The following is an 86,457-nucleotide window of genomic DNA, read 5'->3' as shown; positions in this document are numbered from 1 at the left end:
CGACCGCGCGCGTGAGCAGCACGCCGATCTCCGCATCGCCGAGGTGGTCGCCCGCGGACTCCCGCGCGACGTCGTCCCCGGCGTCGGCTCCCGCCCCGGCGTCCCCGCCGCTCCCCTCGATCCCGGCCTCGCGGGCGGCGAGCGTCCAGGCCAGCGCGGCGACGGCCGCATCCCCGGCCCCGGTCGGATTGCCGTGCAGGGTGCGGGCGAGCCGTGCCCGGCGGCGCGGACCGGTCGCATCGACGAGGTCCATACCGTCGGCTCCGCGGGAGACGAGGACGTGACGGGCGCCGGCGGCGATGAGGCGACCGGCGCCGCGGAGCACGGGATCGCCGCCCGCGGCGACGGCGATCGACGTGTCGCTGAGGCGGGCACCGGCACGCGCCGTGCCGGGTGAGAACGCCCGCTCGAACGCCGCCGCGCACTTCGCGCGCTCGGTGTCGGCGTCGTCGGCGAAGAGCTCGCGCAGCTCCTCGTCGTTGGGTTTGACCCAGTCGGCGCCCGCCTCGGCGGCGGCGAGGAGGCCGGTCGCCGAGGTGTCGACGATGACCGTGATCCCGGCCGCGTGCGCGGCGGTGATGAGCCCGGGCACGAGATCGGCGGGACAGTCGTCCGGGGTCGACCCGGAGATGACGAGGACCCGCAGGCCCGGCTCGCGCAGTCGGGCTTCGACTCCGGAGCGCAGCGTTGCCCACACGTGCGCCGGATGCGGGTGGGCGGTCTCGTTGATGAGCGTCGCACGCCCCGAGTCCTCGATGACGGCGATGCTGCGGCGCAGCGGTGCCGGAGTGTCGGTGAGCGCCCACCGCACCGTCTCCGCGTCGCCCGCGGTCGGCCAGTGCTCGCGGGCGACGGGACCGAAGGCGACCGACGGCACTCCGAGGGCGGCGAGCACGCGGGCGACGTTGACGCCCTTGCCGCCGAGCACCTCGGCGGCCGGTCCCGCACGATGCGTGCGCCCCCGGTCGAGCCGGGGGACGGTGAGCGTGCAGTCGAGCGCCGGACTGAGCGTGAGCACGACGACCGTCGGCGCTGCATCCTGCGACGGGCTGCCCGCGGTCATGCGTGCCCTCGGGTGAGCAGGCCCGCCCCGATGAGGCCGGCGACCGGACCGAGACCGGCCCGCCGGATGTGCGGGGGACGGTGGAAGTCGAGTCGTGAGCGCAGCGCGGCGTCGACGCCGTCGAGGAGCTCGTCGGCGCTCGAGAGACCGCCGCCGAAGACGATGACCTCGGGCGCGACGACCGCGACGAGCTGTGCGCACATCGCTCCGAGGGCGTCGACCGCCTCGGCGAACACCGCAGCGGCGATCGGATCGCCAGCGTGCATCGCCTCGAGCACCCCGAGCGAGCCCGAGACCTCGCGGCGGCTGCGCGCCGTATAGCGCCTGGCGATCGAGGCGGCCGAGGAGATGTGCTCGATGGGACCGCGGAACACGCCGTCGGCGATGTCGACGGTGACCTCGGTGAACCCGACCTCGCCGGCGAAGCCGCCCGCGGACACGAGCGTGCCCTCGACCATGATCGCCGCGGCGATCCCCGTGCCGATCGTCACCATCGCCGCGTTGGCCGGCATCGCCTCGGCGAAGGCGAACTCCGCGCGCCCGGCCGAGCGCACATCGTGGGAGACGGTCACCGGCACGCCGAGGCGCTCGGTGAGGATCGCCGCGAACGGGACGTCTCGCCATCCGAGGTTCGCCGAGAACACTCCGGTCCCCGTCGCCTCGTCGACGATCCCGGGAAGGACGACGGCCGCCTCGGCGATCGGATGGTCCGGATGATCGGCGGCGAACCGGTCACGGAAGTCCGCGACGACGTCGACGACCTCACCGGCGGCGGTGTCCGTGCACTCCGGGGTCGGGGCGGTGATCGCGTCGACGAACCGGCCGGCGGAGTCGAAGAGCACCGCCTTCATCCCCGTGCCTCCGACGTCGACGGCGAGCGCGACGGGACCCGGGCCGAGGCTCTGGCCGGCAGCGACCCGGTGGATCTCCTCCCGCGTCGTCATCGGTCGAGGACGACGGAGCGGGTCAGCGAGCGCGGATGGTCGGGGTCGACGCCGAGGCGGCGGGCCTTGATGAGCGCGAGCGCGTGGAGGCGGACGAGGTCGGCCAGAGGATCCCGGTCGGCCTCGACGAAGCGGGCGCCCGTGGCCTCGACCTGCGCGGCGAGCCCCTCGGGGGCCTCACCGAACTGCCAGGTCACCCGACCCGGGGCGGCGATCGCGATGGGCCCGTGCCGGTACTCCATCGAGGAGTACGACTCCGTCCACGCCTGTGCGGACTCGCGCAGCTTGAGCGCCGCCTCATTGGCCACGCCCCAGGTCCAGCCCATGCCGAGGAAGCTGAACTGCTCGGCATCGATGAGGGCGTCGTCGAGGATCGCCGGGTCGACCTCGGTGAAGTCGGCGGAGATGCCCTCGAGGACGGTCCGCGCCTGGCCGATCGCCTGGTCGACCGCCGCGGCGTCCCCCGCCCACGCCCGCAGCAGGGCCATCGTCGAGGTGCCGAAGCGCGTCTGGACGACGGAGCGCTCGTCGGCGAAGTCGAGCGCGATGACGTCGGTGGCCGCCTCGGCGATCGGAGTGTCGGCACCGCCGACGATCGCGGTCACCGGCACGGACCCGTCGAGGCGGGCGAGGGTGTCGATGACCTCGGTCGTCGTTCCCGAGCGGGAGATCGCGACGACGCGGTCATACGCGCGGTCGAAGGGGTACTCGCTCGCCGTGAAGGCATCGGTCTCCCCCTGCCCCGCTGCTTCGCGGAGGTTCGCATAGACTTGCGAGCCGAACCATGACGATCCGCACCCGATGACGGCGATCCGCTCGCCGTCGGCCGGGACAGCCGCCTCGGCGACGGGGTGGGACAGGGTGGTCTCCCACATGTCCGGCTGACTGCGGAGCTCCTCCGCCATGAACGCGCCACCACTGGCCATTGCTCATTCTCCTGATCGTTTTTTGATTCAATCAATCATTATCATGGCATATTTCCCACCATGGGGATAGTATTCATGTACGGTTTGCTTAGATTCATTTCTCGCAAAGGAGCAGTCACGTGGCATTCCTCTCCGACCTAGGGCGGGCACCGCGGCTCGTCACGATCGTCGCGTTCGCAGCCGTCGCGCTCGGCATCACGTACGGGTACGACATCTCCAACATCGCCGGCGCCCTCCTCTTCCTCGAAGGCGACCTGGGGCTGAGCAGCGCCGAGCTCGGCGGGCTCGCGACCGCGGTCGTCATCGGTCAGATCGTCGGCGCGATCATCGGCGGCCCGCTGTCGAACGCGATCGGCCGCAAGAAGTCGATGTTCCTCATCGCCGCCGGCTACATCGTCTTCTCCGTCATCTCCGGCTTCGCCCCCGGCTACGTGTCCCTGCTCCTCGCCCGCCTCCTCCTCGGCGTCGCGATCGGCATCGCCCTGGCCGTCGTCCCCGTCTTCATCGCCGAGTCCTCCCCGACGAACGTCCGCGGCGGCCTCCTCGTCGCCTACCAGGTGACGACCGTCATCGGCATCATCGCCGGCTACCTCGTGTGCTGGGGACTCGCGCTCATCGAATCGTGGCGTCTCATGCTCGGGCTCGCCGCCGTGCCCGCGGCGATCGTCTTCCTCCTGCTGCTCAAGGTCCGGGAGACCCCGCACTGGCTCATGCTCAAGGGACGCGACGCCGAGGCGGCCGATGCCCTCCGTGCGCTCGATCCGGACCGCGACGTCGACCGGGATCTCGGGCAGATCCGCACCGAGCTCAACCAGGAGAGCGGCCGCCTCGTCGAGATGTTCCGCGGCCACCTGCTCAAGGCCACGCTCTTCGTCATCGGTCTCGGCTTCTTCATTCAGATCACCGGCATCAACGCGACGATCTACTACGCGCCCTCGATCTTCGAGTCGATGGGCTTCAGCGGCTACGGCGCACTGCTCGGTCTGCCGGCGATCGTCCAGACCTTCGCGCTGGCCGCCGTCATCGTCTCGATGTTCATCGTCGACCGCTTCGGGCGGCGGCCGGTGCTGCTCACCGGCATCGGGGTGATGATCGTCTCGACCGTCGTCCTCGTCCTCACCTTCAGCCTCGGCGGCGAAGCGGGCAGCACGACCGGGGGCACGGTCTTCGGCGTCATCGGCATCATCGCGTTCACGATGGGCTACACGTTCGGCTTCGGCTCGCTCGTCTGGGTCTACGCGGGTGAGACCTTCCCCGCGAAGTACCGGGCGCTCGGCGCCTCGCTCATGCTCACCGCGGACCTCGTCGCCAATGCGATCGTCGCCCAGTTCTTCCCCGGGCTGCTCGAGCTCATCGGCGGTGCGGGCGTCTTCCTCGTCTTCGGTGCGCTCTCCGTACTCGCGTTCCTCTTCGTCTTCCGCTTCGCCCCGGAGACGAAGGGCCGCGACCTCTCGGAGATCTCCGCTTACTGGGCCAACGGCGCGAAGTGGCCGACAGGCCTCGAGAGCTCGCGCCGGTAGGACGGCAGGTGCCCTGCGACCGCACCGGGCACTGGCGGTCGCCCGGTGCGGTCGCGCGGTGCGGTCGCAGCCGCCCGGTAGGCCGGGCGTCGGCAGTCGCCCGGTGCAGTCGCCGCTGCCGTCAGCTCATTTAAAGGTCGGTGAGGGCACCGATTCGCCGTCGACGGTGAGCGTCGGCAGCATCTTCTTGAAGTCCTCGGCGGCGGCCTCATCGGTCTGCAGCGCGCGCATCTCGACGCTGATGTTCACGAGGCGCCCGTTCGTCTGATACCCCAGGGTCGCGCCGTACATGACGGTCGGCTCCTGGTTGATCGCGAAGATCTCGTTCTCCCCGAGCACCGCCTGGTACGTCCAGAAGTAGCCCGAGCCGATCGAGCCGGTGCGCTCGGCGTTGACCGTCGACCCCTGTTCGGAGAACTGGTACTGCTTCTTCCCGTCGACGACCGCCTTGGGTGAGTCGTCGAAGGCCTCATTGCACGAGATGATGATGGCGTCGCTGTCGTTCAGCGACGTCCCCCGGCTGTAGACGATGAACGCCGGGCTGCTGCTGCCGTCGAACCAGTCGGGTCCGATCGCGAAGCTGACATTGACCGGGCATTCCGCGCCGAGGTTGTGCGACTTCATCTCCATGCCCTCGGGGACCGTGGGTCCGGTCGGCTCCTCCGTCGGCTCGCCCGGCTCCTCCTGGACGCCGACGGCGAGCGGCCCCGAGTCGCGTTCAGCGGTGCGGACCTGCAGGACGGCGCACCCGCTGAGCAGGAGGGAGGCGGCGGCGCCGACCGCTGTGACTGTGCGGACCACCGGTCTCGTCATCGCGAGTCGTTCCTCTTGCGCAGATCGCGCCGACTCGGGAACGGCTGGTCAGCCGAGCCGGGCGGAGCAGTGCCGGGCTGGCCGGGGGCGGGCTGACTGCCCTGGGGCTGCGCGGTGCCCGGCCGGCCGCCCTGAGGGTGGACGGTCTCTGACGGCGTTGGGGCGGGCCGGCCACCGTGCGGGCGCCCGTTCTGCGGCTGTCGATCGCCGTATCCCGGCTGCCCGTTCGGCTGCGGCTGGCCACTGACCGCCTGACGGCCGTCGTTCGGCTGCGGCTGTCCGCTCTGTGGCGGTTGACCACCGGGTTGCGGTGTCGGACGGCGCGTGGGATCGGCGAAGCGCCGGTGCTCCGGGACACCGAACGGCTGACCGCCCTGCTGCCCCTGGACTCCGGAAGGAAGACCCTGGCCGGGCCGCTGGGGTGCTCCGCCCGGAGCACCGGGGACGCCCTGGTGGGGACGCTGCCCGAAACCAGGACCCGAGTGCTGTCCGGCAGCGTGCGCCGGATAGCCGCCGGGCTGACTGCCCACCGACTGCTGACCGCCGTGCGGTTGCGGGCCGGGGTGGCCGCCGGGCGGCTGCGCGCCCGGCCCCTGCTGCATCGCCACGGGCCGACCCTGCGGAGATTGCGCTCCCTGCTGCTGCGGGATCCCCTGCTGCGGACCGCTGTCGGACTGTCCGCCGCCATGAGGCATCCGCTGGGGTCCACTGTCAGGTTGCGGCGCACCCGCCGGCACACCGCGGCCCTGCGGCTGACTGCCCACCGGCACGCCACCACTCTGCGGCTGACCCTCGACTGGCACACCACCGCTGTGAGGCTGGCCACTTTGGGGCTGACCGCTCTGCGGCGGGCGCGTCCCTGGCTTGAATTGCGAATGCTGACCGGAGTCGACGGGGAACCCGCTGCCGCTGCCGACGGACTCCCCCGTCGACCGATCGATGAGCGTGCCGTCGACGCGTTCGAGGCGGCGCTTCGACGTCCGCCTCGGCGTGCCGAGGATCCGCCCGTTGAGTTCGGCCTCGCTCGGCTGACGCGGCGGGAGGAACCCGGGGGCGTGGCGCATATCGGGATTCTGCACCGGCTGCACGGGGTGCGAGCCGGCGGCAGCGTGGGCGCCGCCCTCGGCCATCGGCGGTGCCCCGACCGGGTCGGCGTCGGCGAGGACGGGAAGGACCATGCGCACCGAGGTGCCGACGCCCTCCTGGCTGAAGAGCTGCACCGACCCGCCGTGGCGGGCGACGATCGAGCGGACGAGGGAGAGGCCCATGCCCGACCCGGCGACGGCGCGCACCCGCGAGCCGCGGGAGAGCTCGTCCCACACCTGGTCCTGCTCCCCCAACGGGATGCCGCTGCCGGTGTCGGCGACCTCGACGACGACCCAGCGATGGTTGTCGATGATCTGCTCGTTCGCGCGGAGCTCGACGACCTCGGCCTGCGAAGAGTACTTGAGCGCATTGCCGAGCAGGTTGAGGATCGCCGTGAGGAGGAGATCCTCCTCCCCAGCGACGTCGGGCAGGCGCCAGGGAGCACGCGCGACCGTCGCCACGATCATCCGATCCTCGGCACCCGGCGCAGTCGAGGCATCCTCGACGGCCTGGTGGATGAGACGGTCGAGGTCGACGCGGGAGTACTCGATGATCCGCGTCTCGACGTCGGCGAGTTTGCGCAGGTCGGCGAGGAGACGCGCGACCCGGCGGGAGGAGATGTCGACCTGCTTGGCCGAGGGCTCCACCTCGGCGAGGGTGCCGCCCTGTCGGGACACCTCACGGATCGTCGCCGCCGACGTCCGCAGGGCGGTGAGAGGATTCTTCAGCTCGTGGTCGAGGCGGATGAGCATCCGATTGCGCTTGGCGAGCGAATCCTCGGCAGCCGCGGTCTCGATGGACTCGCGCAGTGCTGCCTCGCGGCGCTTGAGCCGTCGCCAGCCGAAGAACGCGGCCGCCGCGAGCCCCGCGAGGACGAGGAGGAGGATGAGGAGGAACAGCCAGATCTGGACCTCGATGACCAGGAAGTTCGTCATATCCGTCGGAGTCCTTCCTCACCGTGGACGTCGCCGACGAAACGGTAGCCGCGGCCCTGGACGGTGGCGATCCACCGCGGTTCGGCGGCATCCTCGCCGAGCACCCGGCGCAGCTCCGCGACCCGGGAGTCGACGGCGCGGGTCCCCACGGCTTCCTCGAACCCCCAGAGGACTTCGAGGAGCCGGGCGCGGTCGATGAGTTCGTCCTGATGGACCATGAGGTATTCGAGCAGGGTGAAGCCCTTGGGTGTGATGACGAGTTCGCGCTGCCCGAGCCACGCGCGCCGGCCGACCCGGTCGACCCGCAGCCCGAAGCTCGAGACGAGCACCGGGGCGGTCGCGAGCGGCGGGCCCTCAGTCCGGGTCCGGCGCAGCACCGCGCGGATCCGGGCAACGAGTTCATGGGGGTCGAAGGGCTTGTTGAGGTAGTCGTCGGCGCCCTCTTCGAGCGCCATCGCCCTCTCCACGGCCTCCCCGACCTGGGTGAGGAGGAGGACCGGCACCCAGTTCTCCTCCTGCCGCAGGGTGCGCAGCACCTGCCGGCCGTCGGCCCCGGGCATGAGCACGTCGAGGACGCAGACGTCGGGCTGGTGGCGGCGGATCTCATCGAGGGCGAGCAGGCCGTCACCGGCGGCGAGCACCCTGAACCCAGAGCGCTGAAGGAAGGGCACCACCGCGCCGAGCACATCCGGCTCGTCGTCGGCTACGAGCACCAGCGGCTGCTGGTCTCGCTGGTTGTCAACCGTCATGTTCGTCCGTTCCGAACTCTCGTCGGCGCTCACGGGCCGTCTCCCTGGCCTCTGCGCGATCGACGGCTTCGGCCAGCTCATCTCGATACAGCATAGATCGACGCAGGTGCTTGGTGCGATAGCCGGCGCGACCGACCATGTGAGTGGCGACGGGAATCGTCACGAGCTGGAACGAGACGATGATCGCCAGTGTCGTCACCGTTGCCCACGTCGGGAACTGGATGGCGATGGCGATCGCGATGAGGACGAGGCCGAGCACCTGGGGCTTCGCACTCGCGTGCATCCGCGAGAGCAGATCGCCGAACCGGAGCAGACCGACCGCGGCAGCGAGCGAGAGGACCGCGCCGAGGAGGATGAGGATCGCGCTGATGAGATCAAGGACCATCGTGTCCCCCCTTCCCGTCGTCGTGCCGGTGCCGCCCGACCTCATCGGTGGGCCCGGCGAGGCCGTCGTCGGGACCCGCGTCGGGGCCGCTGCCGGCTCCTTCCCCGCGCTCGTCGTCGGGTGTCGCCGAGGCGGTCGTCGCCTCGGCGGGGCCCGGGTCGGGGACGACGACCTCGTCGCGGACGGTGATCTCGACGGGTCCGTCGGGGACGTTCGAGATGCCGCGGGCGACGTCCTCGGCCCACGCCGCCTCCCGAGCGGACTGCGCGTCGTCGGTCGCGGCGGTCTCGCTCTTCGGCATGTGCCAGTCGGAGGCGGAGAAGTCGCTGAGCGCCCCCGCCTCGGCGCCCGGGGTCATCGAATCGGACTTCGAGACGTAGCGGGACACGCTCACGGACCCGACGAAGCCGAGCATCGCGAGCACGATGAGCACGGGCAACAGGTCGGTGCGGCCGGTCACGGCCATGAACGCGCCGAGACCGCACATGATCGAGGCGAGGATGACGTCGGTGCCGATCATGCGGTCGAGGATCGAGGGACCGCGGATGACGCGGTAGAGGGCGACGAACACCGAGGCGGCGAAGAGGATCGTCGCGACGGCGATGATGACGGTGATGACGAGGCCGTTCATCGGGTCCCTCCTCTCTCCGCGGAGGCGGCGAGCGGGTCGGGGTCGACCTTGAGCGCGGCGAGGTCACGGGTCGACCCGAGCGCCTTGATGAGCAGGCCCTCGATGTCGTAGACCTGCTTCTTCGCGGCGAGGATCTTCTCGTCGGTGTCGGCGTCGAGGACGTGGAGGTAGAGGCGGCCGCGGGCCCGGTCGCTGTCGACGATGATCGAGCCGGGGATGAGGCTCGCGGTGTCGGCGACGAGCGTCATCATGAGGTCGGAGCGGGTCCGCAGATCCGCGGCGATGACCGATCCGGCGCCCACGGCCTTCGGGCGGAACGAGAACCACGCGACCTCGACCGACGCGATGACCATCGAGTAGAGGAACCAGCCGGCGAAGACCGCGGCGTGGAGGATGTTGAACCGGCCGGAGAGGACGACCGGCGGCAGGTAGAACACCCGGGTGACGAGGAACGCGAGGATGATGCCGGTGACGACGCTGAGCACCGTGAGCGAATCCCACAGCATCACCCAGAGGACGACGAGGAAGAAGACGAGGACGAGCTGCTGGACGATCCGGCGGCCCTTGTTCACCGGTGTGCGCGGCGTCATCAGCCACCACCTCCGAGCACCTGGTTGACGTAGTTGAGCGGGTCGGCGAGGTTCTCCGCGGCGCGCATCGACAGATCCCACAGGGGCCCGGCGAAGATCGTCAGCAGGATCGAGACGAGGACGATCGCCGAGGTGGCCGCGAACATCGGTCCCGGCACGCCGATCCGCGAACGCCAGGTTCCCCCGGCGAGGATCGTGCGCTTGCGCTCGGCGAACTCCTCGACGAGCTCCTCGTTCGGCTCCTCGGCGTCGGCCGGGTCGCGCCAGAACGCGAGGTTGAACGTGCGGCCGATGACGTAGAGGGTGAGCAGACTCGTCACGGTGCCGGCGACGATGAGCGCGGTGGCCAGCCAATTCTGGTCCTCGAAGCCGGCGGCGAAGAGCGCGACCTTGCCGATGAACCCGGAGAACGGCGGGATCCCGGAGAGGTTGAGGGCGGGGAGGAAGAAGATGATCGTCAGCGCCGGGGAGAGGACCATGAGCCCGCCGAGGGAGCGCGTCGACGTCGACCCGCCGCGCATTTCGACGAGTCCGATCGCGAGGAACAGCGCGGTCTGGACGATGATGTGGTGGACCGTGTAGTAGATCGCCGCGGCGAGCCCGAACGTCGTGCCGAGCGCGACGCCGAAGAGCATGTACCCGATGTGGGAGATGAGCGTGAAGGACACGATGCGCTTGATCTCCGACTGCGCGATCGCCCCGAGGATGCCGACGAGCATCGTCAGCCCCGCGGCGATGAGCAGCGGGACCCGCAGCGAGGAATCGGAGAAGAGCAGGGTCTCGGTGCGGATGATCGCGTAGATGCCGACCTTCGTCAGCAGGCCCGCGAACACCGCGGTGACCGGAGCCGGCGCCGTCGGATACGAGTCGGGCAGCCAGAACGAGAGCGGGAAGATCGCCGCTTTGATGCCGAAGCCGATGAGGAGGAGGACGTGGAGGACCATCTGCACGTCCGGGGGCAGCTGGTCGAGGCGCTCGGCGAGCTGGGCCATGTTGACCGTGCCCGTCGCCGCGTAGATGACGCCGATCGCCGTGAGAAAGATGATCGAGGAGACGAGGGAGACGACGACGTAGGTCACGCCCGCCCGGATCCGCTCGGCCGTCGCACCGAGGGTGAGGAGGACGTAGGACGCGAGCAGGAGCATCTCGAATCCGACGTAGAGGTTGAAGAGGTCGCCGGCGAGGAACGCGTTCGCCACGCCCGCGCAGAGCACGAGGTAGCTGGGGTTGAACACGGAGATCGGCGTCTCGTTCGAATCGTCGTTCGCGTCCTGGCTGAGCGCGTAGATGAGCACGCAGAGGGTGACGAGGGAGGACACGACGAGCATGAGCGCCGAGAGCCGGTCGGCGACGAGCGTGATGCCCTCCGGCGGCTCCCAGCCGCCGATCGCGACGACCTGCGGCCCGTACTGGTCGACCCCGAGCAGCACGACGAACGCGATGACCATGACCGCGGTGAGCGTGAGGACGGAGACGATGTTCTGCGAGCGCGTGTGCTTCGAGAGCACGAGGGCGAGGCCCGCGCCCATGAGCGGAAGCAGGACGGGCAGGGGGACGAGGATGGGCAGGAGCTCGGTCATCGGTCCTCCCCCTTCTCCCGTGTGCTGTCGGTCGTGTCAGAGCTGTCGGTCGTGTCGGTGTTGCCGCTCGTGTCGGTGCTGCCCGTCGAGTCAGGGCTGTCGGGGTCGGCTGTTCGGTCAGCGTCGGCTGCGCGATCAGTGCCTCCGGTGGTCCTTCCCGACGCCGAGGCGGGGCTCTCGTCCGCCTCGGATCCTTCGGTGGTCTCGGCGGCCTTCCGCTGGGCCGGGGTGCCGTCGTCGTCGAGGTCGACGGCCCCGCGGATCGGGCTTTCGGCCTCGTCGCCGAACTCGGTGTCGTCGTAGTCGGTGCCGGCCTCGGCCTCCGAGTTGATCATCTTCGTGATCGCGACCTGAAGGTCGGCGGCGTCGTCCTGGAGGGAGTCGGCGCGCACGAGTCGCCAGGAGCGGTAGATCATCGCGAGGAGGAACGCGGTGACCGCGAAGGTGATGACGATGGCGGTGAGGACGAGGGCCTGGGGCAGCGGGTCGGACATGCCGACCGTCGAGAGGTTCTTCCCGTCGGTCAGCGGCGGCCTGCCGCGCCCGGCGGTGAGGATGATGAGGAGGTTGACGGCGTTGCCGAGGAGGATGAAGCCGAGCAGCACCCGGGTCAGGGAGCGTTCGAGCATGAGGTAGACGCCGCACGCGAAGAGGACTCCCATCGCGAGGACCATGACGAAGGGCAGACTCACAGCCGTCCTCCTTCAGCGCCGTTGTCGACTTCGAGGTGGTTGACGCGGTTGAGGATCTCGGAGACCGCGTGGTGCTCGGCTTCGTCGCCGATCCGCTCGGTGAGGCCGAGCGAGGTGTTGAGCCGGTCGGTGAGCAGGAGCTCGTCGCGCTCCTGGTGGAGGTCGACCTCGGCGCCGAGGGAGCGGAGGATGTCGAGCATGAGGCCGACGACGATGAGGTAGACGCCGATGTCGAAGAACGTCGGGGTGCCGAACTTGAGCTCCCCGAGGAGCGGGAGCGTGCCCTCGACGTAGATCGACTTGAAGACCGCATCGCCCCAGAACCAGCCGCCGACCGCGGTGAGCACGGAGAGGATGAGCCCGGTGCCGAGCAGGCCCGAGGGAGTGAAGCGGGCCGCCTCGGCGAGTTCGAACTTGCCTCCCGCGAGGTAGCGGACGACAAGGGCGAGACCGGCGACGAGACCGCCGGCGAAACCGCCGCCGGGGGTGTTGTGCCCGGTGAAGAGCAGGTAGACGGAGAAGACGAGGACGGCGTGGAAGATCAGGCGCGCGGTGACCTCGAGGATGATCGAGCGGTTGCGCGGGGCGAGCGTGCGACCGGCGATGAGCCACGAGGCCCGGCGCTCCTCGACGCCCTCGTGGTCGCTGTCGGCCTCCCGACGCGGGCCGATCTCGTCGGGCACGGGCTGGAAGCGCAGCTGACCGGCCCGGCCGAAGCCGGTGCGGTCCGGGGAGAAGCGGCCGAGGTGGCCTTCGCGGCCGCGGACGAAGATGAGTCCGGCAACACCGGTGCCGGCGGCGACGAGGACGGAGATCTCACCGAACGTGTCCCACACGCGGATGTCGACGAGGGTGACGTTGACGATGTTCTGGCCGTTGCCGATGACGTAGGCGAGTTCGCCGAAGTCCGCGGAGACGGGGTCGAACATCCGCACGCCGGCGGCGAGGAGGACGACGACCATCATCGTCACGCCGACGCCGGCGCCGATGATCGCCCGCCACGCCGGGGTGAAGCGTCCCGTGCTCTGTCCGATCCGGGCGGGCAGGCGGCGGAGGACGAGGACGAAGACGACGATCGTGATCGTCTCGACGAGGACCTGCGTGAGCGCGAGGTCAGGGGCGCCGATGAACGCGAAGAACGCGACCATGGCATAGCCGGAGATGCCGGTGACGACGACCGCGGTGAAGCGCTTCTTCGCGCGGGTCGCGGCGATCGCGACGACGATGAGGACGGCGGCGACGATGAAGTCGAGCGGACTCGCGGCGAGCTGGAAGCGGATGGGCCACGTGTTATTCGTGATGAGCGCGAGCCCGACGCCGCCGATGAGGACGAGGTAGATGACGCTCTGGTAGAACGGCAGCGAACCGCGCTGCGTGCGTGCGGTGACCCAGAGCGCGAGCGCTTCCATCCCGCTGATGAGGCGACGGTAGACGTTGTGGAAGTCGATGCCCGCCGGCAGAGTCGACTGGACCTTCGCGACGGTCCGGCGGAACCAGAACAGGAGGAGGCCGGCGGCCACGGTGACCGCGGAGAGGCCGAGTGCGGGTTCGAAGCCGTGCCAGAGCGCGAGGTAGTACTCGCCGTCGGCCGGGTTCGTCGTCGGCAGCACCGAGGTCCAGGCCTGGAGATAGGGGTCGAGGACGCCGGCCGCGGGCCCGAGGATGAGGGTGAGGGCGGCGAGGATGATCGGGGAGATGACGAGGGTGACGTTCTCGTCGCGGCGGGCGATATCGTCGACGCCGGGCTTCGAGGAGAACGCTCCCCACACGAAGCGCGCGGAGTAGGCGACGGTGAGGATCGAGCCGATCATGATGCCGATGAGCGCGATGACCCCGGCCTTCGTCCCGGACTCGAGCAGCGTCGAGTAGACGGCCTCCTTCGCGACGAACCCGAGCGTCGGCGGGATGCCGGCCATCGAGGCGGCGGCGATCGTCGCGCACACGGCGACGACGGGGAACGCCTTCCAGCCGCCGGAGAGCTTCGTGAGATCGCGCGTGCCGGCACGGTGGTCGATGATGCCGACGCAGAGGAAGAGGCAGGCCTTGAAGAGGGCGTGGCCGACGAGGAGCGCGAGCGCCGCCAGCGTGAGGTCCGGGGACCCGAAGGCGGCCATGACCGTGAGGAACCCGAGCTGGGAGACGGTGCCGAAGGCGAGCAGCAGTTTGAGGTCGGTCTGCCGCAGCGCCTGCCACCCGCCGATGAACATCGTCAGCAGACCGAGGGTGAGGAGGATCTCCGTCCAGCCCGGCAGATTGTGGTAGCCGGGAGCCAGCCGCAGGATGAGATAGATGCCGGCCTTGACCATGGCCGCGGCGTGGAGATAGGCGCTGACCGGGGTGGGCGCGGCCATCGCGCCGGGCAGCCAGAAGTGGAAGGGCAGGAGCGCGGACTTCGAGACCGCGCCGACGAGGATGAGGATGACGGCGGTGGTGATGACCGGGCCGGTGTCCATGCCGAGCTGCGCGCGCTCGACGAGGGCCGACATCGATCCGGTGCCGGTGGCGGTGATGAGCAGGACCATCCCGACGAACATCGCCAGGCCGCCGGCCGTGGTGACGATGAGCGCCTGGAGTGCGGCCTGCCGGGACCGCCGCCGCGACTGGCTGTGGCCGATGAGGAGGTAGGAGAAGACCGTCGTGCCCTCCCAGAACACGAAGAGGACGAGGAGTTCGTCGGCGAGGACGAGTCCGTACATCATGCCCGCGAAGGCCATGAACACCGCGGCGAAACGGGCGAGGCCCGGTTCGTCGGCGGGGAAGTAGCGGGCGCAGTAGATGAGGACGAGCGTGCCCACCCCGGTGACGATGAGGCTCATCACCCACGAGAGGATGTCGAGGCGGAAGATGCCGGAGAGGCCGAGCGCGGGAAGCCAGTCGAGGTTCTCCACGACCGGGGCGCCGTCGGGGCCGAAGAGCGCCGAGGTGGCGCTGAGGGTGAGGATGAATCCCGCCAGGGGGACGAGGGCGAGGAGGAAGAAGGCGTTGCGCCCGAGGATCCTCACCAGCGGATAGGCAATGACAGCAGCCCCGAAGAAGGCTCCCGTCATGGCAATCACCGGCGGACACCTCCGTCTTCACAAGGGGATTATGGGGTCATTTCTGCTCAACAGTATTTTCTCATGGAACACCCCTGATCTCCCAATCAATGGGCTGCTCGCTCAGTTCGGAGGATTCAGCCCCGCAGCTGCCCCGAAGTGACAAGGAACCCGTTCTCATCGAGCCCCGTGCCGTCGCTGCGCGAGAGCAGCTCCGCGCCGATCCGATCGACGAGGTCGGCCACCTCGGCGCGCATCCGACGGAACCGGCGGGGACGGCCGGGGCGGTACCGCAGCTGTTCGGTGTCCATCCAGTGCACGTGGTACTCGATCTGCGGCTCCGCGGTGCTCGCGGCGATGATCGGCGGCACCCATTCGGCCTCGATGACGCGGATCTCGATCTCCCCGGCTCCCTCGTCGATCTCCCCGAGCGGGATGAGAAGGGAGTATCCGTCGAGGACGACCGGCGCCGTGGCGTCGAAGAGCGGATCGTCGAGCGTTGCCTGCGCGAGCACCGCGGCATCGGGGGTCGGCAGCGCCTGCTGGAAGGCGTGCGGAGCGTGCCGGCGGACGACGGAGAGCGCGACCTCGGGTTCGAGCCAGTACTGCGAGTAGATGTAGAGGTCGACCTTCGCATCGGGGTCGGGGACGAGGACGCGGGTGGGCAGTCCGTCTTCGTCGGCGAGGCGGACGGCCAGGTGCAGGCGAGAGGCGATCGACAGGAGGAGGCTGAGCTGACGCTCCTCCTCACGGTCGGGCAGTCCCTTGGGGAACGCCTCGTGGAGGCCGTCGGCATCGGCGAACCAGTCCGGCGGCGGGGCCGGTTCCCGGTCGCGCGGGCAGTCGAGGACGACGGCGTGGGTCGCCCATTCGGGAACCTCGAGGGCGGCCGCGGTCGCCGGGTCGAGGTCGACTCCGGCGCTGAGGCGCGAGTGCCGGGACAGGCGCACCTGGCCGTTGTCCCCGAACCGCGCCGGGATGTCGGGCAGTCGGTTGTGGACGAGCGCGAGGACGTCGGAGACCTCGACCTCGGCGTCGAGGAGCAGGAGGTGGAACCCTCGCAGATCGGCAGCGGCCGCCGTCGGAGCGGCCTGCTCCGCCTGTTCCCGCTGCCGCAGCTCGCGCCGGGAGATCACATGGCCCTCCGGAAGAAGTTCGCGTGCGACCGGGAGGCCGTCGGGCCCCGCTGGCCCTGGTACCGGCTGCCGGTGATCTGCGAGCCGTAGGGGTTCTCCGCCGAGGAGCTGAGCCGGAAGAAGCAGAGCTGGCCGATCTTCATGCCCGGCCACAGCGTGATCGGCAGCGTCGCGACGTTCGAGAGCTCGAGGGTGACGTGCCCGGTGAAGCCGGGGTCGATGAAGCCCGCCGTCGAATGCGTGAGAAGGCCGAGGCGGCCGAGCGAGGACTTGCCCTCGAGCCGGGCGGCGATGTCGTCGGGGAGCGTGACGAGCTCGTGCGTCGAGGCGAGGACGAACTCGCCGGGATGGAGGACGAAGGGCTCCTCGGGGGCGACCTCGACGAACCGGGTGAGCTCGGGCTGTTCGAGGCTCGGGTCGATGACCGGGTACTTGTGGTTGTCGAAGAGACGGAAGTACCGGTCGAGGCAGACGTCGACGCTGGCGGGCTGGACGAGGGAGAGATCGCACGGGTCGAGGGCGATGCGGCCGGATTCGAGTTCGGCGCGGATGTCGCGATCGGAAAGGAGAGTCACATCCCCGATGGTAGTCGGACGGCCCGTCTCGCGCAGTTCTCGAGGCGCGCGGGATCTGCCGACCGCCTCGACGGGGTTGTGTCGGGGACTGAGGAATCACCTCGCCGAGGTGGCGGTGGGGACTGAGGAATCACCTCGGGGAGGGTGCATTGGAGACTCAGCAGCCGCCTCGGCGAGGAGCGACACGCCGTTACTTGGTCACGAAATGATAACGATCGCGGGATTTTTCCTTGAATTCCCTCCGTGTGTCTCCCCACCCGCCTGAGTGAATGCCTTAGAGTTGTGTGCTGTACGAACCCGCGCACGATGGTGCCTTCCTCTTTTCAGCCAAGGAATGCCGGGAGTTCCATCGCCTTTCGCGGGTTGAGATCAACCGAAAGGCATTACTGTGAAGACCTCGCGTCTTGTGCTTGCCCCCGCAGTAGCCGTCGCATTGACAGGTCTCGCAGGCGCTCCGGCGTTTGCGACGACGGAGTCTCCTACGGTGCCCCAGGGCCCGCTCTGCGCCTACGACGGCGCGCAGAACTCGACCGACCCCGAAAACAGCTCGGCGGTTCCCGACAGCTCCACTCCGCAGGCCACCGTGTCCGCAGCCCAGATCACCCGCACCGACGTTGCGGACAAGAAGAAGGGCATCGGATTCTCCGGCACCGGATTCACCGCCGATGAGAAGGCGACCGTCACGGTCGTCGGCACCGACGGCACGGAGTACACCCCGCAGACGCAGCTCACCGTCGACGAGAACGGGAAGGTCAACGGCACCTATTACTTCTCGACGACCGAGGGCGCTCAGGTGCCGGTCGGCAAGTACACGCTCTTCCTCACAGACCTCAAGACCGAGAAGGACTCCTCGAAGGTGACCTTCGAGGTCGTCGCCTCGGATGCCGACATCGACGATTCGGGAGCCGGCGGCACCTGCGAGCGTCCGACCGCTCCGGCACCGTCGACGACGTCCCCGGCTCCGACCGAGACGCCGTCGGAGACCCAGTCGCCGACCGAGACCGCATCGCCGACTCCGACCGAGACTCCCACGCAGACTCCGTCCGAGACCGCGTCGCCGTCCGAGACTCCCACGCAGTCACCGACCGAGACGAAGTCGCCGACACCGACGGAGACCCAGTCGCCGACCGAGACGCCGTCGCAGACGCCCTCGCCCACCGAGACGCAGACTCCTTCGGAGACGCCCTCGGAGACCGAGGAGCCGACGCCGTCCGAGACCGCTCCGACCGAGACCCCCCAGCCCACCGAGACCGGCACACCGTCGGAGACCGGCGATCCGTCGCCGTCGACGAGCGAGGGAGCGAACGACGAGGAGCAGCCGGCGGCAGCACCGCAGGCGCTCATCATCGATCCCACGGAGATCAGCTCCGAGGACTTCCTCAACAAGGGTGTGACCCTCGGCGTCACCGGTGCGCAGCCCGGTGAGAAGATCACGATCGTCGTCGAACACGCCCAGGGCAAGGTCGACCGCTACACGATGTCGAAGGACGCCGACGACGAAGGCAAGGCGACCTTCGGCGTCCAGGCCAAGGTCAAGGCCGTGCTCGGCACGTACAACGTCCGCGTCCAGGCCGAGAGCTTCGACAAGCCCCAGGGCGGCAGCTTCACTGTCGTCACCAACGGCACCGACGTGTCCGAGGACGGCAACGGCTCGGGCTCCGGCAGTGGATCCGGCAGCGGTGACTCCGGCAACGGCAGCAGCGCCTCGAACGACCTGCCCCGCACCGGTGCCGAACTGACCGGACTCGCGCTCGGCGCGGGACTCCTCGTCGTCGGCGCGGCCGCCGTCGTCATCACCCGTCGTCGCGCCGATGCGGCCGCCGACGATCCTGCGGAGTTCTAAGATCCGTTGAGCACAGAACTGTCCCTGGAGGGGCTGCACCTCGGCAGACGCCCGATCGACCTCGGTCGTCTTCGAGCAGGGACGGTTCTCGGGCTCATGGGCAGCCCGGACAGCATCACCGAGGTGGTGCTGTCCGCGGCGGCCCTGGCCGGTGTCGCGCCTCCCCCACAGATCCCGACCGGGTTCCGGTCGGGACGTCTGCGTGTGCGCAGATGGGTGAGAACCTACTTCCGTGCCGCCGGTGCCGATCCCGGGGAGGCGGCACTGGCGGCGGCGTGCACCGAGTTCGGCCTGCCGCCCGAGGCGCTGCGCGGACGTCTCAGCGACCTCGACGCGGGAGCGCGCGCGAAACTCGTCTTCGCCCTCGCCTGGGCCACGGGCGCGAAGTGGCTGACCTTCATCGATCCCTTCGCGGGCGTGCCCGGCCACATCCGGACCGGCCTGCGGGCCCGGCTCGCTGACCTCGCGGCCGCCGAGGGCCGGGGCATCGTCTTCTCCTCCGACACCCTCACGGACTTCATCATCGCCGAGGCGGGGGTCGCCGACATCGAGAAGGGCGAACTCGTCGCGTTCGGTTCGCTCGCCTCCGTCGTCAGCGAACCGCGCGGCTCCCTGCCCGCCGAACTCACCGGGGTCAACATCTGGTCCGGCCTGGCCCGCAAGGGCTGGCTGTCGATCGGCCACTCCGCGGTCCGCGCCCGGACCGAGCTCGACGGGAAGGTCTTCGTCACCCTGCCCTGGCGCAGCGCCCTCGTCTCGCTCGACGAGCACGACCCGGCGTTCACCTCGGCGGCGGTCTTCGAGGCCATCGTCGTCGGACTCCGGGACCGCGGCACCGCGATCCAGGCGAAGCTCTCACCCGTCGACACGGAGATGGGGCTCGCCCTCGACGTCGACCTCGCCGATCTCGCCCGCCTCGGCGGTACCTCTGCTGGTGCTGGTGAGGACAGTGCCGGTGATTCCGGTGACGGCAGCGGAGCTGACTCCGGTGCCGGCTTCGGGATCCTCCATCCGGGCCTCGGGGCGACGCTCGCGCAGCTGCGCGCCGCGGTCAGGGTCGGCACGCACGTCTTCGTCGAGGTCGACACCTCGGCGCTGCGGGCCTATTCCGTGGAGTGACCCGCGCGTCCGGACTCGGCTGCGGCGAACCCGCGCACCGAGGCCGCTCCTGCCACGATCATGGGCGGCGCTGAGCCGCTGTCGAACGCCCCGCGCATCAGGGCCGCCCCTGCCGTGATCGCAAGCCGCGCTGAGCCGCTGAACCCGGCCGCCGCCTCGGCGATCCGAGTGGGACGGGCCGGGGACGGGGACAGGCCGACTGTCCACTAAACTGGATTCGACGCCGTTGCGGATCCGCATCACGGTCCGCCCCATCCCCCAAGCCGACGAGGAGAGGCCATGCGCACACCGCGGACACTCCTCATCTCGGCACTCGTCGTCATCGTCCTCACCGTCGCCTCGGTGCCGCTGCTCAATCTCGCGTTCTACACGCCGGCGCGCACGGTCGAGGCGTACATGCGCGCGATCGAGCAGGGCAATGCCGAACGCGCCTTCTCCTACCTCTCCTCCCCCACTCCGGAGTCGACGCTCGCGCTCAACGGCGACGTCCTCTCCGCGGCCCCCGACCTGCCCCGCGAGGCGAGTGCGGAGACGATCTCGACCGACGGCGACCGGGCGACGGTCAAGCTCAGCTACGTGCTATCCTCGCAGACGCGGTCGGTCGACCTCACCCTCGTCAAGCTTCCGGCCGCCGCGGGCCTCTTCGATCGGTGGGCGATCGAGCAGGAGGCGTGGCCGACGCTCGACCTCGATGTCTCGGGCTCGTCGACGGCGACGGTCAACGGCTTCAGCGTCTCCGCCGGCACCGTGCCCGTGCTCTTCCCGGCCACCTATCTCGTCGGCTTCGACGCGACGTACCTGACGTCGAAGTCCGAGCGCGCCGAGGTGACCGCCCCCGGCGACACCGCCCAGGTCTCCCTCTCCCCGCAGCCGACCGCGAAGCTCGAGGAGTCCGTGGCCCAGCAGGTCAGCGACTATCTCGCCGGCTGCGTGAAGGCGACGACGCTCATGCCCACCGGCTGCGTCTTCGGCTATGAGACGGACAACGAGATCCTCGGCGACGTCACATGGTCGATCGTGCGCGAGCCGAAGGTCAGTCTCACGGCTTCCGGCGGCGACCTCGAGCTCACCCCGGCGACGGCCGAGGTGCGGATCCAGGGCCGTTACCGCGACATCGTCACCGCATCCGAGTACGACCTCGACGAGACCCTGTCCTTCGTCTTCGGCGGCTCCGTCGTCGTCCGGTCCTCGCAGGTCCGGGTCGAACCGCGCCGCCTCGGCGAAGTCTCGATCATGTGAGGATCGCGCGGCCCGAGATCCCGCGGTTCTGTGACCGTGTCAGGTCTGTGACCGTGTCAGGCTCCGCGGAGGTCGAGGTCGAGGACGGCCGGGGCCGCCTCGCTCAGCTCGATGGGGATGCCCCAGTCCTGCTGGTAGAGGTGGCAGGCGGCGTGGAGCGGGATCTCCCCGCCGGGTTCGCCGTCGCACGCGGCCGCTCGCGCGGTGACGTGGAGGACGCCCGAGGTGAACTCGGGGTCGATGACGATGTCGCGGCTCAGCCCCTCCGCTCCCCCACCGCCGGAGACGATGAGCTCGGGCGGCGTCGACGACACCTGGAGGTACGTCGGGTCGCCCCAGCGGTCGTCGAGCTTCTGACCTGCGGGGACAGTGAAGCTCACGCTGATCGCCACGGGACCGGAGGCGAGTTCGGTCGAGGGCCGCTTGCTCGTCTGCGCCCCCTCGTCGACGCGCTGTGCGTCTTTCGGCAGGGCGACGCGGGTGAGCGTGTGGTTCGCCGATTCGACGACGAGGAGTTCGGCGTCGCCGGCAGCGGCGTCGCCCGAGGTGCCCGATTCGTCAGCGGCATTTCCACCGGTCGCCGGCACGACGAGGATGTCCGAGGGCTCCCGCAGCCCGCGGGCGAGCGTCGTCACCTCGTTCGTCGCGAAGTCGAAGCGGCGGATCGCGCCGTTGTACGTATCGGCGATCGCAAGCGAACCGTCGGGCAGGGTGCGCACCCCGAGCGGATGCTGCAGCCGCGCCTCAGGGGCGGGTCCGTCGCGGAAGCCGAAGTCGAAGAGACCGACGCCGACGATCGTGCTCGCCTCACCGGTGGCCGGGTCGAGGCGGCGGATCGCCGAGGTCTCCGAGTCGGCGACGATGACGTCGCCGTCAGGGTGGAGGTCGAGGCCCGAGGACTGCGCGAACCAGGCGGTCTCGCCGTCGCCGTCAACGAGTCCCTCGTTCATCGTGCCTGAGAGCAGGCGGATGCGGCCGCTGACCGGGTCGAACGACCAGATCGTGTGGTTGCCGGCCATCGCCACGACCACCTCGGCGGTCGCGGGGACGAAGAGGACGTCCCACGGCGAGGATAGCTTGACGTCGAGCGCGGGCCCGTCGTAGCGCCCGAGCGCCCCGTGCGTGCCGCGGACGTTGTCGATCGCGCCGACCATGTGCTGCTCACCGGTGCCGGCGATCGTCGTCACGGTGCCGCCCTCGAGGTCGATGCCGCGCAGGACGTGGTTGACGGTGTCGGCGACGACGAGCTGGTAGCCGACCTGGGCGGCGATGTCGTCGGGCAGGACGGTGATGCCGCCGGGTTCGCTGAATTCGGCGCTCGCGAGGTCGCCGTCGGTGAGTCCGCGGTCGCCTGTGCCGATGCGGCGGAGAATGGTGTGGCCGTCGGGGGCGTATTCGACGAGGCTGTGGTGGCCGGAGTCGGCGACGAGGAGGTTGCCCGACGGCAGGACCGTGACCTTGCCCGGGTAGAAGAGTTCGGTCTCCGGTGCCGGCGGGGGCACGTATGGGCCGTCCCCGGAGTGGAGGGTGCCCTTCGCGGAGTGTTCGGCGATGAGGCCTTCGATGATCTCGCCGAGACCGGCGGCGTGCCCTTCCCCGGAGAGAGTGGCGACGAGGTAGCCCTCGGGGTCGATGACGGCGAGCGTCGGCCACGCGCGGGCCGTGTAGGCCTGCCAGGTGATGAGGTCGGGGTCGTCGAGGACGAGGTGTTCGACCTGGTAGCGCTCGACGGCCTGGTCGACGGCCTCAACGGTGCGCTCGAACTCGAACTTCGGCGAGTGGACGCCGATGATGACGAGCTCGCCTTTGTACTTCTCCTCGAGCGGGCGCAGTTCGTCGAGGACGTGGAGGCAGTTGATGCAGCAGAACGTCCAGAAGTCGAGGAGGACGACCTTGCCGCGCAGGTCGGCGAGGCTGAGCTCCTTGTCACCGGAGTTCATCCAGCGGCGGCCGAGGAGTTCGGGAGCGCGCACCTTGGGTTCGCGCGGGCGGGACGGGGCGGTGGCCTCGGCGGTGGCGTCGTCCGCGGCGGTGGCCGCGGAGCTCTGCGGGCTGGAGTTCATGCGTCCATGGTCTCAGATCCCTCGCCGAGGCGGCAGGGCGGCTGTCATCGTGGGACACAGTGACCGCCGGTGCGGGCCGGGGCGCGGTCGACTGGCGGTGCCGTCGGGCAGTTGAGGCGGTGGGGCCAGCCTACGCAGCCGGTCGGGCACCGAAGACGCTCGAGCCGATGCGGACCATCGTCGCGCCCTCGGCGATCGCGAGGTCGAAGTCATTGCTCATGCCCATCGACAGCTCGGTCGCGGTCTCCGGCAGGGCGCCGGAGTCGATGAGGCGAGCGCTGAGTTCGCGGAGGTCTGAGTAGCTGGGGCGGATCTCCTCCGGCGTCTGACCCGGCAGTCCGATCGTCATGAGACCTCGCAGGCGCAGGCGCTGCAGCTCGCGCACGGCAGTGACGAGCGCCTCGGCGTCCTCCGGTGCGACACCCGACTTCGAGTCCTCACGGGAGGTGTTGACCTGGACGAAGACATCGACGGTGCTGTCGATGACGCCGAGGCGGTTGTCGATCTTCGTCGCGAGGTCGAGGGAGTCGATCGATTGGATGCACTGCGCATGCCGGAGGGTGTGGTTGACCTTGTTCTTCTGCAACGGACCGATGAGGTGGGACTCATGGGGCAGGTCGGCGAGGTCGTCGGCCTTCGCGACGAGCTCCTGAACCTTGTTCTCCCCGATGAGACCGAAGCCGTGTTCGAGCGCGACCCGGATCTTCTCCGCCGGTTGCGTCTTCGTCGCGAGGAGGATCCGTACGGCGTCGGCGTCGCGCCCGGAGGCCTGCGCGGCGGCTGCGGTGCGCTCGGCCACCTCGTCGAGGCGGGCGCGGATGTCAGCGGATTCGTCTGCGGTCAGGGTGTCGGTCGAACTCATGCTCCCAGTCTCGCATGAGCGCGGCCTGGCCGCGGTCGGCACGTCTGCGGCACCATCGCACAGGCGTTCGAGAGTGGGTGTGGGCCCGAGCCGACCGGACACTCATCGCACGACCCGGATTGTGCGGAACATCCAGTGCGATTGTGCGCCAGGTTCATGGCGATCTCAGTGCGAAAATCGCCATGAACCCGGCGCACAACCAGGGTGGCCGCCATGGAGGCGGCGCACAGTTCCTCAACGCGGGCGTGTGCGGAACAGCGAGCTGTTGGCTTACGGTTTCGTCGGCAGGCCCGGAGCCGCGGGGTCGATGTTCTTGATGATCGCCGTCGTGTCGAGTCCCTCGAGGCCCTCGTCGACGAGCTTCTGCAGCTGGGCGTAGACGAGGGAGGCCGCCGGCAGATCGACGCCCTGGGACTCGGCGCCGGCGAGTGCGAGACCGACGTCCTTGTGCATGAGCGCGGTCGCGAAACCGGGCTTGAAGTCGTTGTTCGACGCCGCGGTCTCCGTCACGCCGGGCACCGGATACCACGTGCGCAGCGGCCAGGAATCGCCCGAGGAGACCTTCGCGATGTCGTAGAACGCCTTCGGGTCGAGACCGAAGCGCTGCGCGAGGACGGCGCCTTCGACAACGCCTTCGAGGCTGATGGCGAGCATCATGTTGTTGACGATCTTCGCGGCCTGACCTGCGGCTTCACCACCGGCGTGGAAGATGTTGCCGGCCATCGGCTCGATGAAGGGCCGCGCCGTCTCGACATCGGCGTCGTCGCCGCCGAGCATGAACGTCAGAGTTCCGGCCTGGGCGCCGGTGACCCCGCCGGAGACGGGGCCGTCGATGAAGCGGAAGCCCGCCTCGGCGGCGTCCTTGTGCAGCTCACGCGCGGAATCGAAGTCGATCGTCGAGGAGTCGACGAGGAGGGTGCTCGTGTCCGCGTTGGCGAGCACTCCGTCGTCGCCGAGGTAGACGGCCCGCGCATGCTCGCCCTTCGGCAGCATCGTGAAGACGATGTCGGCACCGGCGACCGCCTCGGCGATCGAACCCACCGGGGTGACCCCATCGGCCGCTGCCGCGGTCACGGCGTCCGGCACCACATCGAAGCCCTTGACCGTGTGACCGGCCTTGACCAGGTTCGCCGTCATCGGTCGACCCATGTTCCCCAGGCCGATCCATCCAATCGTCGACATCGCATGCCTCCTCGCATCAACTGTTCATGTGTTCCCCTTCACAGTACGCCAGCAGGCGGTGCGGGGATCAGCCCGGGAAGGCACCTCTTCCGCACCCGCAATGTGCGCGCACGCAGATAGAATGAGGAGACTATGGCCGCTCACGCACCCACCGGTTCCGGCAGGCAGATCTCACCGGAGGATCTGCTCACCCTCCTCGCCGTCGCGCGGCTGGGGAAGTTCACGGCGGCCGCGCACAGTCTCGGACTCAACCACACGACCGTGTCCCGGCGGATCGCCGCCCTCGAGAAGGCGTACGGCCAGCGCGTCCTCGTCGCCTCGCCCGACGGCTGGGAGCTGAGCACCGCGGGGCGACAGCTGCTGCCGGTCGCCGAGGACATCGAGGCCGCGCTCGGCCGCATCGACGCCCATGAGAGCGCTGCACTGTCGGGGACCATCCGCCTCGCCTGCCCGCAGGCGTTCGCCCTCGAATTCGCGGTCCCCGCGCTGACATCCCTGCAGCTGCGCCATCCCGGTCTGCAGATCGAGCTCATCACCGCCACGCAGCGTGCCCGGCAGTATCGGTCGGGCGTCGACATCGAAGTCGTCGTCGGTCGACCGGACGCCCCGCGCAGCGCCGCCAAGCGGATCCGCGACTACCGCCTCCAGCTCTACGCCTCGCAGGAGTATCTGCGCACGCATCCGCAGCCGCGCACGCTCGACGACCTCGCCGATCATCGCATCGTCTACTACATCGAGAACTCCCTGCAGGTCGACGACCTCGACGAGGCGGCCGCGGAGCTGCCCGCGGGCAAGGGGTTCTTCCGCTCCACCTCGGTGCAGGCGCATGTGCTCGCCACCGCCGGAGGGGTCGGCATCGGGATCCTCCCGGATTTCACGGCGCGCGGGAACAGTCGACTCGTCCAGGTGCTGCCCGAACTCTTCTCCAAACGCGTGTCGTATTGGGCGTCGGTACGTCATGAGGCGCTGCGCAGCGCCGGCGTACGCGCGGTCCTCGAGGTGCTCTGAGCCGCACGGCTGCTTGCCCTCAGCTACCTTTCGGACGCAGGGCAACCCGGTGTGGAGTGGTCGAGCACCCGGATGGTGGTTCGAATCGAGGCCGCGATGCCGCAGGACGGCCGCGACGTCGGAGGATCGCTCAGGCGGCGGTCCACCCGCCGTCGACGCTGTGGGCGGCTCCCGTGACGACGCCGGCCGCATCGCTGGCGAGGAAGAGGGCGAGCGCGGCGATGTCCTCGGGCTCGGCGAGCTTCGGGACCGCCGCGTGCCCGAGGAACACCTTCTCGAGCACCTCGTCCTCGCTGATCCCGTTCGTCCGCGCCTGCTCGGCGATCTGCCCCTTGACCAGGGGCGTGAGGACGTAGCCGGGGTTGATCGCATTGCACGTCACGCCGTGCGGGCCCGCCTCGAGCGCGGTCGTCTTCGTCAGCCCCATGAGCCCGTGCTTGGCGGCGACGTATGCGGACTTGTTGGCCGAGGCGCGCAGCCCGTGGACGGACGAGAGGTTGATGACCCGTCCCCATCCGCGTGCGTACATCGCCGGCAGCGCGGCCTTCGTCAGCACGAACGGCGCCTCGAGCATGAGGGTCATGATGAGCCGCCATTCCTCGAGCGGGAACTCCGTGATCGGGTGGATCCGCTGGATGCCGGCGTTGTTGACGAGGATGTCGACGTCGACGTCGATCCCCTCGAGCGCCGAGGTGTCGGCGAGGTTGACCACCCACGCCTGCCCGCCGATGGACTCAGCGACCGCTCCGGCCGCCTCCGCGTCGACGTCGGCGACGGTGACCGCCGCTCCGGCGGCGGCGAACGTCTCGCACATCGCCTTGCCGAGACCGGAGGCGCCGCCGGTGACGAGCGCCCGCTTGCCGGTGAGATCAACAGTCATTCCACATCCTCTTTCCTCGTTCTTCTGTCGGACAGCGCAGTCGGTGGCCCGACCGGTCAGAGCAGTTGGTGGCCCGACCGGTCCGCGCCGGGTGCCATCGTCTCACCTCACCGCGACGGCCGGTGGATCTTCGCCGAGGCGGGGCCATGCCACCGCGCCGATCGGCCGACGCGTACCCGCTCCCCCAGCCCCGCACGGAGTGCACCCGGCCGTGGTCGTCGCCCCGCCTCGGCGAGGGGAGGACGACCGCAGCCGCCGGCGACGTCCCGCCCGCTCAGCCGACGGCACTGACCGCTCAGCCGGCGACGACTCCGCGGCGGACCTTGTCGGCATGGTCGAGCGAGTGGAGGTCGATGCCCTTCGTCTCGCGCGTGAAGATCAGCGCGACGAGCGAGATGAGCGCCGCCACCGCGAGGTAGATCGCGATCGGGATCGAGGAGTGGAACTCGTCGAGGAGCGCGGTCGCGATGATCGGTGCGAAGGAGCCCGCGACGATCGCCGTGACCTGGTACCCGGTCGAGACGCCGGAGTTGCGCATCCGGGTCGGGAACATCTCGGCCATGATCGCCGGCTGGCCGGCGTACATGAACCCGTGGAAGATGAGGCCGAGCAGGAGGGCGAGGAAGATGAGCCCGGGATTGCCGGTGTCGTACATCGGGAAGGCGAAGAAGCCCCACGACGCAGTGAGGATGATGCCGATCGCGTACGGCGGTTTGCGGCCGATCCGGTCGCCGAGGGCACCGATCATCGGCACGAGCAGCGCATGGATCGCGTGCGCGCCGAGGAGGAGGCCGAGGATCTCGCTCGCCTCGATCTTCGCGACGACCGCGAGGTAGGTGATCGAGAAGGTGACGACGAGGTAGTAGTGGATGTTCTCCACCAGCCGCAGCCCCATCGCGGTGAAGACCTCACGCGGGTAGCGCTTGAAGACGGCCTTGACGCCGTAGTCGACGCCCTCCTCGATCTCCTCGGCCTGGATCTTCTCGAAGATCGGGGCGTCGGAGACCCGGGTGCGGATGTAGTAGCCGATGAGGACGATGACCGCCGAGAGCCAGAACGCGATGCGCCAGCCCCACGAGAGGAAGGCCTCTTCGCTCAGGGTCGCGGTGAGGACGAAGAGGACGCCGGTGGCGAGCAGATTGCCCAACGGCACACCCGACTGCGGCCACGACGCCCAGAAGCCGCGCTCCTTGTCCGGGGAGTGCTCGGCGACGAGGAGCACCGCCCCGCCCCATTCGCCGCCGACCGCGAAGCCCTGGACGATGCGCAGGAGGACGAGGAGGATCGGCGCGAGGTAGCCGATCTGCCCGAACGTCGGCAGACAGCCCATGAGGAACGTCGCGGCGCCGACGAGGATGATCGAGAGCTGCAGGAGCTTCTTGCGCCCGAACTTGTCACCGTAGTGGCCGAAGACGATGCCGCCGATGGGACGGGCGATGAAGCCGACGGCGTAGGTCGCGAAGCCGAGCAGGATCGGCGTGAGCGGATTGTCCGACGGCGGGAACAGGATGTGGTTGAACACCAGCGTCGCCGCTGACCCGTAGAGGAAGAACTCGTACCATTCAACGACCGTGCCGGCCATCGACGCGGCGACGACCTTGCGCAGCTGCGCGCGCACCGACTTCCTCTCCGTGGGGCTCTGTGCACTCATGACTCTCCTCGATTTCTCCGATCCGCGCCGCGACTCTGCGGGCTGATCGTGCTGACCTGTCACCGCGTCAGGTGCGGCGGCCGTGGCAGGACTCTCGGCGATGAGAGCTCTCACGGGCCTGCGCACACCGATCCTCACCGTGATCCGGTGATGGCGGTTCCCTCTCAGTGTGCGCCACTTCACAGACGATTGGGATGCGCAGAGGCGCGAAAACGAGAATTTCCTGTGCATATTCGTGCACAGCGGGTGTGCGTCATGCGCAGACGTGCGCGACCTCGCCGAGGTGACCGGACGTCCCGTGCATCGGCGGTATCAGGGTGGCGCGGGGTCAGCCGCGGCGTCGAGGCGGCCGGGCGTCCCGTACGACAGGGCGGGCCGGGTGGCGCCGGGGCGGCCCTGCCACCGGAGTGCCGGTGCACTCGGGCCTCCCAGGCGCCAGCGGGGCCTTACCGCCGGCGAGGCGACCCGGTCACGGGGACCCGCACCTCGGCCGCGTCAGCTGCGGCGCTGTTCGGCGCGGGAGTCGCTTTCGGCCATCGTGGCGAGCATGTCGTTGTACGCGCGCAGCTCGGCGTCGTTCGTCCGGGCTTCGCGTCGGTCGACCCGCTTGGCTTCGCGATCGGAGGACTTCGACCACTGGAAGGCGACCATGATCGCGAGGAACAGGGTCGGCAGCTCGCCGATGCCCCACGCGATCGCGCCGCCCTTCTGCTGGTCCTCGATCGCGGTGTATCCCCAGTCGGTGCCCATGTTGCCGAACCAGTTGCCCTCGATGAGGACTTCGGAGCTGAGCAGGGAGATGCCGAAGAATGCGTGGAAGGCCATCGTGATGAGCAGCGTGAGCAGCCGCAGCGGGTACGGGAACCGCTTGACCCCGGGGTCGACACCGATGAGCGACTGGGCGAAGAGGTAACCGGCGCCGAGGAAGTGGAAGATCATCAGCTCGTGCCCGAGGTGGTACTCGAGCGCGTACCGCATGAGACCCGCGTAGTAGAAGACGACGAGGGAGCCGGCGAAGTTGACGCTCGCGACGACGGGGTTCGCGAGGAACCGCAGGTACGGCGTGTGGACGAGCCAGAGCACCCATTCGCGGATGCCGCGGGAACCGTCGGTGCGCGGGGTCGTCGCCCGCATGAGCATGGTGATCGGCGCGCCGAGGACCATGGGGATCGGCACGACCATGACGAGCAGCATGTGCTGGATCATGTGCGCGGAGAACTGCACCTCGCCGTAGACGACGGGACCGCCCGAGGTGACATAGATGAGGAGCACCATGCCGACGAGCCAGCAGACGAGGCGCGCGACCGGCCAGGAATCACCTCGGCGCTTGAGATGGATGAACCCGACGACGTACGCGAGGCCCAGGCCCACAGCGATGACGAGCCACAGCGGGTCGACCGACCATTCGGTGAAGTAGCGGGAGAACGTCGGCTGCGGGGGCAGCGGCTCCCCGGAGAGGATCTCCGAGGGCGTGGGATTGCCGACCGGTTCCTGGGGCACGGGCGGCTGCGACCGGGCCAGTGCGGCGGCCAGGCCCATGGTCGCGCCGAAGATGACGAACTCGGTGATGATGAGGCGCCAGAACTCCGCGGTCACCGAGGCGACGGTGCCGAGGCGCGCGATGACGTAGCGGCGGTGCCAGAAGCCGATGAGGCCGAGGAGGATCGTGCCGATGACCTTGCCGATGATGACCTGCCCGTACGGGGTCATGAGGTCGGCGAAGGACTGGACGCGCAGAAGCGAGTTGACGACGCCGGAGAACGCGACGAGGACGAACGCGAAGAGCGCGTACGACGAGTACCGGCTGATGATCGTGCTCAGGTGAGGTGACTTCGCGAGGCGGCCGCCGAGGAGGGCGACGACGAGGAGACCGCCGAGCCAGATCGTCACGCCGAGGAGGTGGAGGCCGATGCTGTTGACGGCCTGCGTGTGACCCGAGGCCTGCGCGGAGTGGCCCATGAGCGCCATGGGGATCATCACGCTGATGGAGATGAGCCCGGCGAACGCGATTCCGAGGTAGGACCGGGAGCCGAAGCACAGCGTCGAGGCGACGGCGATGAGGACGACGATGAGCGTCCACAGCTGCCCGAAGGCGATCTGCGTGACGAAGACGCCGAGCTGGTTGGAGAAGTCGATGTAGGCCTGGGCGCCGACGGTGTCCATGAAGGTGAAGATGAGGACGGCGACCGCGGAGACGGTCCACGCCACCGAGGCGACCTCGGCGATCTTCAGTGACTTCTCCCAGAGCGCGTCGAGCGGCGGCTGGTCGGCTTCACCCGCCTTCTTACCGCCCTTGTGCCGCGTGCGGCCCTGCGTGCGCGGGAGGATGAGGAGGGCGAAGAGCAGAGACCCGATGGTCACCGACATCGCGACGTTGAAGAGGGACTTGGCCGCGGGGAGCCCGAAGCGGACGACACGGCCGGGGTCGTTGAGCAGAGTCGCCTCGGCGGCGCCGGTGTAGAGCATCGCGAGGAATCCCACGATGAGGCCGACGACTACGACGATGGGCACGGCGGCCCGCGTGGTGAAACCGACGAGCGGTGCAATGATCTTGGAGGTCACTGGTGCCTGCCCGCCGCTGAATCCATAGCCCCAAGGATATCGTCCCGGGCTTCCCCCCTGCCAATTCGCACCCGCCGAGGTGGCGCAGATCTCTCTGGGAATCCGCGCCCGACGTTCACGGACTCGGCGCCCCGCCTCGGCGACGGATGCCTCAGCCCGGACAGCAGAAGACCCGGACCGATGATCGATCCGGGTCTTCGTGCGCGTGAAGCGCGAAGGTCACTTCGGGGCGCCGGCGGCAGCCTTGAGCTTCGAACCAGCGGACAGCTTGACGGAGTAGCCGGCCTTGATCTGGATCTCTTCACCGGTCTGCGGGTTGCGGCCCTTGCGAGCGGCACGCTCGGTGCGCTCGACGGAGAGCCAGCCCGGGATGGTGAGCTTCTCGCCCTTGTCGACGACGTCGGAGAAGACATCGAAGACTCCGTCGAGAACATCCGAGACCTGCTTCTGGGTCAGGCCGGACTTCTCGGCAACTTCTGCAACGAGCTCACTGCGGTTCTTAGCCATAAAAGTGTCCTCCTTAGGACAAGTCGGTCGGTTACCGGTCCGTTTTTCCGATAACGAACTTCCTCGAGATTACCAGCTGGACTTCGTGATGCCCGGCAACTCGCCGTCGTGTGCCATTTCGCGGAAGCGGACACGGGAGAGTCCGAACTTGCGCAGGTAGCCGCGGGGGCGGCCGTCAACCTGGTCACGATTGCGCACGCGCACTGGCGAGGCATCGCGAGGAAGCTTCTGCAGGCCGAGGCGTGCTTCTTCACGCTGCTCGTCGGTGCTGTCGGGGTGGGTGAGCTGACGCTTGAGGGCCGCACGGCGCTCTGCGTAGCGTTCAACGATGACGCGACGCTGCTTGTCGCGGGCGATCTTGGACTTCTTGGCCATGTGCGCTCAGCGCTCCTCTCGGAAATCGACGTGCTTGCGGACGACGGGATCGTACTTCTTGAGCACGATGCGGTCCGGGTTGTTGCGGCGGTTCTTGCGGGTCACGTAGGTGTACCCGGTGCCGGCGGTCGACTTGAGCTTGATGATCGGACGAACGTCTTGTGCCTTCGCCATCAGAGCTTCACTCCCTTGGCAATGAGTTCGGCGACCACGGAGTCGATGCCGCGCACGTCGATGACCTTGATGCCCTTGGCGGACACGTTGAGGGTGACGTTGCGACGCAGCGACGGAACGTAGTAGCGCTTCGTCTGAATGTTCGGGTTGAAGCGGCGCTTGGTGCGGCGCTTCGAGTGGGACACATTGTGTCCGAAACCGGGAACGGCCCCGGTGACTTGGCAGGTTGCTGCCATGACTCTCCTCCAGTTCACAAGTTACCGACTCTCGAAACAAGCCCGAGCTGGACCGGTCGACGGTCCTGACTCGCTTGCGCCGATGTCGGAAGACATCAACAAATTCTCGCGATGCTGCTGTGCTCACGCGGGCCCTGAGCAGGCACGTCGAAGGACGGTCCGGAGGGTCCGAGTCGCAAGCACGCGGCGTTCGCAATGGAAATTGTGTACGCCGAAACAGGCTTGCCCGTTCGGGCGAGATGTCTCACCAGCGCTGAAGCCGTAGCCTGTGAGAGATGGCCGAAGCTGGAGTGCAGCGGTGGGTGAGCACCATGTCGGTCATAGCAGATCCGTCGAGGACGGGCCCGTTACGACACAACAGACATCCAGTTTAGAGACGTTCCGGCCTTCAGAGCAAATTCACACCGTCCCCGGATTCGCGGGGCTCGCGCCGAGACGGCGGGCGGATCGGAGCAGAGGCCGCTGCCGCGCAGCAGTGACCGGGGCACTGCCGTGTCGCCCGAGTTCACGCGGATCCCGCGTGCTGTGGTGTGGCCGCACGGGTGTTCGGCGTTGTCAGGGGGCCGCCTACGGACGTCTCGGCGCCGTTCTCAGGGTCCGACCGCCTCGGCGAGGGAGGCCCGTCAGGCCGTCCTGACCGTGTTGAAGACCCACCGAACTCGTGCCAAGGTAAGAGGATGATTGCCACCACATCTGGCACTCTGGAGGACAGATGAGCGACGTTCCACCGAGGCCGCGCATCCGTCCCGCGACCAGTGATGACTGGGATTCGTCCGATCGATCCGGCCGGAGCCCGCAGCCCGGGTCGCAGGGAACGGACGCCCACTCAGCCGATGCCGAGTTCGATGGCTCGACCTACTACGAATACATCGAACGTCACACCGGTGACCTTCCCCTTTCGCGAACTCGCCGGGCCAATGTCTTCGCCCCCGCGGGCAGCTCGCCGTTCCAGGATCACGTCAATGCCGCCGGCAGCAGCGGTGCGGCCGGCCACGCTGCCGGCTCTGCCCGGCACTCGGGTGCGCCCGCCCAAAGGACCGGCCTCGGCACTGACCCCGGCGGGGCAGGAGCCTTCGAGACCGGCGGCGCCGGGGCTCCCGGCCCGGGTGGTTCGGGTGCGCACGGTCAGGGCGGCTACGGGCCCGGGGGCTACGGTCCTGGGGGTTATGGTCCTGGTGGCTATGGTCCTGGGAGCTACGGTCCTGGGGGGCCGAATTCCGGCATCGGTCCGGCCGTCGCCGACTCCGGCCCGCGCAAGGGGTCGGTCACGAAGGTCGTCATCGTCATCGCCGCGATCCTCGCGGTGCTCGCACTCCTCGGCTATTTCGGTGTGCGCTGGCTCGCCCCCGAGTCCGGCACGGTGCCCGTCGACGTCGGCGGAGAGGCGTCGAGCTCGGCAGCGCCGACTCCCTCGGACGAACTCGTCCGGCCCACCGGGACCCCGGAAGAAGAGCTCGACGGGTTCGTGACGTCGGGCACCGAGGCGGCCGCAGACCTCGAAGGCCAGTGGGTGACCCAGGTGAGCGCGAAGAAGGTCGGACTGCAAGCCGACGGCAAGACGTGGTCGGCGCAGGACATCCTCGACGAGTTCAAAGCGAACCAGGTGAAGTATCCCGGGTCGATCCTCATCTACAGCGGCGACTGGAGTGCCTACAAGTCCGGCGACTACTGGGTGACGGTCGTCGACACCGGCTACAGCGATGCGAAGCCGGCGCTCGACAAGTGCCGCTCGTGGGGTCTCGACCGCGACCACTGCCTCGCCAAGCGACTCGTCAAGGACGGCGAGTACTCCGAGGACAACAGCGCCTACCTCGACAGCTGACACCGCGGCACCCCTCCGCTGAGCGGCGGCTCGGACTGCCGACAGCGAGACGCCCTACCCGCAGCGGCTCGGACTGCCGGCAGCGAAGTGCCTCCGCTGAGCGGCGAACACCACCCCTGGCTTCGCACGCCCAACCGTGAACTCCGCATCCGTCGCCAGCACGAGGTGTCTGTGGAGCCGAGTGGTGCGGTCGGCAGGGTCCGCCTCCCTCAGACGACCGAAGCCGCATACCACCTCGTTCGCGGGGTGATATGCGGCTCCAGTGTCGGTCTCAGGCCAGGAGGACGCTCGGATCCTCGAGGCCGCGGCCGACATCGGCGAGGAACTTCGAGATGATCTCGCCGTCGACGACGCGGTGGTCGGCGCTCACGGACAGGGTCGTGATCTCACGCGGCACGATCTCGTCGTCGACGACCCACGGCTTCTTCCGCACCTGCCCGAAGGCGAGGATCGCGGCTTCACCGGGATTGATGATCGGCGTACCGGCATCGACGCCGAAGACGCCGACATTCGTGATCGTGATCGTGCCCCCGGCCTGGTCAGCGGGCGGAGTCTTACCCGAACGAGCGAGGGCCGTGAGGTCCTGCATCTCTTGCGCCAGCTGCGTCAGGCCCATCGTGTGCGCGTTCTTGATGTTCGGCACGATGAGTCCGCGCGGCGTGGCCGCAGCGATCCCGAGGTTGACGTACTTCCTGACGACGATGTCATCGCCGTCGAGTGTCGAGTTGATCCGCGGGTTCCGCGCCACCGCCCATGCCACGGCCTTCGCGACGATGAGCAGCGGAGACACGCGCACATCCTCGCCGAGGACCTTCGACGCCTTGAGACGGCGGACGAACGCCATCGTCTCGGTGACGTCGACATCGAGGAACTCGGTGACGTGCGGCATCGTGAACGCCGAGTCGACCATCGCCTTGGCCATCATCTTCACGACGCCCTTGAACGGGATCCGCTCCTCGAGAGCGTCGACGTCAGCACTCGCCGAGGCGGTCGCCCCAGCCGCGGTGGCTCCAGTCGCAGCAGGTGCCGCGGTGCCGTCGGCGGCGGCCTGGACATCGGCGCGCGTGACCTCACCGCGGGATCCGGTGGGCGTCACCGATGCGAGGTCGATGCCGAGGTCCTTCGCGAGCTTGCGCACCGGAGGCTTGGCCAGCGGCTTGCCCGCCGAGGCGGTCTCGGCAGACGCGGCTGCGCCGTCGGCCGCGGCCGAACCGGTTTCAGGCTGCGCGGGCGCTGTCGCAGGCGCGGCGGGGGCGGAAGACTCCGCCGTGCCCGACGTCTCCGCGGCACCGGACTGCGACGCGACACCGGACTGCGACGCGGCGGCCGACCCGCCCTTGCGGGGGCGGCGCTTCGATGAGGCGGCCTTGGCACCGTACCCGACGAGGGTGGCACCGCCCTCGTCGTCGCTGGTCACAGCACTGTCAGAGGCCGGGGCGGTCGCCTCGGCGTGCGGCGCGCTCATCGTCTCCGCGCCGGCGCCGGCATCATCGGCACCACCGAAGCGGATGATCGGGGTCCCGACCTCGACAGTCTGCCCCTCCTCGACGAGGAGGGCGCCGACGGTCCCGGCCTGCGGGCTCGGGAGTTCGACGAGGGACTTCGCGGTCTCGATCTCGACGAGGATCTGGTTGACCGTCACCTCGTCGCCGGGGGCCACCTTCCAGGAGACGATGTCCGCCTCGGTGAGGCCTTCGCCGACATCGGGAAGAGGGAATTCGAACGCCATTCTTGCTTCCTTTCGTCAGTAGGCCAGGGCCCGGTCGACACCGTCGAAGATGCGATCGAGATCGGGCAGGTAGTGCTCTTCCATCCGCGAGCCGGGGTACGGCGTGTGGTAGCCGCCGACACGGATGACCGGGGCTTCGAGGTTGAAGAAGCAGCGCTCGGAGATGCGGGCGGCGATCTCCGATCCGAGGCCGAGGAACGTCGGCGCCTCGTGGGCGACGACGAGGCGACCTGTCTTCTGGACGGACTTCTCGATCGTCGTGAAGTCGATCGGGTTGAGGCTGCGGAGGTCGATGAGCTCGACGCTCTTGCCCTCCTCGGCGGCGGCCGCGACGACATCGGCCGCGGTGGGCACGAGCGGTCCGTACGCCACGAGCGTGACGTCGGTGCCCTCGGAGACGACGCGGGCGTCGTGCATGCCGAGGTCCTTCGCCGAGGTGTCGACGTCCCCGCGCTGCCAGTACCGGCGCTTGGGCTCGAAGAACATCACCGGGTCGTCGCTGCGGATCGCCTCCTGGATCATCCAGTACGCGTCGTTGGCGTTCGACGGGCTGATGAGCTTGAGTCCCGCATGGTGGGCGAAGACGGTCTCGGGGCTCTCCGAGTGGTGCTCGGGCGAGCCGATGCCGCCGCCGTAGGGCACGCGGATGACCATCGGGATGCGCTCGCTGCCCAGGGTGCGGTTGTAGAGCTTGGCAACCTGGGTGACGATCTGGTCGTAAGCGGGGAAGATGAACGCGTCGAACTGGATCTCGACGACCGGCCGGTAGCCGCGGATCGCCATGCCGACCGAGGTGCCGACGATGCCGGATTCGGCGAGCGGCGCATCGATGACGCGCTGCGGGCCGAAGTCCTTCTGCAGGCCCTCGGTGACGCGGAAGACTCCGCCGAGCTTGCCGATGTCCTCACCAATGAGGACGACCTTCGGGTCGTCCTCCATGGCCTTGCGCAGACCGGCTGTGATCGCCTTGGAAAGCGGAAGTTTCTCCATCAGGCCTCACCTGCATCGGCGAATGAGGACTGGTACGCGAGGTACTCCGCACGTTCCTCATCGACGAGGGGGTGAGGTTCGGAGGTGACGTGAGCGAACATCTCGACACCGTCGGGGTCTTCCATGGTCATGCAGTTGTGGCGGATGCGCGCGGCGAGCGTGTCCGCCTCGGCGTCGACCTCGGCGAAGAACGACTCATCGGTGTCCGAGTGCTTCTCGAGGTAGGCGCGCAGACGGGTGATCGGGTCGCGGTCGGCCCAGATCTCCTCTTCGGCGCGGTCGCGGTACTTCGTCGGGTCGTCGGCGGTGGTGTGCGCACCGCGACGGTACGTGTAGGCCTCGATGAGCATCGGGCCGTTGCCGGAGCGCACCGAGTCGAGGCTCGCACGGGCCACGGCGTACATCGCGATGATGTCGTTGCCGTCGACGCGGATGCCGGGCACGCCGAATCCCTCGCCGCGCTTGTAGAGCGGGGCCGGGGTCTGGACGTTCGTCGGCTCGGAGATCGCCCACTGGTTGTTCTGGCAGAAGAAGAGCACCGGGGCGTGGAAGGCGCCGGCGAAGGTCAGCGCCTCCGAGACGTCGCCCTGCGAGGTCGCACCGTCGCCGAAGCAGGCGATGGCGACCGTGTCGCGTTCGAGGTCACCGGTGCCGACGTCGCCGTCCATCGACACACCCATGGCGTAGCCGGCGGCGTGGAGGGTCTGCGAGCCGATGACGATCGTGTACGTGTGGAAGCGGTGCTCCTGCGGGTCCCAGCCACCGTGGTTCTGGCCGCGGAAGATGCCGAGCAGCGTTTCGGGTTCGACGCCGCGGGTGTACGCGAGACCGTGCTCACGGTAGGTGGGGAAGACGAAGTCCTGGGGGCGGGCGGCGCGGCCCATGCCGATCTGGGCGGCCTCCTGGCCGAACATCGGGGCCCACAGTCCCAGCTGACCCTGGCGCTGCAGGGCTGCACCCTCCGCATCGACGCGGCGGACGAGGACCATGTCCCGGTAGAACCCGCGCAGATCCTCATCGGTGAGCTCTGCGGCGAAGGCGTCGTACTCGCCCGAGGCAACGCGGTTGCCGTCCTCGGTGAGCATCTGAATCATGCGAGGCTCCGCTGACTGACTGTGGGCAGTCCCGGATCCCACTGAAATGTTCGAGGTCATTTCAGCTCTCCTTATTCTCAAGGTCCTTACAGCACCGGAGGTGACCGGTGGCGGACAATGTGCTGCGGGCAACGCCTCTGGTGGAAGGAATCGCCCTCGCGTGATCTGATTCACAGGTACCCCTACGATACAGAATCCGGGGTGCCCGTGCCACCCCCAGGGTGCTGTCGGCACCGCTGCGAACCGGTGGTCCGCATCGACGTCGAAATGCATCGGTCGTGGTCAGCCTACGGATGGCACCGATGTCCTGGCGGGCGTCGCCAAAGCCCGGAGGCGGAATTGTCGATCCTCGCCGAGGTGGTTGGGAGTCCGACCACCGCACGTGAAAGAGTCGCATGTCGAAGGGTTGGTCCCGCCGCTCCCGCCCCCGCTCAGTTCCGCTTCCGCTTGCCCTGGTAGTCCCTCGTCTCCGTGATGTCTCCGGTGAAGAACCCGGCATTGCGGGTGGTGAAGCGCCGCAGTGCCGGATGGCCGGCACCGACCATGAGAGCCAGTGATGCCGAGTACGCCGCGGAGGAATGCGCGGCGCCGGCCGAGGAGAACATCTCATCGAGTTCGGCGTCGGATTTGTCGGCGAGGTTCGGGGCCGTCCGCAGCTCGTCGGGGTCGTAGTCGACGGTGATCGTCGTCCAGCGGTCCCGAGCGGGGTCCTCGTTCCCGTCGAGGTCGGGCACCAGGTCCTGTTCGTGTTCGATGGCGAGCACGTCGACGCTCTCGTCGATGGCGAAGTCGGAGATCGGGGCGCCGACGGTGACGAGTGCCGTGACGTTGACGTCGGCGAGGAACGCCGGATCGGCGGCGAGGGAGCCGGCGGTGATGCCGCCCTGGGAGTAGCCGACGAGCATGACCTCGGCGTTGCTGCCGATCCCGGCGTCGGCGATGGCCTGCCTGACCATTTCGCGCATCACGGTGTCGTTGCCGGCCATGCCCTCGACGTTCGTCGTCAGATCGGTCGTGTTCTCCCCCGGCTCCGGCGACCAGTCGGTGGTGGCCGGCACGTAGACGATGTAGCGGGTCGTGCCGTCCGGTGACCTCACCTCCTCGATGCGCACCTGCCCCGAGTCGACGCCGCGGTGCTGCGCGGCCTCCCTGCTGTAGAGCTCGGCGACATCGGCCGGCGGCTTCGCATGGGCGGGGGTGAGACCCGCCGCCTTCCAGACCTCGACCTCGGAGGGGGTGAGGAGTCCGACGAGGTTCGCCGCGGCGAGCACCCAGGCGGTCATCGACCCGGAGTCGTGGGGCCACAGGGTGGTGTCGCTGTCGACGGCGAGCAGCTGCGGCGGCAGACCGAGGAAACCGACGACCATGCCGGGCAGGACGTGTTCGATGACGGCTCCCGTGGCGTCCGAGTTCTCGAACACGAGGCGGGTGAGATCCTCCTTGAGCCGATCCGCCGTCTGTGCGAGATCGATCCCGAACCGCTGCTCGACGAGGTCGTCGGCACCGACCGCATCGAGGACCGTGGCCGCGGCGCAGACGGGGACCCCGACGACGACGGCTGCGGGGATGACGACGGGCAGGCTCATGGCGATGACGCGGCCGGTGACGTAGCCGAGTCCGTCGAGGAGGCCGCCGAAGACCTCGCTCACCCCCTTCTCCGCCTCCCGGTAGGCGAGCGCCGCCGTCCGGATCGCGAGCGTGGTGGCTTCGAGTTCGAAGAGGACGAGGGTGAGCTGCTGGTGGTAGACGATCCGTGCGCGGTCGAGGTTGAGCGCGGTCAGGGGCGAGGGCACCTGGGTGAGCAGGGTGGCGAGATCGAAGTCGGCGACGGCGCCTGCGGCATTGAGATCGCCGATGCGCCGGACGATCCGTTCGAGGTCGGTGCCGCTGAGCTCGGCCCGGTCGTCGATCGTCATCCGACCGCCTCCGCGGGTGCGCGTCGCGATCATCGGGCCGCCTCCTCGGTGCGGGTGAGCTCGGTGAGGGTGGCCGCGATGAGCATCCGCACCGCCTCGGCGCCGACGTCCTCCATCTCCGCCACGGTCACCCCGGCCGTGCCGCGCTCGAGGAGCGGACGGAGCCAGGTGTCGCCCTGCCGGTGGAGGAACTCCATCCCGGACCGGGTCCGCACCCCGGCATACGTGAGGGTGAGGACGCAGTCGCCGGTGATGAGGTCGGCGAGCTCCTCACCGACGACGGCGAGATCGGTGATGTCGAGGCGGCGGAGGAACTCGAACCCGGCGAAGTCGGAGAAGTCCGCCCCGCGCAGGGCGAGCATCGCGAGGGCAGTCTCGGCGCAGACGGCGATCTCGAGGGTGAGGGCGGCGTCTGCGCCGCCGACGACGATGCCGAGCCGGAACCGCGTGAGATTGAGTTCGCTCGCGAAGCCGGCGAGCCAGGCGGAGAGGACGTCGAGGTCGCGGGGCCGGACGACGTCAGCGTGATGCTCGGGCAGGCCGGCCGCGGTCGGGGTGACGACCATTCCCGCCGAGGCGGTCGCCCGGGATGAGGCAGCACCCGCGCGGTCACCGGTGGGCAGCAGCTGCTTCGGCCACAGACAGCGCAGACGGTGGGGCAGCCGCCGGATCCGCTCGAGATCGACGGTGATCCACCGGGTGCCGAGCACACTGTCCTTGGCCGCCGCCCGGTCGTGGTTGAGCACGTGCCGGGACGCGAGCAGACGCTCGGCGGCGCGGTGTTCGCCGGCGTCCCCGTCTGCGGCGTGCCCGTGGCCGGCCTCCGTCACGATCATCCCCTCCTTCTCACAGTTGGATCCGTCCGCCGACGGAGACGACCTGCAGGTGGAGGTCGTAGGCTTCGGCGAGGTCGTCGGCCCGGTCGGCGAGGCCCGCGATCGCCTCGGCGCACGAACCGAGCCGGTCGACGAGCATCCTGCCGGCGGGCGAGTCCCACCCGTCGATCTGCCGGGCGGCGGTCGCGAGCGAGCGCAGCTCATTGGCCCGCTGCCGCCACCCGTCGCGGCTGGCCGCGAGTTCGTCGGTGATCATCGCTCCATCCCCTTCCCCTGCACGAGCTGTGTCGCTGCCAGTTGCACGAGCGGTGCTCCTGTCAGCTGCACGAGCCCGGTGCTCGTCGGCTGCACGAGCCCTGCACGACCCGTGACCCCGTCTGCTGCTCGGGCCGTTTCCCGTCCCCTGCACGAGGGAACCTGCACGGGCCCAGTGCTCGATCCTGTCCCGGCACCTTAGGAGACCGGCGCGCTTCGGCTGAAGACCCGGCGTCGCCCCTGTGGACAGCGACTGAGCGTCCACAGGCCCCACACACGCGAGTCCCTCCACCGTCCACAGGCACCGACCCGTGAGTGAGCGGTTCCGTGCCCGTGAGTGGACGGTTCTGGGCCCGTGAGAAAATGAGGTCATGCCGACCGTTTCACTCGCTGAAGTCTCGCCCGCCATCGCCCTCGGACCGCTCGACGGCCGTTACCGCAAAGACACCGCTGACCTCGTCGATCACCTCTCCGAGGCCGCCCTCAACCGCAACCGCATCCGGGTCGAGGTCGAATGGTTCATCCACCTCGCGCAGAACTCCGTGATTCCCGGCGTGCGCACCCTCACCGAGGCGGAGGTCACGGCCCTGCGAAAGTGGGCTGACGGGTTCGACGCGGACACGATCGCCACGCTTGCCGCCCATGAGGCGGTCACCGTGCACGACGTCAAGGCCGTCGAATACACAATCAAGGACGCGCTAGTGGCGATCGGCGCCGAGGATCTCAGCGAACTCGTCCACTTCTGCTGCACCTCGGAGGACATCAACAACCTCTCGTGGGCGCTCGGCATCAAGGGCGCCACCGAGGAGGTCTGGCTCCCCCGCGCCCGCGCCCTCATCGACACCCTCGCCGAGACCGCCGAGAGCCTCGCCGAGGTCCCGATGCTCGCCCACACGCACGGCCAGCCGGCCACCCCGACGACGATGGGCAAGGAGCTCGCCGTCTTCGTCCACCGGCTGCGCCGCCAGTACGAGCGGATCGCCGCGACGGACTTCCTCGGCAAGATCAACGGCGCCACCGGCACGTACTCCGCCCACCTGGCAGCGGTCCCCGGTGCGGACTGGCCGCAGATCGCGCGCACCTTCGTCGAGGGTAGCCTCGACCTCACGTTCAACCCGCTGACCACGCAGATCGAGTCGCACGACTGGGACGCCGAGCTCTTCGCCGACGTCTCCCGGTTCAACCGGATCGCGCACAACCTCGCGACCGACATGTGGACGTACATCTCGATGAACTACTTCAAGCAGATCCCCGTCGCCGGTGCCACCGGCTCGTCGACGATGCCGCACAAGGTCAACCCGATCCGCTTCGAGAACGCCGAGGCGAATCTCGAGCTCTCCTCGGCACTGCTCGATTCGCTCGCCGCGACCCTCGTCACCTCGCGGATGCAGCGTGACCTCACGGATTCGACCTCGCAGCGCAACATCGGCGTCGCGTACGGCCATTCGGTGCTCGCGCTGGGCAACCTCGTCAAGGGCCTCGGCCAGCTCGCGATCAACGAGGACGCGCTGGCCGCAGACCTCGATGCGAACTGGGAGGTGCTCGGCGAGGCGATCCAGTCGGTGATGCGCGCCGCCGGCCTCCAGGGCGTGCCCGGCATGGAGAACCCGTACGAGAAGCTCAAGGAGCTCACCCGCGGCAAGCGCATCCACCAGGCCGATCTTCAGGAGTTCGTCTCCGGACTCGGACTGCCCGCGGAGGAGACGGCCCGTCTCACCGCGCTCACCCCGGCGACCTATGTCGGGCAGGCCGCTCAGCTCGCCCGCGATGAGGTCGCGGCCTGGCAGGCGACCGACCGCAGCTGAACCCGCACGTCCCGCACCGGGGAGTCTCCTCCGCGGACGACGAGAGGCTCACCTGCGGTGATCGCTGCAGGTGAACCTCTCGCCGGCGGTTCCGTCCCCTCACCGGGGACGGCTAGATCCACCTCGGCGCCGGTGGGATCTCTCCCGTCGACGACGCCACCCCGGTGTCACCGCGACCCGATGCCCAGCGGACGAGATCCGGCAGCTCCCCGCTGACGACGGTCGGGGAGTCGGACTCGACATCGCCGAGGCGGTCTGGCCATCCGCCGACCGCGACGACGAGTCCCGTGTCGGTGCCCCGGGCTCGCCAGGCTCCCGTGATGTCGCGCAGGAGGCGGGAGAGGACGGGGCCGGGGACGTCGGAGAAGCGCGCCCCGTTGTCGAGGTCGATCGCGTGGAGCCAGACCTCGCGGGTGCGCATCCACACGGTCTCCCGGGCCGGAACGTCCCGTCCCTGCGCGGTGCGCACTCTCGCCTCCCATGCCGCATCCGGGCTGTCGCGCCATTCGACGTCGAGGCTGATCGCGGCATGCTCGATGAGATGGCGCAGGGCGCGCACGGGCAGGGTCGCACCGAAGTCGATCTCGGCGTCGCGAGCCTCGGACGAGTCGTACATCGGCGTCTCGACACCGGTGTTGGCCCACTGGACGAGGCGGGTCAGGGCGCGGGCGTTGTAGCCGACGTGGGCGATGAGGTGGCGCCGCGACCAACCGGGCAGGAGGCTCGGCTCATCGAAGTCGGCGTCGGAGAGTTCGGTGACCTTCCGGGCGAAGAACGCCGTGCCGCGGCGGACGGTGAGCAGTTCGTCCCGGAGTTCGGGATCAGTCGTGAGATCGTGTCGGGCGACCATGGGCCTCAGCCTACGTTGACGGCGCTGCCCGCGTCGACGGCACTGCCCGCCGCCGCGAGGCGGTCGGCAGCGGGTTCGCCGGGATCGGATGCGTCGACGATCCGGTTGGCGATCTGCCCGATCCCGTCGATCGACACGGTCACCTCGTCGCCGACTGACAGGTAGACCTGCGGGTCACGGGCCCGCCCGACCCCACCGGGAGTCCCGGTGAGGATGATGTCGCCGGGTTCGAGCGTGATCATCGTCGAGATGTAGGAGACGAGGTGAGCGGGGGAGAACACGAGGTCGCCGATCGCGTGCTCCTGCATGACCTCGCCGTTGACAGTGGTCGTGAGCACCGCCTCGGCGGGGTCGAAGTCGTCAGCGGTGGTCAGGACCGGACCGAGCGGGGTCGAGTCCTCCCACATCTTGCCCTGCAGCCATTCCTTCGTCCGGAACTGCCAGCCGCGCATCGAGATGTCGTTGGCGATCGTGTAGCCGGCGATCGCCGCAGCCGCCTCGGTCTCATCGACGCGGCGGACCGACCTGCCGATGACGACGACGAGCTCTCCCTCCCAGTCGAGCTCGGGATCCTCCGGGGCGAACGGGACGTCGGCGTAGGGCCCGGTCAGCGTCTCGGCGAACTTCGCGAACAGCGTCGGATAGGCGGGCAGGTCGCGTCCCATCTCGAGGATGTGACTGCGGTAGTTGAGCCCCACGCAGATGATCTTGCCCGGGCGCGTGATGAGCTGGAGCACCTCGGCGTCGGCAGCGGGCACAGTCGCTGCGGGGTTCGCGACCGCCTCGGCGACGGTGGCCTCCCAGTTCTCAGTGGCGAGCAGCTCGCCGACGTCGGTGAAGCCGTCGATGACGAGGTAGTCGTCACCGCTGAGCACGGCGGCGGCCGAGGCGGGGCCGGTTCCGGCGGCGGGGGTTCCGGTGGCGATGGTGGCAAGTCTCACTGGTGTTCTCCTTCGACGTGGGTGCGAGCGAAATTCAGGGTCTCGATGATGGGGCGGTCGTTGAACGCGAAGAGGTCGAGGCCGGTGTCGGCCTCCACACTCACCGCCGACCACGAGGGGAAGACGACGAGGTCGCCCTTCTCCACCGCGAACGTCCGGTCGTCGACGAGGATGCGTCCCCGTCCGTCGAAGACCTGGACGACTTCGGAGCCGACGCGCCTGGTCACCGGGGTTTTCGTGCCTTCGCGCAGGCGATGGAATTCGGCGCGGATCGTCGGCATGACGTCCCCACCGGTCGTCGGGTTGACGTAGCGGATCGCCGCATGGCCCTGGCCGACGGTCGCCGGGAAGCCCTCGTCCTCGAGTCGCAGCTGTTCGGTGAGCGCGCGGTCGGTGTGCTCCCAGCGGTAGGCGCCGATCGGCGAGCTCACGGTGTTCGCCAGTCCCGAGAGCGGCCGCAGACCCGGATGGCCCCACAGTCGCTCGGATCGGGAGATGTCCGGGGTCGATTCGTCGGTGACCCGGTCGATGCCGAACTCGAAGAACGACGTGTCGGCGTAGTGGACGAAGGGAATGTCGAGGCCGTCGATCCACGCCATCGGCTGATCGGTCTCGTTGTGGTGTCCGTGAAAGTTCCAGCCCGGGGTGAGCAGGAAGTCCCCGCGCGACATCCGCACGGGATCGCCGTTGACGACCGTCCACACGCCCTCCCCTTCGACGACGAAGCGGAACGCGTTCTGCGAGTGCCGGTGCTCAGGGGCGACCTCATGCCCGCCGAGGTACTGGATAGCCGCCCACAGCGTCGGCGTCGCGAACGGTGCCCCGCCGAGGCCGGGGTTGGCCAGCGCGATCGCGCGGCGCTCCCCTCCGCGGCCGACGGGGACGAGGTCGCCGGCGCGTTCGGCCAGCGGCAGCAGCGTCTTCCACTGCCAGAGGTGCGGCACCGCCGCCGAGGCGGGCGTCGGCGGCATGAGCTCGTCGAGCTGCGTCCACAGCGGGATCATGTTCTCCGCGGCCATCGTCTGGTACATCGCGTCGAGTTCCGCGGCTTCCTCCGCGGTGGGATCGGGGTTCGTCATCGTCGGTGCAGGGCGCGTCATCGGGACCTCCTCGGCCGCAGTGGTGATTCTGCGCCGAGGCTATCGAGGATCAGGGCGCGGGCGGGAGCACATTCCGCTGGACGGAATCTGCCGGGAGCGCCGAGGCGGTGGCGACGTCGCGCGGGCGTGTCGGCGTCTCCGGGGCGGTGGCGACGTGACGGCGGCGGCGTGTCGGTGGTGGCGTGACGTCACGCAGCCGTGTCGGCGTCTCCGTGACTGCGTCTCCGAGGCGGCGGCGGCGTGACGGTGGCGGCGTAACGGCGGCGGGACCTCAGGTCGGTATGGTCCGATTTTCGGCGGGCGGGTTCAGGTTTCCCGTGCACCATCGGGATGCCACCGGGTCGCGCTCGCAAGGAGCATGCCTCCCCGCACCTCTGCCGGAGTTCCGGACGCAGAGTGTCGATTTCGGACTCGATGATCGACACTCTGCGTCCGGAGAACGGCAGCGCGGGGCACCGGAAACGTCGGTTCGGCGAGTAGGTGTCGGTTCACCGCGTAGGTGTCGGTTCACCGCGTAGGTGTCGCTCCACCGCGTCAGTGCACGGGGCGGCTGGACGCACGGCGCCGTGCTGGGCCGGTCACAGCCGCGCTGGGCTGGGCGGCCGGGCGTGCGGGGTCGCGCTGGGCTGGTCGCAGTCGTGCTGGGCTGGTCGCAGCCGTGCTGAGGTCGTTCTGGGCAGATTCTGCGCGGGCACACCTGACCATTTCGTCCTGGAGTTGAAGAGCCATTCCTGAACCTCATGCGGCGACGAAGAGACGGCAGGGCGATCAGTGTACGAGCGCGAGACCGCTCGCGCGGGTCAATCGGTATCGGCCGCGCCGTCGGGCTCGGCTGCGCTCCCGGGCTCCGGGTTGTCGATCTCCGCCGCGATGCGCGCCAGATCGGCACAGGCGCGGCGCACGAGGTCGATCGAGGACTCCGAGATCAGCTGCTTCGTCCGCACCGCCGGTGCGCTGAGCGCCACCGCGTTCTGCGGCGGCAGGCCCGCGGCGCGGGGCACAGCGATCCCGAGGGCGCTGATGTCGGCCTCGGTCTGGCGGAGGTTGAGGGCATAGCCGACGCGGCGCACATCCGTCATCTCCGCAAGCAGTCTGACGAGGTCGTGGGCGGCGAGGCGTTCGGCCGGGGTCCGTCCCCCGGCGTAGAGCGACCGGATCGACGCATCGTCGAGGGCGGCGAGCAGGGCCTTGCCGCCCGAGGTCAGCCGCGCCGGCAGCACGGTCCCTGTCCGCTCCCCCACGCGCAGACGCTGCCGGGATTCTACGGTCGTGAGGAACTCGACGCTCACCCCGCGGCGGCGCAGCAGCGAGACGGTCTCCCCGGTGTCAGCGCTCAGCTGCGCGAGGACGTCGAGGACGGGCCCGGGCACGGATTGGGTGCCCTGCGAATCGGCGACGCCGAGCGCCGGTCCCGCCCGGTACTGGCGGGCGGTGCCCCGGGTGACGAACCCGCGGTAGAGCAGGGTCGAGAGCAGCCGGTGCGCGCTCGACGGCGCGACCCCGAGGTAGTCGGCGACATCGGCGACCCGCACCCCCTCCTGCGGATGACGGCGCAGCAGATCGATGAGCAGCAGGGCGTTGTCGACGGATTCGATGGCATGGTCAGGGCGCTTGACGATGCTGAAGTGCTGCGGCATAGCCCAACCGTAACCGACTCACAGATTCCGCAGAGCAGAATTGTCTCGTGATCGGATTCACACGCTCCTTACGGTGTCACCCATGACCGAGACCACGCTCAAGGCCCCGGTGCGCAGCGAAGCGCACCGCTGGGCGGCTGTCATCATCTGCTGGCTTCTCATCGTCATGGACGGATACGACCTCATCGTCTACGGCGCCGTGCAGAACTCACTCATCGAAACCACTGATTGGGGGCTGACGCCGGGATCGGCGGGCACCCTCGGATCGCTCGCGTTCCTCGGCATGATGATCGGCGCGGTCGTCGCCGGCCGCCTCGCCGACGCACTCGGCCGGAGGCGGACGATCCTCGTGTGCGTCATCGTCTTCGCCGTCGCCACCGTCCTGTGCGCCCTCGCCCCGAGCCCCGGGGTCTTCGGGGCGCTGCGCCTCATCGCCGGGCTCGGCCTCGGCGGACTCGTGCCCTCGGCCAATGCGCTTACCGCTGAGCTCATCCCTCCGCGCTGGCGCGGGTCCATGGCGACCCTGATGATGTCGGGGGTGCCGATCGGCGGGGCCATCGCCGCGCTGACCGGGCTGGTCCTCATCCCCGCGTTCGGGTGGCGGTCGATGTTCTGGATCACCGCGGTGTCCTTCATCCTCCTCGCCGTCGCATGGAAGGTGCTGCCGGAGACCTCGACCGTCCGCACACCGGTCGCGGACCAGGGACCTGCCGACCGCGAGAAGGCCGGGTTCAGCACCCTGCTCGGCTCCCATTGGCTGACCTTCTCCATCCTCTTCGCCCTCACCACCCTCTTCACGCTCTTCGCGTGGTACGGCCTCGGCACGCAGCTGCCGAAGATCATGCGCGACTCCGGAGCCGACCTCGGACCCGCGCTCGCATTCACCCTCGCGCTCAACCTCGGCGCCGTCCTCGGGTCCGTGATCACGGCGTGGGCCGGGGACAGGTTCGGCATCCTGCCGACCGCGACCGTCGCCGCGGGTGTCGCCGGGGTCGCCCTCGTCTCCCTGATGAGCGGAACGACGGCGACGGCCGCGATCTACATCGCGCTCGTCCTCGCGGGCATCGGCACGCACGGCACGCAGTCGCTCATCATCGGGGCGATCGCCTCGCATTACCCGGAGAATCTGCGCGGCACTGCGCTGGGCTGGGCGCTCGGCGTCGGTCGGATCGGCGCGGTGCTCGCCCCGCAGGTCTCGGGCATCCTCCTCGGGATGCAGGGGGTCGCCCCGTCGATGAACTTCCTTCTCTTCGGCGGGTCGGCTCTGGCCTCGGCGTTCGTCCTCGGCCTGCTCACCGTGCTCAGCCGCCAGCAGCGGAACCGGGTCCCCGAGGAGGCTGCGCCGGCCACGGCCATCGTGCCGTGACTCTTCGCACCTCACCTTCGCGGCGAGGCCCCTGTCGCCGCCTCGACCCGTCCTATGCCGGGACGAGGTGGCGGTCGGCGTCGACCTCGGCAAGCGTCTTCTTCCCCATGCTCCGGGCGAGCAGCAGCGCCGGGACACCGGCGACGATGACGACGACCGTCGCGTAGATCGCCGGGGCCAGGGTGATGCCGGTCGAGCTCATCAGCGCGGTCGCGATGAGCGGGGAGAGCCCGCCGAAGAGGACGGTCGCAACGTTGTAGCCGATCGCCATGCCGGAGAAGCGGCTCGTGCCGGTGAACTGCTCGGGGATCATCGCCGCGGCCACCGCGCTCCAGCCGGCCGCGGGGATCGCGAGGAAGGCCGCGCCGCCGATCGCAATGGCCGCCGAGTCGTTGCTCAGCAGCACGTAGGCGGGAATCGTCGTGAAGACGAAGACGACCATGAGCCCGGCCAGCGCGATCTTGCGTCCGAACCGGTCGGAGGCGACGCCGAAGAACGGGGTCACGACGATCGCGACGACAGCGGCGACGGTGCCGAGCGCCAGTGATCCGGAGTTCGGCACCTGCGCGACCTCCTCGATGTACGTGGGAACGTAGGTGATGTTGAGGAAGTAGCTCACCGAGCCGATCGAGGAGATGAGGAAGGCGACGAGGATCGCCCGCGGCTGTTCGAGAAGCGCAGTGATGAGCGGTGACCGCTGGAGGGCGGTGTCCTTCTTCTCCGCCTGCTGCAGGCGCTTGAAGGTGTCCGTCTCCACCATCATCCGGCGCAGCGGCACCATGAGACCGGCGAGCACCGCGCCGAGGACGAAGAGCACGCGCCAGCCCCACGTCTCCATCGCCTCGGTCGAGAGGGTGTTGGCGAGCAGCGCCCCGGAGCCGACGGCCAGCAGCGCCCCGACCTCGCTGTTCGCCGCGGCCCAGGATGCGGCGACGCCGCGCTTGCCGGGCTTGGCCGATTCCATGAGGAAGACCATGATGCCGGTGTATTCGGCGCCGACGGAGAAGCCGGAGAGGCAGCGGAAGAAGACGAGGCCGACACCCGCCCAGATGCCGATCGTGTTGTAGTCGGGCATGACGGCGATGCCGAGCATCGAGACGGCCATGAGGACGGCGGAGACGACGAGTGCCTGCTTGCGCCCCACGCGGTCGCCGAGATGGCCGAAGACCATCGCGCCGAGGGGCCGGAAGAGGAAGCCGGCGGCGCCGACGCCGAGGGTGAGCAGCAGCGAATCGGCCTGCCCGCCGAAGAACTCCTTCGTCAGCGTCGTCGCGACGTAGAAGAAGATCGAGAAGTCGTACCATTCGACGACGGTGCCGAAGGCGGCGACGAGCATCGACCGTCGCCGTCCGCGCTCCTTCTCGGGAGTGCCGGACCCCGGTTCGGTGCCGGGACGTGACTCAGATTCGAACTCGGACATCGCTGATTCCGTTCGCTCATGGGAAAGGTGCACTCAGGGTGGTTGCTCGCCGGCAAGTTTCCCTTACAGGTGATCCGCGCTTGAGACTATCAGCTGACCTGGACACAGGGGAGGCTTCCGCGCAGATTTTCCCCGTCGTCCGTGGTCAGCGGCCCATCGCCGAGGCGGTCATCCCCTGCCGAAGGCACCGCCGATCCTGCGCGCGTCCGGCCCGGCGAGCGTTCCCGCCGGCTCACCGGATCGCATCGACGGCGGCGGCAGCGGCGCGGGCGATGAGACGGTCATCCGCCTCGGCGTCCTTCTCCTTCTTCGACGACAGGACGGAGATGACGATCGGTCTGCCGTCGTCCGGCCAGATGATGCCGAGGTCATTCCGGGAGCCGTAGGACCCGGTGCCGGATTTGTCCCCGACAGTCCATTCCTCGGGCAGGTCGGCGCGGATGAGGGTGTCCCCGGTCTGGGTCGCCTTCATCCAGTCGGTCAGGGTCGTCGCCTCGTCGTCGCTGAGCACTCCCCCGAAGACGTACTCGCGGAGATTGCTCGCCGAGGCGCGCGGGGTCGTCGTGTCGCGCGGATCCCCCGGCGTCGCCTCGTTGAGGTCGGGTTCGGTGCGGGAGACCGTGGTTCCGGTGTCGCCGAGGTCGTCGAGGCGGGAGTCCAAGGAGGCCGGTCCCCCGAGTTCGGCGACGATGAGGTTCGCCGCGCCGTTGTCGCTCTGCGTCATCGCGGCCTCGCAGAGCTCGGCGAGTGTCATCGTGCCCCCGACGTTCGTCTCGGTCACCGGCGAGTGGCTGACGATGTCGTCCTCGTCGACCGCGATGTCCTTGCTCAGGCCGTCCGTCCCCACCTCGTCGAGCAGCGCCGCGGAGGCCATCGCCTTGATCGTCGACGCGTACGCGAACCTCTCATCTGCGCGCCAGGCGATCTCCCGGCCAGTGTCGAGATCGACGGCGTAGACGCCGACTCGGGCATCGAAGTCGTCTTCGAGCTGAGTGAAGGCGGAGTCCGCAGCGCCTGCTCGGGCCGCCGCAGTCGATTCGCCCGCTGGGGTCGGTGGCGCTGTCACCGTCGTGGAGCCGGGTGACGTCTCGTCGGACGCCGAGGTGGTCCCGGACCCGGAGCACCCGGTGAGCAGAGCGAGCCCTGCCGCGCAGGCGACCGTAGCCACCACGCGGCGCCGGACCGGAGTGCGCAGGCTCCGGGTGCGTTCGCCGAGTTCGCGCGGGCTCCACGATCGCGGATCCCGGCTGCTGTTCGCTGCGGTCGGCAGCGGCGAGTGTGCGTGAGACATCTCTCCTCTTCCTCTCTGATGCGCTGTGAGCGCGGCGGGTGTCCGGGAGGCAATGCGGGTGCGCCCGCGGGACTCCAGGACGATGGGCGGGCGCGGGTGACGTCCTCATGAGTTGAGCGCCGTGAAGAAGCGGTCGGCGACGGGCACGGCCGCCTCGGCGCCGAATCCCCCGTCCTCGACGAGCACGGCGACCGCCACGTCGTCCTGGAATCCGGCGAACCACGAATGGGTGCGCGGGGGCACGTCGGTGCCGTACTCAGCGGTGCCGGTCTTGCCGTACACGGGCCCGCCGGGGACGTCGGCGAGCGCTGAGGCGGTGCCGCCGGTCACGGTCTCGCGCATCATCGCCTTCACCTCGACGAGTGCCTTCTGATCGGGGGCGGGAACATCGCCGTCCCGGCGGTCGGGCAGGACGAGGAGGGGTTGGACGGTGCTGCCGGCGGCCACGCTCGCGGCCATCGTCGCCACCGCCAGCGGGGTGGCGAGCACCTTGCCCTGCCCGATCATCGCCGCCGCATGCTCGACGGTGTCGTCGACCTCGGGAACCGAGGCCATGTACGAGTCGGTGCCGATGTCGACCTCGCCCATGCCCAGCGCCAGCGCCGTCTCGCTCAGCGCCGCCGGGGTGACGTCGGGCGCGGAGTCGACGAAGGCGGTGTTGCACGACTGGGCGAAGCTCTCGGTGAAGTCGACGTCGCCGAGGACGTGGTCTTCGGCGTTCTTGAAGCGCTTGCCCTCGACCGTCGTCGTCTTCGGGCAGCTGAGCGTCGCGTCCGGAGCGATGCCGGTGCCGACCATCGCCGAGGCGGAGACGACCTTGAAGACCGACCCCGGCGGGTACTGCCCGGTCAGCGCCCGGTCCCAGGCCGCGCCCTTCGGATCAGCATTGGCGACCGCAAGCACGGACCCGTCGCTCGGGCGCATCGCGACGATCGCGGTCGGCTTCGTCCCCGTCTTCGCGGCCTCGTCAGCGGCCGTCTGCACGGCGACGTCGATCGTCGTCTCGACATCCGCACCGTCGGTGCCGGCGACCTCATGCAACGGCGCCGAGGCGGTGGTCCCCGCTCCTGCGTCGGCTGCCTGGCCCGGGGCCGGGCGCGCGAGGACCGTGAGTCCTGGGGTGGGCCGCAGCGTCCGGTCGTAGAGGAGCTGGATGCCGCTCGTGCCGACGTAGGACTCGGGGGTCAGCGCCTCGGGTTCGGCGGCGACCTCATCAGGGCCGGCCAGGGTGGTGCTGCCGAGGGTCGCCGCGGCGAAGTCCTTCGTCCGCGACAGCGGCTGCATACGGGTCCGGAACACCGTGCCCGGCAGGTCGACGATCGCACCCTTGACGAGTTCGTAGTCGTCCCGACGCAGGGTGATGACGGGGACGAAGGCGTCCGGGTCGGCGGCCTTGACGCGGTCGGCGAGTTCGTCCGGATCGACGTCGAGGGACCTCTTGAGCTGGTCGAGCGTCGCTGTCTCATCGTCGAGTCTGCTCGGCTGGAGTCCGACATCGACGACCTCCCCGTCGGAGACGAGGACCTCGTCGCCCTGCCCGAGGATGCGACCCCGGGTCCCCGGCGTCTTCGTCACTGCGAGGACCTGGCCCGTCTGCAGGTCGGGGTGGACGACGCTCTCGGCGAAGTCGGCGGCCCAGGTCGCACCGCTGCGGCGCAGCGGCACCTCGGTGGTGTACGACCAGGGACCGTCGGAACTCCCGGTCGACACGGCCCACTCCCAGCGCAGCGTCGCCGTCGCCGCGCTCACCCCGCCGTCGACGGAGTCCACGGTGACGCGGCGCGTGGGCAGCGCCTCGGCGAGGTCAGCGACGACCGCATCGAACCTCTGCTGCGAATCCGCGGTCGACCAGACCGGGGACTCCAGGCTGCCGGAGGTGAGATCGGCGGCGATCTCCTCGGCCGCGCTCGAGGGGAGGACGGGAAGGGTGCGCAGCGCGAGCAGGCCGATGCCGATGAGGACGAGCACGACGGCGGCGCCGATGATCCTGCGAGAACGTGGCTTCATGGTGCTATCGTCGGCAGGAGCATCGTCGCATGTCCAATATCACATGGAGTTCGAACTATGCGCTTTCTGATATACAACCTGGTGGAAACGGGTCGATGAACCTCCTCAAGAGCCTCGAAATGTTCCGCGCCGTCGCCGAACATGAGAGCTTCACACGGGCCGCCGACGAGCTCTCGCTCGCGCAGCCGCCGATCTCCCGGGGTGTCGCCGACCTCGAGAAGCACCTCGGCGTCCGCCTCTTCGATCGCAGCTCACGGCGGATCCGACTCACCGCCGCCGGTCGCGCGGTGCTGCCCGATGTCCTCGAGATCCTCCGCCGCATCGACGGGCTCGCCGAGACCGCCGGACGTCGCGACCGGGGGCTCGTCATCGGGGTGAGCGGGCAGCTCGACCCCTCCGTCCTCATCGCGGCCACCCGCGAACTGCGCCTCGCCGGAGCTCCCCCGCGCTTCACCCCCGCGGAGGCGGCGGAGCTCGATGACCTCATCGGCGCCGGGGAGATCGACGCGGGCCTCGACGTGCGCGGCCTCGGGGCCCCGGCGGCGACATCTCGGCGGCGTCAGGTCAGCAACCTCGTCGTCGATCTCGTCGTCGCCTCGCCGAGGTTCGCCCCGCACTCCGAACCCTCAAGCATCAGCGCCGCGGACCTGCGGGGCATGCCGCCGGGCATGGGATTCGGTCGGCACGCGGAGCGGGAGTCGGTGACGCTCCTGCCCGAGGACGCCGGGCTCCTCCACGACTCCGGTCTGCTCACCCCGCTCGTCGCCCGCGGCGTCCACCTCGGGCAGCTGCGGGTCGCCGACTCCGAGTTCGAGGCGGTCACCCACGTCTTCGCCCATGGGTCGGTGCTCCTGTGCACGCCGCAGACGGCGCGCACGCACAGCCTTCCCCACCGGAGTCTGCGCGATGTCGAACTCGCCCGCCGCGTCGAGGTCGTCGGGTCGGAGAGCTGCGATCTCGCCGGGCTCATGGAGACCACCCCAGCGCTGAGAGCGGCGATCGCGGAGATCCTCGGGGCCCGCGCCCATCGCGGACACGCGGTGGTTGAGGGCGGGGACGGCCGCTACGCCGACGAGAGGCTGTTCCGACCATGAGCGAGGCCGTCATCGACGAGATCAACGGAGTGTGGACCAGCCTCGGCGCGCAGGGCTTCCTCTACGCGGAGCACCTCGGCACGCACCGGTCGCTGGGTATCCGGGAATCGGCCAGGATTCCGCTCGCCTCGGTCGGCAAGGTCGCCGTCATCGCCGGACTCCTCGACGCGGCCGCCGACGGCACCGTCGACCTCACGCAGCGCCTCCTCGTCGACCCGGCGCACTCGACCCCCGGTGGGACGGGGATCGCAGGACTCCTCGACCCCGTCGAGATGAGCGTGCGCGACCTCGCCGCGATGGCGCTGTCGGTCAGCGACAACGCCGCCGCGGACACCCTCTTCGACCTCGTCGGACCCGACCGGATCATGGCCGTGCTCCACCGCGCCGGGATCCGGTCGTTCGAGGTGACCTCGCCGATGTCCCACCTCTACGACGTCCTCGCCGAGGTGGCCGCCGGCGATGAGGCGCAGGCCCTGGCCGTCGCGGCCGCCGACGCCCGCTCCGGACGGGTCCCGCTGCTGCCGGATTCGGCGTTCAACACCGGCACCGTGCGCGCCACCGCGAAGCTCTTCGAGCTCATCCACACCGGGCAGCTGCTCGGACCCGAAGGATCGGAGACGCTGCGGCGTCTGCTGCGGAAGCAGATCTTCCGCCATCGCATCGCGGCGGGATTTCCGATGGATGCCGTCCAGTACTACGGGAAGACGGGCACGTTCCTCAACTTCCGGCACGAGGCCGGGGTCGTCGTCGACAGCGACGGATCCGCCTACAGCATCGCCGTGTTCACCCGGTCGTCGATCGCGACGTTCTCCCAACCGGAGCTCGATGCGTCGATCGGCTACTGCGCGCGGCTGGCGATCGAGCACCTGCGCACCCTGGGATGAACCCGCCGCCGACCCGCAGGGGCCGGTTCACTCCTGTTCGACGACGGTGTATTCGAGGACGGGGCGACCGGCGGAGCCGTAGCGGGGACGGCGCTCGAGCATGCCCGCGTCGGCCATCGCCTCGAGGTAGCGGCGCGCGGTGACCCGGGAGACGCCGAGGCTCGTGGCCACCTCGGCGGCGGACTGCCCCGGCTTGTCCGTGAGCACTCCTCTGACCTCCTCCTGCACCCCGTCGGGAACGCCCTTCGGGGTCGCGGTCACGGTGTGCGTGCGCAGAGCCGCGATCGCGGTGTCGACCTCGTTCTGCGTCACCTCGCCGTCGGGGCAGTCGGCGCCGAGGCGATTGCGGAATGAGGAGTACGCGTCGAGCTTCGACTTGAAGACCGGGAAGGTGAAGGGCTTGATGATGTACTGCGCGACCCCGTAGGACAGCGCCTCCTGGACGATCTGCATGTCGCGGGCGGCGGTGACCGCGATGATGTCGACGTCGACGCGCTGTCCGCGGATCGCCCGGCAGACCTGGAGGCCGTGACCGTCGGGGAGGTTCATATCGAGGAGGACGAGAGCGATGCCCTCGGGGTCGAGGCCGAGGATCTTGCCGGTCAGCGCCGCCATCGCCTGCGTCGCGTTCTTCGCGACCCCGGCGACGTGGTAGCCGTCGATGCGTTCGATGTACTTCGCGTGGGCGCGGGCCGCCACGGCCTCGTCCTCGACGACGAGCACACCGATGCTCGAATCAGGCTGAGAACTCTCTGGCATGCCGCCAGTCTAGACCGCCGTCCGGCGGGCGCTGAGGCGAATGTGTTCCAGGCTCGGCACATCAGCGACGACGGCTGTCGTCACCCGGCGGCACCGGTCGGCAAGCCTCCCTGTGGCCAGCGCCGGCGCTACTGTTCGGTAGTCCGAGTCCGCTGTGCCGCGGCCATGTCGTCGGGCAGCCAGACGGTGAGCGAGGCCCCGCTGAACTCGTCTCCGTCCTCGCCGCGGCCCTGGACGTCGATGGCCCCGCCGAGGCGGCGGACGGCCTGGACGACGAGTGAGAGTCCGACACCCCGCGTGCCCGTCTGCTGGCGTCCGCGCCCGCTGTCGGTCGTCACCCCGTCGTGCTTCGTCGACCAGCCCCGCTCGAAGATCGCATCGAGGTCCTCCTCGGCGATGCCGGGGCCGTCGTCGCTGACCTCGATCGTGAACCCGCTCGCACCCCCCGCTCCGCTGAGGTGGACGTGGACGCGCTTGTTCTCCGGCAGCACGTCCTGCCTGCTCAGGGCGTCGAAGGCATTGTCGATGAGGTTGCCGAGGATCGTCGCGAGGTCCCGGTCGTCCCCGCCGAGGCTGCCGGTGAGTCCGACCGTGTCGACCGTCATGTCGATGCCGACCTCCCCGGCCTGGGCGATCTTCGAGAGCAGGAGCGCCGAGAGCACGGGATGGTCGAAGCTCATCTGCCCGTCACCGGTGACGCGGCTGAGGTCGTCGAGGTCCTTCGCGGCGAAGTCGATCGCCTCGTCGACGTGACCGGTCTCGAGGAGGGAGATGACCATGTGCAGGCGGTTCGCGTACTCGTGGGTCTGCGCGCGCAGCGAATCGGAGAACGAGCGCACCGAGACGAGCTCACCGGTGAGCTCGGCGAGCTCGGTGTGATCGCGCATCGTCACGACCCACGTGTCGCTGCCCTCATCGGTCGGCTGCTGGTTGACGATGAGCACCCGATCGTCGGTGTAGTGGAACTCGTTGCGGGCCCAGCGGCCCGAGGCGAGCAGGTCGATGAGCGCCTCGGGCAGCTCGAGGTCCGACAGTGGGATCCCGCCTTCGGGTGTCGTCGATTCGACCGCGTCGGGGGTGGTCGTGGTGGGCTTCGCGCTCGTCGAGGCGGTGGTGGATTTCGCGCTCGCCGAGGCGGTCGCGGAGGCCCCGGTCGCCTCGGTGTCCCCTGCTGCCGCGGTGTCCCGCTTCGCCCCGGTGTCCCGCTTCGCCCCGGCGTCCCGCTTCGCCCCGGCGTCCCGCTTCGCCCCGGAGTCCGCAGTTGTTGCGGAGTCCGCAGTCGCCCCGGCGTCCGCGACTGCCGTCGACTCACTCGTCGGCTCGGTCTGCTCCCGGCTCTCGGCGGATCCCGCACCGGCCGCGTTGTCGGACGCCCCGTCCATAGCGGTGTCCTCACCCACCGCGTCACCGGAACCCGCACCCGTCGCGGTGCCCTGACCTGCCGCCTCGGCGGGACCCGCTGCGGACCCCGCTCCCGCATCCTGCCGCTTCGTTCCGACGCTCGGCAGACCGAGGAGTTGGCGCGCCTCGGCGTTGATGAGGACGATCCCGAGCGACCGGTCGATGAGCAGCAGACCTTCGGAGACCGCTTTGAGCACGGAGGAGTAGAACTCGATGATGCTCCGCAGCTCGTTGGCGCCGTAGTCACCGGTGACCCGGCGCAGACCGCGCGACGTCACCCATGAGGCGCCGATGCCGAGCAGCAGAGTCGCGATCGCGATGCCGATGAGCCATTTGCTCTGGGCGAGGAATCCGGCCCGGACGGCGTCGGCGGAGTTGCCGACGATGACGGCGCCGACGACGGTGTTCGGTCCCACCTCGTCGATGCCCAAGTGCTTGGCGAAAACCGGGGTGACGACGTACATCGTGCCGCCGCCCTCCCCGCCGTCGTCGAGGAACCGGACGACGGAGCGGCCGCTGAGGATCCGGGTGGGGCCGATCGACGCGGCGAGCTGGTCGATCGAATCATCGGGGATGTCCCCCGAGGAGGCAGTGACGATGTTGCGCTCCATCGCGACCCGGCGGTCGGCGGATCCGAGCGAGGGCGGAGTGCGCAGGTAGTCGATGGGCACGACCGCTGCCGTGTCGAACCGGTATTCGTTGACGACGTTGTCGAGCATCGAACGCACGTCGGCGCGGGAGGACGGCGCGAGCAGGTCGTCGCTGAGGTCGGTCTCTCCGGCGTCGACGATGCCGAGCGACAGCGAGATGCTGTCGGCGGCCGAGCGGAGGAGATCCTGCTGCCGGGCGGTGTTGATCTGCGAGAGCTGGAGGTAGAGCAGGCTCGTCGTCAGGATCATGATGCCGACGAGCATGACGGAGTTCGCGAACATGATCCGTCCGGCGACCCCGTAGCGCACCCGGCGGCTGAGCCGCACGACGGGGCGCACGAGCGCGCGTGACAACGTCGGACGCGTCGTCTCGTCAGCCGGGGTCGTCATGGCCCCATTGTGTCACCCGGCCGTGCTGGGATTGTGTCACCCGGACTGTGCTGCCCGGTCTGTCCGGCCCGGCCTGTCCGGCACGGCCTATGCTGCCCAGACCGTCCGGCCCGGTCGGAACGCTCAGAGGGCGAGGCTGATCGGACCGGCGGGGACGGCCGAGCACACGAGCACCTCGTCGGCGTCGACCTGGGCGGCCGGTTCGATCGGGTAGGCGACGGAACCGGCGGCCAGCCGAACCGAGCAGGTGCCGCACGATCCGCCGCGGCATGAACTCGCCGCCTGCATGCCGCGCGCCTCGAGCGCCTCGAGGAGGGTGCCCTGGGCCGGCTCCCAGAGGAAGCTCGTCCCCGAATCGGCCAGCGTCACCTCGGCGGGTGGCCATTCGGCGATCGCCTCGGTCATCCCGGTCCGCGGGGACGCGAAGGTCTCCTGGTGAACGCCGGGCACCCCCGCCTCGTCGGCCGCGGCGAGGACGGCGCGCGTGAAGTCCGCAGGCCCGCACACCATGACGTTGTCGCAGCCGGCGAGCAGTCCGACGAGCTCGGCGTGGTCGGGCCGGCCGGCCACCGCGGTGTCCCGATGCTCGGCCTCGACGGGGAGGCCGGTGCCATGAGCGCGGTCGAGGAGCCGATTCCACAGGCACGCCGTGCGCTGGTCCCGGTCGACGTGGAGGAGCCTGAGCCGCTCGGCTGCGGGCACAGCGCTGCCGGCGACGGAGCCGCCGGCCGCGCCGACCCCGACGGCCACCGGCTCGCGGGCCGCCTCGCGGAGCAGTCCGAGGCTCGGGGTGATCCCGATGCCTGCGGTGATGAGCGCCGTCGTGCCGCCGAAGACGCGATCTGCCGTCATCGTGCCATGCGGTCCTGACGCGAGCACCCGCTCGCCGGCCGCCAGGCCCGCCACGGCTCGCGACCCCTTGCCCTGCGTGCGCACGGCGATCGAGACGATGTCGTCGGTGACGTCGGTGATCGTGTACGTCCGCCAGAACGGTGCCCCGAGCTCGAGGTGGACGCGCAGATTGGTCCCCGGCTCGTCGAACTCCCGGATCCAGCCGAGTTCGTCGCGCAGAGAGATCTCCACGGTGTCGTGGCAGATCTGCCGGGAGTCGAGGACCGTCATGAAACGCGGGGTCCGCGCCGTGGGCACGAACTCCCGGGGCGCCTCGCCCTCGATGACGATCTCATCGCCGGCGGTGATCACCCCGGACTCGAGGATCCGCCCATAGACCCCGCAGTGGACATGGCCGCACGCGGAGGCCAGCAGGCGCGGGACGTTGACGTCGACCTCGGTGGTCACCGGGTTGACGGTCGTCGCCGGGCAGCGCTCGATGGCCTGGCTGATCGCCAGACGCACCCCGCCGACGCGGACGATCGTGCCGATGAGACCGAACTCGGCGAACGGCTCGAGCCCGTCGAGGAGGATGTTGCCACGGAACCGCAGCGGGTCGAGGTCGTCGCCGGCACCGAGCGCCGCCCGCCCCTCGTCGGTCGCTCCGATGGCCGCGACCGTGGCGGGGTTGATGAGCGAGATCCCGGACTCCCGGGAGTCGAACATGCCCTGTCCGGCGACGACGAGACTGCGCGGAAACCTGCCCTGAGGGGGTATGCGGGCACCGAGGAACTCCGCCGCCTCGGCCCGACTCTCGAGGTCGTCGGCGCGGAAGGTCGTCGCCTCCCCGTCCGGCGCGGTCAGGGTGAGCTCAGGGACCGCCTCGGCGGGGGCACTGGCGACGTGCCATCTCTGCAGGTCAGGGTCGTTCTTCAGGACCGTGAAGGCGGAGTATCGCTGCCACTGGTCGGCGGGGACGTCGAGGCTTCCGTTCGTGAAGGCGGCGACCCGGTCGCCGAGGATGCCGCGGTCGGCATCGACGACCGCCTCGGCGATCTCCTCTGCCGGGAACCCCTTGACGGGGAAGCGGAACAGTCTGACAGCACGCATGCCTCGATTCTAGGAGCACCGAGGCGAAGCGGGCGGGGAGATGAGACGAATCGCACAGGGACCGCCTCGGCGGGGGTTGCGTCATACCCTATGGGGGTATAAAGTCAGGTCATGACTGAGCAACATGGATACACCCCGCAGAAAGACGCTCTGGAACGCCGGATGAAGCGGATCGAAGGACAGGTCCGCGGGATCGCGAAGATGATCGATGAGGACAAGTACTGCATCGACATCCTCACCCAGGTCTCGGCAGCCACAGCCGCACTGCACGCGGTCTCCATCAACCTCCTCGAAGAGCATATCGCTCACTGCGTCGTCGACGCCTCCGCCGCCGGCGAGGACGAAGCGCGCAAGAAGATCGAGGAGGCTTCAGCCGCCATCGCCCGACTCATCAAGAGCTGAGCGCCCCTCCAGGGCTCCGTCCCCCTTCCTCTCGGGACGGTCATCCCGCCGAGGCGGCGCTGACCTGATGAGGCACGGCGTCAATCGCCGGTCAACCGACCGGCGAGACGTGCGAAGAAAGCAGGAGACATGACCACCACCACGATCACCGTCAGCGGAATGACCTGCGGCCACTGCGTCGCCTCGGTCACGGAGGAGATCGGCGCGCTGACCGGCGTGACCGACGTTGCCGTCGACCTCAACGCCGGCGGGGACTCCCCCGTGACGATCACCTCGACGGCCGACCTCGACGACGCGGACATCCGCGCCGCGGTCGACGAAGCAGGCTACGAGGTCAAGTGATGTCGCGCGAGGTTGATCTCGACATCACGGGAATGACCTGCGCATCGTGCTCGGCCCGGATCGAGAAGAGGCTTTCGCGCCTCGACGGGGTGACCGCCGAGGTCAACCTGCCGCTCAACACCGCCCACGTCGTCATCGACTCCGACCTCACCGACGGCGACGTCACCGCCGCCGTCGAGAAGGCCGGGTACGGGGCGAGCGTGCGGAAGGCCGCCTCGGCGGGTCCCGAGATCGTCGACTACGACCCCCGGCACCTGCGGCCGCGGTTCCTCGGCTCCCTCGTCCTCGCCGTGCCGATCATCGCCGTCTCGATGGTGATGAGCTGGCACTTCCCGGGCTGGCAGTGGGTGGTCGGACTCCTCGCCCTCCCCGTCGTCACGTGGGGTGCGTGGCCGTTCCACTCGGCGGCGTTCAAGGCCGCCCGAGGCGGGTCGACGACGATGGACACCCTCGTCAGCGTCGGCATCATCGTCGCCAGCGGGTACTCGTATGCGACGCTGCTGCGGGCAGTCGTCGACGGGCACGGCTGGGCGATTCCCGGGACCTACCACGTGTGGTTCGAGGCGGCCGCGGCGATCACGGTGTTCCTCCTCATCGGCAAGCTCACCGAGGATCGCGCGAAGAACCGAGCGACTGCGGCCCTGCGCAAGCTGCTCGACCTCGGAGCGAAGTCGGCGACCGTGCTGCGTGCGCCCGGTGAGGTTTCTCCCGGCGCCGAGGCGGGGGCAGGCGAGGCCGCATCCGGTACCGGTCCGGGGTCTCCTCATTCAGGTGACCTATCCGGTTCCGGCGAGCGCGTCGAAGTGCAGGTGCCCATCGCGGAACTCCGCGTCGGTGACGTCTTCCGGGTCCGTCCGGGCGAGAAGATCGCCACCGACGGGGTCATCGTCGCCGGTCACTCGGCCGTCGACGAGGCGATGCTCACCGGCGAATCCGCCCCCGTCGAGGTCGGGGTCGGCGACACCGTCACCGGTGCGACGATCAACACCTCAGGGGTGCTCGAGGTCCGAGCCGAACGCGTCGGCGCGGAGACGACGCTGGCGGCGATGGCCGACCTCGTCAGCCGCGCACAGCTGGGCAAACCGGCCGTGCAGCGCCTCGCCGATCGCATCTCCGCGGTGTTCGTGCCGATCGTCTTCGTCATCAGCGTGCTGACGTTCCTCGCATGGGGGCTCGTCAGCGGCGACTGGGCGATGGGCCTGCATGCGGCACTCACGGTGCTCATCATCGCGTGTCCGTGTGCGCTCGGTCTGGCGACCCCGACGGCCCTCGCCGTGTCCTCGGGCCGCGGTTCGCAGCTGGGGATCCTCGTCTCGGGCCCCGAGGCGCTCGAGTCGACGCGGTCGATCGACACCGTCGTGCTCGACAAGACCGGGACCCTGACGACGGGCGTGATGACGCTCATCGGCTCGCAGCTGACCGACGCGGACTTCGCCGTGCTCGCGCGCCTCGAAGAGCAGAGCGAGCACCCGGTGGCCCGCGCGATCGTCGAAGCGTCACGGGCAGAGCGTGTCACGGCCGGGGCGGCGACCGCCTCGGCGAGGGTCGAGGACTTCACCGCGATCCCCGGCGGAGGACTCGAGGCGAGGATCGATGGACGCGAGGTCATCGCCGGTCGGCCCGATCTGCTCCGCGAACGCGGGATCACGGTCGACGTCACACCCGACGCGGTTCCGGCGGGCGCGACGATCGTCGCACTCGCCGTCGACGGGGACTTCCGCGGGCTGACGTTCGTCGCCGACGAGGTGAGGGACGGGGCCGCCTCGGCGATCTCCGAACTCCATCGCCTCGGACTGCGCACAGTGCTGCTGACCGGGGACAATGCCTCAGCCGCCGAGGCGGTCGCCGGCAAGCTCGGGATCACCGAGGTCTTTGCCGACGTTCGTCCCGAGGGCAAGATCGCCGTCGTCGACGAACTCCAGGCAGACGGGCGCTCGGTCGCGATGGTCGGTGACGGCATCAACGATGCCGCGGCCCTGGCCGGCGCCGACCTCGGCATCGCGATGGGTTCGGGCACGGACGCGGCGATGGCGGCCTCGGACATCACGATGGTGCGGTCGGATCCGCGGCAGATCCCGCAGGCGATCCGCCTGTCGCGGCGGACGCTCGGGCTCATCAAGGGCAACCTGTTCTGGGCCTTCGCGTACAACACGGCAGCGATCCCGGTCGCCGCGGCCGGGCTGCTCAGCCCGATGATCGCCGGGGCCGCGATGGCGTTCTCCTCGGTGTTCGTCGTCCTCAACAGCCTCCGGCTCCTGCGGTTCCGGTAGACGGGCCCAGTGTTCTGCGCCGCTTCCAGGGTGATCTCAGCTCCGAAATCACCATGGGGGCGGCGCACAATCGCCTCCAGACTTCCGCAGACCTGAGTGGCGGTGCCAGACCCGGTTCTTCTAGGCCCCGTCCGGCCCTTTCCCGGACTCCTCGGGCGACCTCGGCGGCCCCTCGCCAGCCTCAAGGCGGGCCCCAGTGTTCTGCGCCGCCACCAGGGTGATCTCAGCTCCGAAATCACCATGGGGGCGGCGCACAATCGCCTCCAGACTTCCGCAGACCTGAGTGGCGGTGCCAGACCGGGTACTTTCTAGGCCCCGTCCGGCCCTTTCCCGGACTCCCCGAACTCCCCGGCCTCCGCGGAATCCTCGCGAGCGGCGCGGGCGATGTCCTCGGCCGGCCAGAAGAGGCGCCTCGCGCGGTCGGAGTGCGCGAGTTTGCGCAGGCTGTCGATGAAGACCGAGCCGAGCACCGTGCCGAGAACGGACTTCTCGACGATCGCCGCGGGGTCGTCGGTGGGGGCGAGGCTCGCAATGTCGGCGCCGGCGATGCGCTCGGCCGCCTCGGCGTAGACATCGAGATGACCGAGCAGATCCTCATGCCCCGTGTCGATCATCGTCTCCACTGCGGTGATGAGCGGGGCGAGCGCCGGCTCATCCGCCGCGAGATTCCAGTCGCGATCGGCGATGAGGGCATCGATGAGGGCGGCGGCCCGCTCGCGGGAACTCGGCGTCCCACCACCGGGATCGGGGTCGCCGGGGCGGGCATTGACCCCGATGATCCCCTGACCGAGCGCGACGGGCACCTGCGGCTGCGGCGAATCGAGCTCGGCGAGCACAGCCCGCGCCGACGCGATCGACATGCCGCCGATCGTCACCATCGCGCGCACGAGCCGCACCCGGTGGACATGGTCGCTCCCGTAGCCGCCGGGATCCTCGGCGGTGACGGTCGCCCGCGGCACGAGGCCCTCGCGGATGTAGTACTTGATCCGCGGGATCGGCACCCCGGTCTGCTCGCTGAGCTGAGATATCCGCATCGCCCTCCCCATCCGTTCCCTCGCCGAACACTCTTGCAGGCCCACGTCGGATAGTCTACTATCTATTTATGGATAGCGGACTATCTGACAACGACGTCGGACTGCCCCGGGAGAACGGCGTGACCTCCGCGTCGACGGGCCGCCTCGGCGAGACCACTCTGCGTCCGGCGACGATCGTTTCCGGACTCTCCCGACTCCATCGCCCCCTCATCGCAGCCGCGGTCTTCGCCGCCCTCATCGCCGCCATCGCCACGGTCGGGTACTTCACCGACGACCGCACCCTCGTCGGCGCCCCGATCTGGCACAAGGCCGCGAAGTTCGGCATCTCGATCGCGATCTACACCGTGACTATCGCCTGGATGCTCCAGTTCCTGCCCCGCCGCAACCGCATCGGCCGGGTGCTCGGAACGATCATCGCAATCGGGATCTCGGTCGAACTCGCCTTCATCGTCGTGCAGATCATCCGCGGTCAGATGAGCCATTTCAACGTGCGCACCCCTCTCGACGCGGGCCTCTACTACGGCATGGGCGGGCTCATCACCGTGGTGTGGCTGGCGAATCTCGTCCTCGGCTTCGTGCTCGCGTTCCGTCGGCTGCCCGACCGCGGCATCGCCGCCGGCATCCGCTGGGGCACCGCGATCGGCCTCATCGGCATGGCGATCGCGTTCCTCATGACCGTCGGCGAGCTCAACGTCGTCGACATGGACGCCGCCGAGGCGCAGGGCCTGGCCGGCGCCCACAGCGTCGGAGCCGTCGACGGCGGACCGATGATGCCGATCACCGGCTGGAACACCGAGGCGGGCGACATCCGCGTCCCCCATTTCCTCGGGATCCACGCGCTCCAGATCATCCCGTTCGTCGCTCTCGGACTCGTCCTCCTCGGGCGCCGGTGGCCGCGGCTGCGCCCGGCGTCAGTGCGGGTCGGCCTCGTGCGGATCGTCGCGCTGCTCTATCTCGGCGTCGTCGCCCTGGCCACCGTGCAGGCGCTCCGCGGACAGTCCGTCGCCCAGACGGATGGCCCGATGTTCGCGGCCCTCGGCGGCCTCGTCGTCCTTGCCGGTGTCGGCGTCCTTGCCGTCATCCTGCGCCGAGGCGGCTCCCGGGTCGAGCGTGTGAGCTGAGGCGGTGTTCCGGGGGAGTCGAAGTCTGATTGACGGCGCCGACGGTGAGATGGCGGTCTGTGCGCCCGAGCGCAGGCCGGTCGAGGGTCGTTGACTCATGTGCTCTCCGCTGTGCACGGGCAGGCCCGCGCGGCCGGCGGGATCGCACCGGCCACCTCGGCGCATCTCACCGCTCCCTCCGTCACTGTCCGGGCAGTCGTCGTCAGCGCGTTTCTCACCTGGGGCGATGGAGTCGATGTTCACGCATTCGGGGCGGGTGTAACTCGTACCCACAGGACCGCCGGCTCGTGCGCGGGGCGCCTGTGGACGCACGCGCGCCGTCCACAGGGCGATCGGCGGCTGTTCACACTGCCGCTCACTCGGGGTCAGCCTCGGTGGATGGATCTGCACGTTGAGTATCGCGAGTACCCGTCGCTCTTCAGGTCAGCGGACGCCGGCCGTCTGGGCGTCACCACGCACGCGCTCAAGTTCGACCGCACACGCAGGCACCTCTACCGCGGAGTCCGGATCGACGAGACCGCCAAGGTGCGGCACCCCACCCCGTCGTGGGCCGATGAGGAGTGGATGCACGAGAACGTCAGGCTGCGGGCAGTGCGTCTGCTGTGCCCGACGGCAGTCGGTGTCGGGCCGACGGCGGCGCGCCTCTACGGCCTGCCGATTCCCGCTGATCGCGCGAACTCCACCCTGCATCTCGCGTCGACCGATCCCCTGACGAAGGTCAGTCGTCCCGGCATCAGGTTCCATCGGCCGCGCACTCTGCGGATGCGAACGTGGCTGGAGCTGCCGCTGCAGGCGCCCGAAGATCTCTTCGTCGATCTCGCGGGCGTGCTCGGTCGCAATGCGCTGGTCGCGCTCGGCGATGCGATGGTCGGCGGATGGCATGGCCCGCCGCTCTGCTCGCTTGCGCAGCTGCAAGGCGCCCTGCGGCAGCGCCGTTACCTTCGCGCCCGAGCGAACATCGAAGCCGCCTGCGCGCTCATCCGCGAGACCGTCGACTCTCCCCAGGAGACCGACCTGCGGCTGTGGGCGATCGGCCGCGGACTGCCCGAGCCGACAGTCCACCCGCAGGTGTTCTGCCCGATGCTCGGAAGGGTCGTCGAGCCCGACTTGGGTTATGAGCAGGCTCGACTCGCGCTCGAGTATGAAGGCGGACATCATTTCGAGTCGAAGGACCAGTGGAATCGCGACATCCGCAGGGACGAAGCTCTGCAGGCAGCAGGGTGGACGACGCTCAAGGTCACCAGTCGCACCGATCGAGTGCTTCTGGAGCGGAAGATCCGCGCGCACTTGACGCGCTGGCACACGGACACCCTGGTGATCTGAGGGTGAGGCCTGTGGTGGTCCGAGGTTGAGGTCTGTGGTGATCTGCGGGTGAGCGAGTGCTCTGAGCCCGAGCGCTGGTGGTGATCCGAGGGCCGGTGGTGGCCCGAGAGCGAGAGCAGGTGGTTGTTGGGCGCAAAGACCGGAGCACGCACGACGAAGCGCATCAGAGCGTGCGCATCACACCGCAGGCACCAAGAACTGCGGAAGGTCGACAGCGATTGCGCGCCAGGTTCATGGCGAATCTGCTTCGAATTTCACCATGAAAGTGGCGCAGAAGCCGGGTCGGCACCATGAAGGTGGCGCAAAAGCCGTGGCGGCACCGTGGAGGTGGCGCAGAGAGGTGGCGCAGAGAGGTGGCGCAGAGAGGCGGCGCGACGATCCTCGTGCCCGCCCCGGAGGCCCTACTTCCCGCAGGCCCTACTTGAGGACGGGGTAGGACTGGTCGTCGTTCTGCGTGTCGTTGCGCATCACCCAGTTGAGCACCGCAGACAGGGCGCTGACGAGGACGAATGCGATGCCGGCGTAGATGAAGGCGTAACCGAACGCGTCGGAGTCCTGCCAGGCGCGGGTGACGATGATCGAGAGGATGAGGACGGCGACGCCGCAGACCAGCCCGACTTTGAGCGCATCCTTGTAGGACACGGTGCTGGAGGACTTCTTCGCAGAGTTCGACGTTGCCATACCACCAGGGTACCGATTCGGGCTGAGAGGCGACAGCCGAGTGACCCCCGACCCGGGGGCCGGGCGACTGTGTCCCGGCACCTGACCACCCCACGCACCCAACAGGCCAACAGCCGGCGGCCTGACCCCCCGGCACCCGACAGGCCAACAGCCGGGGACCTGACCGCCAAGCACCACCGAGCACCCCCGACCCCTGCACTCGACCACCCCTGAACCCGGCTCCTGGCCGCTCCCCGATCCGGGACCAAGTGGACGAGTGCGGGCGAACACGCGAAAATGACAGCGTGCCCATCCCCACTCCAGTGCGCAGGTCTGCGCACGCGTCGCGCGCTGCCGTCACGGCAGGCGTCCTGACCAGAGGCGGTCTCAGGACGCTGGTCGCGTGTGCCTGCGCGCTTGCGCTGCTCGTCGCGCTCGCGGCCTGCGGGCCGGACAGGGGGCTGCGCGTCGAGCCTGCGGGAAGCACCTCGCCGACGCTCTTCGACGAATCGAATGAGGACTCCGGGCCCGCGGACAAGCCGTATTCGCTCGATGACATCCGCACCCTCATCGAGGACAGTTCGGGGGTCGCGGTGACCGGTCGGGCGTCGGAGACGGCGAAGGTCGTCGCCGACTGCCAGGAGTGCATGAAGTTCGGCACCCCGTTCCTCAGCGGCGACCGGAAGTTCCAGGTCGTCACGGTGCTCAACCCGCAGCAGATGAGCGAGGTCATCGCCGGGGTCGTCGTCAGCGAATTCGAGGGCGCACCGCGCCTCGAGCTCATCGCCACAGGCAATCAGCTCACGCTCAGCCCCGGCAAGAACGGCACGCTCGTCGTCCAGGAGGCGATGTACGCCGACGGTGATGAGGACTGCTGCCCCTCGGGCTGGTCGGTGCAGGTATTCCGCCTGCATGACGGTAGGTTTGAACCGGGACAACGCTTCACGCGTCTAAATGGAGAGTCGTAATGCATATTGTGCTGGTCGAGGATGACGAGGTCATCCGCGAGACAACCCAGATCGGACTCGAGCAGTTCGATTACACGGTGTCGGCGTTCGCCGACGGCCGTGAGGGCTATGAGTTCGTCGCCGCCCACGGTGCCGACGTCCTCCTCCTCGACCTCATGCTCCCGACGATGAACGGCGCGTCGATCTGCCGCGCGATCCGCGAGCGCTCCTCCATCCCGATCATCATCATCTCCGCCCGCTCGGATGCGATCGACATCGTCCAGGCCCTCGAGGCCGGAGCCGACGACTACCTCACCAAGCCCTTCGACATGCAGGTGCTCAACGCCCGCATCCGCGCCGTCGTCCGCCGCTTCATCACCGCCGGCACCGACCGGCTCGGCTACTCCCCCACCACCGAGGCGATCGACGAACACGAAACCGTCATCGGCCCCGGCGGCGTCATCACCGGCGACGGGATCCCCGAAGTCCTCGGGCCGAGCCCCGGCATGGACACCCGGGAGCGGATCAAGTCCCGTCTCGCGGCCGATGACACCTACCTCGGCGCCGGCGGGAAGTTCACGTCGTCACCGGGCCCGGACACGCACGACGTGGCGATCCCCCCGCGCCCCGCGTCCTCACCTCAGACGACCGCCGAGGCGGCCCCGGAGTCCGGTGAGCTCGGACCGTTCCGCACCCGGCTGGGGTCCCTCGTCCTCGACACCGGACGGCTCACCGTCGAGGTCGACGGCGAGGAGGTCCACCTCACCCCGACCGAGCTGCGCGTCCTCCTGCTGCTCACCGAACAGCCCGAGCACGTGTACTCTCGGGAGAAGATCGCGTTCACGGTGTGGGGGTACGAGTGGGCCGGCGACTCCCGGGTCGTCGACGTCCACATCCAGCGCCTGCGCAAGAAGATCGGCGCGAACATGATCGAGACGGTCCGCGGCTTCGGGTACCGTTTCGCAGGCTGAGCCATGTCGCTGCGCTGGAAGATCTCCCTCCTCATCGTCGCGTCCGTGATCATCGCGGTGCTCTCGTGCAGCATCATCCTGCGCCAGTCCGCGGCCCGGGCCGAGGACGACCGGATGCGCTCGACCGTGACCGACCAGCTGACGAACGCGGTCAACATCTTCTCCGAGACCGGGGTGCTCACGCTCAACGCCCGCATCGACGATCCGCAGCTGCCTGCCGATGCCCGCGCGCAGGCGCTCAAGGGACAATCGGTGACGATCCGCTCGGAGGTCGACGGGGAGGAGATCGTGTGGGCGGCGGCCCCGATCGAGGTCGGCACGTACACCGAGGTGATCTCCGTGCGCGCGTCGACGGCCGACAGTCAGGAGCTCATCGGCCGCATCGACCAGGCCCTGCTCGTCGGCATGATCGGCTCCGCCCTCGTCGTCGGCGGCGTCGGCTCGCTCGTCGCCGGCCGCATCTCGCGCCGACTCACCCTCGGCGCCCAGGCGGCGCGGAAGATCGCCGCCGGGGACACGTCGATCCGCATCGCCGATGTCGTCGACGAATCGGATCAGGAGGTGTGGGCGTTCGCCTCGGCGGTCGACACCGCGGTGACGCGGCTGAGCGAGCGGATCGACTCCGAACAGCGCTTCACCGCTGACCTCGCCCACGAGATGCGCACCCCGCTCACGGGGCTCGTCAACGCCGCGAGCCTGCTCACCGAGGATTCGCGCCCGGCCGAGCTCGTCAAGGATCGCGTGCAGCGGATGCAGGTCCTCGTCGAGGATCTCCTCGAGGTCTCCCGACTCGACGCGGGACGCGCGAACCCGCAGTTCACCCGCATCGACATCGACCAGGCGATCCGCTCGCTGCTCGGCACGATGTCAGCCTCCGGGGCCCTGGCCGGGCATGAGATCGACGCGGAGTACGGCGCCCGTGGCGCCCTCCTCGTCACCGATGTCCGCCGATTCGAGCGCATCATCTCCAACCTGCTCGTCAACGCCATCAAGCACGGGGCTGATCCGATCCGTCTCACCACGAGCCCCGAGCACATCGTCGTCACCGACTCCGGCTCCGGCTACCCGGCCGACATCGTCGAGACGGGACCGACCCGGTTCGTCTCCGCCGGCGGCGGCGGCATGGGCCTCGGTCTCGTCATCGCGCAGGGGCAGGCGCGGCTGCTCGGGATCCGGCTCGTCTTCAGCAACGACCCCGACACCGGGGGTGCCCGCACCGAGGTGATCTTCCCCGATGCCGAAGCGCAGGCGATCGCCCTGCGTCAGCAGCTCGGAGTGGAGTAGGGATCCCTCGCCGAGGCGATGGCCAAGGAGGCCGGTCACGGAACGGTCGGTGCCGCGCACTTCGGTCACCGCGGTTCCGACGGCGCGCTGCTGCGGTCGGTGCGCCGGAAGCGTGCGACGACGGTCACGGCCCTGTCGGGTCTGTCCGTGACCGGTGCCGCGGTTGCCGCCGTGATGTTCGCCACCGCCGGCGGTGGCAGCGAGGTCAAGGTCGAGGCGACCGCCGATTCCGGCCCCAAGCAGGTCAGCGCCGAATCCGTCGACGCCGCGATTCCGGCCTCCGACGACACGACGAGCGTTGAGATCGGCGCGCCGAGCGCGAAGCAGGACGGAGCACAGGCCGCGAGCCGCGCGATCGAGAAGAGCGCACTGCCCGGCTGCTCGGCCGATCAGAAGTACAGCGCGGGGGCGAGCAACGGCGAGCTGCCCGAAGAGTGGCTCTGCGACCTCGGCAAGGGCGGACACCGACTGCGCGCCGATGCCGCGGTGTCGTTCGCCGAGATGAACGCCGCCTACAAGAAGGAGACGGGCAAGGAGATCCCGATCACCGACTCCTACCGCGACCTCGCCGGTCAGATCTCCGTGGCCGGCCGCAAGCCCGGCCTCTCCGCCCGCCCCGGCACGTCGATGCACGGCTGGGGCATCGCCCTCGACCTCGGCGGCGGCACCGAATCGAAGACCGGCCCGTGGGACTGGCTGGTCAAGAACGCCGGCAAGTACGGCTGGGAGAACCCGGACTGGGCCAAGTCGTCGAAGTACGAGCCCTGGCACTGGGAGTACGTCCCCGCCCGCGACAGCATCAAGGGCTGAGACTCCTCTACGTCTGCTCAACGCACGCACTGCGCTCGCTGTTCGAGGACCGGTCGTTGTCGACGCGCTGTGGCGGGCGCGGGCGGCTGACTCCCCGGCGCGCCGCACGCGGGACTCTCTGCCCGCTCACTGCTCTGCCCTCTCACTGCTCTGTTGGCGCCGCTCTGTCGCCGAGGTGGTTCCCCGGATGTCGCTGCCATGGTCCGATACGGTGCCGCGGACACGGTCCCCGCGCGACTCCGAGGTGGATCCGGCTCGAGATCGGGCGATTCTTCGAGCCGGATCCACCTCGAGAACGGCTCCTGGCCCGGGATTCGCCCCAGCCACGCCCGCGGCTCACCGTGTCCGCAGCTCACCGGGCCCGCAGCTCACTGCCGTCGCAGGGCGCGGGCGTAGCGCCGTCGGTAGATGACCTGCGCGATCCGCACAAGAGGCTCGCCGAGGCGCCAGATCCCCATCCTTGCCCGTGAGGCCGAGCGGAGGACGAGGAAGACCCGATCGTCGGGGAGATGGACGAGGAGGAATGACTCCTCACCGGTGATCGGATGACCGGGCTTCGTGCCGTAGGTGAAACCGCGGACGTCGGCCGCCTCGATGACAGCAAGCACCTGCGAGGGCTCGGGCAGGCGGAACGGACCCAAGCGCACCCGGATCGTCGGCTCCTGCCCCGCCTGCACCCGGACGCCGGCGGGGTCGATGTCGAAGCCGCTGCGGGTCTTCACCTCCCAGTGGAGAAGCTCCTCGGCGCAGCGCTCGAACGTCTTCCGCCCGTGACCGACGAACGATGCGGCCTCGTAGGTGCGGTGGTCGGCGGGACGGTCGAGCCACCTCGGCGAGTGCGGTTGTGTCAGCAGTGGAGAGTCGTCGGTGATCGGCGAAGTCATCTCCCCAACCTATCGAAGGGGTGTCGTTCGGCAGTAGAGTGCGAGGGGACGGCCGCCGTCGAACGAATGTCCGATCAGTGACTCGATGTCGGCCGCCGACCGGACCACGCCATCGGATCGAAGGGGAACCCACATGCGCACACTCACCGGCATCGATGAGGTCGAGGCGGCCGTCGGCACGGAGCTCGGGACGTCGGAGTGGCTGACCGTCGATCAGGACATGATCACTGCCTTCGCCGATGCCACCGACGACCATCAGTGGATCCACCTCGACGAGGAGCGTGCGGCCGCCGGGCCGTTCGGCGCGACGATCGCCCACGGCTTCTACACGCTCTCGCTCCTGCCGAAGTTCTCCGCCGAGATCTTCGCGATCGAGGGAGTGTCGATGAAGATCAACTACGGGCTCAACAAGGTCCGCTTCCCGCAGCCCGTCCTCGTCGACTCCCGACTGCGCGACACCGCCACCCTCACCGAGGTGACGCGCAGCCCGAAGGGCACGCAGCTGATCATCAGGCACGTCATCGAGATCGAGGGTCAGGAGAGGCCGGCCTGCATCGCGGAGATGGTCAGCCTCCTCGTCGAGTGAGGCGACGCGTCGAGCCATATGACGCGACGAGTGAGGCGCTGGGGGCTCAGCTGGGACGGTACTCGTCGAGCATCTGGGCGACGCGGATGTAGCCGAGATGCGAGTAGGCCTGTGGGTGGTTGCCCAGGTGCATCTCGGCGACGGGGTCGTACTCCTCGGGCAGCAGGCCGGTGGGCCCGAGCAGATTGTCGAGCTGCCGGAAGAGATCCCACGCATCGTCGATACGGCCGACCTTGATGAACGCCTCGATGAGCCACGTCGTGCAGATGTGGAACCCGCCCTCGAGACCGGGCAGGCCGTCCTCGTAGCGGTAGCGGAAGACCGTGGGCCCGACGCGCAGCTCCCGTTCGATGGCGTCGACGGTCGCGATGAACCGCGGGTCATCGGCCTCGAGCAGACCGCTCAAGCCGACGAACAGACCCGCCGCATCGAGATCCGGTTCGCCGTAGGCGACGGTGAAGGCACCGACCTCCTCGTTGAAGCCATGGGTGAGGATGTCGCTCTTGATCTCCTCGCGCAGCTGACGCCACGCCCCGGGCAACTGCTTGTCGAAGCGCTCAGCGATCCGCAGGGCGCGGTCGACGGTCACCCAGCACATCACTCGCGTGTAGACGTTGTGCTTGGGCGCGCGCCGGGCCTCCCAGATGCCGTGATCGGCCTCGAACCAGCGTCGGCTCACCGCCTCGACCATCTGGGTCGTCAGCGTCCAGTAGGCCTCGGGCAGCTCGCCGAGGCGCTCGGTGAGTTCGTCGAGGAGTTCGGTGACCGGCCCGAAGACGTCGAGCTGCACCTGGTGCTCAGCGGCGTTGCCGACCCGCACCGGGCGCGACCCGGCGTATCCGGGCAGATGCGCGAGCACCGCCTCGGTGGTCAGTGCCGAACCGTCGACGGCGTAGAGCGGGTGGAGCTGTTCGGGAGCGACCGTGTGGGAGAGGATCCCCGTCAGCCACGAGAGGAACCCTTCCGCCTCGGCGGTGGATCCGAGGGCCAGCAGCGCCCGCGCCGTCATCGATCCGTCGCGCAGCCACGTGTAGCGGTAATCCCAGTTGCGGACGCCGCCGATGCCCTCGGGCAGGGAGGTCGTCGGGGCGGCGAGGATGCCGCCGGTGGGCTCATGGCAGAGCGCGCGCAGGGTGATCGCGGACCGGATGACCTCCTCGCGGTGATGGCCGGGGATCGCGAGCGTGCTCGCCCAGTTGCGCCAGAAGTTCAGCGCCCGATCCCGGACATGGCCCTCTCCGCCCTCGGCGATGAACCGGGCGTCGCCGGTGCCCGACCCGCACGCGAGGACGAGGACGACCTGGCCGCCGGGGAAGTCCGAGGGCACGACGACCGCCTCGGCGGTCTGGGACTGTCCCGACTCGACGATCTCGAAGTCGACGCCGGGAGCGATGAGCCGGATCGGCTCCGAGGTGCCGAGCACGCGCACCCCGTCGCGGATCGGCGCGAGCCGGGTGGGCACGGTGGCGTAGTCGAGTCGCGGGGCGAAGCGGATCCGCGCGGGCGCGTCGCCGGTGAGGACACGGACGACGATCGTGTCGTCGCTCGCGCCGTCGACGGGCGCGAGGTAGTCGATGCAGCTCAGCCCCGGCCACCGGGTCTCGAGCAGCGTCGAATGCGTGAGGTAGCGCTGAGTGAGCGGGTCGACCCCGGATTCGGCGCCCACGGCGAAGTAGCCGGCGGCGGCGGAGCCGAGGATCTCGGAGAACATCGACGATGAGTGCGGCAGCGGGTGAGGCATCCAGCAGATGCTGCCGCCCGGGTCGACGAGGGCCGTCGACTGCCCGTTGCCGAGCATGCTGTGCCGCTGGATCGGGATCGCCTCGCGACCGAACAGCCACGACTTGCGCAGCTCGTAGATCGCGGCGAGGACGACGGAGACGACGTCGGGCGAATCGATGCGGAACTCCGCGTGGGTCTCCGTCCCGTCGTCGCCGACCTTGAGACCGAGGTCGAAGTCGCCGAGGATCTCGAGGGCGAGCTCGTCGGAGCGGTCATCGCCGATGAAGACGACGACTTCGGCACCCGTCTCCGCGCGCAGGTTCGCCAGAGCCTCGGCCTTCGACGAGGGCACGACGGAGAGGTCGACGACCTGCTTGCCCCGGGTCGGGAAGATCTCGTGCTTCTCCACGAGCGCGGCGATGCCGTCCTCGACCTTCTGCCTGGCATCGTCGTCGAGACCGCGCAGGTGGACTGCCGCACCCGCCGTCTTGTGCTCGATCACCTCGGCGGGCAGGGTGTCGACGAGGTCGCGGCGGAAGGCCTCGAGTGCCGCCCGCTGCCGCGGTTCGAGCGCGCGGTGCACCTCGCTGTCGGTCTCGCCGCCGTGGGAGCCGAAGAGGTGGACCTCGCGCGGCAGCCGGGACATCGCCGCGAGATCCCGAAGGCTGCGACCGGAGATGACGCCCGCCGAGGTCGACGGCAGCAGCGCGAGCGCGCGGAGCGAATCGACCGAGCTCTCGAGCGGGTACGCCTCGGCGGGGTTGGCGACGATCGGCGCGATCGTGCCGTCGTAGTCGGTGGCGATGAGCAGCGACGGTGACCGTGAGACCTGGAAGAGACGCCGGAAGAGCTCATCGGGCAGGGCGCGACTGGCCTCGGCGAGATCGCCGAGGAGGCCCGACGACGACACGGACGCCGAGATCGGAGTCAGGGGGGACACATGGCCGTAGTCGTTCTCGACAGTGCTCATCTCACCTCAGGCTTCGGGTCGGAGGTCGGGTGTCGGTCGGTGGTGCGGGTTATTCGGCTGCGGTGTCGTGCGCGTCGTCGGCGGCATCCGCGCTGCGGGCGGCCTGTCTGCCCTTGCTGATGCGCGAGTACCCGCCGATGATGAAGATCACTCCCGCGATGAGCGAGGCGGCTCCCGTGAAGCCGATGATCGCCAGTGCCTGGAAGTCGGTGCCGAACAGGAGGATGATGCCGAGCAGGACGTGGACGGCGGCGGAGATGAGGAAGTCCGAGGCCATCGGGTGGTGGACGAGCTTGCGGTAGTTCCACAGCTCGATGAGACCGTGGAGGACGGCCCAGATGCTCAGGGCAGCGCGCACCTCGGCGGGCTGGTCGGCCATGAAGAGGAAGACGATCGCCGGAACCGTGATGATCGCCTGGCCGAAGATCGCAGTGCGCACCGACAGCGGCGAGCGCAGAGCCTGGTAGACGAGGGCGAGCGCGAGCAGCGCGAGGTAGCCGATGCTGAGCAGATCGACGATGTCGACGCCGAGGGACAGCTGCATCGGATTGACCGCATCACGCGGCCAGAACACGGTGGCGAAGCCGAAGAGGACACCGAGGATGCCGCGGACGATCATCGGCGCGCCCATCGTCCTGGCCTCGGCGATCAGCTCCGAGGCGGGGGCGACGGGTTCGGTGCGGGATTCTTCAGTACTCATCACCCGTCCAGTTTAGGTCTCCGACCCCACCGAGTCCCAGTAGCCAAATATTCTTCTATTTACGTAATTACGTAATTCATGTATTCTCGAGCCATGAGCACCGCGTCATCCGATTCCGCGCACACCCCAGCGACCGCGAGCACCGCCCTCGAGGCTCGCCTCGGGGCCCTCGAAGCGCGGGTGGCCGAGCTCGAAAGCACGCGGGGGCTCGACGGTTCTCGGGAGGGGGAACCGGCCACCGCGAGCGAGGGTGCGCAGGCGACCGATGGTGGGCACACACGATCGGGTGAGCGCGCGACCACTGGAGAACAGGCGACCACCCGCGGCGCCTCGGCGCCCCGCTTCTCTGCGGGCGGGCCGGATGACGACACGTTCTGGGTCCTCAACGGACTCGTCGAGCGCCTCGGCGACGGCGGCGGCGTCACCTATGCCGGTCAGGTCACTCCGCCGGGCACCGATTCCCCAGTCGCGTGGCAGATGGGGCTGACCGCGACAGGGTTCGACGAGATCGATTTCGCACAGGCCGCACCAGCCCTGTCGGCGTTCAGTCACCCCGTCCGGCTCGCACTCCTCCAGGCGATCCACTCGGGCGCGACGACCGTCGCCGAGCTCAGTGCCGACGACCGCTTCGGCACGACCGGCCAGATCTATCACCATCTCAAGGCGCTGGCCGCCGCCGGCTGGCTCGAGAACTTCCCGCGCGGCCACTGGCGCGTGCCCGCGCAGAAGGTCATCCCGCTCCTCACCCTCATCCTCATCGGAACCCAATGACCCCACCGGCGGCGATCGCCGCGCCGCCCGACACACCCTGACCTGCCCGAGGCACCACGACCAGCCGTTTCATCGACCAACCGACACCACGACCAACCCCACCACATCACCGACCAGTCGCTTCACCGATCAGCCGCCTCACTGACCACTCGACTCACTGACCAGCCGCCTCACGGACCGCTCGACTCACCGGATCAGCGCAGCCCTGGTCAGGCACATCGTCGACCCGTCACATCACCTCTGCCTCTGCATCGCATCACCTCAATCACTCGATATCAGGAGTTGCCATGACTATGACATCCGCCACTGACACGGATACCCGGCGGACACCTCGGCGCCGGGCGATCGCCGTCACCGCGGCCGCGCTCACGGCGATCGTCGCCGTCCTCCTCACCCCTCTCCCCCGCGGATTCCAGGGTGACGTCACCGGCGATGAAGCGCTCATGGAGGCCACCGCGGCCGCGCTCGGCAGCGGGCACTGGCAGCACGTCGCCGTCGCGAAGGTCGACGGGGACACCGTGACGACGGCGGGCACGGGTGCCGACGCGACCACGGAGTTCGAGATCGGCTCCCTGACGAAGACCTTCACCGCCGCCCTCTTCGCCGATGCGATCGACCGGGGTGAGGTGACCGAGGGGACCCGCCTCGGCGAGATCTGGCCTCAGCTCGACGGGAAAGCCGCCGAGGTGACCCTGTCCTCACTCGCGATGCAGCGTTCCGGACTGCCCAGGGTCGAACCGGCGCCGAGCGTCGGTGATGCGGTCGCATCGGTCCTTGCGTCCTACCTCCACCGCGATCCGTACCGCGGCAGCGTCGACGACCTCATCCGCACCCTCGGCGACACCGACGTCAGCGATACGACCCCGGAGTACTCGAACTTCGGGTTCGCGGTCCTCGGGCAGTCGCTCGCGAAGGTCAGCGGCATGAGCTACCGGGAGCTCGTGAAGCAGCGGATCACGCAGCCGCTGGGGATGAGCAGGACGTACGTGCCCGCCTCGGCGACGGGGCTCTCGCACGGATACACGGCATCGGGACTGCCTGCGGCACCCTGGACCCTCGGCGCATCGGCCCCCGCAGGGGCGATCCGGTCGACCGCGGACGACATGGCGATCTGGCTGCGCGCCACGATGGAGGGCACCGCGCCGGGAGCCGTCGCTGCCCTGCCGCGGGCCGACTTCGACGAGGCCGACCGCATCGGCTTCGCGTGGATGACGACGACAGGGCGCACCCCGGCCATCACCTGGCACAACGGCGGCACCGGCGGGTACAGCTCGTTCCTCGGCTTCACTGCGGACGCAGGCACGGGGATCGTCGTCCTCGCCGACTCCGCGATCTCCGTCGACGGCGCCATCGACCTCATCTCCACTGCGTCCGGCTCCGCTGCGCCCCAGCCCACCGGAACAGCTCCCGCTGGGTCCCCCTCCGCTGGGTCCCCCTCCACTGAGTCCGCCGAGGTGGGGGCCGCCTCGGCGCGATCCGTCCCCGGCACCGTCTTCCCTCCCACCGCACCCCGTTCCGCCCGAATCGAAGGAGACCGCTCATGAGCGCAGCCCTCGTCTCAACGATCGTCACGACCCTCGTCCTCGCGTACGCTGCGTGGACCGCGCTGGCCGCCGGCCGACGGGCCCAGTCGCGCCGTCAGCTGCTTGCGGGCCTGCTCCCGGCCGTCGCGTTCGTCCTGCTCATCCGTCTCATCGGAGCTTTCGGGGGATGGACGGACGCCGCGCTCTGGGTGTGGCTGGCCGCGCTGGTCGCCTGCGTCTGGGCGGCATTCCGCGCCGCCTCGGTGTGGCCGGACCTGCCGTGGAGCGCTGCCGATCCGAAGGTCGCACGCGGTGAGGTTCCGCGCCTCGTCGTCGGAGCGGCGTTCGCCGCCGCCATCGCCGGAGCACTCGTCCTCCCCGGCCTGTTCCTGGGGTGAGCGCCATCGGTCGCGATGCTGGGCACCACCGGCCGACGACCGCCGATCAGAGCACGACGACTACCGAACAGAGCACCGACGACCGCCGAACAGAGCACCGACGATCACCGTTTAAGGCACAACGACCGCCGGTCGGATAACTCGAGAGAAGACACGCACGAGAACACATCAAGGAGAATGCATCATGGTCAATCGACAGCTCCCGCGTCCGAGCGCACAGTCGTGGACGGCCGCAGTCATCGCAGCGATCCTCGGCGGGATCGTGGGATTCCTGCTCTTCGATCCGCTCTTCGCGGTCCCGTTCGCCGTCATGGGCTTCTTGGTCGGCATCGGAGGCGCCTACAGCATCCAATCGGCGAAGAAGCCCGACGACCGCCCCGACTCCCCCGGCGACTGAAGACGCGAGCGTCACCGCGGAGTGACGGCGGGGCCGCAGCGACAGCTGGGCCGCAGCGACAGCTGCTGAGCCGTGAAGCCCAGGTGCTGGACTGCGAAGTCAAGCTGCTGCGCCGTGCGGTGCGGCTATTCGGCCGAGCGGCCGAGCGAAAGAACTACTTGGCCGAGAGGTTGAGGGTCCCGTCGGAGTCGGTGACCTGGTAGGTCGGCAGCGCTTCGGTCGCCGGACCGGAGAGCACTTCGCCGCTCGTCGCCGAGTAGCGCGAGGAGTGGCACGGGCACACGATCTCGGTCTCGGTCACGGTGCGGACCTGGCACCCCTGGTGGGTGCACACGGAGGAGAAGGCATGGAACTCCCCCTGCTTCGGCTGGGTGACGACGTAGGCCTCGTCGACGACGATGCCCGACCCGACGGGCACATCGCTCGCCGGCACGGTCGCATCCGGCGGCGCCGACGCCGAGGACCCCGCACCGGATCCCGAATCGTCGGAGCTGCACGCCGAGGTGAGTCCGACCACCGCGGCTGTGCCGACAGCCCCTGCGGAGGTGATCATCGTGCGCCTGTTCGGTTCCATGCAGCTCTCCTCAGCTCGCCGGTGGGTCTCCCCACCCAGCCTATCGCGGCCCCCGCGCCGGTCCTGAACACTCGCGTCAGGGTCGTCCACTAGGCTGGGCGCATGACCGCCCCAGCCACGACCTCCGCCCTCGACGTCCTCCACGATGTCTTCGGCTACGAGGACTTCCGCGGCCAGCAGGCGGCGATCGTCGACCGCCTCGTCGGCGGCGGTGATGCCGTCGTGCTCATGCCCACCGGCGGCGGCAAATCGCTCTGCTATCAGATCCCCGCGCTCGTGCGCGAGGGCACCGGCATCGTCATCTCCCCACTCATCGCCCTCATGGCCGACCAGGTCGCGGCGCTCGACAACCTCGGCGTGCGGGCCGCCTACCTCAACTCCACCCTCGACATCGACGAAGCGCAGGACGTCGAACGCCGCCTCCTCGATGGGGAGCTCGACCTCCTCTACCTCGCCCCCGAACGCCTTGTCCTCCCCCGGACGATGCAGCTGCTCGAGCGGGCGGACATCTCCCTGTTCGCGATCGACGAGGCGCACTGCGTCTCCCAGTGGGGTCACGATTTCCGCAGCGACTACCTCGGCCTCGGGGTGCTCGCCGACCGCTTCCCCGCCGTCCCCCGCATCGCCCTGACCGCGACGGCGACCCCGGCCACGCATGCCGAGCTCACCGAGCGCCTGCAGCTGCGCGACGCCGAGCACTTCGTCGCGAGCTTCGACCGCCCCAACATCACCTACCGGATCGAGCCGAAGGCCTCGGCCCGCTCCCAGCTCATCAGCTTCATCACCACCGAACACCCCGGTGACTCCGGGATCGTCTACTGTCTGTCCCGGCGCGGGGTCGAACAGCTCGCCGAGGCGCTCGTGGCCCGCGGCATCCCCGCCCTTCCGTACCACGCAGGTCTGCCCGCCGAGGTGCGCGCCGAGCACCAGGCCCGCTTCCTCCGCGAGGACGGTCTCGTCATGGTCGCGACGATCGCCTTCGGCATGGGCATCGACAAACCCGACGTCCGCTTCGTCGCCCACCTCGACCTGCCGCGCAGCGTCGAAGGCTACTACCAGGAGACCGGACGAGCCGGTCGCGACGGCCTGCCCGCGGATGCGTGGATGGTCTACGGCCTCGGCGACGTCGTCTCCCAGCGCCGCCTCATCGAATCCGGGGAGGGCGACCAGGCCCACAAACGCCGCGTGATGGCCCACCTCGACTCGATGCTCGCCCTGTGCGAGACAGTCGACTGCCGCCGCGTCCAGCTGCTGCGCTACTTCGACGAGGAGTCCGCTCCGTGCGGCAACTGCGACACCTGCCTGACACCCCCGGCGACGTGGGATGCGACCGTGGCCGTGCAGAAGCTGCTCTCGACGGTCATCCGCCTCGACCGCGAACGCGGCCAGCGCTTCGGCTCCGGCCAGGTCATCGACGTTCTCCGCGGCAGTGCCAACGACCGTTCCCGGGCCTCCGACCATGAGAGCCTCAGCGTGTGGGGCGTCGGCGCCGACCTGTCCGAGGGCGAATGGAAGGCCGTCATCCGACAGAGCCTGGCCCGCGGACTCCTCGAATCCCACGGTGACTACGGCGTGCTCGTCCTCGGGCCCGCCGCCGACCCGGTGCTGCGGGGGCAGACCGAGGTCTCGATGCGCGTCGATCCGGTGAGGAAGTCCGGTGGCTCGCGCTCAGGATCGAAGCGCCGAGGCGGTCCCGAGGTCGCACTCGACGCCGCCGACTCCGCGCTGTTCGACGCCCTGCGGTCCTGGCGCGCGGGACAGGCGAAGGAACAGAGCGTGCCCGCCTACGTCATCTTCCCCGACGCGACGATCTACGGCATCGTCGAAGCCAAACCGACATCGCTTGACAGCCTCGGCCAGGTCAGCGGTGTCGGACTGAAGAAGCTCGAACGCTACGGCGACGCTGTGCTCGAGGTCCTCGCGGCTCACAGAGGCTGATCGGCTGTCGCCTCCGTCTGCGCGAACGCCTCCGGTCCCGCCTCGGCGGCGGCCGGATCCATCCACATGAACTCGAGGATGTTCCCGTCGGGATCGGTCATGCTGATGCCGTACATGAACCCGTGATCCGTCGGTGGGCGGTTCTCTCCGCCGCCGGCTTCGAGGATCGCGGTGCGCATCGCATCGACGTCGGCTCGGGACTCCCGGGAGAGCGCGGTCATCACCTGCGCCACGGAGTGCGGATCGGCGATCGGCTTGTCGGTGAAGGTCTGGAGATACTCCTTGGCGAGGATCATGAAGAAGATCGCGTCGTCCCACTTCACGCATGCAGCGTTGTCGTCGGAGAACTCGGGGACGATCTGCGTGCCGAGCGCCGAGTAGAAGGCCTTCGCCCGTTCGAGGTCGAGGGTGGGGAGGTTGACGAAGATCTGGGACATGACTGCTCCTTCGCAGTGAGGTGGTCGCGCGGATGCGGTGCCGCACTTCATCCTCACCGGTCGCCGACTCCGAGTCAACGGTCACGGTAACCCGGCCCCACCTCGGCGAACGACCGTGACGGCAGCCTGTCCACGGGAATCCGCGGGGCGAGCGGCCGAACGGCCCCACCTCGGCGGACTGACCGGACTTCGCGGACTCACCCGCGGTGGTGGCCGAAGACGAGGCTCGTCTGCGTGTGGGCGATCGTCGTGTCCGAGAGATGCTCTTCGATGAATGTGTGGAGACCGCGGGGGTGGCTCGCGGCGATGTGGACGAGGAGGTCGCGCTCACCGGAGACCTGGAAGACCTCGAGGGTCTCCGGCACCTCGAGGAGGCGGGCGATGACCGAGGCGATCGCGGCGCGTCCGACCGGTGTCATCCGCACGGAGACCATTCCGAAGACCGTGAGACCGAGCGCCTCCCAGTCGATGTCGGCGTGGAAGCCCTTGATGACCCCGCGCCGGCGCAGGGCGCTCACCCGGCCCGAGCACGTCGAGGGCGCGAGCCCCACCCGTTCGGCGAGATCTTTGTTCGAGATCCGGGCATCGGCACTGAGCTCGCGGAGGATCGCCAGGTCGGTCGCGGCCAGGGGCGCACCCGGTTCGGCACGGTGATCGGTGATGAGACTCGAATGATTCACCATTCTCCTAGAGGTTTTCCGTCGATCGTTCACTTCCGCATCGATCGTCTCGCATCTTTGACACGATGGGAAGACGATCCGACGTGTCACCGTCGTCACCGCCCGACAGTGACCGACCCGCGAAGGAAGGACCCCCGATGACCGAGCTCGACCGCGCCGCCTGCGAACGCCGCGACGCCGCTGACCCCCTGCGCGGCTTCCGCGACGACTTCATCATCGACGAGGGCACGATCTACCTCGACGGCAATTCGCTGGGCGCACGCCCGCGCGGCGCTGCCGAACGGGCGCAGGAAGTCATCGCCGAGGAATGGGGCACCGGCCTCATCCGCTCGTGGAACACCGCCGGCTGGTTCGAGATGCCGGCCGCCCTCGGCGAGAAGGTCTCCGGCCTCGTCGGTGGCGGCGCCGGCAGCACGGTCGTCACGGACACGACGTCGATCAATCTCTTCAAGGCCGCCTCGGCGGCGCTGCGCATCCAGCGCGAGGACGCCCCCGACCGCCGGATCATCCTCACCCAGCGGGAGAACTTCCCCTCCGACATCTACATGCTCCAGGGCCTCGCCGAGCAGCTCGGCGACGGGTACGAGGTGCGCCTCGTCGACGACGCCGAGGTGACCGCCGGCTTCCCGCAGTCGATGAGCGACGAGGTGGCCCTCGTCGTCCTCACCCACGTCAACTACCGCACCGGCCGGCTCTTCGACATGCGGTCGACGACCGAGGCGATCCACGCCGGCGGCGCCCTGGCGATCTGGGATCTGTGCCATTCGGCCGGCGCTCTGCCCATCGACCTCGCCGGCGACGGCGCCGACATGGCCGTCGGGTGCACGTACAAGTTCCTCAACGGCGGCCCCGGCTCCCCGGCCTTCATCTGGGTGTCCGAAGACCTGCAGAACCGGTTCGCCCAGCCGCTGTCGGGGTGGTGGAGTCACGCGAAGCCGTTCGAGATGAGCCCGGACTACGCCCCTGCTGAGGGGATCCGCCGCTTCCTCACCGGCACGCAGGGCATCGTGTCGATGTCCGTCGCCGAGGTGGGCCTCGACGTGGCGGCGCGCGCGGACATGGGCGTGGTGCGGGAGAAGTCGCTCGCGCTCAGCGACCTCTTCATCGACCTCGTCGAGCAGCGCTTGGCCGCTCACCCGGTCGAGATCGTCACCCCGCGCGACCATGCGCACCGCGGTTCGCAGGTCTCCATCGCCCATGAGGAGGGGTTCGCGATCATGAGTGCGCTCATCGACCGCGGCATCATCGGCGACTACCGCGAACCGTCGATCCTCCGCTTCGGCCTCACCCCGCTCTACCTCGGCTTCACCGACGTGTGGGACACCGTCGAGGCGCTGCGCGACATCCTGGACAACCGCCTGTGGGACACCCCCGAATACCAGGTTCGCGGCGCGGTCACGTAGGCCACGAGCCTCGGATCTCAGCAGCCGTCCGGACGCTCGGCAAGACAGCGTTCGGCAATTCTGCGATGGGTTGCTCAGCGCCGGGCCACTCTGCGCTGGGCTACTCTGCGCTGGGTTGCTCAGCTCTGGGTTGCTCAGCGCCCGGAGTGCTGGACCACCTCGGCGTAGACGCCGAAGAAGGGCTCACCCACACGGTTCGGCGCCCTCGTCGCGGCAAGCGTCCGCAGCAGACGGTCGGTGCGCTCGCCAGTGGTCGGGTCGAGATCAACGACGGCGCAGCGCGGCACCGGTCCCCCGATCCGCACGCGCAGCCCGTCGACCGCCCCGCGCAGGGTCATCACCCGCCCCAGCCACGACTCCTCGACGAACGGCTCGTCGGTCTCGACGAGGAGCGTCGCCCGGAAGCGGTGGAAGAGCTCAGCCACCGCGGTATCGCCGATCGGCTGAGACCGTTCACCGTCGGCCGCTGTGGCATGCCCGGCTGCCCCGGTGCGGTTCTCCTCGGCACGGTGCGCCACCTCGGCGATTGAGGCTGTGGCGACGATCGTCAGCGGCTGTCCGAAGACGATCGCTCCGCGCGGGGCCTGTGCCACATGCACCGCCTGCGCGAGGTGGTCGGAGAACAGCTCGGTGTGGGCGCCGGTCATCAGGCCGAGTTCGACGGAACGCCCCCAGTAATCGCAGGTCAGTGTCTCGCCGGAGAGTTCGGGCGCCTCGGCAACCGTCGTGCCGTCGGGCAGCGTCACCACCAGCTGGGACCCCTGCAGGCGCGCGACGACGGAGAGCAGCGAGGGATGCTGCACGGTCCGCAGAACCCGCCCGCGGGCGGCATCGACGAGGCAGAAACGACGATCGCCGAGCGGACCGTGCGCATCGAATTCGACGTCCGGCTGGACGCTGTGCCGGGTCCCCTTGATCGGAGTGAAGGCGACAGCGCGGGTCTCGACCACCTCGGCGATCTCCTCTCTGAAACTCCGTCCGTCGGACGGCACCTGCCCGACCACACCAGCCGGACACGGCCGACTCCATCGGTCGGACGGGGGCCGACTGTGGGGACAACCCACATTCCATCTCGCGAGCGTCCGCGTCCCACACTAGGGGATCGTCCACGGCGCGCAATCACCCCCACTAGGCTGGTGCACGGACGCACATCTGCGTACACAGCGCACCTGACCAAGGAGTCTGCTCATGCCGAAGATCACGATCGGCCTCGGAATCGTCCTCATCGTCCTCGGAGTCATCGCGTGGTTCGCCACCGCCATGGCGAGCGTGACCGCGCTCATCCCCGCGTTCCTCGGTCTCGTCATCGCGATCTGCGGTGTCATCGGCATCCGCCGCCCGAAGATCGGGATCCACATCGCGCTCGTCGTCGCCCTCCTCGGCGTCATCGGGACGTTCATGAACGTCCTGCAGCTCGGCGCCCTCTTCGCCGGCACCGCCGAGCGCCCGGCCGCGGTCATCGTCAGCACGATCACGTTCGTCCTCCTCATCATCTACATCATCCTCGGCATCCGCTCGTTCATCGCGGCCCGCCGGAGCCCCTCCGCTAACCTCGGCTGAGCCCGGGCCTTCGCCGAGGCCGCCGCCGGTGACCCTTGGGCGCGGCGCCGCCGGTGACCCTTGGGCGCGGCACCGCCGGAGACCCTTAGGCGCGGCGTTGCCGGCAACTCCGAGGGATCGTCCTTGACCTGCGGGTCGACTTGGCAGACCATCGAAGGGATCGAGGAGGATCATATGACTGCTGACTCAGCATCCACCCCCGCTCCCGCCC

Annotated in this window: 76 protein-coding genes; 27 read left to right on the top strand and 49 right to left on the bottom strand. The window is 69.3% G+C overall.

What is annotated here, in order from left to right; translation table 11 throughout:
- The 3 genes from FFS20_RS18245 to FFS20_RS05835 all read right to left on the bottom strand — a co-directional run.
- The coding region (locus FFS20_RS18245) for a PfkB family carbohydrate kinase (RefSeq protein WP_137824979.1) at positions 1-1,063 on the bottom strand (1,063 nt) is incomplete at its 3' end.
- The gene (locus FFS20_RS05840) at positions 1,060-2,007 is read right to left on the bottom strand and encodes an ROK family protein (RefSeq protein ID WP_137824978.1); all 948 of its coding nucleotides are present in this window, start codon (positions 2,005-2,007) and stop codon (positions 1,060-1,062) included. The genes FFS20_RS05840 and FFS20_RS18245, both read right to left, overlap by 4 nt.
- The gene (locus FFS20_RS05835) at positions 2,004-2,933 is read right to left on the bottom strand and encodes a sugar isomerase (protein WP_137824977.1); all 930 of its coding nucleotides are present in this window, start codon (positions 2,931-2,933) and stop codon (positions 2,004-2,006) included. The genes FFS20_RS05840 and FFS20_RS05835 overlap by 4 nt, the downstream gene beginning before the upstream one ends.
- A 119-nt stretch (positions 2,934-3,052) precedes the next feature.
- On the opposite strand from FFS20_RS05835, the gene FFS20_RS05830 reads away from it, so the two are divergent.
- Positions 3,053-4,453 carry a sugar porter family MFS transporter gene (locus FFS20_RS05830; RefSeq protein WP_137824976.1) on the top strand — a complete coding sequence of 467 codons (1,401 nt, stop codon included), beginning with the start codon at positions 3,053-3,055 and terminating at the stop codon, positions 4,451-4,453.
- A 126-nt stretch (positions 4,454-4,579) separates the two neighbouring features.
- Here the strand turns inward: FFS20_RS05830 and FFS20_RS05825 are convergent, their stop codons facing one another.
- From FFS20_RS05825 to dcd, 11 genes are all read right to left on the bottom strand, one after another.
- Positions 4,580-5,254, bottom strand: a complete 675-nt coding sequence (locus FFS20_RS05825; RefSeq protein ID WP_249356693.1) for a hypothetical protein — start codon at positions 5,252-5,254, stop codon at positions 4,580-4,582.
- Between the two features lie 8 nt (positions 5,255-5,262).
- On the bottom strand, positions 5,263-7,287 hold the full coding sequence (locus FFS20_RS18240) for an ATP-binding protein (RefSeq protein ID WP_249356692.1): 2,025 nt from the start codon (positions 7,285-7,287) through the stop codon (positions 5,263-5,265).
- A complete protein-coding gene (locus FFS20_RS05815; RefSeq protein ID WP_137824974.1) occupies positions 7,284-8,036 on the bottom strand; it encodes a response regulator transcription factor in 753 nt (250 codons plus the stop codon). The genes FFS20_RS18240 and FFS20_RS05815 overlap by 4 nt, the downstream gene beginning before the upstream one ends.
- Positions 8,026-8,421 (bottom strand): monovalent cation/H(+) antiporter subunit G, encoded by a 396-nt coding sequence (gene mnhG / locus FFS20_RS05810; RefSeq protein ID WP_137824973.1) that lies wholly within the window; start codon positions 8,419-8,421, stop codon positions 8,026-8,028. Before mnhG ends, FFS20_RS05815 begins: the two co-directional genes overlap by 11 nt.
- Positions 8,411-9,052 (bottom strand): monovalent cation/H+ antiporter complex subunit F, encoded by a 642-nt coding sequence (locus tag FFS20_RS05805; RefSeq protein WP_137824972.1) that lies wholly within the window; start codon positions 9,050-9,052, stop codon positions 8,411-8,413. Before FFS20_RS05805 ends, mnhG begins: the two co-directional genes overlap by 11 nt.
- Complete coding sequence (locus FFS20_RS05800; protein WP_137824971.1) at positions 9,049-9,642, bottom strand: Na+/H+ antiporter subunit E; 594 nt, start codon at positions 9,640-9,642, stop codon at positions 9,049-9,051. The genes FFS20_RS05805 and FFS20_RS05800 overlap by 4 nt, the downstream gene beginning before the upstream one ends.
- On the bottom strand, positions 9,642-11,222 hold the full coding sequence (locus tag FFS20_RS05795; RefSeq protein ID WP_137824970.1) for a Na+/H+ antiporter subunit D: 1,581 nt from the start codon (positions 11,220-11,222) through the stop codon (positions 9,642-9,644). Before FFS20_RS05795 ends, FFS20_RS05800 begins: the two co-directional genes overlap by 1 nt.
- Positions 11,219-11,914, bottom strand: coding sequence for a Na(+)/H(+) antiporter subunit C (locus tag FFS20_RS05790; RefSeq protein ID WP_249356691.1), 696 nt, complete (start codon positions 11,912-11,914; stop codon positions 11,219-11,221). Before FFS20_RS05790 ends, FFS20_RS05795 begins: the two co-directional genes overlap by 4 nt.
- Positions 11,911-14,961 (bottom strand): Na+/H+ antiporter subunit A, encoded by a 3,051-nt coding sequence (locus tag FFS20_RS05785; RefSeq protein ID WP_137824983.1) that lies wholly within the window; start codon positions 14,959-14,961, stop codon positions 11,911-11,913. The genes FFS20_RS05790 and FFS20_RS05785 overlap by 4 nt, the downstream gene beginning before the upstream one ends.
- 125 nt (positions 14,962-15,086) lie before the next feature.
- Positions 15,087-16,085 (bottom strand): hypothetical protein, encoded by a 999-nt coding sequence (locus FFS20_RS05780; RefSeq protein ID WP_137824969.1) that lies wholly within the window; start codon positions 16,083-16,085, stop codon positions 15,087-15,089.
- A complete protein-coding gene (dcd, locus tag FFS20_RS05775) occupies positions 16,082-16,660 on the bottom strand; it encodes a dCTP deaminase (RefSeq protein WP_137824968.1) in 579 nt (192 codons plus the stop codon). The genes FFS20_RS05780 and dcd overlap by 4 nt, the downstream gene beginning before the upstream one ends.
- A 484-nt stretch (positions 16,661-17,144) precedes the next feature.
- On the opposite strand from dcd, the gene FFS20_RS05770 reads away from it, so the two are divergent.
- The 3 genes from FFS20_RS05770 to FFS20_RS05760 all read left to right on the top strand — a co-directional run bounded on the left by FFS20_RS05770 (position 17,145) and on the right by FFS20_RS05760 (position 20,861).
- Positions 17,145-18,503 (top strand): LPXTG cell wall anchor domain-containing protein, encoded by a 1,359-nt coding sequence (locus tag FFS20_RS05770; RefSeq protein WP_137824967.1) that lies wholly within the window; start codon positions 17,145-17,147, stop codon positions 18,501-18,503.
- Between the two features lie 6 nt (positions 18,504-18,509).
- A complete protein-coding gene (locus tag FFS20_RS05765; protein WP_137824966.1) occupies positions 18,510-19,622 on the top strand; it encodes an ABC transporter in 1,113 nt (370 codons plus the stop codon).
- A 279-nt stretch (positions 19,623-19,901) separates the two neighbouring features.
- Positions 19,902-20,861, top strand: coding sequence for a hypothetical protein (locus tag FFS20_RS05760; protein ID WP_137824965.1), 960 nt, complete (start codon positions 19,902-19,904; stop codon positions 20,859-20,861).
- 56 nt (positions 20,862-20,917) lie between these two features.
- On the opposite strand, the gene FFS20_RS05755 is transcribed toward FFS20_RS05760, so the two are convergent.
- From FFS20_RS05755 to mmsB, 3 genes are all read right to left on the bottom strand, one after another.
- Positions 20,918-22,924, bottom strand: a complete 2,007-nt coding sequence (locus tag FFS20_RS05755) for an NHL domain-containing thioredoxin family protein (RefSeq protein ID WP_137824964.1) — start codon at positions 22,922-22,924, stop codon at positions 20,918-20,920.
- A 130-nt stretch (positions 22,925-23,054) separates the two neighbouring features.
- A complete protein-coding gene (locus FFS20_RS05750) occupies positions 23,055-23,786 on the bottom strand; it encodes a YggS family pyridoxal phosphate-dependent enzyme (protein WP_137824963.1) in 732 nt (243 codons plus the stop codon).
- Positions 23,787-24,056: 270 nt separating this feature from the next.
- Positions 24,057-24,968: a 3-hydroxyisobutyrate dehydrogenase gene (gene mmsB, locus FFS20_RS05745; RefSeq protein WP_137824962.1), complete on the bottom strand. Its 912-nt coding sequence runs from the start codon at positions 24,966-24,968 to the stop codon at positions 24,057-24,059.
- Between the two features lie 132 nt (positions 24,969-25,100).
- Here mmsB and FFS20_RS05740 point away from each other — a divergent pair, with 132 nt between their 5' ends.
- Positions 25,101-25,976, top strand: a complete 876-nt coding sequence (locus FFS20_RS05740; protein WP_137824961.1) for a LysR family transcriptional regulator — start codon at positions 25,101-25,103, stop codon at positions 25,974-25,976.
- 130 nt (positions 25,977-26,106) lie between these two features.
- On the opposite strand, the gene FFS20_RS05735 is transcribed toward FFS20_RS05740, so the two are convergent.
- The 7 genes from FFS20_RS05735 to rpmB all read right to left on the bottom strand — a co-directional run bounded on the left by FFS20_RS05735 (position 26,107) and on the right by rpmB (position 32,361).
- On the bottom strand, positions 26,107-26,856 hold the full coding sequence (locus tag FFS20_RS05735; protein ID WP_137824960.1) for a 3-hydroxybutyrate dehydrogenase: 750 nt from the start codon (positions 26,854-26,856) through the stop codon (positions 26,107-26,109).
- Between the two features lie 295 nt (positions 26,857-27,151).
- A complete protein-coding gene (locus tag FFS20_RS05730) occupies positions 27,152-28,507 on the bottom strand; it encodes an MFS transporter (protein ID WP_137824959.1) in 1,356 nt (451 codons plus the stop codon).
- Between the two features lie 495 nt (positions 28,508-29,002).
- Positions 29,003-31,069 carry a cytochrome c oxidase assembly protein gene (locus tag FFS20_RS05725; protein WP_137824958.1) on the bottom strand — a complete coding sequence of 689 codons (2,067 nt, stop codon included), beginning with the start codon at positions 31,067-31,069 and terminating at the stop codon, positions 29,003-29,005.
- 219 nt (positions 31,070-31,288) lie between these two features.
- Positions 31,289-31,576 carry an HU family DNA-binding protein gene (locus FFS20_RS05720; RefSeq protein WP_137824957.1) on the bottom strand — a complete coding sequence of 96 codons (288 nt, stop codon included), beginning with the start codon at positions 31,574-31,576 and terminating at the stop codon, positions 31,289-31,291.
- Between the two features lie 69 nt (positions 31,577-31,645).
- The gene (rpsN, locus tag FFS20_RS05715) at positions 31,646-31,951 is read right to left on the bottom strand and encodes a 30S ribosomal protein S14 (RefSeq protein WP_009376593.1); all 306 of its coding nucleotides are present in this window, start codon (positions 31,949-31,951) and stop codon (positions 31,646-31,648) included.
- A 6-nt stretch (positions 31,952-31,957) separates the two neighbouring features.
- Entirely contained in the window at positions 31,958-32,128 is a 171-nt protein-coding gene (gene rpmG / locus FFS20_RS05710) for a 50S ribosomal protein L33 (protein ID WP_198020651.1), read from the bottom strand.
- Positions 32,125-32,361 (bottom strand): 50S ribosomal protein L28, encoded by a 237-nt coding sequence (rpmB, locus tag FFS20_RS05705; RefSeq protein ID WP_137824956.1) that lies wholly within the window; start codon positions 32,359-32,361, stop codon positions 32,125-32,127. Before rpmB ends, rpmG begins: the two co-directional genes overlap by 4 nt.
- A gap of 712 nt (positions 32,362-33,073) precedes the next feature.
- On the opposite strand from rpmB, the gene FFS20_RS05700 reads away from it, so the two are divergent.
- Positions 33,074-34,183 carry a protein kinase gene (locus FFS20_RS05700; RefSeq protein ID WP_137824955.1) on the top strand — a complete coding sequence of 370 codons (1,110 nt, stop codon included), beginning with the start codon at positions 33,074-33,076 and terminating at the stop codon, positions 34,181-34,183.
- A gap of 271 nt (positions 34,184-34,454) precedes the next feature.
- Here the strand turns inward: FFS20_RS05700 and FFS20_RS05695 are convergent, their stop codons facing one another.
- The 6 genes from FFS20_RS05695 to FFS20_RS05670 all read right to left on the bottom strand — a co-directional run bounded on the left by FFS20_RS05695 (position 34,455) and on the right by FFS20_RS05670 (position 41,004).
- On the bottom strand, positions 34,455-35,912 hold the full coding sequence (locus FFS20_RS05695; RefSeq protein WP_137824954.1) for a dihydrolipoamide acetyltransferase family protein: 1,458 nt from the start codon (positions 35,910-35,912) through the stop codon (positions 34,455-34,457).
- Positions 35,913-35,927: 15 nt separating this feature from the next.
- The gene (locus FFS20_RS05690; protein WP_137824953.1) at positions 35,928-36,902 is read right to left on the bottom strand and encodes an alpha-ketoacid dehydrogenase subunit beta; all 975 of its coding nucleotides are present in this window, start codon (positions 36,900-36,902) and stop codon (positions 35,928-35,930) included.
- Positions 36,902-37,996, bottom strand: a complete 1,095-nt coding sequence (pdhA, locus tag FFS20_RS05685) for a pyruvate dehydrogenase (acetyl-transferring) E1 component subunit alpha (RefSeq protein WP_249356690.1) — start codon at positions 37,994-37,996, stop codon at positions 36,902-36,904. The genes FFS20_RS05690 and pdhA overlap by 1 nt, the downstream gene beginning before the upstream one ends.
- A 431-nt stretch (positions 37,997-38,427) precedes the next feature.
- Positions 38,428-39,945 (bottom strand): hypothetical protein, encoded by a 1,518-nt coding sequence (locus FFS20_RS05680; protein ID WP_137824951.1) that lies wholly within the window; start codon positions 39,943-39,945, stop codon positions 38,428-38,430.
- Entirely contained in the window at positions 39,942-40,748 is an 807-nt protein-coding gene (locus FFS20_RS05675; protein ID WP_137824950.1) for a hypothetical protein, read from the bottom strand. Before FFS20_RS05675 ends, FFS20_RS05680 begins: the two co-directional genes overlap by 4 nt.
- Positions 40,749-40,758: 10 nt before the next feature.
- Positions 40,759-41,004, bottom strand: a complete 246-nt coding sequence (locus FFS20_RS05670) for a hypothetical protein (RefSeq protein WP_137824949.1) — start codon at positions 41,002-41,004, stop codon at positions 40,759-40,761.
- Between the two features lie 370 nt (positions 41,005-41,374).
- Here FFS20_RS05670 and purB point away from each other — a divergent pair, with 370 nt between their 5' ends.
- Positions 41,375-42,808: an adenylosuccinate lyase gene (purB, locus tag FFS20_RS05665; RefSeq protein WP_137824948.1), complete on the top strand. Its 1,434-nt coding sequence runs from the start codon at positions 41,375-41,377 to the stop codon at positions 42,806-42,808.
- A gap of 112 nt (positions 42,809-42,920) precedes the next feature.
- On the opposite strand, the gene FFS20_RS05660 is transcribed toward purB, so the two are convergent.
- The 4 genes from FFS20_RS05660 to FFS20_RS05645 all read right to left on the bottom strand — a co-directional run bounded on the left by FFS20_RS05660 (position 42,921) and on the right by FFS20_RS05645 (position 47,336).
- Positions 42,921-43,658, bottom strand: a complete 738-nt coding sequence (locus FFS20_RS05660; RefSeq protein WP_137824947.1) for a maleylpyruvate isomerase family mycothiol-dependent enzyme — start codon at positions 43,656-43,658, stop codon at positions 42,921-42,923.
- Between the two features lie 5 nt (positions 43,659-43,663).
- Positions 43,664-44,599 carry a fumarylacetoacetate hydrolase family protein gene (locus FFS20_RS05655; protein ID WP_137824946.1) on the bottom strand — a complete coding sequence of 312 codons (936 nt, stop codon included), beginning with the start codon at positions 44,597-44,599 and terminating at the stop codon, positions 43,664-43,666.
- A complete protein-coding gene (locus FFS20_RS05650) occupies positions 44,596-45,699 on the bottom strand; it encodes a cupin domain-containing protein (RefSeq protein WP_137824945.1) in 1,104 nt (367 codons plus the stop codon). The genes FFS20_RS05655 and FFS20_RS05650 overlap by 4 nt, the downstream gene beginning before the upstream one ends.
- A gap of 800 nt (positions 45,700-46,499) precedes the next feature.
- Positions 46,500-47,336 (bottom strand): helix-turn-helix domain-containing protein, encoded by an 837-nt coding sequence (locus tag FFS20_RS05645; protein ID WP_137824944.1) that lies wholly within the window; start codon positions 47,334-47,336, stop codon positions 46,500-46,502.
- An 82-nt stretch (positions 47,337-47,418) separates the two neighbouring features.
- Here FFS20_RS05645 and FFS20_RS05640 point away from each other — a divergent pair, with 82 nt between their 5' ends.
- Entirely contained in the window at positions 47,419-48,702 is a 1,284-nt protein-coding gene (locus FFS20_RS05640) for an aromatic acid/H+ symport family MFS transporter (RefSeq protein WP_137824943.1), read from the top strand.
- Positions 48,703-48,754: 52 nt separating this feature from the next.
- Here FFS20_RS05640 and FFS20_RS05635 read toward each other — a convergent pair whose 3' ends face one another.
- The 3 genes from FFS20_RS05635 to FFS20_RS05625 form a co-directional block, all read right to left on the bottom strand.
- Complete coding sequence (locus FFS20_RS05635) at positions 48,755-50,122, bottom strand: MFS transporter (RefSeq protein ID WP_137824942.1); 1,368 nt, start codon at positions 50,120-50,122, stop codon at positions 48,755-48,757.
- A gap of 232 nt (positions 50,123-50,354) precedes the next feature.
- Complete coding sequence (gene bla / locus FFS20_RS05630) at positions 50,355-51,413, bottom strand: class A beta-lactamase (protein WP_137824941.1); 1,059 nt, start codon at positions 51,411-51,413, stop codon at positions 50,355-50,357.
- Between the two features lie 105 nt (positions 51,414-51,518).
- The gene (locus tag FFS20_RS05625) at positions 51,519-53,420 is read right to left on the bottom strand and encodes a penicillin-binding transpeptidase domain-containing protein (RefSeq protein ID WP_137824940.1); all 1,902 of its coding nucleotides are present in this window, start codon (positions 53,418-53,420) and stop codon (positions 51,519-51,521) included.
- A 95-nt stretch (positions 53,421-53,515) separates the two neighbouring features.
- Here FFS20_RS05625 and FFS20_RS05620 point away from each other — a divergent pair, with 95 nt between their 5' ends.
- Together FFS20_RS05620 and FFS20_RS05615 are read left to right on the top strand one after the other, a co-directional pair.
- On the top strand, positions 53,516-54,514 hold the full coding sequence (locus FFS20_RS05620) for a LysR family transcriptional regulator (protein WP_171007005.1): 999 nt from the start codon (positions 53,516-53,518) through the stop codon (positions 54,512-54,514).
- The gene (locus FFS20_RS05615) at positions 54,511-55,398 is read left to right on the top strand and encodes a serine hydrolase (protein WP_137824938.1); all 888 of its coding nucleotides are present in this window, start codon (positions 54,511-54,513) and stop codon (positions 55,396-55,398) included. Before FFS20_RS05620 ends, FFS20_RS05615 begins: the two co-directional genes overlap by 4 nt.
- Positions 55,399-55,425: 27 nt before the next feature.
- Here the strand turns inward: FFS20_RS05615 and FFS20_RS05610 are convergent, their stop codons facing one another.
- From FFS20_RS05610 to FFS20_RS05595, 3 genes are all read right to left on the bottom strand, one after another.
- The gene (locus FFS20_RS05610; protein ID WP_137824937.1) at positions 55,426-56,157 is read right to left on the bottom strand and encodes a response regulator; all 732 of its coding nucleotides are present in this window, start codon (positions 56,155-56,157) and stop codon (positions 55,426-55,428) included.
- 128 nt (positions 56,158-56,285) lie between these two features.
- Positions 56,286-58,598, bottom strand: coding sequence for an ATP-binding protein (locus tag FFS20_RS18235; RefSeq protein ID WP_249356689.1), 2,313 nt, complete (start codon positions 58,596-58,598; stop codon positions 56,286-56,288).
- 123 nt (positions 58,599-58,721) lie between these two features.
- A complete protein-coding gene (locus FFS20_RS05595; RefSeq protein WP_137824936.1) occupies positions 58,722-60,539 on the bottom strand; it encodes a 2Fe-2S iron-sulfur cluster-binding protein in 1,818 nt (605 codons plus the stop codon).
- A 111-nt stretch (positions 60,540-60,650) separates the two neighbouring features.
- On the opposite strand from FFS20_RS05595, the gene FFS20_RS05590 reads away from it, so the two are divergent.
- The 3 genes from FFS20_RS05590 to FFS20_RS05580 all read left to right on the top strand — a co-directional run bounded on the left by FFS20_RS05590 (position 60,651) and on the right by FFS20_RS05580 (position 63,553).
- On the top strand, positions 60,651-60,941 hold the full coding sequence (locus tag FFS20_RS05590) for a metal-sensitive transcriptional regulator (RefSeq protein ID WP_137824935.1): 291 nt from the start codon (positions 60,651-60,653) through the stop codon (positions 60,939-60,941).
- 129 nt (positions 60,942-61,070) lie between these two features.
- Positions 61,071-61,283 carry a cation transporter gene (locus tag FFS20_RS05585; RefSeq protein ID WP_137824934.1) on the top strand — a complete coding sequence of 71 codons (213 nt, stop codon included), beginning with the start codon at positions 61,071-61,073 and terminating at the stop codon, positions 61,281-61,283.
- Positions 61,283-63,553, top strand: coding sequence for a cation-translocating P-type ATPase (locus FFS20_RS05580; RefSeq protein WP_137824933.1), 2,271 nt, complete (start codon positions 61,283-61,285; stop codon positions 63,551-63,553). Before FFS20_RS05585 ends, FFS20_RS05580 begins: the two co-directional genes overlap by 1 nt.
- A gap of 308 nt (positions 63,554-63,861) precedes the next feature.
- On the opposite strand, the gene FFS20_RS05575 is transcribed toward FFS20_RS05580, so the two are convergent.
- The gene (locus FFS20_RS05575; protein WP_171007004.1) at positions 63,862-64,587 is read right to left on the bottom strand and encodes a MerR family transcriptional regulator; all 726 of its coding nucleotides are present in this window, start codon (positions 64,585-64,587) and stop codon (positions 63,862-63,864) included.
- 68 nt (positions 64,588-64,655) lie between these two features.
- Between FFS20_RS05575 and FFS20_RS05570 the strand changes: the two genes are divergently transcribed.
- Together FFS20_RS05570 and FFS20_RS05565 are read left to right on the top strand one after the other, a co-directional pair.
- The gene (locus tag FFS20_RS05570; RefSeq protein ID WP_137824931.1) at positions 64,656-65,708 is read left to right on the top strand and encodes a hypothetical protein; all 1,053 of its coding nucleotides are present in this window, start codon (positions 64,656-64,658) and stop codon (positions 65,706-65,708) included.
- Between the two features lie 378 nt (positions 65,709-66,086).
- Positions 66,087-67,031, top strand: coding sequence for an endonuclease domain-containing protein (locus FFS20_RS05565; protein WP_249356688.1), 945 nt, complete (start codon positions 66,087-66,089; stop codon positions 67,029-67,031).
- A 417-nt stretch (positions 67,032-67,448) separates the two neighbouring features.
- On the opposite strand, the gene FFS20_RS05560 is transcribed toward FFS20_RS05565, so the two are convergent.
- A complete protein-coding gene (locus FFS20_RS05560) occupies positions 67,449-67,712 on the bottom strand; it encodes a hypothetical protein (RefSeq protein WP_137824930.1) in 264 nt (87 codons plus the stop codon).
- 284 nt (positions 67,713-67,996) lie between these two features.
- On the opposite strand from FFS20_RS05560, the gene FFS20_RS05555 reads away from it, so the two are divergent.
- From FFS20_RS05555 to FFS20_RS05540, 4 genes are read left to right on the top strand one after another with little or no spacing between them, the layout of a single operon-like run.
- Positions 67,997-68,659, top strand: a complete 663-nt coding sequence (locus FFS20_RS05555) for a hypothetical protein (protein WP_249356687.1) — start codon at positions 67,997-67,999, stop codon at positions 68,657-68,659.
- Positions 68,659-69,609, top strand: a complete 951-nt coding sequence (locus FFS20_RS05550; protein ID WP_137824929.1) for a response regulator transcription factor — start codon at positions 68,659-68,661, stop codon at positions 69,607-69,609. Before FFS20_RS05555 ends, FFS20_RS05550 begins: the two co-directional genes overlap by 1 nt.
- Before the next feature lie 3 nt (positions 69,610-69,612).
- The gene (locus FFS20_RS05545; protein ID WP_137824928.1) at positions 69,613-70,893 is read left to right on the top strand and encodes a HAMP domain-containing sensor histidine kinase; all 1,281 of its coding nucleotides are present in this window, start codon (positions 69,613-69,615) and stop codon (positions 70,891-70,893) included.
- Between the two features lie 18 nt (positions 70,894-70,911).
- The gene (locus FFS20_RS05540; RefSeq protein WP_137824927.1) at positions 70,912-71,703 is read left to right on the top strand and encodes a M15 family metallopeptidase; all 792 of its coding nucleotides are present in this window, start codon (positions 70,912-70,914) and stop codon (positions 71,701-71,703) included.
- 368 nt (positions 71,704-72,071) lie between these two features.
- On the opposite strand, the gene FFS20_RS05535 is transcribed toward FFS20_RS05540, so the two are convergent.
- Positions 72,072-72,587 carry a DUF1990 domain-containing protein gene (locus FFS20_RS05535; RefSeq protein ID WP_137824926.1) on the bottom strand — a complete coding sequence of 172 codons (516 nt, stop codon included), beginning with the start codon at positions 72,585-72,587 and terminating at the stop codon, positions 72,072-72,074.
- Between the two features lie 133 nt (positions 72,588-72,720).
- Between FFS20_RS05535 and FFS20_RS05530 the strand changes: the two genes are divergently transcribed.
- The gene (locus FFS20_RS05530) at positions 72,721-73,173 is read left to right on the top strand and encodes a MaoC family dehydratase (RefSeq protein ID WP_137824925.1); all 453 of its coding nucleotides are present in this window, start codon (positions 72,721-72,723) and stop codon (positions 73,171-73,173) included.
- 46 nt (positions 73,174-73,219) lie between these two features.
- On the opposite strand, the gene otsB is transcribed toward FFS20_RS05530, so the two are convergent.
- Both otsB and FFS20_RS05520 read right to left on the bottom strand, forming a co-directional pair.
- Positions 73,220-75,865 (bottom strand): trehalose-phosphatase, encoded by a 2,646-nt coding sequence (otsB, locus tag FFS20_RS05525; RefSeq protein WP_137824924.1) that lies wholly within the window; start codon positions 75,863-75,865, stop codon positions 73,220-73,222.
- A 49-nt stretch (positions 75,866-75,914) separates the two neighbouring features.
- Positions 75,915-76,565, bottom strand: a complete 651-nt coding sequence (locus FFS20_RS05520) for a hypothetical protein (protein WP_137824923.1) — start codon at positions 76,563-76,565, stop codon at positions 75,915-75,917.
- A 93-nt stretch (positions 76,566-76,658) separates the two neighbouring features.
- On the opposite strand from FFS20_RS05520, the gene FFS20_RS05515 reads away from it, so the two are divergent.
- The 4 genes from FFS20_RS05515 to FFS20_RS05500 all read left to right on the top strand — a co-directional run bounded on the left by FFS20_RS05515 (position 76,659) and on the right by FFS20_RS05500 (position 79,654).
- The gene (locus FFS20_RS05515) at positions 76,659-77,336 is read left to right on the top strand and encodes a winged helix-turn-helix domain-containing protein (RefSeq protein WP_137824922.1); all 678 of its coding nucleotides are present in this window, start codon (positions 76,659-76,661) and stop codon (positions 77,334-77,336) included.
- A gap of 287 nt (positions 77,337-77,623) precedes the next feature.
- Positions 77,624-78,880 (top strand): serine hydrolase domain-containing protein, encoded by a 1,257-nt coding sequence (locus tag FFS20_RS05510; protein ID WP_137824921.1) that lies wholly within the window; start codon positions 77,624-77,626, stop codon positions 78,878-78,880.
- A complete protein-coding gene (locus FFS20_RS05505; RefSeq protein ID WP_137824920.1) occupies positions 78,877-79,257 on the top strand; it encodes a hypothetical protein in 381 nt (126 codons plus the stop codon). The genes FFS20_RS05510 and FFS20_RS05505 overlap by 4 nt, the downstream gene beginning before the upstream one ends.
- Positions 79,258-79,441: 184 nt before the next feature.
- On the top strand, positions 79,442-79,654 hold the full coding sequence (locus tag FFS20_RS05500; RefSeq protein WP_137824919.1) for a hypothetical protein: 213 nt from the start codon (positions 79,442-79,444) through the stop codon (positions 79,652-79,654).
- 154 nt (positions 79,655-79,808) lie between these two features.
- Here the strand turns inward: FFS20_RS05500 and FFS20_RS05495 are convergent, their stop codons facing one another.
- Positions 79,809-80,228, bottom strand: a complete 420-nt coding sequence (locus FFS20_RS05495) for a Rieske (2Fe-2S) protein (RefSeq protein WP_137824918.1) — start codon at positions 80,226-80,228, stop codon at positions 79,809-79,811.
- A 102-nt stretch (positions 80,229-80,330) separates the two neighbouring features.
- On the opposite strand from FFS20_RS05495, the gene recQ reads away from it, so the two are divergent.
- Positions 80,331-82,166 carry a DNA helicase RecQ gene (gene recQ, locus FFS20_RS05490; protein WP_137824917.1) on the top strand — a complete coding sequence of 612 codons (1,836 nt, stop codon included), beginning with the start codon at positions 80,331-80,333 and terminating at the stop codon, positions 82,164-82,166.
- Here the strand turns inward: recQ and FFS20_RS05485 are convergent.
- Complete coding sequence (locus FFS20_RS05485) at positions 82,154-82,603, bottom strand: VOC family protein (RefSeq protein ID WP_137824916.1); 450 nt, start codon at positions 82,601-82,603, stop codon at positions 82,154-82,156. The genes recQ and FFS20_RS05485 overlap by 13 nt on opposite strands.
- Before the next feature lie 197 nt (positions 82,604-82,800).
- Positions 82,801-83,286, bottom strand: a complete 486-nt coding sequence (locus tag FFS20_RS05480; RefSeq protein ID WP_137824915.1) for an Lrp/AsnC family transcriptional regulator — start codon at positions 83,284-83,286, stop codon at positions 82,801-82,803.
- Between the two features lie 134 nt (positions 83,287-83,420).
- Here FFS20_RS05480 and kynU point away from each other — a divergent pair, with 134 nt between their 5' ends.
- Positions 83,421-84,686 carry a kynureninase gene (kynU, locus tag FFS20_RS05475; protein WP_137824914.1) on the top strand — a complete coding sequence of 422 codons (1,266 nt, stop codon included), beginning with the start codon at positions 83,421-83,423 and terminating at the stop codon, positions 84,684-84,686.
- Positions 84,687-84,820: 134 nt separating this feature from the next.
- Here the strand turns inward: kynU and FFS20_RS05470 are convergent, their stop codons facing one another.
- Positions 84,821-85,636, bottom strand: coding sequence for an MOSC N-terminal beta barrel domain-containing protein (locus tag FFS20_RS05470; RefSeq protein WP_249356686.1), 816 nt, complete (start codon positions 85,634-85,636; stop codon positions 84,821-84,823).
- 238 nt (positions 85,637-85,874) lie between these two features.
- On the opposite strand from FFS20_RS05470, the gene FFS20_RS05465 reads away from it, so the two are divergent.
- On the top strand, positions 85,875-86,246 hold the full coding sequence (locus FFS20_RS05465) for a hypothetical protein (RefSeq protein WP_137824913.1): 372 nt from the start codon (positions 85,875-85,877) through the stop codon (positions 86,244-86,246).
- The last annotated feature ends 211 nt before the right edge of the window (positions 86,247-86,457 follow it).

The sequence above is a fragment of the Brevibacterium sp. 2SA genome (assembly GCF_005502845.1).
In the GTDB taxonomy this organism is placed as follows: Bacteria; Actinomycetota; Actinomycetes; order Actinomycetales; family Brevibacteriaceae; genus Brevibacterium.
This window is presented reverse-complemented; position numbering and strand designations above follow the sequence as displayed.

Excerpts from the sequence above, each read along its gene's own strand:
- FFS20_RS05840 (WP_137824978.1), bottom strand. The coding sequence starts at position 2,007 with ATGACGACGCGGGAGGAGATCCACCGGGTCGCTGCCGGCCAGAGCCTC.
- FFS20_RS05835 (WP_137824977.1), bottom strand. The coding sequence starts at position 2,933 with ATGGCCAGTGGTGGCGCGTTCATGGCGGAGGAGCTCCGCAGTCAGCCG.
- FFS20_RS18240 (WP_249356692.1), bottom strand. The coding sequence starts at position 7,287 with ATGACGAACTTCCTGGTCATCGAGGTCCAGATCTGGCTGTTCCTCCTC.
- FFS20_RS05815 (WP_137824974.1), bottom strand. The coding sequence starts at position 8,036 with ATGACGGTTGACAACCAGCGAGACCAGCAGCCGCTGGTGCTCGTAGCC.
- mnhG (WP_137824973.1), bottom strand. The coding sequence starts at position 8,421 with ATGGTCCTTGATCTCATCAGCGCGATCCTCATCCTCCTCGGCGCGGTC.
- FFS20_RS05805 (WP_137824972.1), bottom strand. The coding sequence starts at position 9,052 with ATGAACGGCCTCGTCATCACCGTCATCATCGCCGTCGCGACGATCCTC.
- FFS20_RS05800 (WP_137824971.1), bottom strand. The coding sequence starts at position 9,642 with ATGACGCCGCGCACACCGGTGAACAAGGGCCGCCGGATCGTCCAGCAG.
- FFS20_RS05795 (WP_137824970.1), bottom strand. The coding sequence starts at position 11,222 with ATGACCGAGCTCCTGCCCATCCTCGTCCCCCTGCCCGTCCTGCTTCCG.
- FFS20_RS05785 (WP_137824983.1), bottom strand. The coding sequence starts at position 14,961 with ATGACGGGAGCCTTCTTCGGGGCTGCTGTCATTGCCTATCCGCTGGTG.
- FFS20_RS05760 (WP_137824965.1), top strand. The coding sequence starts at position 19,902 with ATGCGCACACCGCGGACACTCCTCATCTCGGCACTCGTCGTCATCGTC.
- FFS20_RS05755 (WP_137824964.1), bottom strand. The coding sequence starts at position 22,924 with ATGAACTCCAGCCCGCAGAGCTCCGCGGCCACCGCCGCGGACGACGCC.
- FFS20_RS05750 (WP_137824963.1), bottom strand. The coding sequence starts at position 23,786 with ATGAGTTCGACCGACACCCTGACCGCAGACGAATCCGCTGACATCCGC.
- mmsB (WP_137824962.1), bottom strand. The coding sequence starts at position 24,968 with ATGTCGACGATTGGATGGATCGGCCTGGGGAACATGGGTCGACCGATG.
- FFS20_RS05740 (WP_137824961.1), top strand. The coding sequence starts at position 25,101 with ATGGCCGCTCACGCACCCACCGGTTCCGGCAGGCAGATCTCACCGGAG.
- FFS20_RS05735 (WP_137824960.1), bottom strand. The coding sequence starts at position 26,856 with ATGACTGTTGATCTCACCGGCAAGCGGGCGCTCGTCACCGGCGGCGCC.
- FFS20_RS05730 (WP_137824959.1), bottom strand. The coding sequence starts at position 28,507 with ATGAGTGCACAGAGCCCCACGGAGAGGAAGTCGGTGCGCGCGCAGCTG.
- FFS20_RS05720 (WP_137824957.1), bottom strand. The coding sequence starts at position 31,576 with ATGGCTAAGAACCGCAGTGAGCTCGTTGCAGAAGTTGCCGAGAAGTCC.
- rpsN (WP_009376593.1), bottom strand. The coding sequence starts at position 31,951 with ATGGCCAAGAAGTCCAAGATCGCCCGCGACAAGCAGCGTCGCGTCATC.
- rpmB (WP_137824956.1), bottom strand. The coding sequence starts at position 32,361 with ATGGCAGCAACCTGCCAAGTCACCGGGGCCGTTCCCGGTTTCGGACAC.
- FFS20_RS05700 (WP_137824955.1), top strand. The coding sequence starts at position 33,074 with ATGAGCGACGTTCCACCGAGGCCGCGCATCCGTCCCGCGACCAGTGAT.
- FFS20_RS05695 (WP_137824954.1), bottom strand. The coding sequence starts at position 35,912 with ATGGCGTTCGAATTCCCTCTTCCCGATGTCGGCGAAGGCCTCACCGAG.
- FFS20_RS05690 (WP_137824953.1), bottom strand. The coding sequence starts at position 36,902 with ATGGAGAAACTTCCGCTTTCCAAGGCGATCACAGCCGGTCTGCGCAAG.
- pdhA (WP_249356690.1), bottom strand. The coding sequence starts at position 37,996 with ATGATTCAGATGCTCACCGAGGACGGCAACCGCGTTGCCTCGGGCGAG.
- FFS20_RS05680 (WP_137824951.1), bottom strand. The coding sequence starts at position 39,945 with ATGATCGCGACGCGCACCCGCGGAGGCGGTCGGATGACGATCGACGAC.
- FFS20_RS05675 (WP_137824950.1), bottom strand. The coding sequence starts at position 40,748 with ATGATCGTGACGGAGGCCGGCCACGGGCACGCCGCAGACGGGGACGCC.
- FFS20_RS05670 (WP_137824949.1), bottom strand. The coding sequence starts at position 41,004 with ATGATCACCGACGAACTCGCGGCCAGCCGCGACGGGTGGCGGCAGCGG.
- purB (WP_137824948.1), top strand. The coding sequence starts at position 41,375 with ATGCCGACCGTTTCACTCGCTGAAGTCTCGCCCGCCATCGCCCTCGGA.
- FFS20_RS05660 (WP_137824947.1), bottom strand. The coding sequence starts at position 43,658 with ATGGTCGCCCGACACGATCTCACGACTGATCCCGAACTCCGGGACGAA.
- FFS20_RS05650 (WP_137824945.1), bottom strand. The coding sequence starts at position 45,699 with ATGACGCGCCCTGCACCGACGATGACGAACCCCGATCCCACCGCGGAG.
- FFS20_RS05645 (WP_137824944.1), bottom strand. The coding sequence starts at position 47,336 with ATGCCGCAGCACTTCAGCATCGTCAAGCGCCCTGACCATGCCATCGAA.
- FFS20_RS05640 (WP_137824943.1), top strand. The coding sequence starts at position 47,419 with ATGACCGAGACCACGCTCAAGGCCCCGGTGCGCAGCGAAGCGCACCGC.
- FFS20_RS05635 (WP_137824942.1), bottom strand. The coding sequence starts at position 50,122 with ATGTCCGAGTTCGAATCTGAGTCACGTCCCGGCACCGAACCGGGGTCC.
- bla (WP_137824941.1), bottom strand. The coding sequence starts at position 51,413 with ATGTCTCACGCACACTCGCCGCTGCCGACCGCAGCGAACAGCAGCCGG.
- FFS20_RS05625 (WP_137824940.1), bottom strand. The coding sequence starts at position 53,420 with ATGAAGCCACGTTCTCGCAGGATCATCGGCGCCGCCGTCGTGCTCGTC.
- FFS20_RS05620 (WP_171007005.1), top strand. The coding sequence starts at position 53,516 with ATGAACCTCCTCAAGAGCCTCGAAATGTTCCGCGCCGTCGCCGAACAT.
- FFS20_RS05615 (WP_137824938.1), top strand. The coding sequence starts at position 54,511 with ATGAGCGAGGCCGTCATCGACGAGATCAACGGAGTGTGGACCAGCCTC.
- FFS20_RS05610 (WP_137824937.1), bottom strand. The coding sequence starts at position 56,157 with ATGCCAGAGAGTTCTCAGCCTGATTCGAGCATCGGTGTGCTCGTCGTC.
- FFS20_RS18235 (WP_249356689.1), bottom strand. The coding sequence starts at position 58,598 with ATGACGACCCCGGCTGACGAGACGACGCGTCCGACGTTGTCACGCGCG.
- FFS20_RS05595 (WP_137824936.1), bottom strand. The coding sequence starts at position 60,539 with ATGCGTGCTGTCAGACTGTTCCGCTTCCCCGTCAAGGGGTTCCCGGCA.
- FFS20_RS05590 (WP_137824935.1), top strand. The coding sequence starts at position 60,651 with ATGACTGAGCAACATGGATACACCCCGCAGAAAGACGCTCTGGAACGC.
- FFS20_RS05585 (WP_137824934.1), top strand. The coding sequence starts at position 61,071 with ATGACCACCACCACGATCACCGTCAGCGGAATGACCTGCGGCCACTGC.
- FFS20_RS05580 (WP_137824933.1), top strand. The coding sequence starts at position 61,283 with ATGTCGCGCGAGGTTGATCTCGACATCACGGGAATGACCTGCGCATCG.
- FFS20_RS05575 (WP_171007004.1), bottom strand. The coding sequence starts at position 64,587 with ATGCGGATATCTCAGCTCAGCGAGCAGACCGGGGTGCCGATCCCGCGG.
- FFS20_RS05570 (WP_137824931.1), top strand. The coding sequence starts at position 64,656 with ATGGATAGCGGACTATCTGACAACGACGTCGGACTGCCCCGGGAGAAC.
- FFS20_RS05565 (WP_249356688.1), top strand. The coding sequence starts at position 66,087 with ATGGATCTGCACGTTGAGTATCGCGAGTACCCGTCGCTCTTCAGGTCA.
- FFS20_RS05560 (WP_137824930.1), bottom strand. The coding sequence starts at position 67,712 with ATGGCAACGTCGAACTCTGCGAAGAAGTCCTCCAGCACCGTGTCCTAC.
- FFS20_RS05550 (WP_137824929.1), top strand. The coding sequence starts at position 68,659 with ATGCATATTGTGCTGGTCGAGGATGACGAGGTCATCCGCGAGACAACC.
- FFS20_RS05545 (WP_137824928.1), top strand. The coding sequence starts at position 69,613 with ATGTCGCTGCGCTGGAAGATCTCCCTCCTCATCGTCGCGTCCGTGATC.
- FFS20_RS05540 (WP_137824927.1), top strand. The coding sequence starts at position 70,912 with ATGGCCAAGGAGGCCGGTCACGGAACGGTCGGTGCCGCGCACTTCGGT.
- FFS20_RS05535 (WP_137824926.1), bottom strand. The coding sequence starts at position 72,587 with ATGACTTCGCCGATCACCGACGACTCTCCACTGCTGACACAACCGCAC.
- FFS20_RS05530 (WP_137824925.1), top strand. The coding sequence starts at position 72,721 with ATGCGCACACTCACCGGCATCGATGAGGTCGAGGCGGCCGTCGGCACG.
- otsB (WP_137824924.1), bottom strand. The coding sequence starts at position 75,865 with ATGAGCACTGTCGAGAACGACTACGGCCATGTGTCCCCCCTGACTCCG.
- FFS20_RS05520 (WP_137824923.1), bottom strand. The coding sequence starts at position 76,565 with ATGAGTACTGAAGAATCCCGCACCGAACCCGTCGCCCCCGCCTCGGAG.
- FFS20_RS05515 (WP_137824922.1), top strand. The coding sequence starts at position 76,659 with ATGAGCACCGCGTCATCCGATTCCGCGCACACCCCAGCGACCGCGAGC.
- FFS20_RS05510 (WP_137824921.1), top strand. The coding sequence starts at position 77,624 with ATGACTATGACATCCGCCACTGACACGGATACCCGGCGGACACCTCGG.
- FFS20_RS05505 (WP_137824920.1), top strand. The coding sequence starts at position 78,877 with ATGAGCGCAGCCCTCGTCTCAACGATCGTCACGACCCTCGTCCTCGCG.
- FFS20_RS05500 (WP_137824919.1), top strand. The coding sequence starts at position 79,442 with ATGGTCAATCGACAGCTCCCGCGTCCGAGCGCACAGTCGTGGACGGCC.
- FFS20_RS05495 (WP_137824918.1), bottom strand. The coding sequence starts at position 80,228 with ATGGAACCGAACAGGCGCACGATGATCACCTCCGCAGGGGCTGTCGGC.
- recQ (WP_137824917.1), top strand. The coding sequence starts at position 80,331 with ATGACCGCCCCAGCCACGACCTCCGCCCTCGACGTCCTCCACGATGTC.
- FFS20_RS05485 (WP_137824916.1), bottom strand. The coding sequence starts at position 82,603 with ATGTCCCAGATCTTCGTCAACCTCCCCACCCTCGACCTCGAACGGGCG.
- FFS20_RS05480 (WP_137824915.1), bottom strand. The coding sequence starts at position 83,286 with ATGGTGAATCATTCGAGTCTCATCACCGATCACCGTGCCGAACCGGGT.
- kynU (WP_137824914.1), top strand. The coding sequence starts at position 83,421 with ATGACCGAGCTCGACCGCGCCGCCTGCGAACGCCGCGACGCCGCTGAC.
- FFS20_RS05465 (WP_137824913.1), top strand. The coding sequence starts at position 85,875 with ATGCCGAAGATCACGATCGGCCTCGGAATCGTCCTCATCGTCCTCGGA.